Source organism: Leifsonia sp. 10N434, from assembly GCF_056394405.1.
Genome location: NZ_JBFTHV010000001.1, coordinates 1,012,146 through 1,119,409, shown reverse-complemented (window position 1 = coordinate 1,119,409; position 107,264 = coordinate 1,012,146). Strand labels below are relative to the sequence as shown.

At 69.9% G+C, this 107,264-nt stretch carries 125 protein-coding genes and 1 pseudogene (2 of these 126 cut by a window edge); 59 read left to right on the top strand and 67 right to left on the bottom strand.

Features of this window, described 5'->3' with window-relative positions; genetic code table 11:
* From AC1DB1_RS05545 to AC1DB1_RS05520, 6 genes are all read right to left on the bottom strand, one after another.
* Positions 1–235: the 5' end (the start) of a carbohydrate ABC transporter permease gene (locus AC1DB1_RS05545; RefSeq protein WP_271177480.1), read on the bottom strand. 590 nt of this gene lie to the left of the window's left edge; the window shows 235 of its 825 coding nt (coding positions 1–235); the start codon lies at positions 233–235; its stop codon lies off the left edge, out of view.
* A 9-nt stretch (positions 236–244) separates the two neighbouring features.
* Positions 245–1,120, bottom strand: a complete 876-nt coding sequence (locus AC1DB1_RS05540; protein ID WP_271177481.1) for a carbohydrate ABC transporter permease — start codon at positions 1,118–1,120, stop codon at positions 245–247.
* The gene (locus tag AC1DB1_RS05535; protein ID WP_477200049.1) at positions 1,120–2,379 is read right to left on the bottom strand and encodes an ABC transporter substrate-binding protein; all 1,260 of its coding nucleotides are present in this window, start codon (positions 2,377–2,379) and stop codon (positions 1,120–1,122) included. The genes AC1DB1_RS05540 and AC1DB1_RS05535 overlap by 1 nt, the downstream gene beginning before the upstream one ends.
* 162 nt (positions 2,380–2,541) lie before the next feature.
* Positions 2,542–4,317 carry a class I mannose-6-phosphate isomerase gene (locus AC1DB1_RS05530; protein WP_477200048.1) on the bottom strand — a complete coding sequence of 592 codons (1,776 nt, stop codon included), beginning with the start codon at positions 4,315–4,317 and terminating at the stop codon, positions 2,542–2,544.
* The gene (locus AC1DB1_RS05525; RefSeq protein ID WP_477200047.1) at positions 4,314–5,246 is read right to left on the bottom strand and encodes an ROK family protein; all 933 of its coding nucleotides are present in this window, start codon (positions 5,244–5,246) and stop codon (positions 4,314–4,316) included. Before AC1DB1_RS05525 ends, AC1DB1_RS05530 begins: the two co-directional genes overlap by 4 nt.
* 97 nt (positions 5,247–5,343) lie before the next feature.
* Positions 5,344–5,916 (bottom strand): TetR/AcrR family transcriptional regulator, encoded by a 573-nt coding sequence (locus AC1DB1_RS05520; protein WP_477200046.1) that lies wholly within the window; start codon positions 5,914–5,916, stop codon positions 5,344–5,346.
* A gap of 87 nt (positions 5,917–6,003) precedes the next feature.
* Between AC1DB1_RS05520 and AC1DB1_RS05515 the strand changes: the two genes are divergently transcribed.
* A complete protein-coding gene (locus AC1DB1_RS05515) occupies positions 6,004–6,456 on the top strand; it encodes an anthrone oxygenase family protein (RefSeq protein WP_477200045.1) in 453 nt (150 codons plus the stop codon).
* Positions 6,457–6,529: 73 nt separating this feature from the next.
* Here the strand turns inward: AC1DB1_RS05515 and AC1DB1_RS05510 are convergent, their stop codons facing one another.
* Positions 6,530–6,910, bottom strand: coding sequence for a DoxX family protein (locus tag AC1DB1_RS05510; RefSeq protein ID WP_271177487.1), 381 nt, complete (start codon positions 6,908–6,910; stop codon positions 6,530–6,532).
* A gap of 79 nt (positions 6,911–6,989) precedes the next feature.
* Here AC1DB1_RS05510 and AC1DB1_RS05505 point away from each other — a divergent pair, with 79 nt between their 5' ends.
* Positions 6,990–7,862: a sigma-70 family RNA polymerase sigma factor gene (locus AC1DB1_RS05505; protein ID WP_477200086.1), complete on the top strand. Its 873-nt coding sequence runs from the start codon at positions 6,990–6,992 to the stop codon at positions 7,860–7,862.
* A 39-nt stretch (positions 7,863–7,901) separates the two neighbouring features.
* Here AC1DB1_RS05505 and AC1DB1_RS05500 read toward each other — a convergent pair whose 3' ends face one another.
* A complete protein-coding gene (locus tag AC1DB1_RS05500) occupies positions 7,902–8,357 on the bottom strand; it encodes a VanZ family protein (protein ID WP_477200044.1) in 456 nt (151 codons plus the stop codon).
* An 843-nt stretch (positions 8,358–9,200) separates the two neighbouring features.
* Positions 9,201–10,232 carry a LacI family DNA-binding transcriptional regulator gene (locus tag AC1DB1_RS05495; protein ID WP_477200043.1) on the bottom strand — a complete coding sequence of 344 codons (1,032 nt, stop codon included), beginning with the start codon at positions 10,230–10,232 and terminating at the stop codon, positions 9,201–9,203.
* Between the two features lie 193 nt (positions 10,233–10,425).
* Between AC1DB1_RS05495 and AC1DB1_RS05490 the strand changes: the two genes are divergently transcribed.
* Positions 10,426–11,589: a DUF4185 domain-containing protein gene (locus AC1DB1_RS05490; RefSeq protein ID WP_477200042.1), complete on the top strand. Its 1,164-nt coding sequence runs from the start codon at positions 10,426–10,428 to the stop codon at positions 11,587–11,589.
* A gap of 106 nt (positions 11,590–11,695) precedes the next feature.
* Here AC1DB1_RS05490 and AC1DB1_RS05485 read toward each other — a convergent pair whose 3' ends face one another.
* The 11 genes from AC1DB1_RS05485 to AC1DB1_RS05435 form a co-directional block, all read right to left on the bottom strand.
* Positions 11,696–12,337, bottom strand: coding sequence for a hypothetical protein (locus tag AC1DB1_RS05485; protein WP_477200041.1), 642 nt, complete (start codon positions 12,335–12,337; stop codon positions 11,696–11,698).
* Positions 12,334–13,245 (bottom strand): alpha/beta fold hydrolase, encoded by a 912-nt coding sequence (locus tag AC1DB1_RS05480; RefSeq protein WP_477200040.1) that lies wholly within the window; start codon positions 13,243–13,245, stop codon positions 12,334–12,336. Before AC1DB1_RS05480 ends, AC1DB1_RS05485 begins: the two co-directional genes overlap by 4 nt.
* A gap of 76 nt (positions 13,246–13,321) precedes the next feature.
* Positions 13,322–14,053, bottom strand: a complete 732-nt coding sequence (locus tag AC1DB1_RS05475; protein ID WP_477200039.1) for an alpha/beta fold hydrolase — start codon at positions 14,051–14,053, stop codon at positions 13,322–13,324.
* Positions 14,054–14,139: 86 nt separating this feature from the next.
* Positions 14,140–16,032, bottom strand: a complete 1,893-nt coding sequence (locus AC1DB1_RS05470; protein WP_477200038.1) for an L-aspartate oxidase — start codon at positions 16,030–16,032, stop codon at positions 14,140–14,142.
* Positions 15,920–16,672 carry an SDR family oxidoreductase gene (locus AC1DB1_RS05465; RefSeq protein ID WP_477200037.1) on the bottom strand — a complete coding sequence of 251 codons (753 nt, stop codon included), beginning with the start codon at positions 16,670–16,672 and terminating at the stop codon, positions 15,920–15,922. The genes AC1DB1_RS05470 and AC1DB1_RS05465 overlap by 113 nt, the downstream gene beginning before the upstream one ends.
* Before the next feature lie 101 nt (positions 16,673–16,773).
* A complete protein-coding gene (locus AC1DB1_RS05460; protein ID WP_477200036.1) occupies positions 16,774–17,169 on the bottom strand; it encodes a sigma-70 family RNA polymerase sigma factor family protein in 396 nt (131 codons plus the stop codon).
* Positions 17,150–18,796 carry a cytochrome bc1 complex cytochrome b subunit gene (gene qcrB / locus AC1DB1_RS05455; RefSeq protein WP_477200035.1) on the bottom strand — a complete coding sequence of 549 codons (1,647 nt, stop codon included), beginning with the start codon at positions 18,794–18,796 and terminating at the stop codon, positions 17,150–17,152. The genes AC1DB1_RS05460 and qcrB overlap by 20 nt, the downstream gene beginning before the upstream one ends.
* A complete protein-coding gene (locus AC1DB1_RS05450; protein WP_477200034.1) occupies positions 18,786–20,162 on the bottom strand; it encodes an NAD(P)/FAD-dependent oxidoreductase in 1,377 nt (458 codons plus the stop codon). Before AC1DB1_RS05450 ends, qcrB begins: the two co-directional genes overlap by 11 nt.
* 53 nt (positions 20,163–20,215) lie before the next feature.
* Positions 20,216–21,115: an RNA polymerase sigma-70 factor gene (locus AC1DB1_RS05445; RefSeq protein WP_477200033.1), complete on the bottom strand. Its 900-nt coding sequence runs from the start codon at positions 21,113–21,115 to the stop codon at positions 20,216–20,218.
* 44 nt (positions 21,116–21,159) lie between these two features.
* Positions 21,160–21,930: an SDR family oxidoreductase gene (locus tag AC1DB1_RS05440; RefSeq protein ID WP_477200032.1), complete on the bottom strand. Its 771-nt coding sequence runs from the start codon at positions 21,928–21,930 to the stop codon at positions 21,160–21,162.
* Between the two features lie 104 nt (positions 21,931–22,034).
* Positions 22,035–22,973, bottom strand: a complete 939-nt coding sequence (locus AC1DB1_RS05435) for an NAD-dependent epimerase/dehydratase family protein (RefSeq protein WP_477200031.1) — start codon at positions 22,971–22,973, stop codon at positions 22,035–22,037.
* Between the two features lie 175 nt (positions 22,974–23,148).
* On the opposite strand from AC1DB1_RS05435, the gene AC1DB1_RS05430 reads away from it, so the two are divergent.
* Positions 23,149–23,328, top strand: a complete 180-nt coding sequence (locus AC1DB1_RS05430) for a hypothetical protein (protein WP_271177501.1) — start codon at positions 23,149–23,151, stop codon at positions 23,326–23,328.
* Between the two features lie 32 nt (positions 23,329–23,360).
* Entirely contained in the window at positions 23,361–24,884 is a 1,524-nt protein-coding gene (locus AC1DB1_RS05425; RefSeq protein ID WP_477200030.1) for an ATP-dependent DNA ligase, read from the top strand.
* Positions 24,885–24,976: 92 nt separating this feature from the next.
* Here AC1DB1_RS05425 and AC1DB1_RS05420 read toward each other — a convergent pair whose 3' ends face one another.
* On the bottom strand, positions 24,977–25,333 hold the full coding sequence (locus AC1DB1_RS05420; protein WP_477200029.1) for a MerR family transcriptional regulator: 357 nt from the start codon (positions 25,331–25,333) through the stop codon (positions 24,977–24,979).
* A 52-nt stretch (positions 25,334–25,385) separates the two neighbouring features.
* Between AC1DB1_RS05420 and AC1DB1_RS05415 the strand changes: the two genes are divergently transcribed.
* The 4 genes from AC1DB1_RS05415 to AC1DB1_RS05400 all read left to right on the top strand — a co-directional run bounded on the left by AC1DB1_RS05415 (position 25,386) and on the right by AC1DB1_RS05400 (position 28,776).
* Positions 25,386–26,333, top strand: a complete 948-nt coding sequence (locus AC1DB1_RS05415) for an aldo/keto reductase (RefSeq protein WP_477200028.1) — start codon at positions 25,386–25,388, stop codon at positions 26,331–26,333.
* A 142-nt stretch (positions 26,334–26,475) separates the two neighbouring features.
* Complete coding sequence (locus AC1DB1_RS05410) at positions 26,476–27,273, top strand: hydroxypyruvate isomerase family protein (RefSeq protein ID WP_477200027.1); 798 nt, start codon at positions 26,476–26,478, stop codon at positions 27,271–27,273.
* 109 nt (positions 27,274–27,382) lie between these two features.
* Positions 27,383–27,997 (top strand): hypothetical protein, encoded by a 615-nt coding sequence (locus tag AC1DB1_RS05405; protein WP_477200026.1) that lies wholly within the window; start codon positions 27,383–27,385, stop codon positions 27,995–27,997.
* Positions 27,994–28,776, top strand: coding sequence for a PspA/IM30 family protein (locus tag AC1DB1_RS05400; protein WP_477200025.1), 783 nt, complete (start codon positions 27,994–27,996; stop codon positions 28,774–28,776). The genes AC1DB1_RS05405 and AC1DB1_RS05400 overlap by 4 nt, the downstream gene beginning before the upstream one ends.
* A 50-nt stretch (positions 28,777–28,826) precedes the next feature.
* Here AC1DB1_RS05400 and AC1DB1_RS05395 read toward each other — a convergent pair whose 3' ends face one another.
* The 3 genes from AC1DB1_RS05395 to AC1DB1_RS05385 all read right to left on the bottom strand — a co-directional run bounded on the left by AC1DB1_RS05395 (position 28,827) and on the right by AC1DB1_RS05385 (position 30,852).
* Positions 28,827–29,783: an NAD-dependent epimerase/dehydratase family protein gene (locus tag AC1DB1_RS05395; RefSeq protein WP_477200024.1), complete on the bottom strand. Its 957-nt coding sequence runs from the start codon at positions 29,781–29,783 to the stop codon at positions 28,827–28,829.
* A 31-nt stretch (positions 29,784–29,814) separates the two neighbouring features.
* Positions 29,815–29,952: a hypothetical protein gene (locus AC1DB1_RS05390; RefSeq protein ID WP_271177511.1), complete on the bottom strand. Its 138-nt coding sequence runs from the start codon at positions 29,950–29,952 to the stop codon at positions 29,815–29,817.
* A 123-nt stretch (positions 29,953–30,075) separates the two neighbouring features.
* Entirely contained in the window at positions 30,076–30,852 is a 777-nt protein-coding gene (locus AC1DB1_RS05385; RefSeq protein WP_477200023.1) for an isocitrate lyase/PEP mutase family protein, read from the bottom strand.
* Between the two features lie 66 nt (positions 30,853–30,918).
* On the opposite strand from AC1DB1_RS05385, the gene AC1DB1_RS05380 reads away from it, so the two are divergent.
* Together AC1DB1_RS05380 and AC1DB1_RS05375 are read left to right on the top strand one after the other, a co-directional pair.
* On the top strand, positions 30,919–31,134 hold the full coding sequence (locus tag AC1DB1_RS05380) for a hypothetical protein (RefSeq protein WP_477200022.1): 216 nt from the start codon (positions 30,919–30,921) through the stop codon (positions 31,132–31,134).
* A gap of 238 nt (positions 31,135–31,372) precedes the next feature.
* Complete coding sequence (locus AC1DB1_RS05375; RefSeq protein WP_477200021.1) at positions 31,373–33,961, top strand: S8 family peptidase; 2,589 nt, start codon at positions 31,373–31,375, stop codon at positions 33,959–33,961.
* 25 nt (positions 33,962–33,986) lie between these two features.
* Here AC1DB1_RS05375 and AC1DB1_RS05370 read toward each other — a convergent pair whose 3' ends face one another.
* The 4 genes from AC1DB1_RS05370 to AC1DB1_RS05355 form a co-directional block, all read right to left on the bottom strand.
* Entirely contained in the window at positions 33,987–35,195 is a 1,209-nt protein-coding gene (locus AC1DB1_RS05370; RefSeq protein WP_477200085.1) for an RNA polymerase sigma factor, read from the bottom strand.
* A 35-nt stretch (positions 35,196–35,230) separates the two neighbouring features.
* Complete coding sequence (locus tag AC1DB1_RS05365) at positions 35,231–35,650, bottom strand: YciI family protein (RefSeq protein WP_477200020.1); 420 nt, start codon at positions 35,648–35,650, stop codon at positions 35,231–35,233.
* A gap of 101 nt (positions 35,651–35,751) precedes the next feature.
* Positions 35,752–36,081: a hypothetical protein gene (locus AC1DB1_RS05360; protein WP_477200019.1), complete on the bottom strand. Its 330-nt coding sequence runs from the start codon at positions 36,079–36,081 to the stop codon at positions 35,752–35,754.
* Between the two features lie 11 nt (positions 36,082–36,092).
* Complete coding sequence (locus AC1DB1_RS05355; RefSeq protein WP_477200018.1) at positions 36,093–37,220, bottom strand: carboxylate-amine ligase; 1,128 nt, start codon at positions 37,218–37,220, stop codon at positions 36,093–36,095.
* A gap of 97 nt (positions 37,221–37,317) precedes the next feature.
* Here AC1DB1_RS05355 and AC1DB1_RS05350 point away from each other — a divergent pair, with 97 nt between their 5' ends.
* Together AC1DB1_RS05350 and AC1DB1_RS05345 are read left to right on the top strand one after the other, a co-directional pair.
* Positions 37,318–38,355: an iron-containing redox enzyme family protein gene (locus tag AC1DB1_RS05350; RefSeq protein ID WP_477200017.1), complete on the top strand. Its 1,038-nt coding sequence runs from the start codon at positions 37,318–37,320 to the stop codon at positions 38,353–38,355.
* Complete coding sequence (locus AC1DB1_RS05345; RefSeq protein ID WP_477200016.1) at positions 38,352–38,588, top strand: CDGSH iron-sulfur domain-containing protein; 237 nt, start codon at positions 38,352–38,354, stop codon at positions 38,586–38,588. Before AC1DB1_RS05350 ends, AC1DB1_RS05345 begins: the two co-directional genes overlap by 4 nt.
* A 4-nt stretch (positions 38,589–38,592) precedes the next feature.
* Here AC1DB1_RS05345 and AC1DB1_RS05340 read toward each other — a convergent pair whose 3' ends face one another.
* Positions 38,593–39,501: an SDR family oxidoreductase gene (locus AC1DB1_RS05340; RefSeq protein WP_477200015.1), complete on the bottom strand. Its 909-nt coding sequence runs from the start codon at positions 39,499–39,501 to the stop codon at positions 38,593–38,595.
* Positions 39,502–39,606: 105 nt separating this feature from the next.
* On the opposite strand from AC1DB1_RS05340, the gene AC1DB1_RS05335 reads away from it, so the two are divergent.
* Together AC1DB1_RS05335 and AC1DB1_RS05330 are read left to right on the top strand one after the other, a co-directional pair.
* A complete protein-coding gene (locus tag AC1DB1_RS05335; protein WP_271177520.1) occupies positions 39,607–40,173 on the top strand; it encodes a TetR/AcrR family transcriptional regulator in 567 nt (188 codons plus the stop codon).
* A 115-nt stretch (positions 40,174–40,288) separates the two neighbouring features.
* Positions 40,289–40,498, top strand: coding sequence for a hypothetical protein (locus AC1DB1_RS05330; RefSeq protein ID WP_271177521.1), 210 nt, complete (start codon positions 40,289–40,291; stop codon positions 40,496–40,498).
* A gap of 4 nt (positions 40,499–40,502) precedes the next feature.
* Here AC1DB1_RS05330 and AC1DB1_RS05325 read toward each other — a convergent pair whose 3' ends face one another.
* Positions 40,503–41,462: a S1C family serine protease gene (locus AC1DB1_RS05325; protein ID WP_477200014.1), complete on the bottom strand. Its 960-nt coding sequence runs from the start codon at positions 41,460–41,462 to the stop codon at positions 40,503–40,505.
* 151 nt (positions 41,463–41,613) lie between these two features.
* Here AC1DB1_RS05325 and AC1DB1_RS05320 point away from each other — a divergent pair, with 151 nt between their 5' ends.
* From AC1DB1_RS05320 to AC1DB1_RS05310, 3 genes are all read left to right on the top strand, one after another.
* Positions 41,614–42,789, top strand: coding sequence for an alcohol dehydrogenase catalytic domain-containing protein (locus AC1DB1_RS05320; RefSeq protein ID WP_271177523.1), 1,176 nt, complete (start codon positions 41,614–41,616; stop codon positions 42,787–42,789).
* Positions 42,786–43,520, top strand: coding sequence for an alpha/beta fold hydrolase (locus AC1DB1_RS05315; protein WP_271177524.1), 735 nt, complete (start codon positions 42,786–42,788; stop codon positions 43,518–43,520). The genes AC1DB1_RS05320 and AC1DB1_RS05315 overlap by 4 nt, the downstream gene beginning before the upstream one ends.
* 125 nt (positions 43,521–43,645) lie before the next feature.
* Entirely contained in the window at positions 43,646–44,506 is an 861-nt protein-coding gene (locus AC1DB1_RS05310; RefSeq protein ID WP_271177525.1) for a phosphotransferase, read from the top strand.
* A 4-nt stretch (positions 44,507–44,510) separates the two neighbouring features.
* Here AC1DB1_RS05310 and AC1DB1_RS05305 read toward each other — a convergent pair whose 3' ends face one another.
* Together AC1DB1_RS05305 and AC1DB1_RS05300 are read right to left on the bottom strand one after the other, a co-directional pair.
* Complete coding sequence (locus AC1DB1_RS05305; RefSeq protein ID WP_271177526.1) at positions 44,511–45,203, bottom strand: GntR family transcriptional regulator; 693 nt, start codon at positions 45,201–45,203, stop codon at positions 44,511–44,513.
* Between the two features lie 145 nt (positions 45,204–45,348).
* Entirely contained in the window at positions 45,349–46,374 is a 1,026-nt protein-coding gene (locus tag AC1DB1_RS05300; protein WP_477200013.1) for an NAD(P)/FAD-dependent oxidoreductase, read from the bottom strand.
* 81 nt (positions 46,375–46,455) lie between these two features.
* Between AC1DB1_RS05300 and AC1DB1_RS05295 the strand changes: the two genes are divergently transcribed.
* The gene (locus tag AC1DB1_RS05295) at positions 46,456–47,055 is read left to right on the top strand and encodes a helix-turn-helix domain-containing protein (protein WP_271177528.1); all 600 of its coding nucleotides are present in this window, start codon (positions 46,456–46,458) and stop codon (positions 47,053–47,055) included.
* A 96-nt stretch (positions 47,056–47,151) separates the two neighbouring features.
* On the opposite strand, the gene AC1DB1_RS05290 is transcribed toward AC1DB1_RS05295, so the two are convergent.
* Positions 47,152–47,628 (bottom strand): aromatic ring-opening dioxygenase LigA, encoded by a 477-nt coding sequence (locus AC1DB1_RS05290; protein ID WP_477200012.1) that lies wholly within the window; start codon positions 47,626–47,628, stop codon positions 47,152–47,154.
* 274 nt (positions 47,629–47,902) lie between these two features.
* On the opposite strand from AC1DB1_RS05290, the gene AC1DB1_RS05285 reads away from it, so the two are divergent.
* Positions 47,903–48,112: a hypothetical protein gene (locus AC1DB1_RS05285; RefSeq protein ID WP_271177530.1), complete on the top strand. Its 210-nt coding sequence runs from the start codon at positions 47,903–47,905 to the stop codon at positions 48,110–48,112.
* On the opposite strand, the gene AC1DB1_RS05280 is transcribed toward AC1DB1_RS05285, so the two are convergent.
* Complete coding sequence (locus AC1DB1_RS05280) at positions 48,113–48,616, bottom strand: hypothetical protein (protein ID WP_477200011.1); 504 nt, start codon at positions 48,614–48,616, stop codon at positions 48,113–48,115.
* Between the two features lie 211 nt (positions 48,617–48,827).
* Between AC1DB1_RS05280 and AC1DB1_RS05275 the strand changes: the two genes are divergently transcribed.
* Positions 48,828–50,279, top strand: coding sequence for a basic amino acid/polyamine antiporter (locus AC1DB1_RS05275; RefSeq protein WP_477200010.1), 1,452 nt, complete (start codon positions 48,828–48,830; stop codon positions 50,277–50,279).
* A 149-nt stretch (positions 50,280–50,428) separates the two neighbouring features.
* Here the strand turns inward: AC1DB1_RS05275 and AC1DB1_RS05270 are convergent, their stop codons facing one another.
* From AC1DB1_RS05270 to AC1DB1_RS05260, 3 genes are all read right to left on the bottom strand, one after another.
* Positions 50,429–50,686, bottom strand: coding sequence for a DUF6458 family protein (locus tag AC1DB1_RS05270; protein WP_271177533.1), 258 nt, complete (start codon positions 50,684–50,686; stop codon positions 50,429–50,431).
* A 45-nt stretch (positions 50,687–50,731) separates the two neighbouring features.
* A complete protein-coding gene (locus AC1DB1_RS05265; protein WP_271177534.1) occupies positions 50,732–50,896 on the bottom strand; it encodes a hypothetical protein in 165 nt (54 codons plus the stop codon).
* A gap of 126 nt (positions 50,897–51,022) precedes the next feature.
* Positions 51,023–51,523, bottom strand: coding sequence for a MarR family winged helix-turn-helix transcriptional regulator (locus AC1DB1_RS05260; RefSeq protein ID WP_271177535.1), 501 nt, complete (start codon positions 51,521–51,523; stop codon positions 51,023–51,025).
* Between the two features lie 138 nt (positions 51,524–51,661).
* Here AC1DB1_RS05260 and AC1DB1_RS05255 point away from each other — a divergent pair, with 138 nt between their 5' ends.
* Complete coding sequence (locus tag AC1DB1_RS05255; protein WP_477200009.1) at positions 51,662–52,972, top strand: serine/threonine-protein kinase; 1,311 nt, start codon at positions 51,662–51,664, stop codon at positions 52,970–52,972.
* A gap of 38 nt (positions 52,973–53,010) precedes the next feature.
* On the opposite strand, the gene AC1DB1_RS05250 is transcribed toward AC1DB1_RS05255, so the two are convergent.
* Positions 53,011–53,334 (bottom strand): hypothetical protein, encoded by a 324-nt coding sequence (locus tag AC1DB1_RS05250; protein ID WP_271177537.1) that lies wholly within the window; start codon positions 53,332–53,334, stop codon positions 53,011–53,013.
* A 65-nt stretch (positions 53,335–53,399) separates the two neighbouring features.
* On the opposite strand from AC1DB1_RS05250, the gene AC1DB1_RS05245 reads away from it, so the two are divergent.
* A complete protein-coding gene (locus AC1DB1_RS05245; protein WP_477200008.1) occupies positions 53,400–54,428 on the top strand; it encodes a PHP domain-containing protein in 1,029 nt (342 codons plus the stop codon).
* A gap of 119 nt (positions 54,429–54,547) precedes the next feature.
* Here the strand turns inward: AC1DB1_RS05245 and AC1DB1_RS05240 are convergent, their stop codons facing one another.
* Positions 54,548–54,721, bottom strand: coding sequence for a CsbD family protein (locus tag AC1DB1_RS05240; RefSeq protein WP_271177539.1), 174 nt, complete (start codon positions 54,719–54,721; stop codon positions 54,548–54,550).
* Positions 54,722–54,958: 237 nt separating this feature from the next.
* Here AC1DB1_RS05240 and AC1DB1_RS05235 point away from each other — a divergent pair, with 237 nt between their 5' ends.
* The 3 genes from AC1DB1_RS05235 (at position 54,959) to AC1DB1_RS05225 (ending at position 57,173) form a co-directional block, all read left to right on the top strand.
* On the top strand, positions 54,959–55,831 hold the full coding sequence (locus tag AC1DB1_RS05235) for a serine/threonine-protein kinase (protein ID WP_477200007.1): 873 nt from the start codon (positions 54,959–54,961) through the stop codon (positions 55,829–55,831).
* A gap of 78 nt (positions 55,832–55,909) precedes the next feature.
* Positions 55,910–56,266 (top strand): hypothetical protein, encoded by a 357-nt coding sequence (locus tag AC1DB1_RS05230; protein WP_271177541.1) that lies wholly within the window; start codon positions 55,910–55,912, stop codon positions 56,264–56,266.
* Between the two features lie 124 nt (positions 56,267–56,390).
* Complete coding sequence (locus AC1DB1_RS05225; protein WP_477200006.1) at positions 56,391–57,173, top strand: esterase/lipase family protein; 783 nt, start codon at positions 56,391–56,393, stop codon at positions 57,171–57,173.
* Here the strand turns inward: AC1DB1_RS05225 and AC1DB1_RS05220 are convergent.
* Positions 57,170–58,018: an alpha/beta fold hydrolase gene (locus AC1DB1_RS05220; RefSeq protein WP_477200005.1), complete on the bottom strand. Its 849-nt coding sequence runs from the start codon at positions 58,016–58,018 to the stop codon at positions 57,170–57,172. The two genes, AC1DB1_RS05225 and AC1DB1_RS05220, sit on opposite strands and share 4 nt — an antisense overlap.
* Before the next feature lie 62 nt (positions 58,019–58,080).
* Between AC1DB1_RS05220 and AC1DB1_RS05215 the strand changes: the two genes are divergently transcribed.
* Both AC1DB1_RS05215 and AC1DB1_RS05210 read left to right on the top strand, forming a co-directional pair.
* Positions 58,081–59,676: an MFS transporter gene (locus AC1DB1_RS05215; protein ID WP_477200004.1), complete on the top strand. Its 1,596-nt coding sequence runs from the start codon at positions 58,081–58,083 to the stop codon at positions 59,674–59,676.
* Between the two features lie 227 nt (positions 59,677–59,903).
* The gene (locus AC1DB1_RS05210; RefSeq protein ID WP_477200003.1) at positions 59,904–61,295 is read left to right on the top strand and encodes a pyridoxal phosphate-dependent decarboxylase family protein; all 1,392 of its coding nucleotides are present in this window, start codon (positions 59,904–59,906) and stop codon (positions 61,293–61,295) included.
* Between the two features lie 16 nt (positions 61,296–61,311).
* Here the strand turns inward: AC1DB1_RS05210 and AC1DB1_RS05205 are convergent, their stop codons facing one another.
* Positions 61,312–62,070 carry a COG4705 family protein gene (locus AC1DB1_RS05205; RefSeq protein ID WP_477200002.1) on the bottom strand — a complete coding sequence of 253 codons (759 nt, stop codon included), beginning with the start codon at positions 62,068–62,070 and terminating at the stop codon, positions 61,312–61,314.
* Between the two features lie 64 nt (positions 62,071–62,134).
* Between AC1DB1_RS05205 and AC1DB1_RS05200 the strand changes: the two genes are divergently transcribed.
* From AC1DB1_RS05200 to AC1DB1_RS05185, 4 genes are all read left to right on the top strand, one after another.
* Complete coding sequence (locus tag AC1DB1_RS05200) at positions 62,135–62,800, top strand: response regulator transcription factor (RefSeq protein WP_477200001.1); 666 nt, start codon at positions 62,135–62,137, stop codon at positions 62,798–62,800.
* Positions 62,797–63,777, top strand: a complete 981-nt coding sequence (locus tag AC1DB1_RS05195) for a sensor histidine kinase (RefSeq protein WP_477200000.1) — start codon at positions 62,797–62,799, stop codon at positions 63,775–63,777. Before AC1DB1_RS05200 ends, AC1DB1_RS05195 begins: the two co-directional genes overlap by 4 nt.
* A 153-nt stretch (positions 63,778–63,930) precedes the next feature.
* The gene (locus AC1DB1_RS05190) at positions 63,931–65,484 is read left to right on the top strand and encodes a glycosyltransferase family 39 protein (RefSeq protein WP_477199999.1); all 1,554 of its coding nucleotides are present in this window, start codon (positions 63,931–63,933) and stop codon (positions 65,482–65,484) included.
* A gap of 62 nt (positions 65,485–65,546) precedes the next feature.
* A complete protein-coding gene (locus AC1DB1_RS05185) occupies positions 65,547–66,209 on the top strand; it encodes a DedA family protein (RefSeq protein ID WP_477199998.1) in 663 nt (220 codons plus the stop codon).
* A 29-nt stretch (positions 66,210–66,238) separates the two neighbouring features.
* On the opposite strand, the gene AC1DB1_RS05180 is transcribed toward AC1DB1_RS05185, so the two are convergent.
* Positions 66,239–67,168, bottom strand: coding sequence for an aldo/keto reductase (locus AC1DB1_RS05180; RefSeq protein ID WP_477199997.1), 930 nt, complete (start codon positions 67,166–67,168; stop codon positions 66,239–66,241).
* A 140-nt stretch (positions 67,169–67,308) separates the two neighbouring features.
* On the opposite strand from AC1DB1_RS05180, the gene AC1DB1_RS05175 reads away from it, so the two are divergent.
* The 3 genes from AC1DB1_RS05175 to AC1DB1_RS05165 are packed head-to-tail and all read left to right on the top strand — an operon-like array spanning position 67,309 to position 68,584.
* The gene (locus AC1DB1_RS05175) at positions 67,309–67,620 is read left to right on the top strand and encodes a hypothetical protein (RefSeq protein ID WP_477199996.1); all 312 of its coding nucleotides are present in this window, start codon (positions 67,309–67,311) and stop codon (positions 67,618–67,620) included.
* 50 nt (positions 67,621–67,670) lie between these two features.
* On the top strand, positions 67,671–68,033 hold the full coding sequence (locus tag AC1DB1_RS05170) for a hypothetical protein (RefSeq protein WP_271177554.1): 363 nt from the start codon (positions 67,671–67,673) through the stop codon (positions 68,031–68,033).
* Positions 68,030–68,584, top strand: a complete 555-nt coding sequence (locus AC1DB1_RS05165) for a hypothetical protein (protein ID WP_477199995.1) — start codon at positions 68,030–68,032, stop codon at positions 68,582–68,584. Before AC1DB1_RS05170 ends, AC1DB1_RS05165 begins: the two co-directional genes overlap by 4 nt.
* Before the next feature lie 13 nt (positions 68,585–68,597).
* Here the strand turns inward: AC1DB1_RS05165 and AC1DB1_RS05160 are convergent, their stop codons facing one another.
* Positions 68,598–68,873: a hypothetical protein gene (locus tag AC1DB1_RS05160; protein ID WP_271177556.1), complete on the bottom strand. Its 276-nt coding sequence runs from the start codon at positions 68,871–68,873 to the stop codon at positions 68,598–68,600.
* Between the two features lie 249 nt (positions 68,874–69,122).
* Here AC1DB1_RS05160 and AC1DB1_RS05155 point away from each other — a divergent pair, with 249 nt between their 5' ends.
* Complete coding sequence (locus AC1DB1_RS05155; RefSeq protein ID WP_477199994.1) at positions 69,123–69,713, top strand: 4'-phosphopantetheinyl transferase family protein; 591 nt, start codon at positions 69,123–69,125, stop codon at positions 69,711–69,713.
* On the opposite strand, the gene AC1DB1_RS05150 is transcribed toward AC1DB1_RS05155, so the two are convergent.
* Positions 69,691–71,058, bottom strand: a complete 1,368-nt coding sequence (locus AC1DB1_RS05150) for a M1 family metallopeptidase (RefSeq protein ID WP_477199993.1) — start codon at positions 71,056–71,058, stop codon at positions 69,691–69,693. The genes AC1DB1_RS05155 and AC1DB1_RS05150 overlap by 23 nt on opposite strands.
* On the bottom strand, positions 71,055–75,062 hold the full coding sequence (locus AC1DB1_RS05145) for a Pls/PosA family non-ribosomal peptide synthetase (RefSeq protein ID WP_477199992.1): 4,008 nt from the start codon (positions 75,060–75,062) through the stop codon (positions 71,055–71,057). The genes AC1DB1_RS05150 and AC1DB1_RS05145 overlap by 4 nt, the downstream gene beginning before the upstream one ends.
* 422 nt (positions 75,063–75,484) lie before the next feature.
* Here AC1DB1_RS05145 and AC1DB1_RS05140 point away from each other — a divergent pair, with 422 nt between their 5' ends.
* The 4 genes from AC1DB1_RS05140 to AC1DB1_RS05125 all read left to right on the top strand — a co-directional run bounded on the left by AC1DB1_RS05140 (position 75,485) and on the right by AC1DB1_RS05125 (position 79,658).
* Complete coding sequence (locus AC1DB1_RS05140; RefSeq protein ID WP_477199991.1) at positions 75,485–75,970, top strand: pentapeptide repeat-containing protein; 486 nt, start codon at positions 75,485–75,487, stop codon at positions 75,968–75,970.
* Positions 75,971–76,240: 270 nt separating this feature from the next.
* Positions 76,241–76,918 (top strand): TOPRIM nucleotidyl transferase/hydrolase domain-containing protein, encoded by a 678-nt coding sequence (locus tag AC1DB1_RS05135; RefSeq protein WP_477199990.1) that lies wholly within the window; start codon positions 76,241–76,243, stop codon positions 76,916–76,918.
* Positions 76,919–76,996: 78 nt separating this feature from the next.
* Entirely contained in the window at positions 76,997–79,288 is a 2,292-nt protein-coding gene (locus AC1DB1_RS05130) for an FUSC family protein (protein WP_477199989.1), read from the top strand.
* Positions 79,289–79,334: 46 nt separating this feature from the next.
* Complete coding sequence (locus tag AC1DB1_RS05125) at positions 79,335–79,658, top strand: GNAT family N-acetyltransferase (protein ID WP_477199988.1); 324 nt, start codon at positions 79,335–79,337, stop codon at positions 79,656–79,658.
* Between the two features lie 249 nt (positions 79,659–79,907).
* Here the strand turns inward: AC1DB1_RS05125 and AC1DB1_RS05120 are convergent.
* Positions 79,908–80,006 (bottom strand): annotated as a pseudogene (locus AC1DB1_RS05120) (ferritin family protein); the annotation flags it as partial.
* Positions 80,007–80,333: 327 nt separating this feature from the next.
* Between AC1DB1_RS05120 and AC1DB1_RS05115 the strand changes: the two are divergent.
* On the top strand, positions 80,334–80,552 hold the full coding sequence (locus AC1DB1_RS05115) for a hypothetical protein (protein WP_477199987.1): 219 nt from the start codon (positions 80,334–80,336) through the stop codon (positions 80,550–80,552).
* A 4-nt stretch (positions 80,553–80,556) separates the two neighbouring features.
* A complete protein-coding gene (locus AC1DB1_RS05110; RefSeq protein WP_477199986.1) occupies positions 80,557–81,096 on the top strand; it encodes a tetratricopeptide repeat protein in 540 nt (179 codons plus the stop codon).
* Between the two features lie 49 nt (positions 81,097–81,145).
* Here the strand turns inward: AC1DB1_RS05110 and AC1DB1_RS05105 are convergent, their stop codons facing one another.
* The gene (locus AC1DB1_RS05105) at positions 81,146–82,276 is read right to left on the bottom strand and encodes an FAD-dependent oxidoreductase (protein WP_477199985.1); all 1,131 of its coding nucleotides are present in this window, start codon (positions 82,274–82,276) and stop codon (positions 81,146–81,148) included.
* Positions 82,277–82,399: 123 nt separating this feature from the next.
* Between AC1DB1_RS05105 and AC1DB1_RS05100 the strand changes: the two genes are divergently transcribed.
* Complete coding sequence (locus AC1DB1_RS05100; protein WP_477199984.1) at positions 82,400–82,705, top strand: NIPSNAP family protein; 306 nt, start codon at positions 82,400–82,402, stop codon at positions 82,703–82,705.
* A gap of 104 nt (positions 82,706–82,809) precedes the next feature.
* Here AC1DB1_RS05100 and AC1DB1_RS05095 read toward each other — a convergent pair whose 3' ends face one another.
* The 4 genes from AC1DB1_RS05095 to AC1DB1_RS05080 form a co-directional block, all read right to left on the bottom strand.
* Positions 82,810–83,733: an AEC family transporter gene (locus AC1DB1_RS05095; RefSeq protein WP_477199983.1), complete on the bottom strand. Its 924-nt coding sequence runs from the start codon at positions 83,731–83,733 to the stop codon at positions 82,810–82,812.
* A gap of 95 nt (positions 83,734–83,828) precedes the next feature.
* Positions 83,829–84,209, bottom strand: a complete 381-nt coding sequence (locus tag AC1DB1_RS05090) for a hypothetical protein (RefSeq protein ID WP_477199982.1) — start codon at positions 84,207–84,209, stop codon at positions 83,829–83,831.
* 11 nt (positions 84,210–84,220) lie between these two features.
* The gene (locus AC1DB1_RS05085; protein WP_477199981.1) at positions 84,221–85,021 is read right to left on the bottom strand and encodes a putative protein N(5)-glutamine methyltransferase; all 801 of its coding nucleotides are present in this window, start codon (positions 85,019–85,021) and stop codon (positions 84,221–84,223) included.
* 50 nt (positions 85,022–85,071) lie between these two features.
* Positions 85,072–85,698: a flavodoxin family protein gene (locus tag AC1DB1_RS05080; RefSeq protein WP_271177572.1), complete on the bottom strand. Its 627-nt coding sequence runs from the start codon at positions 85,696–85,698 to the stop codon at positions 85,072–85,074.
* 119 nt (positions 85,699–85,817) lie between these two features.
* Between AC1DB1_RS05080 and AC1DB1_RS05075 the strand changes: the two genes are divergently transcribed.
* The 7 genes from AC1DB1_RS05075 to AC1DB1_RS05045 all read left to right on the top strand — a co-directional run bounded on the left by AC1DB1_RS05075 (position 85,818) and on the right by AC1DB1_RS05045 (position 90,669).
* Positions 85,818–86,156 carry a hypothetical protein gene (locus AC1DB1_RS05075; protein ID WP_477200084.1) on the top strand — a complete coding sequence of 113 codons (339 nt, stop codon included), beginning with the start codon at positions 85,818–85,820 and terminating at the stop codon, positions 86,154–86,156.
* A gap of 143 nt (positions 86,157–86,299) precedes the next feature.
* Entirely contained in the window at positions 86,300–86,575 is a 276-nt protein-coding gene (locus tag AC1DB1_RS05070; protein WP_271177573.1) for a hypothetical protein, read from the top strand.
* 4 nt (positions 86,576–86,579) lie between these two features.
* A complete protein-coding gene (locus AC1DB1_RS05065; protein WP_477199980.1) occupies positions 86,580–88,100 on the top strand; it encodes an FAD-dependent oxidoreductase in 1,521 nt (506 codons plus the stop codon).
* Positions 88,101–88,169: 69 nt separating this feature from the next.
* Positions 88,170–88,838: a hypothetical protein gene (locus AC1DB1_RS05060; protein WP_271177575.1), complete on the top strand. Its 669-nt coding sequence runs from the start codon at positions 88,170–88,172 to the stop codon at positions 88,836–88,838.
* 166 nt (positions 88,839–89,004) lie between these two features.
* A complete protein-coding gene (locus AC1DB1_RS05055) occupies positions 89,005–89,169 on the top strand; it encodes a cytochrome c-type biogenesis protein (RefSeq protein ID WP_271177576.1) in 165 nt (54 codons plus the stop codon).
* Positions 89,170–89,525: 356 nt separating this feature from the next.
* Positions 89,526–89,789 (top strand): DUF7218 family protein, encoded by a 264-nt coding sequence (locus tag AC1DB1_RS05050; protein WP_271177577.1) that lies wholly within the window; start codon positions 89,526–89,528, stop codon positions 89,787–89,789.
* 49 nt (positions 89,790–89,838) lie between these two features.
* A complete protein-coding gene (locus tag AC1DB1_RS05045; protein WP_477199979.1) occupies positions 89,839–90,669 on the top strand; it encodes a hypothetical protein in 831 nt (276 codons plus the stop codon).
* 41 nt (positions 90,670–90,710) lie between these two features.
* Here the strand turns inward: AC1DB1_RS05045 and AC1DB1_RS05040 are convergent, their stop codons facing one another.
* The 4 genes from AC1DB1_RS05040 to AC1DB1_RS05025 all read right to left on the bottom strand — a co-directional run bounded on the left by AC1DB1_RS05040 (position 90,711) and on the right by AC1DB1_RS05025 (position 93,519).
* Positions 90,711–91,034 (bottom strand): DUF7882 family protein, encoded by a 324-nt coding sequence (locus AC1DB1_RS05040; RefSeq protein WP_271177579.1) that lies wholly within the window; start codon positions 91,032–91,034, stop codon positions 90,711–90,713.
* A gap of 38 nt (positions 91,035–91,072) precedes the next feature.
* Positions 91,073–91,390 (bottom strand): DUF7882 family protein, encoded by a 318-nt coding sequence (locus tag AC1DB1_RS05035; RefSeq protein WP_271177580.1) that lies wholly within the window; start codon positions 91,388–91,390, stop codon positions 91,073–91,075.
* Between the two features lie 99 nt (positions 91,391–91,489).
* The gene (locus AC1DB1_RS05030) at positions 91,490–92,935 is read right to left on the bottom strand and encodes an MATE family efflux transporter (protein ID WP_477199978.1); all 1,446 of its coding nucleotides are present in this window, start codon (positions 92,933–92,935) and stop codon (positions 91,490–91,492) included.
* Positions 92,936–93,072: 137 nt separating this feature from the next.
* Positions 93,073–93,519: a MarR family winged helix-turn-helix transcriptional regulator gene (locus AC1DB1_RS05025; RefSeq protein WP_477199977.1), complete on the bottom strand. Its 447-nt coding sequence runs from the start codon at positions 93,517–93,519 to the stop codon at positions 93,073–93,075.
* Between the two features lie 176 nt (positions 93,520–93,695).
* Here AC1DB1_RS05025 and AC1DB1_RS05020 point away from each other — a divergent pair, with 176 nt between their 5' ends.
* The 3 genes from AC1DB1_RS05020 (at position 93,696) to AC1DB1_RS05010 (ending at position 96,238) form a co-directional block, all read left to right on the top strand.
* On the top strand, positions 93,696–94,700 hold the full coding sequence (locus AC1DB1_RS05020) for a Gfo/Idh/MocA family protein (RefSeq protein WP_477199976.1): 1,005 nt from the start codon (positions 93,696–93,698) through the stop codon (positions 94,698–94,700).
* Between the two features lie 104 nt (positions 94,701–94,804).
* Complete coding sequence (locus AC1DB1_RS05015) at positions 94,805–95,818, top strand: Gfo/Idh/MocA family protein (protein WP_477199975.1); 1,014 nt, start codon at positions 94,805–94,807, stop codon at positions 95,816–95,818.
* Between the two features lie 228 nt (positions 95,819–96,046).
* Positions 96,047–96,238 (top strand): hypothetical protein, encoded by a 192-nt coding sequence (locus AC1DB1_RS05010; RefSeq protein ID WP_271177584.1) that lies wholly within the window; start codon positions 96,047–96,049, stop codon positions 96,236–96,238.
* 135 nt (positions 96,239–96,373) lie between these two features.
* On the opposite strand, the gene AC1DB1_RS05005 is transcribed toward AC1DB1_RS05010, so the two are convergent.
* Positions 96,374–97,072 (bottom strand): hypothetical protein, encoded by a 699-nt coding sequence (locus AC1DB1_RS05005; RefSeq protein WP_271177585.1) that lies wholly within the window; start codon positions 97,070–97,072, stop codon positions 96,374–96,376.
* Between the two features lie 36 nt (positions 97,073–97,108).
* Positions 97,109–97,915 carry an SDR family oxidoreductase gene (locus AC1DB1_RS05000; protein ID WP_477199974.1) on the bottom strand — a complete coding sequence of 269 codons (807 nt, stop codon included), beginning with the start codon at positions 97,913–97,915 and terminating at the stop codon, positions 97,109–97,111.
* A gap of 75 nt (positions 97,916–97,990) precedes the next feature.
* Here AC1DB1_RS05000 and AC1DB1_RS04995 point away from each other — a divergent pair, with 75 nt between their 5' ends.
* Complete coding sequence (locus AC1DB1_RS04995; protein ID WP_271177587.1) at positions 97,991–98,641, top strand: HAD family hydrolase; 651 nt, start codon at positions 97,991–97,993, stop codon at positions 98,639–98,641.
* Positions 98,642–98,703: 62 nt separating this feature from the next.
* Positions 98,704–99,432: an SDR family NAD(P)-dependent oxidoreductase gene (locus AC1DB1_RS04990; protein ID WP_477199973.1), complete on the top strand. Its 729-nt coding sequence runs from the start codon at positions 98,704–98,706 to the stop codon at positions 99,430–99,432.
* Between the two features lie 88 nt (positions 99,433–99,520).
* Here AC1DB1_RS04990 and AC1DB1_RS04985 read toward each other — a convergent pair whose 3' ends face one another.
* Positions 99,521–99,823, bottom strand: a complete 303-nt coding sequence (locus AC1DB1_RS04985) for a PASTA domain-containing protein (protein WP_477199972.1) — start codon at positions 99,821–99,823, stop codon at positions 99,521–99,523.
* Between the two features lie 84 nt (positions 99,824–99,907).
* The gene (locus AC1DB1_RS04980) at positions 99,908–100,276 is read right to left on the bottom strand and encodes a cupin domain-containing protein (protein ID WP_477199971.1); all 369 of its coding nucleotides are present in this window, start codon (positions 100,274–100,276) and stop codon (positions 99,908–99,910) included.
* Between the two features lie 105 nt (positions 100,277–100,381).
* Between AC1DB1_RS04980 and AC1DB1_RS04975 the strand changes: the two genes are divergently transcribed.
* The 3 genes from AC1DB1_RS04975 to AC1DB1_RS04965 are packed head-to-tail and all read left to right on the top strand — an operon-like array spanning position 100,382 to position 101,257.
* Positions 100,382–100,681 (top strand): hypothetical protein, encoded by a 300-nt coding sequence (locus AC1DB1_RS04975; protein WP_271177591.1) that lies wholly within the window; start codon positions 100,382–100,384, stop codon positions 100,679–100,681.
* On the top strand, positions 100,678–101,028 hold the full coding sequence (locus AC1DB1_RS04970; protein WP_271177592.1) for a hypothetical protein: 351 nt from the start codon (positions 100,678–100,680) through the stop codon (positions 101,026–101,028). The genes AC1DB1_RS04975 and AC1DB1_RS04970 overlap by 4 nt, the downstream gene beginning before the upstream one ends.
* Before the next feature lie 28 nt (positions 101,029–101,056).
* Complete coding sequence (locus AC1DB1_RS04965; RefSeq protein WP_477199970.1) at positions 101,057–101,257, top strand: hypothetical protein; 201 nt, start codon at positions 101,057–101,059, stop codon at positions 101,255–101,257.
* 111 nt (positions 101,258–101,368) lie between these two features.
* On the opposite strand, the gene AC1DB1_RS04960 is transcribed toward AC1DB1_RS04965, so the two are convergent.
* From AC1DB1_RS04960 to AC1DB1_RS04950, 3 genes are all read right to left on the bottom strand, one after another.
* A complete protein-coding gene (locus tag AC1DB1_RS04960; RefSeq protein ID WP_477199969.1) occupies positions 101,369–101,698 on the bottom strand; it encodes a hypothetical protein in 330 nt (109 codons plus the stop codon).
* Between the two features lie 51 nt (positions 101,699–101,749).
* A complete protein-coding gene (locus AC1DB1_RS04955) occupies positions 101,750–101,971 on the bottom strand; it encodes a hypothetical protein (RefSeq protein ID WP_477199968.1) in 222 nt (73 codons plus the stop codon).
* Between the two features lie 93 nt (positions 101,972–102,064).
* Positions 102,065–104,341, bottom strand: a complete 2,277-nt coding sequence (locus tag AC1DB1_RS04950; protein ID WP_477199967.1) for a glycoside hydrolase family 3 C-terminal domain-containing protein — start codon at positions 104,339–104,341, stop codon at positions 102,065–102,067.
* 239 nt (positions 104,342–104,580) lie between these two features.
* Here AC1DB1_RS04950 and AC1DB1_RS04945 point away from each other — a divergent pair, with 239 nt between their 5' ends.
* Entirely contained in the window at positions 104,581–104,835 is a 255-nt protein-coding gene (locus tag AC1DB1_RS04945; RefSeq protein WP_271177597.1) for a hypothetical protein, read from the top strand.
* Here AC1DB1_RS04945 and AC1DB1_RS04940 read toward each other — a convergent pair.
* The 5 genes from AC1DB1_RS04940 to csrA all read right to left on the bottom strand — a co-directional run.
* Positions 104,805–105,443, bottom strand: a complete 639-nt coding sequence (locus tag AC1DB1_RS04940; RefSeq protein WP_477199966.1) for a GrpB family protein — start codon at positions 105,441–105,443, stop codon at positions 104,805–104,807. The two genes, AC1DB1_RS04945 and AC1DB1_RS04940, sit on opposite strands and share 31 nt — an antisense overlap.
* The gene (locus AC1DB1_RS04935; protein WP_271177599.1) at positions 105,440–105,649 is read right to left on the bottom strand and encodes a hypothetical protein; all 210 of its coding nucleotides are present in this window, start codon (positions 105,647–105,649) and stop codon (positions 105,440–105,442) included. Before AC1DB1_RS04935 ends, AC1DB1_RS04940 begins: the two co-directional genes overlap by 4 nt.
* Positions 105,650–105,686: 37 nt before the next feature.
* Positions 105,687–106,325 (bottom strand): TMEM175 family protein, encoded by a 639-nt coding sequence (locus AC1DB1_RS04930; protein WP_477199965.1) that lies wholly within the window; start codon positions 106,323–106,325, stop codon positions 105,687–105,689.
* Positions 106,326–106,557: 232 nt separating this feature from the next.
* Entirely contained in the window at positions 106,558–107,142 is a 585-nt protein-coding gene (locus tag AC1DB1_RS04925) for a cysteine hydrolase family protein (protein WP_477199964.1), read from the bottom strand.
* Positions 107,143–107,226: 84 nt separating this feature from the next.
* Positions 107,227–107,264 carry the 3' portion of a carbon storage regulator CsrA gene (gene csrA, locus AC1DB1_RS04920; protein WP_271177602.1) on the bottom strand. Its footprint extends 199 nt past the window's final position, so only the last 38 of its 237 coding nucleotides appear in the window; the start codon falls outside the window, past its right edge — the gene reads right to left on this strand; it ends in the stop codon at positions 107,227–107,229.

Below are 107,264 nucleotides of genomic sequence, written 5' to 3'. Positions count from 1 at the left end.
AGACGATCGAGTAGATGACGGTGCTGGCCAGGCTGCCGCCCAGGTTGCTGAGATTCCAGGCGTCGACCATGTTGCTGATGAGGTCGGTGCCGTTCGGGATCCAGGACTGACGGGAGTCGTAGGCCTGCGGCGACTTGCTCGCATTGATGACGAGCAGGTACACGGGCAGCAGCCAGATGAGGCCGAAGAAGATGAGAACGGCGGTGCGCCAGGCGCGGGATGCGGTCGATGACATCGGGTGCTCCTAGATCTCGTTCTTCTTCGACAGCTGCTGACGCAGGTACAGGATGCTCGCGAGCAGCGTCACGACGGTGAGGAACACCGCGATCGCCGACCCGAGCCCGTACTGGCTGTTCACGAAGGTGTCGTTGTACATGGTGAGCGCGAGCGTCTCGGAGACCCGCCCGGGTCCACCCTTGGTCATGCCGAGCACGATGTCGAAGGTCTTGAGGCTGGCGACGATCGAGAGACCGATCACGACGGTGGTCAACGGCCGCAGCATCGGCCAGAGCATGCTGCCGAACAGGCGGAAGCCGCGCGCCCCGTCGAGACGTGCCGCCTCCAGCGGCTCCTTCGGGATGGACTGCAGCCCGATGGTGAAGAGCAGCGCGTTGACGCCGACGCCCTGCCAGGCCGCGGCCACGATCATGACGATCGTGTTCAGGGGTGCATCCAGCAGCCAGCGAGGCGTGTCGGCGATCCCGAAGAAGTGCAGCGCCTGGTCGAGGGCTCCATTGCTCTGGAGCACGAACGACCAGATGAGGCCGACGCCGATGCCGGAGATGGCGTACGGGATGAGGAAGGGCAGCCGGAGCCAGACCCCGCCCCGGAGGTTCCAGGTGAGGAGCGCGAGCGCGAGGCCGAGTCCGACCGGGATGATCAGGGTGCCCGCGACCCACAACAGGGTGTTGAACAGCGAGTTGAGGAAGTCGGGGTCCTCGAACATCTCCTGGTAGTTCGAGAGCCCGGTCCAGGTGGGATCCCCGAGGCCGTTGTAATCGGTGAAGCTCAGGAACACCGTCCAGAGCAGCGGGAGGTAGAGGAGTACGGCCACCAGGATCACGCCCGGGGCGACGAAGCCCCGGGCGGCCCAGCGGTACTGCGGTTTCTTGGCGCTCACTATTTCTTGCTTGCCCAGTACTTGTCAGCAGCGGCCTGGATCTTCTGCAGGTGCGGCAGCGGGTTGCCCGGGTTGGCGGAGAACGCTCCGAACTCCTCCAGCGCGACGTTCAGGATCGGCGTCGGCGCCGCCTCGAAGTAGCGCGTCACGAGCTGGTACGGACCCTTGGCGACGTCTTCGCCGAGCGTCTTGAGGCCGGCGTCCTTGGTCTCGGCCTTCGGGTTGAAGGGCACGTCACCGCGGGCGTTGCCCCAGGCGCTCTGGGCGCTGGGAGTCATCCACCACTTGGAGTAGGCGAGTCCCAGGTCCTTCTGCTTCGAGCTCTCAGCCACGCACATCGGGCCGGTCTCGACCGGGACGGGCGTCTTGGACAGGCTCGGGTCGACCGCGGGGATGACGAAGTAGTCGTAGTCGCTGCCGGCCTTCATGCCCACGCCGTCGAGCGAGGCGCCGAAGAACGTGCCGAAGTTGATCATGGCCATGTCGCCCTGCTTCAGCATCTGAGCGGGGTCGGTCTTGCTGCCCGCGTCACTGAACCAGCCCTTCTTCTCCTGCGCCAGCCACTCGTTCATGATCGCGACGATCTTGGGGTCGGTGTACTTGACCGAGCCGTCGGCGAGCCCGTTGTAGAGGGCGGGGTCGGTACCGGCCACCAGCGTCTCGAACCAGGGGAAGGTGAAGAGCGTGCTGGTCTGATAGAACGGCGTCACACCGTTCTGCTTGAGCTTCGCGGCGTCGTCCATCAGCTCCTGCCACGTCGTCGGCTTCTCGATGCCGTACTTGTCGAAGATCTTCTTGTTGTAATACATGACCCAGTACGCGATGTTCATGGGCACGCAGTACTGCTTGCCGCCGATCGTGTAGTACTTCTCGAGATCCTGGCTCACGTTGCCGTCGGCGATCGCCTTCTTCCAGATGGAGGAGGTGTCGGCGACGAGCTTCTGGTCGACCAGCTGGTTGAGATTGTCACCGGTCGACCAGGTGAAGAGCCCGGGGCTCTGCTGGGTGCGGAACGACTGCTTGACGAACGCCTGGTATTGGTTCTCGTCGGAGTAGCCGGTGGTGTTGAGGCTGATCTTGACGTCTTTCTGCGACGTCGGGTTGAGCGACTGGAACTGCGGCTTCCACGCGGCTTTGTCCGTGTAGAACTTGAGCGTTCCGGTCGTGGCGTTGCTCGCGCCGCTGCCGGAGCAGCCTGCGAGGAGGAGGCCGGTCGCGAGCACGGAGGCGACCAGTCCGATGGTGCGTTTTCTGTTCATCCTGAACTCCCTTGTTCGTGCGCGACCGGTCGGTCGCGCTTACGCCCCGCCTTGTTTGGTATCGTTACCAATTCCGCAAGCAAAGCTAGCAGGATTCCGAGAGCCCTGCAAGGACGGGTGATTGTCTCGTATTGCTGTGGTGCTGTGGTGCTGTGGTGCTGTTCAGTTATCGGTGGTGCGCGTACCGCGTACCGAGGCGACCACCGTGGCGAAGGTCTCGCTGGTCGAGTCGGCGGTGCGGCGGATCAGGTAGGGCCCGACGGATGCGGGCACGATGAAGGTCTCGGCGTAATGCACGCGGTATGGCTCGAACGCGCCCGTCGGACTCGCGACCTCGACCACGTCGCCCTCCACGAGGTTCAGCACGTTGACCGTGCCATCGGTGTCGAGAGCGGCCTCGGTGTCGAACCAGTGGCGGCGCACCTCGATGAACTCGAGCCCGTGCAGGCCGGTGCGCTCTTCGCGCACGCCGTCTCCCTCGCGGATCACCTCGACCTGGTCGATGAGGTTCTCGGTGACCCACTCGGTGTCGCGGTCCCACTGGATGTTCTTGCGGCCGTGCTCCAGGTGGATCGGGCGAGGGATGCCGTCGATGCCGACGCGGCCCCAGTCCCAGAGCTTGAAGGTGAAGATGAACGGCGTCGCAGAGATCTCGAGCACCATGGCGTTCGCACCGGAGGCGTGGACCGTGCCGGCCGGAATCGAGAAGTGATCGTGTTTGCGGGCGGGGAAGGTGTTGACGAACTCCTCCGCGATGAACGGATGCTCGCCGTCGGTCGCCGCCTCGAGCGCCGCGACCATCGCATCCGGATCGGTGCCCGACTTGATCCCCAGATACACCTCGGCGCCGGGCGCCGCATCGAGCAGGTAGTAGCTCTCGTCCTGCGTGTAGTGCATGCCGAACGTGTCGAGCATGTAGTCGGTGAGCGGGTGCACCTGGAGCGAGAGGTTGCCACCCTCCATCGTGTCGAGGAAGTCGAACCGGATGGGGAACTCGGCGCCGAATCTCGCGAAGGTCTTCTCGCCGAGCAGGGCCCGAGGCTGCGTGAGCACCAGGTCCATGGCGGGGATCTCGACGACGCGTCCGTCTGCCTCGAGCAGCAGGGAGTTCTCCTCGGGAACGCAGTCGAAGCACCAGGCGTAGTTGTCGGCGGAGGGGTCGAGGTCGAGGCGCTCCTTCATCCACTGGCCGCCCCAGACGCCGGGGTCGAAGAACGGCACGACGCGCAGCGGCGCGGTGGCGGCGTGCTCGAGCGCGCCACGGAATGCGTCGCCCGTGATGAGCGCCGCCTCCCGCACGCTGGTGTTGGTGTCGAGCACGAAGTCGACCCGGTCGAACAGCGTGCGCTTGTGCCGGTCGGCGGTGCGCCACTCGACGAAGAAGCCACGCTTGTACTTGCGCAGATTGTCTTCGCCGGCGTTGTCGGTATGCCAGTTCGTCGCACCGCGGCGCTGACGCTGCTGGATCTCCCACCGCGCCAGGTCGGCGAGCACGAGCACGTCCGTCGCGACGGGGACGAGTGCGGCGCCCCAGCCGACGATGATCGTCGGCGTGCCGCTGTCCGCGACGGCGGTTGCGAGGGCGTCGAGCTCGGCCTCGACGTAGAACTCGTCGAGGGTGAAGTGGCTCATCACGCCGAACACCCGGTCGTCGGTGAGCGAGCGGCCGATGAGGGCGTCGATCTGCTCGATGGGCTTCGCCGCCCCCTCCATGTCGATCACGGCATACGCCGGGAGCGCCTCGCTGAGTTCTGCGACGACGGCGGCCACGTCGACGCCGGGGTAGCAGTCCACGGCCACGATGGGGGCGCGGGAGCCTGCGGCACGCCGCGCTGCGTCATCGAGCTGCTGCCACGCCTCGGCGCCCAGCCACACGCGACTGCCGGGCGGCAGCGGCACCGACGGCTGTTTGTCGTAGGTCGAGGGGGATGACGTCACGGAAGGTCCTTTCGAGAGACAGCGGCCGAGAGGCCGAGGAGCACCGAGTGCTCCGGTGCCGCCGGGGTCACCAGCGGCGGGCGATACGACGACGACCACAGGTGGCCGTGCACGAGTTCGATGAGACGGGGAAGGACGAGGCCTGCTGAACGCATGACGCCGCCCGAGACGATGACGACGCTGGGGTCGTAGGCGTGGCAGAGCCCGACGATGGCGGCGCTCCAGGCGCGGAGGTAGCGGTCGACCGTCGGCGCGACGCGCGGATCGTCGGCGTGCTCGAAGAGGTCCTTGAGGCCGGGGGCCACCGCGGCGGACGGCACGCCGTCGTCGGCCAGCGCCTCGGCGAGGTCTGCGTCGGCCGCGACATCCCGCCGAAGCGCCCACGTGCTCGCCACGGCTTCGGCGCAACCGACGTTGCCGCAGTTGCAGGGCGGCCCGTCGAGGTCGACCGTGATGTGGCCGCCGAGGATGCCCGCATGGTCGCGTGCCCCGCGCAGCAGAATGCCGTCCATCATCGCCGCCGTGCCGATACCGGTGCCGAGGGTCAGGAGCACGGCGTCCGTCGCCCCCACCGCGCATCCGTAGGTCGTCTCGCCGAGCAGCGCAGCCCGCGCGTCGTTCTCGACGACGGCGGGGGCGCCGAACGCGGCTCCCGCCCAGTCGCGGAGATCGCGGCCGGTGGCCCAGTCGTACTTGTCGTGCGCGGCGACGAGCGCCCCGCGAGAGCGGTCGACGACTCCGGGCAGCGCGATGCCGATTCCTTCGTACCCGGCCGCCTGCTCCGACAGCGTCGTGGCCGCGGCGACCACGGCTTCGAGGTCGCTCTCCCGCCCGGTGTTCGGCAGCTCGGTCGCGGCCAGGATGAGTCCCTGGTCGAGCGCACCCACCTTGATGCGGGTGCCGCCGAAGTCGATGCACAGCGCGGTCATCGTCTCTCCTTCGTTCGGCGACATCGTCGTTGTTGGTATCGTTACCATAGCGCACATCGGTGACCTGGCGTCAAGTCGACGCAGCCGAAGGGAGAGGTCAGCTGCTCACGTCCGCCGCGAAGCGGGCGCCGAGCTCGGCGATGCGGTCGGCGCGATGCTCCGGGCGCATGCGGCCGGCGCGCTCGAGCAGGCTGATCCCGTGCAGGGCACCCCAGAACACCTCGGTGGCCGCGCCGTCGCCGTCGTCGTCGATCGCATCCGCCAGCACGTCGAACGCCGCGCGGAGGCTCGGGTCGGTGTCTTCGCTGGCGAATCGCGTTTCGATCGGCTGCTGGAACATCGCCTCGTAGACCGCGGGATGCTCGCTGCCGAAATCGAGATAGGCCACCGCGACGGCCTCGATCGCGTGCCGCCCCCGCTCGCCGCCGAGCGCTGCGCGGCACTGCCGCGTGAGGTCGACGAAGCCCTCCATGGCGACCGCCAGCATGATCTCGGACTTGCCTCCGGGAAAGTGACCGTAGAGCACGGGCTGGGTGTAGCCGATGGCGTCGGCGAGATGGCGGGTCGTCACAGCCGCCCATCCGTCGGCGTCGGCGCGCTCCCGTGCGGCAGCGAGGATGCCGCGACGCCGCTCGTCATTGCGCTGCTGACGTGCCGTCTGATCTGCCATCGGTGCTCCTCTTGCGGTCCGGGTCGTCGCGCTCTATGGTAGCACTGCTAGCTTTTCTAGCGCCGCTAGATCCGAAAGGAAGATCCAATGGCCCCCGTTCTCGCCATCATCACCACGACCGTCGTCGGCCTCATGGTCGGCGTCGAGTTCTCGGTCGCGTTCGTGATCAACCCGATCATGACGCGGCTGCCGGTCGGCGCCTCCCTGTCAGCACGAGCGCACGGCGGTCGGATGCTCGGACGGGTGATGCCGTTCTGGTACTTCGGCTCCCTGATCCTCACAGCGGCCCTCGCCGCTGCGACCTGGGGCACGACGACCGCCGTCGTAGCTGTCGTCGCTGCAGCCCTGCTGGCCGTCAGCGTCATCCTGTCCGTCGCTCTGCTGGTGCCGATCAACAACCGCTCGAAGACGTGGACCGCCGACGACCACCCCGACGACTGGAGGGAGCAGCACCAGCGCTGGGACCGGCTGCACTACGTGCGCGTCGCGATCCTCGTAGCGGCCTTCGTGCTCGTCGCCGTCGCGGTCACGGCGCTCTGACTCGGGCGCAGGTCGCCCCGGCTCGTCGTGGCGCGTGATTCATCGGACGCACCGGACGCATCGGGACGCATCCCTACGCGAAGGATTCCGGCCCGAACCGTCCCCAGGCGACGAAGATGAGAAGCGCGAGATACGTCAGGTTCAGCAGGGCGTGCCTGGGCTCGTGCAGCCGGAACTCGACGACCGCCGCTCCGACCATGATCACCGCCAGGCCTGTGGCGGCAAGCGGCACGAGGATGGGCGCGATTCCGAGCACCGCTGGGAGGATCAGACCGACCGCGCCCAGGAGTTCGAGGACCCCCAGGGTCTTGATGAACCCGGCGCTGAAATGGTCGACCCACTTGGCTCCCGGCGCTTTCGCGAGTCTCTGTCTCGGGATGAAGACTTTGTTGAAGCCCGCGATCAGAAACACCGCCGCCATCAGTCCCGCGGTGATCCAGAGTGCGACATTCATGAATAGCTCCTCAACCGTCGCCCGGGCCATCCGGGGACGTCACAATGGATGACGGAGCGCGCGAGCGAAAGGTAACAGCCTGTCCGAGTCAACGACCGATCACGCCGGCACACGCGCGTTCGAGGCGGAGCGCGGCCGGCTCTTCGCCGTGGCATACCGGATGCTCGGATCGAAGACGGACGCCGAGGATGCCGTGCAGGAAGCATGGCTGCGACTCGCGCGACAGGACACCGCTGCGATCGAGAACCTCCCCGGCTGGTTGACCACCGTGATCGGGCGGATCTGCATCGACATGCTGCGCTCGCGCGAGGCCAGGCGGGAATCTCTCTACGATCACCTCGTACCCGAGTTCGAGGTGCGAGACGACCGTGACGGTGGGCCGGAGCACGAGGCAGTGCGCGCCGAATCGGTCGGGCTCGCGCTGCTGGTGATCCTCGACACGCTGCGACCTCGGGAGCGTCTCGCTTTCGTTCTCCACGACATGTTCGCGCTGTCGTTCGACGCGATCGCAGAGATCCTCGACACGTCCCCGGGCGCGACCAAGATGCTTGCCAGCCGCGCCCGGCGCAAGGTCCAGAACAGCCGGCGCCCGACACAAGGACGTCTACCACAGCGCGCGGCGGTCGACGCGTTCCTTGCGGCCGCGAGGGACGGTGATTTCGCGGGCCTGCTCAGGGTTCTCGACCCGGATGTCACCTGGCGCACCTACACCGCGCGCGGCGTGATCATTCGGCGCGGTGCGGATGCGGTCGCCGGCAAGGCGCTGCAGGGGTCGCACGTGCGGGGTACGACGAGCCCGGTCCTCGTCGGCGGCGAACCCGGCGTGGTCGCGCGAGACCTGAACGGAAAGACACTCGCCGTCATGGTGTGCATCGTGGTCGACGACCGCATCGTCGACATGGTGTCGGTGACCGATCCGGACCGCCTCGCCGCCTTCGACATCCCCGATTGAACGACGCTTCGCATCCGGCCCTCGAGAGAAGCGGTCGGTTCAACCTGAGCGCGATGCCGGCGAACGGCCGTCCCTTTCGGGCTGCAGCCCGCTCCTGCCGACCTGCCGCGCAGCACTCAGGAGTCGCACCAGCACGTAGCCGAGCACGGCTCCGACGGTGTTCGTCAGGATGTCGTTGACGTCGCTCACCCGGCCGATCCGGGCGACGTACTGGGTGGTCTCGATCGCCACCGAGCCGAGAAAGCCGACGATGAGTGACGACGGCCAGCCCGCGCCGGCGAGGGCCAACAGGATTCCGGCGGGAAGGAACATGATCACATTGGCGACATCATCCCGGGTGAGCCGATGGCCGAGCTGCAGGTTGACCGTGCTCCCGGTGCCATGCGAGAAGCCCACGGTGAGCACCATCACCACGAGCAGCCAGCCCGCACCGACCACGGCGAGGAGCCACCGGTTCCGGACGAGTGCTCGATGTGCCGTGGGAGGGATGCGCATTCATCCAGATCACCAGGGATGCGCCGCGCGCACATCCGCCACGAGACGGCCGCCGCTCCGTCGGAGGGATGACATCGCAGAAGGGGCCCGGTGGCGGGACGTACTGCGCAGCGAAAGGACCGCGAAGTGGGCCGGTGCGGGTGGTGGGTGCACCAGTATCGACCACATCATGCCCGAGCCATTTGATTAGCGCGAGTCGTCGGAATCTGCTGGCGTGAGCTGTAGTCGGGACCGGAGTCGACGCTCAATTGCCCGAACAGCCGTCAAGCTCAGGTCGGAAGTGAAATACCAGAGCGCGCGCATAGGGGTGAGGCGAAGTACTCGCGGTCGAGGATCGCCGCGAAATTCGATTTTCATGACGGAGATCCTCCCCGCACCCGATCGTTTCTGTAGGACAGACAACGAGGCAATGTCTCCCGATCCAATTCTCCTGACAATCGTCGGGGCCCATCGTGCCCGCCAGACCAAGAGTTCGCCGTCACCGATCTCCAAAACGCCCACCGTGGGCAGTATGGGCTGAACGGCAACCTCTGGACGTATTACCTCCCACGTCGAGCCGTCAGCTCGGAAGAATATGAGATCGCTGCCGGAGCGAAGACCTCGAACCTTTGTCCATTGGCGTCGCAAGTAGCTGCTCCAACCAATAAGGGCCATCCCGAGAAGCGCGACCGAGATAGCGATCGCGAGCAGCAAGGTGAAGAGCGACGTCGCCTCACTACGCATGGTTTCGTTCGTCCTTAAGTGAGTAGCCGGGGACGTGGCCCCAGTCGCCCGGCCGCCACCCTTGCACGTGATGTCGGGTTAGCGCATGTTCGGCGAGACCGATCCGCGGAGCAGGGCGAGTCAGGCGCGCGCGACCCGCAACTGCGTCGGCATCTCGATCTCGTGCGCGGGCGCATCCGGTGTCTCGAGCAGCCGCGTGAAGAGCAGGTGCGCGGCCTGCCGCCCGAGCTCGCGCGGATCGTGGTCGACGACCGTCACCGGCACCGGCATCAGTTCGGCGAGCTCGAAGTCGTCGAAGCTGACGATGGACGGCCGCATCGCATCCGGGTCCTGTCGCAGCCGCGCGGCGATCGCCTGCAGCGCGCCGATGGAGTTGCGGTTGTTGGCGCTGAACACCGCGGTCGGCGGTTCGGCGAGGTCGAGCAGCGCGCGCATCGCCGCGCTCGCGGTCTCCGCATCCTGCTGCCCGCGGCGCACCAGCTCGGGGTCGAGCGGGATGCCACGGTCGGCCAGCGCGCGCTGGTACCCCTCGAACCGGCGCTGTCCCGTGAAGACGCTCGTCACATTACCGAGGTACGCCACGCGGGTGTGGCCGGCGTCGAGCAGCGCGGACGTGCCCCGGTACGCGCCGCCGATGTCGTCGAGCACGACCGCATCGGCCGTCACCCCGGGCACCGTGCGCGACGCGAGCACCAAAGGCGTGTCACGCAGCGATTCACGCTGCAGATGCGCGTCGTCACCGCCGGAGGGCACGACGATCAGGCCCTCGACCTGGCGCCCGATGAAATCGGCGATGAGCTGTCGCTCGCGCACGACATCCTCGCCGGTGTTGCCGAGGACGATCCGGCGGCCGAACTGGAAGGCGATCTCTTCGACCCCCAGCGCGAAGTTGCCGTAGTACGGGTTGCCGAGATTCGTGATGGCGACGCCCACCAGTCCACTGGCTTGACCGGGCCGGATGCTCCGCGCGTTCTCGTTGCGGTGATAGCCGAGGGTGTGCACCGCCTCGAACACGCGATCCTGCACGTCGGGACGCACGTTCTTGCCGCCGGCGAGCGTGCGCGAGACGGTCATCGGGCTGACGCCGGCGAGAGCGGCGACCTCTTTGATCGTCGGTTGCCTGGCCGCGCCGCTCAGCGGAGTCGTGGTCATGCTCGCTCCTCGTCTTGACCGGCCGCACGGGTCGGGACTCAACCTACTACGGCGCGCATGTTCCGCTCGGATTGCTGTACAGCGCCGCCGCATCGGTGTAGCTTGACCGTCATTGGTAACGATATCAGTTTCGTTATCGCACTGGACAGCGCCGTCCGAGCATCCGGGCGGCCGATCTGACGATCGGAGAGACATGACCTTCCATCGCGCCCGGCTCCGCGCCGCGACCGCCCTCCTCCTCGGCGGGGCGCTCGCCGCCGCCGCACCCCTCGCGGCCACTGCGTCGCCCGCCCACCCGGCGCCGGCGCACACCACCACCGCGCAGCCGGATGGCCGCCACGGCGGCACCGAGACGATCACCACGAAGGCGACCGTCGACCAGCCGCTCACCCGAACGTTCGGGCACTACGGCGACACGGCCGGGCGCTGGACGGGCGCCGACTCCGCCTACAGCGTGCCGCTCCCCGGCGGCGCGACCGCCTGGCTCTACTCCGACACCTTCCTCGGCACGGTGAACGCCGATCACTCCCGGCCGACCGATTCGCCGTTCATCCACAACTCGATCGTCGTCGAGCGCCACGGAAAGCTGACCACGTACACGGGCGGCACGGCGACGGCACCCGAATCGCTGGTGCGCGTGCCCGGCGGAGACGAGAACCAGGACTGGTACTGGTTCGGCGACGGCACCGTCGAGGGGAACCACCTGCGCGTCTCGCTGCTCGAGTTCGCCAAGACCGGAACCGGACCGTTCGACTTCGCCTTCCAGCGCACGGCGGTCGCCTCGTTCTCGCTGCCGAGCATGCGGTTCGAAGGCATCACGCAGCGACCAGCCGGAACCGTGCAGTGGGGCTCGGCGATCTACGAAGACGGCGGGTATACGTACGTCTACGGCGTCGAAGACCTGCAGTCGACCAAGTACCTGCACGTCTCGCGGGTGCGCAGCGGTCACCTCACTACCGGCACCCGGCAGTACTGGACCGGCAGCGGATGGTCGACCGACGAGTCGTCGTCGGCCCGCGTGATGGACGGGGTCGCCAACGAGTTCAGCGTGACGAAGTTCCAGGGGAAGTACACGCTGGTGACCGGCGACTCGACCGAAGCACTGAGCGCCAAGATCGTGATGTACCGCGGCGACTCGCTCACGGGACCGTTCCTGAACAAGACCGTGCTCTACACGACGCCCGAGACGTCGGGCAACGTCTTCACCTACAACGCGAAAGCGCACCCGGAGCTGGGCGACCGCGACACCCTGCTCGTCACTTACAACGTGAACAGCTTCGACACGGCCGACGTGTACGCGAACGTCGACAACTACCGGCCGCGCTACATCGACGTGGATGTGCGCATCCGGCACTAGTCGAGTCGCCCAGAGGTGCCGAATGTCGCTCATTCGCTCGGAATGAGCGACATTCGGCACCTCTCGCGCCCAACGCTAGGCCGACGCTAGGCCGACGAGCGGCCCGCTAGGCCGGGCGCACCGGACGGAAGCGGCTCTCCTGGTACGCGATCGCCAGGCCGAGGAAGAGCAGCCCGCACAGCACGCCGATCACCACGGACAGCTCATCGGTGGCGATCGCGGTGCTCGCGACGATGAACGCGGTCGTCGCGCCGCCCAGCACGGCGTTGACGACGGCGATCATCGTCGCTGTCGTGAAGAGGAACGAGCGCGCGCGGTAGCGAACGCCCAGCGTTCCCGTCGTGGCGTCCTCCAGCGGAAAGTACTCAGCCGCGCTGCGGGTGAGGCCGGCGTAGTACCGCCGGATCTTCTCGATGCGGCGCTGCGCGACGATCGATTCGATCGCCGTGTCGATGAGTCTCACGAGTGTGAACCAGCCGAGCACGAACACCGTCGGAAAGAGCGTGCACGCCAGCACGAGCAGCGTCTTCGGCGAGCTCCCGGCGAACCCGATCGCCACCAGGCAGCTCGAGAGGGAGGCCAGGTAGATGGACGCGCGGCTTCCGCTCTCGCTGATCGTCGCACCGGCGGCCGATTGCAGCACGAAGTGCTCGGTCACGAGGGCGCTCATGAGCGCGCCGTCGACGGCCGGGCTCTTGCTGCGGTCGGTGGTCGCCTCCGTCGTGTCGGTGCTCGTCGTGTCGGTCATGCGAGCGTCCCCACATCGATGACCGCCTGCGCGAACGCGTCCGGCGCCTCCTGCGGCAGGTTGTGACCGGCGTGGGGCACCTGACGGTGCACGCGCGGCCCGGTGAAGTGCGCGGCACTCGCGGCGCCGTCGGTCGCGGGGAAGTTACCGTCCGCCATCCCGTCGAGCGTGATCGTCGGAACGGCGATCGGCGGGGAGGCGGCCAGCAGCCCCTCGAGCGCGTCGTATCCGGGAGCGCCGGGCGCCGCGCCGAGACGATGCCGGTACGAGTGGATCACGACATCGACGTAGTCGGGGTTGGCGAACGACGCACTCACCCGCTCGAGTTCGTCGTCGCTGAACGCCCACTCGGGTGAGTTGCGACGCCAGATGACCTCGGCGACCTCCCGGGGATGCGCCGCCAGACCGGCACGTCCGCGTTCGGTGAGGAAGTAGAAGAAGTACCAGAAGCCGGCCTCCAGCGCCGGCGCCAACGGCCGGCCGGATGCGGCGATGTCCTGGATCAGATAGCCGTTCACCGACACCAGCCCGCTCACGCGTTCCGGCCGCAGCGCGGCGGCGACGCACGCCGCCCGGCCACCCCAGTCGTACCCGGCCAGGGTCGCGCGCGGGATGTCCAGCGCATCCAGCAGCTCGATGACGTCGGCCCCGAGGGCGGCCTGCTGGCCCGACCGCGGCGCTGCGTCATCCAGGAACCGCGTCGGACCGTGACCGCGCAGATAGGGCACGATCACCCGATGGCCGCGGGCGGCGAGGGCGGGCGCGACCTCGCGGTAGCTGCCGACGTCGTAGGGGAAACCGTGGAGCAGGACCACCGGCGCGGCGCCCGGTTCCCCGAGTTCGTGATACCCGACATCCAGGGTCGTGGTCGTGAGGTGCCTCACCGGACCGAGCGGTTCGCTGTTCATGTCATCGTTCCGTTCTGTGCGATCGGCGGGGCCCCCGCCACGTGTGCGCCGAGGACCCCACCGGGCTTCTGTGATGTCAGGCGGACACCGGGGCGAGGGCCGAGACGGCCTCGAGGATGGACTCGGCCACGGCATCCGGCCGGGATACGCTGATCGCGTGCGACGCTCCGGCGACCTCACGGGTCCCCCGCGACGACGCGCGTTCTGCTCCGACGCGGTGCACGGCGACGGGGATGTTGAGGTCCTCGTCGCTGAAGACGAACCACGACGGCGCCGTGCGCCAGGCCGGCACCTCCGCGGGGAGCGGCTCGGTCAGGGCTGCCTGCGTGACCGGACGCTGCGTGGCGGCCATCAGGGCGGCCTGGGCGGCCGGCACGTCGGCGGCGAACTGGTGGTTGAACAGCTCGGGCCGGATCACGAACTCGTCGCCGCCGGTCGAGACCGGATAGGCGGTGAGCGCATCTCCGAGGGTGCTGCCCGGCAGGCTGGTCGAGAGATCGAAGGCGGTCTCTCCGTGATCGGGCACGAAGGCGTTGACGTACACAAGGCCCACCACGGCGTCGTTCGCCGCGCCCGCCTCGGTGATCACGAAGCCGCCGTACGAGTGCCCGACGAGCACGACCGGGCGTCCGATGCCGGCGATCACGTCGCGAAGGTAGGCGGCATCGGTCGCGACGCTCCGCAGCGGGTTGGCCGCGGCGACGACCTCGACGCCCTGCTGCTGGAGTCTCTCGATGACGCCGTTCCAGCTGGAGGCGTCGGCGAATGCCCCGTGCACGAGCACGACGGCGGGTTTCTGGTCATTCATGTTCTGCTCCTTTTCCGAGCTGCTCAGCTCTGCCAGCTATGACCGGATGGATGCCCCGGATGTGACGGTCGCGTCGCGACGGCGACCTATTCGACGAGCTTTCCGGCGGTCGACACGTCGCGGATGAGGGCGGCGATCTCCTCCGGAACGGGCGGGATCTGCTCGTGGGCGATGCGCCCGGGCCCCGACCAGACGAGGTTGACCCGGAGTGTGTCGTCGAGCGCCGGGAAGTCGGACCGGTTGTGCGCCCCGCGCGTCTCGCGGCGTTCGAGGGCGGCCTCGATCGTCGCCCTGGCCGCGAGCGCTGCCGACTTGAGGTCGAAGGCGTGGGCGAGGTCCTGGTAGCCCGCGATGTCCGGATGCACGCCGATGTCGCGCATCCGCGTCTCGATCTCCGCGAGTTCGGCGAGCCCGGCGCGCAGTCCGGCCTCGTCGCGCACGACTCCCGCGTGCTCCGTCATTGTGTCGCGGATGGCGCGCTGCAGCGCTCGCACGTTCTCGGCGCCGTCGCTGCCCAGCAACCCGTCGACCTCGGCGCGCGCCTGCTCGACAGCGGTCTGCGACCGCCTCTGCGCCGGGAGGTGCTCCGAGTAGGCGGCCGCCGCGGCGCCGACGATCCGGCCGTAGACGAGCAGCTCGATGAGAGAGTTGCCGCCGAGCCGGTTCGCGCCGTGCAGGCCGCTCGACGCCTCGCCGATCGCGTAGAGCCCCTCGACATCGGTGCGATGGTCGTCCGGCCGCACCCACACCCCGCCCATCGAGTAGTGGGCGGTCGGGGCGATCTCGATCGGGTCCGTGGTGATGTCGAGCATCTGCAGCTCGAGCAGGGTCTGGTAGACGCGCGGCAGCCGCTGCATGATCGTCTCGCGCGGCAGGTGCGAGACGTCGAGCCAGACGCCGCCGTTCGGCGTCCCGCGCCCCTCCTTGATCTCGGTGTACGCGGCCAGGGCCACCCGATCCCTGGTCGAGAGCTCCATGCGTTCCGGGTCGTACCTGGCCATGAAGCGTTCGCCGAGCGCGTTGCGCAGGATCCCGCCCTCACCGCGGGCGGCCTCGGAGACCAGCGTTCCTGCGGCGTTCTCCGGTTCGATGAGGCCGGACGGATGGAACTGCACCAGTTCCGGGTCCCGGATTCGCCCTCCCGCCTCGACCGCGAGCCGCCACGAATCACCCGTGTTCTCATCCCGGCGCGACGAGGTGCGGCGCCAGATGCGGTTGTGACCGCCCGCGGCCAGGATCACCGCGTCGGCGGTGAAGACGTGACGCGTGCCGGTCTCGACATCGAACCCGTAGGCGCCGAACACCGTGTTGTCCGTCACGAGCAAGCGAGTGATGTACACCGTGTCGAGGATCGGTATCTCGAGCTGCGCGGCGCGGTTCACCAGCGTGCGCTGGATCTCCAGCCCGGTGTAGTCGCCCGCGAACGCCGTGCGGCGGTAGGTGTGCGCGCCGAAGAAGCGCTGGGAGATCCGCCCGTCCTCCTCGCGTGCGAACGGCATCCCGTAGTTCACGAGATCGTCGATCCCGCGTTCGGCTCCCCTGGCCACGATCTCCACGGTGTGGGGATTCGCCAGGAAATAGCTCTCCTTGATCGTGTCGGCCGCGTGCTGCTGCCATGAATCGCCGGCATCCATCGTGCCGAGGGCAGCGTTGATGCCACCGGCGGCGAGCGACGTGTGGGCGTCGGACTTCGACCGCTTTCCGACCACCACCACATCACCGCCGCGTTCGGCGATCTCGATGGCGGCGCGGAGGCCGGAGCCTCCGGAACCGATCACCAGCACGGAGGTCGCGATCCGTTTCTCCGTCGGTGCCGCGTGCGTGTCGTTCACAGGTGTTCCGCCCCTCTCATCGTTCCGGCGCTGGTCAACGGACCGGCTCGAGCGCCAGCCACTCCTCGAACCGGGTGTCGTAGTGCGTCGCGAACTTTCCCGGGACGAGCTCGTTCTCGCTGAGCCGGGCTCCGAAGTAGGTCGCATCGGGGTCGGCGATCACGGTGCGCGCGTCGTTGCGGGCGCGCAGGCCCAGGCGGATGAGCTCGTCGAGTTGGAACTGCTCGGGCCCGGCCACCTCGACGATGCCGTTGAGCGGGCGGCCGACCGTGGCGCGGGCGACGGCGGTCGCCACGTCTTCGGCGGCCATGGGCTCGATCCTCACCGGGGCGAGACGGACCGTGTCGCCCACCGTGGCGGCATCGGCGATCGATTTCACGAACTCGAAGAACTGCGTCGCGTGCACGATCGAGTACGGGATGCCCGCGTCTTCGATGAGCTGCTCCTGGGCGATCTTCGCCCGGAAGTACCCGCTGTCGGTCAGCCGCGAGGTGCCGACGACGGACAGGGCGACGTGGTGGCCGACGCCCGCGTCCTTTTCCGCCGCGAGCAGGTTGCGCGTCGACGTGGTGAAGAAGTTCATCACGGCGTCCTCCTCAAACGACGGCGAGTTGGACACATCCAGAACGACGGCGGCTCCGGCGAGCGCCTCGGCGAGCCCGTCTCCCGTGAGCGTGTCGACGCCCGACGCGGGCGAAGCCGCCACGGCTTCATGCCCCTGGGCGGTGAGCTGTGCGACGACCTTGGACCCGATCAGCCCGGTTCCCCCGATGACGACGATCTTCATGATCTCCCTTTCGTTGTGATGCCGGGCCTGACGATGCTCCGGCTACCAGCTACGACCGGGCGTCGACGTCCGTTGTGACATCGACCGCTCGATCACATGCATCACCGATTCCAGTGTGCGAGCTTCCCGGGGTTCGTGACCACCCAGATTCCGCAGGCGCGTCCTCGCCGGACCTCCACGCTGATCACGGCGACGACGACGGCCGCCTCGTCGCGCACTGCCAGACCCGGATGCCCGTTGACCGGATGCTCGGCGATCACGCACTCCGGCTGCGCTGCGGCCATCCGGAGCAGGAGGGCGATCCCGTCTCCGATGCCGCAGACCGGACCGCCCGTCGGGCTGCCGGTCCCGCCACCGTCGATGACGACGGTGACGTCGGCGGTGAGGAGTCGCGCGAGCGCGCCGATGTCGCGCAGCTCCAGAGCACGCCCGAACGCACGCACGAGTGCGGCATGCGGGTGCTCCGGTGCTCCGCGCTCATCGGATGCTCGCCTCATACGCACTTTCGTCGACGTCGTCGTCGCTCAGCTGCCGGAGCTCTTGGGAGAGCTCGTCCGGCGGGATCGGGGTGAGACGGTCTTCGAAGAAGAACCGTGAGAGACCGGCACGGGCGCGGGCGCCCAGTCCGACGTGGCCCCGCTCATCCGGTCGCGCGAGCACGGGAGTTCCGTCGCCGGTGTTCGCCAGCCGCCAGCGTTCGTGCGCGTCGACCGGCTGGTGGATCTCGACGTATTCGCCGCCCGGCAGGCGGACGATGCGCCCGGTCTCGTAGCCGTGCAGCAGGATCTGCCTGTCCTTCTTCTGCAGCGCGAGGCAGACCCGGCGGGTGACGACGAACGCGAGGGCCGGGCCGAGCACCGCCGCGGCCTGGTAGAAGGCGACGACGGATTCGACGCCGACATGGAAGTGCGTCGCGACGAGGTCGGCGCTGCCCGCTCCCCAGAGGGCTCCGTAAAAGACGATGCCCGCGACGCCGATGCCCGTGCGGGTCGAGGTGTTGCGTGGGCGGTCGAGGATGTTGTGGTCTCGGTCGTCGCCGGTGATCCACTCTTCGACGAACGGGTACAGCAGCACCGCAGCGAGGTACACGCCCACGACGGCGAGCGGCACGAGGATCGCGAGCGTCCAGGTGCGCCCCAGCCACACGAACTCCCAGCCGGGCGGTACGAGGCGGAGCGCGCCGTCGAGGAAGCCCGTGTACCAGTCCGGCTGGCTGCCGGCCGAGGCGTTCCCGCCCGACGACGGACCGTAGAGCCAGATCGGGCTGATCGTCACGGTCGCCGACACCAGCAGGATCACCGCGGTCACGATCAGGAACAGCCCGCCCGCCCGCGCGGCCGCGTTCGGCAGCACGGGAACCCCGACGACGTTGTCCTCCGTGCGCCCGCGGCCGGCGAACTGCGCCGGCTTCTGCAGATAGCCCGCCCGGATGCGCAGCGCGAGCAGTCCGATCAGGAGGGCCGGGACGATCGCGACATGCACGGGATAGAGGTGCTCGATGATCTGGCCGGGGAACTCGCCGCCGAACAGCAGCGTCGACAGCCAGGTGCCGACCACCGGGATCCCGAGCACGATGCCCTCGACGATGCGCAGGCCGGTGCCCGACAGCATGTCGTCGGGGAGCGCGTAGCCGCTCCACCCGCCGACCAGCGCCGTGATGAGCAGCAGGAAGAGCAGCACCCAGCCGAGGCGGCGGGGTCGGCGGAAGGCCCCCGTGAAGAAGCTCGTCAGCAGTTGCATGATCAGCGCTGCCGGAAGCAGCAGGGCCGCCCAGTGATGCGCCTGCCGCATCAGCAGGCCGCCCTGCACCTCGAACGAGATCGCGAGGGTCGAGCGCATGGCCTTGGACATCGTGGCGCCGTCGAGCGGGACGTACCCGCCGCGGTAGACCACCGGCGTGCTGGAGGGGGCGTAGAAGAACATCAGGAAGAGCCCGCTGATGAAGATCACCGCGATGCACGCCAGCGAGACGACGCCGAACATGTTCGTCCAGTGAAGTGGTACCCGACGGTGCCCGAGCTCCTCGGCGAGCGCGGCGAGCCGCCGGCCGAGAGCCGTCCGGCTGACGAGTCCGTGGGCCCGGTCGGTGAACGACCTTCCTGCCGGGCGTCGGTCAACGGGCATCAGCGGTCTCCCGTTCGACGGGCGCTGGCCCCCGTGCCTCTCCGGGTGCCCGCCGCGGCACGCCGCCGCCGACGAAGGCGTCCCGCGGATGCTGCACCGACGCCAGCGACACGATGTCGCGCCCGAAGAGCACGGCCGTCAGCCACACCAGGAGCACACGGACCTTGCGCTCCCAGGTCGGCACCGCGAGCACGTGATAGCCGCGGTGCATCACCCACGCGATGAACCCGGTGATGACGATGCCGCGGTACTGGAAGATCCCACGGCCGATGCCGAGTGTCGCGACGACACCGAGACTGTGATGCACGTAGTCCCTGGTGCGCTCGCCGCGGATCGTCGCCGCGATGTTCTTCGCGAGGCGCTTGCCCTGCCGCACCGCGTGCTGCGCGTTGGGCACGGTACGCGCGCCGGCGACGGGAGCCGCGAGATCCGGGACCGCTGCGTCGTCACCGGCGGCCCACGCATCCGGCACGGGCGCGTCATCGGTTCCGACCTGCAGATCGGCGCGGACGATCACCGAGCCGCGCGCATCGACCGGCAGGTCGGTGTGCGTGGCGACGGTCGGGTTCGCCGCGTTTCCGGCGGTCCAGATGATCAGGTGCGAGTCGAACTCCTCACCCGACGACAGCACAACGTGGCCGCCCTCGGCGGACAGCAACTGGCTGTTGAGGTGGATCTGCCCACCGCGCTCCTCGAGGGAACGCACGACCCATGCTCCCGGCCGGTCGGTGACCTCGGGCAGGATGCGGCTGTTCGCCTCGACCAGATGGAAGGACAGCTCGGAGAACCGCAGCTCGGGGTACGACTTCAGCAGCGCCGTCGCGAGCGAGAGGAGTTCCGCGAACCCCTCGACACCGGAGAAGCCGCCTCCGACGACGGTCACCGTCAACAGCCGCGAGCGCTCCGGCCCCGGCGGCAGCGCCGACGCGCGATCGAAGCCCGTGAGCAGCCGGTCGCGGATCGCGACGGCCTCCTCGACGTGCTTCATTCCGATCGCCTGCTCGGTGAGACCGGGGATCGGGAACGTGCGTGTGACCGCGGCCGCGGTCACGACGATGATGTCGTAGCCGAGAGTGAAGTCCGCGCCCTCGTTCGGTGTGACGGTGACGGTCTTGGTCGCGTGCTCGATCGACGTCACGGTCGCGGCGAGCACCGTGGTGCGCCGCAGGTGGCTCCGCAGCGAGACCGCGGCATGCCGCGCCTCGATCGATCCCGCCGCCACCTCCGGAAGGAACGGCTGGTACGTCATGTACGGGCGCGGGTCGATGATCGTGATCTCGGCTTCATCGGGGCGGAGCCTCTTCTCGAGCTTCCACGCCGTGTAGAAGCCTGCATAACCGCCGCCCACCACAAGAATCCTTCGCACAATGTCCTCCTGTCTCACTCACTAAGACCGGATAGGACCCCGGATTGTGACAGTCAGGAGGACGGCGTCGCGATGCCCGTGAGTTTCTGCGGATTCATGACCCAGAGGATGCGACCGATGCCCTCGGAGTCCGCCGTGACGGTCACGACCGCCAGCACGGCGCCGTCGAGGATCAGCGAGACCGCCTGCTGCCCGTTCAGCTCGATCGGATGCACCGAGACACCCGTCCAGAACCGGCTGGCGAACGCGTGGTAGTACTTCGCGACGACCTCCCGGCCGCGTACCGGGATGCGCGATGCGCGCACGATCCCGCCGCCGTCCGAGAAGCTGACGACGTCCGCGGCGAACAGGCTCTCCAGCCTGCTCAGGTCGCCGGACTGCGCCGCGGCCACGAAGGCCTCGAGCAGCCGCCGTTGCTCGGCGGGGTCGGGAGCGTCGAGATGACGTTCCGACGCCAGGTGTTTGCGTGCGCGGCTCACCAGCTGGCGCGCGTTCGCCTCGCTCGACTGGATGATCTCGGCGATCTGCGGATAGGGGTAGTCGAACGCCTCGCGCAGCACGTACGCCGCACGCTCGGTCGGGGGGAGCTTCTCCATCAGCATCAGCACGGCGACGCTCAGGGCCTCGCCGCGTTCGGCGCCGAGGGTCGGATCGGCACTCGTATCGACCGGCTCTGGCAGCCAGGGACCCACGTACGTCTCCCGCCGGGCCCGCGCGGACTGAGCGACGTTGATGGCGAGCCGTGTCGTCGTGGTGGCGAGGAACGCGGCCGGTTCCTCCACCGTCGACCGGTCGTAGTTCTGCCAGCGCAGCCACGCCTCCTGCACGACGTCTTCGGCATCCGCCGCGCTGCCGAGCACGCGGTAGGCGATGCCGAACAACCGGGGGCGCGTGCGCAGGAACACCTCAGCGGCGTCATCGAGGTCTTCGCTCGGCGACGGCTGTTCAGGCATGACCTGATCGTACACAGGGCGCAGCACACGCCCCCGGTGGTTGTTCAGTTGGGTTCGACCGTCCCGCTCAGCCACTCCTCGAACCTCGTCGGTGCGATGCGCACCTCGGTGATCGCGGGATCGTTGCCCGGAGTGAGCGACGTGTCGGTGACCTGGCCGCCGAAGTATCCGGCGTCGAGGTCGGTCACGACGGTGCGCGGGTCGTTGCGGAACGCGAGCACCCGCCGCCCCAGGTCGTCGAGGCGGAGGGGTTCGGGGCCGGCCAGCTCGGAGACGCTGCCGGTCGGCTCACCGGTCGCGACGTCGGCGAGGGCCGCCGAGACGTCGGCTGCGGCGATCGGCTGCATGAGCGCCGGCGACAGGTGGATCGTGTCGCCCTTCGCACCGCCCTCGGCGAGCGCGGGGATGAACTCGAAGAACTGCGTCGCGCGCACGATGCTGAACGGTACGGCGCCGCTCGTCACGATGCCCTCCTGGGCGACCTTCGCGCGCATGTACCCGATGTCCGGCATCCGGTCGGCGCCTACGATCGAGAGCACCACGTGGTGCCCGACGCCGGCCTGCTCCGCGGCCGCGGCGAGGTTGCCGGTCGAACGCTGGAAGAACTCCATGACCGGGCCGTCTTCGAACGACGGGGAGTTCGGGATGTCGACCACGACGTCGGCACCCGCGAGCACGTCGGCGAGACCGGCACCGGTGACGGTGTCGACGCCGGTCGAGGGCGACGCGGGGACGGCCTCGTGTCCCGCCTGCGTCAGCAGTTCGACGAGCCGGCGCCCGATCAGTCCGGTGCCTCCGATGACCACGATCTTCATGTCAGTCCTTTCGCTGGGAGCCGCGGGGACCGGTCGCTCCCTGGGCGTTCTCCAGCTATGACCGGACAGCCGCGCCGGGTGTGACACGGCGGCGGCAGTAGGCGTCAGCGGCGGTAGGCGTCGAGGGTGTGGGCCAGCGCATCCTCGACCGGCGTGGCCCGCGCGCCGAGCCGCTCGGTGATCCTGCTGCTGTCGACGATGAAAGGCTCCTCGAACTCGTACTGCATCTCGACGAGTTCCCGCACCGTCGGATTGACGAGGCCGATCGTGCGCAGCAGCAACGGCGGCATCGCCCGCACGCGTGCGCGGGGCTGGCCGGCAGCGGTGTAGATCAGCTCGACCAGCTGACGCGTGCTCCTGGTGTTCGGGTCGTTCGGCAGATGCCAGACCGCGCCGGCGGCATCCGGATGCTCGCCCAGCACCGCGAGGCCCTCGCCGATGTCGGGGATGTAGCTGTAGGTGTGCGGCTGGTCGGGATCGCCGAGCACGCTGGCGGCCTTGCCGGCGAGCGCGGCCGGGAAGACGCGATCGCCGAGATTGGACTGCGCCCCGCCGCGCGGTCCGAAGTAGTCGGATGCCCGGCCGATCGCCACCTCGACCCGGCCGGCCTCGTGGGCTTCGAGCAGGTCGCGGGCCATCCGGCCGCGGAGCCGGCCCTTCTTCGTGTCGGCGTCGTACGCGCGATCCTCCGTGAAGGGACGCCCCGCCGGCCGCCCGTACATGTAGACGTTCTCCATGCTCACCAGCCGCGCGCCCGACGCCTGGGCGGCGGCGAGGACGCCGGCCTGCAGGGCGGGGAACTGCGCTGTCCATTCCGCGTACGGCGGGTTGAGCGTCTGGTAGATCACGCCCGCCCCCGCGCCGGCGGCGATCGTGAAGGCGGGATCGCGGGCGTCGCCGGCCACGACCTCCACGTCGTCCGGCACGTCGGCCCTGCCCGACCGGTTGACGATGCGAACGGTCTCGCCGCGGCGCCGCAGGGCGTCGAGTGTGGCCATGCCCACCGCTCCCGAGCCGAAGATGACGTGCCGCGGCGCGGTCACGGCAGGTCTCCGACCGCAGAGGTCTGCGCCGGGAAGCGATTCGCGGGTGCCATGGTCATTGCGGGGCTCCATCTCCGACAACGTGCTGCGCACGTCGGTGCCCAACGTACGCCGTCGACCGCTCGGTCGCCCCCCATGCAGCGCTGCCGGCCCGGCCGACCAGTACGATCGCGGGATGACCGAGTACAAGTACGTGAGCCTTCCGACCGCGCGCAAAGAGATCCAGAGCTCGAAGGTCGAGGAGCACGCCTCGGCCGAACTCAACGCGGTCTACGTCTCGGAGGGCTGGGACGTCGTCAACGCGACCCGCCCGATGGGCATCGGTCAGATCGGGTTCCTGCTGCGCCGCGACTGAGCGACGTCGGAGGGTGGTGCCAGACTGAGGTCGTGCTGCTCGATGCGCTCGTGAACACCACGGATGCCGTCGCGTCCACCCGGTCCCGGCTGGCGAAGGTGGAGGCGCTCGCTGGCCTGCTCGCGCAGCTCGAGCCCGACGAGATCGCGCCGGCCGTCGGGTTCCTCCTCGGCAAACCGCGCCAGGGCCGCGTCGGCGTCGGCTGGAGGGGTCTCTCCGCCGCGATGGGCGCACCGGCCGCCGAATCGAGCCTCACGATCGCCGACCTCGATGCGCTGCTCGACCGGCTGGCCGACGCATCCGGAACGGGGTCTGCGGGCGATCGCAGCCGCGAGCTGGGCGAGTTCACCGCGCTCGCGACCGAGCGGGAACAGGACTTCATCACGAGAGCCTTGCTCGGCGACATGCGCACCGGGGCGCTCGAGGGCGTGCTCACCGACGCGGTCGCCCGCGCGGCCGACCGGCCCGGCGACGTCGTGCGCCGCGCCGCGATGCTCTCCGGCGACCTCGGTGAGACCGCACGGCTGGCCCTGACCGGTACCGCCGAGGAGCTCGACGCAGTCGGCCTCGTGGTGGGCCGTCCGGTGCTGCCGATGCTCGCGGCGACCGCGGCGAGCGCCTCCGCTGCACTGGAGACCACCGGTGAGGCATCCGTCGAATACAAGCTCGACGGCGCGCGCATCCAGGTGCATCGCGCCGGCGACGAGATCCGGGTGTTCACCCGCAGCCTGGCGGATATCACGCACCGCGTGCCCGAGGTCGTCGAGGTGGTGCGCAATCTGCCGGTGCGCGATGTCATCCTCGATGGCGAGACGCTCTCGCTCGACGAAGACGGCGCGCCCCGTCCGTTCCAGGAGACGATGTCGCGCTTCGGCGCCGACGCGGCGCGCGAGACGGTGCTTCATCCGTGGTTCTTCGACATCCTGCACGTCGACGGGCGCGACCTGCTCGACGAACCCCTCTCGACCCGCCTGGCCGAGCTCGAGCGGGTCGCCGGCGCCCACCGCATCCCTGGCGAGGTCACTGCCGATCCCGAGGTCGCCGAGCGCGTCTCGCGCGACGCGATCGAAGCCGGGCAGGAGGGCGTCGTCGTCAAGGCGATCGGCTCGCCGTACGCGGCGGGCCGCCGTGGCTCCAGCTGGATCAAAGTGAAGCCGGTGCACACGTTCGACCTCGTGGTGCTCGCCAGCGAGTGGGGATACGGCCGCCGCAAGGGCTGGCTCTCGAACCTCCATCTCGGTGCGCTCGACCCGACCGGCGAGTTCGGCGAACCGGGCGGCTATGTGATGGTGGGCAAGACGTTCAAGGGACTCACCGACGAGTTGCTGCGCTGGCAGACCGAGTACTTTCCGCAGATCGAGGTGCGGAGTTCGGCCGGCACGGTGTGGGTGGCGCCGACCACGGTCGTGGAGATCGCGATCGACGGGGTGCAGCGCTCGAGCCGGTACCCGGGCGGCATCGCGCTGCGGTTCGCGCGCGTCAAGCGCTACCGCGACGACAAGCCGGCGAGCGAGGCCGACACGATCCAGACGCTGCGCGCCCTCCTCCGCGAGTAACCCCCTCCAGCCCGTTTCGTTGAGGGGTGGCAAATCCGCCTAAACACGCCGACAGAGGCTGCGTTTGCCACCCCTCAACGAAAGCGGGCCCCTCAGAGCTGCTGACGGTACCAGTCGATCTTCTCGCGCAGGTGATCCTGCTGACTCCGCAGCCGGTCGATGTCGGCCTGCACCTGAGCGTCGTGCGCTTCGAGCAGGGCCAACCGCTCGCGAAGCGTCGTGTCGTCCTCCGACAACCTGCTGTACTCCTTGAGGTCGGCGATCGGCATCCCGGTGTCGCGCAGACAGCGCACCAGCCCGAGCCAGTCGACGTCCGCCTGCCGGTATCGTCGGCGGCCGCCCGCCGTGCGCTCGATCGGCCCGAGCAGTCCCTCTTTCTCGTAGTAGCGCAGGGTGTCGAGGCTGAAGCCGGTGTTCTCGACCACCTCGGCCGGCGTGTAATCCGTCATGGTCACATCCTGCCCTTGATCTGGAGTGGACTCCAGGAGTCAGGCTTGCCCCATGACTGAATCGCCACTCGTCCTCGGCGCCATGATGTTCGGCGTCACCATCGATGAAGACACCTCGTTCGCCATCCTCGACCGCTTCGTCGAGGCCGGAGGCTCCTGGATCGACACGGCGGACTGCTACAGCTTCTGGGCCAGCGACAGCGGCTGCGGCGGCGAGAGCGAAGCGCTCCTCGGCCGTTGGCTGAAGGCACGGCCCGGGATGCGCGAACGGGTCAGGATCTCGACGAAGGTCGGCGCCGAGCCCACGGTCGCCGGGGACTGGCCCGCCTCCCGGGAGGGGTTGTCCGCGCGCGCGATCCGCGAGGCCACCGCGGGCAGCCTCGAGCGGCTCGGCACCGATCACGTCGAACTCCTGTGGGCGCACATGGAAGACCGCTCGGTGCCCATCGAGGAGACCGCCGAAGCACTCTCGGCCCTCGTCGACGAAGGCATCGCCGGCAGGATCGGCGCGTCCAATCATCCGGCCTGGCGTGTCGAACGGGCGCGGGCACATCTGGCCGGACTCGGGGGGCATCCGTTCTCGGCGCTGCAATTGAGCCGCACCTTCCTGTCGACGCGGCCGGGCGCCGTGCCCGCCGGCCAGGACCATCGCTTCGGGCTGATGAGCGACGAGCAGGTCGACTACGCGGTCGAGAACGGCCTCGAGCTCTGGGCATACACGCCACTTCTGAGCGGTGCATACGACAACCCGGCGAAGAAGATCCCCGAGGCGTACCTGCACCCGGGCTCGGACCGCAGGCTGGAAGCGCTCGATCGCGTCGCGTCGGAGCTCGGCGTCGCCCGCGGCCAGGTCGTGCTCGCGTGGCTCGCGGGTGGCAGCCCGGCGATCCGGCCGATCCTCGGCGGCAGCAAGCTCGATCAGCTCGAAAGCGCCCTCGCCGGGGTCGCGCTGCAGCTCTCGGCCGAGCACCGCGCCCTGCTCGACGACGCGGCTGCCTAGCGGCACCTTCGTTGAGGGGTGGCGAACGCGGGCACCATCGGCGTGTTTAAGCCGATTTGCCACCCCTCAACGAAAGGCATCCCGGGGATGCGGGCGCGTGCCGGGATAGCATCGGCGGGAACCCGAAACCCGAGGAGCGCCCATGTCGTCCATCGCCGCCAACCTGGAGTGGCTCTTCACCGAGGCGGGCGACGACACCGCCTCGCGCATCCGGGCCGCCGCCGCCCACGGGCTCGACGCGGTCGAGATCTGGGGATGGCGCGAGAAGGATCTCGACGCGATCGCGGCGGCGCTCGACGACACCGGCGTCACGCTGCAGTCGCTGATCGTCGACCCGAAAGCCGACCTCGCCGATCCCGCCACGCACGCCGGCTACCTGGATGACGTGCGCGACTCGCTCGCTGCAGCCCAGCGGCTCGGCTCGCCGTACCTGGTCGCGGTCTCGGGCGACGAGATCGCGGGTGTCGACCGCGCGACCCAGCACGCGGCCATCGTCGACGTGCTGTCGGCGGCCGCCGCCATCCTCGACGGCACGGGGGTGACGATCCTGCTCGAGCCGCTGAACACCCGGGTCGACCACGTCGGCACCTACCTGTCGTCGACCCGCGAGGGGCTGGAGATCGTGCGCGAGGTCGGATCGCCGAGCATCCGGCTGCTGCTGGACGCGTACCACGCACTGATGATGGACGAAGATCTCGCTGAGGCGGTCGGCGGCGACATCGCGCTCGTCGGCCACGTGCAGGTGGCGGATGCCCCGGGTCGCCACGAGCCGGGAACGGGCACGATCGACTGGGAGCGGCAGTTCCGCACGCTCCGCGACCTCGGCTACACCGGGCGGTTCGGGATGGAATACACGCCGACGACCGAGACTGTCGCGTCGCTCGCCGCCGTGGAGGAGATCGCCGAGCGCGTCGACGGACGGGTCCCCCGCTCTCACTGACCGCGAACCTGGACGATTGCCGCATGCAATTTGCGCCCAATGGGCGTACCTTTGCCGAAACGCGATACATCGCGTTTGTACCAGACTGCAGAGGAGCTCAGTGACGCCCATGATGGTGCTAGCCGGAGTGCTGATCGCACTCGCCCTCATCGCCCTCACGGGCATCCTCGTCGGTGTCCTCATCGTTCGGGCGATCTACAAGCGGATCCGCCGCAACCGCGCCCTGAACCATGCCGTGCTCCGCACGCGCACCGCCTTCACCTGGGGCTCGCAGCAGCAGGTGCTCAAGCTCCGGATGCGGCTCAACGACGCGCTCGACAGCGGACGGGCCGCCGTGGACATCGCCCTGCGCGGCTCCGGCCCGCGAGGCGAACTCGTGCGACTGTTCCGCCGGATCCAGGCCGAGGGCTCGACGCTCGACACGCAGCTGCGGCTGATGGAGAGCGAGACCGACACCGCCGTGCTCGCCGCGGAGGTCCCGACCGCACGCGACCGGGTCGAGCAGATGGAGGGGATCGTGCGCCGGTTGCGTACCGCCGTCTCGTCCGGCCTCGGGGAACTCAGCGACGATGCGCTCGTCGCGCTGCGAGCGGACGTCGACCGCGAGGTCGCCGCCCTGCACGCCGGAGTGCAGGAACTGCACACCCTCAACGCCTACGACGGCCTGCCCCAGCCTCGCCGCCAACCATCGACGAACCGACTCTACGGGGGGAACGAATCATGAGCAGCAACACGTCCAGGATGCGCGACATCTTCCGCATCAAGACCTCACGTGCACTCGACAGGATGGAGGACCCCCGCGAGGCCCTCGACGACAGCTACGACCAGCAGGTCCGGATGCTGCAGCAGGTGCGTCAAGGGCTGGCCGAAGTCGCGACGGCCCGCAAGCGCATCGAGCTGCAGGGCCAGGAGATGGGCGCACGCTATCAGCGCCTCGCGCAGCAGGCCCAGGAGGCGCTGACCCAGGGCCGCGAGGACCTCGCCAGAAAAGCACTCGAACGGCGCTCCCTCCTGGAGGGCCAGGTGGCCGCGCTGCGCGATCAGCACGCCATGCTCGAGCGGCAGCAGGCGCAGTTGCAGGAGAACGAGCGCCGTCTCACCGAGCGCCTCGAAGCCTTCCGGGTCGAGAAGGAGACGATGAAGGCCTCCTACACGGCATCGCAGGCGCAGGCCAGGGCGAACGAGGTGGCTGCGGGCATCAGCACCCAGATGAACGACGCCGGGGCGAGCCTCAACCGCGCGAAGGACAAGATCGCGCAGATGCAGGCGCGCGCCTCGGCAACTGAGGAACTGCTCGCCAGCGGCGCCCTCAACGACCTGACGGCGCCGGCCGACTCCGACCTCGAGCGGCAGCTCTCGGCAGGTGCCGCCAAAGCCGACGTCGAACGTCAGCTCCAGTCGATGAAGGATGCGGCCGCGGCCGGCCCCCGCGACGGCGCCGGATCGAACCCCAACGACCCCGACAGCTGGAAGAGCATCGGCCAGGGCTCCAGCGCCCCCTGACGTCGCACGCTCGGCCCGTGTTCGCCGACGACTACGCGTGCAATGAGCCCCTACTCGGCCGAGAGCTGCCCGTCGGCGCGCAGCCAGTCGACGGCCTCGCGCACCGCCTCGAGGCTCGTGTGAGCCGGTGCGTAGCCGAGCTCGTCGCGCGCCTTCCGGATGCTCATCGAGTGGCTGCGCGCGATGTGCTCGTAGGTCGTTCGCGCGTCGTCGTCCGCGATCCGGGAACGGAACTCGTCGAACGGGAGGTACTCGATCGACGCTTCGCGCCCGAACCAGCCGGCCGCAGCCTCCGCGAAGCCGCGGAGTGTCAGGGCGCGCTCGGACACGATGTTGTAGAACTCGGCGCGTTCGGGGCGCGGGGCATCGACGGCGAGCGCGAACGCCTGGGCGACGTCGTCTGCGTGCACATGGTGCACCGTCTCGAGCCCGAAGTTCGGGAGCAGCAGCGTGCCGCCGCTGGCGAGGGCCTCCCAGACACCGAGGTCGAGGTTGCCCTGCGGGTTGATGATCTTCCAGCCGGGACCACTGATGTGGCCGGGTCGCAGCACCTGACTCGGAAAGCCGTTCTCGCCCTCGTGCCGCAGCAACGCCTCGATGGCGGCCTTGCCGACTCCGTAGTCGCCCCACGGCGGGCTGCTCTCCGCCTCGGACTCGGTGGCCGGGACCGCCGCGAGCGTTCCGTAGACCCAGATCGTGCTGCACATCACGAGCCGCGAACGACCCCGGATGGCGTCGACGAGCTGCCGCGCGGAGTCGGCGGTGAAGCAGATCATGTCGACCACGACATCCGCGTCGAGCGCAGCAATGCGCGCGCCGAACGTTCCCTCGGCATCCTCGGCCGTGCGGTCGGCCGTGACGATCTCGACCTGGCTCCAGGCCGGGTCGTCCCGGTAGGGAGCGGATGTCCCCCGGCTCACAGCGACGACCTGGTGGCCGGCGCCGACGAGTCGGGGGATCAGGTATCCGCCAACGTGTCCTGTCGCACCGATGACGACGACCTTCATACTGCTCCTCGTGGACGGAAGCGCGCCTGCGCTACCTCTTCTTGACGTTGCTCACGACGTCGGCGGCGTGGTCCTGCGCGTCGCGCTTCGCGTGCTTGTCCGCGCGTTTCTCCTTGAGGGAGCGCGCTGCCGGCGTGGCGGTCGTCTTGCGTGATGATTTCTCGCCCATTGTGATTCCTCCATCGGGAGCCACGATGGCTCGGTAATCCGAAGGCTATGCCCTCGTGGACCGTGCACCTACGGTTCTGCGGGATTCGCGGCCAACGCGCACCTGCGGCGGCCGGGGCACGCGTCAGTTCAGCGGCCGGGTGCCCTCGGGGAGCGCACCGCCGGCGTAGAGCTCCCGCGCAGCATCCTGCAACGCGGTGAGGGCGACCCTCTGCGTCCACGGGCCGTACGAGACGCGAGCGACGCCGAGCTCCTGCAGCCGCGCGGGAGCAACGGAGCCGGGAACGCCGATCACGCTCAGCTTGCGCTCGCCCAGACCGCCGACCAGTGTCTCGATCGTCGCTTCATCGAGCAGCCCCGGAACGAACACGCACGTGGCCCCTTCGTCGAGGAACGCACGACCGCGCTCGATCGCTTCGCGCGCCTTTTCCTCCGCCGGCCGCGGATCCTCGCCCAGAAAGACGTCGGTCCGCGCGTTGAGAGCGAACCGAACACCCTCGGCGTCGGCCGCGGCCACCGCCGCACGAACAGCGGCCACCGCCTCGGCGAACGGGCGCTTGGCATCTTCCAGATTCGCGCCGACGGCACCGACACCGATCGCCCGCCGGATGGTCGTGCCCGGGTCGCCGTATCCGGCCTCCAGGTCCGCGCTCACCGGCAGGTCGGTCGCGTCGACGATGCGCGCGATCGCGTCGAGCATCAGGTCGAGGGGGATCTTCTCGCCGTCTTCGTAGCCGAAGGACGCAGCGATGGAGTGGCTGGCGGTGGCGATGGCGCGCGTTTCAGGGAGGCCGGCGATCACCGTGGTGCTCGCGGCATCCCAGACATTGACGACCTGAAGCAGTTCGGTGGCATCGTGCAAGCGGCGGAGTTCGGTCGCGCGTTCTCGTATGTCGGTCATCTCTGCACCATACGTCCGCGCCCGTGCCTCCGCGAGGCCCCGGCCCGTCCGGCTGACGACCGCGGGGTGACGACGGTCCGTAGGCTGGGGAGATGGACGACGACGAGCGCCGGCGGCGGGCCGCCGAGCAGGAGCAGCGCGCTCGAGTCGATCATGGAGGGCGGCGACCTCGGGCAGCAGACCCAGAGCCTCTCCAACGAGTTCACCGACCGCCAGACCGCGCGCCTCGGCGCCTGGTGGCGCCGACTGTTCCGGCGGAAGCCGCGCGATCCGCAAACCTGAACGAACTCTCATCTTTCCGTTGACCCCGCCTGCGGCCCCTCGGTACCATCGGGACCGTAGGCATGCACCGGGCGTTCTACCGGTGCGCACTCCATGACCCCGCATCCGCGCAGTCCGCATCGGCGCATTCCGCTCCGCGCATCCCGCAGCCGCGCACCGGAGATCGAGGCCCGGTCCGTCTGACCGACCGTGGATGCGACATCCGTCGCCCACTGGACGCGGCGAAAGGACAGTCATCATGGATATCGGCGTCGATGAGTCACCGACCGCGCTCGCGCGGTTCGCTCTCGCGCGATCGTGGAAGATCGGCAGGCGCGTCACCGCCTTCACGATCGACGACGCGAAACCGACCAGCTTCGTGGCCGACGAGGTGATCGTCGATGCGGAGGATCGCGACCTGATCGAGCAGCTCGTCGCCCGCGGCGGCCGCGTCGTGCGCGACGCCACCGATCCGGAGCTGCCCAAGCGGTTCCGCCGCGCGGGCCTCGGGCGCGAGGAGCCCGTCGACCCGACCGGCCTCCCCCGCAGCGTGAAGATCCGCTTCGAGCAGCTCCCCGACTCCACGGATGTCGACCTCGGGGCGGTCCTGGAACGGGCAGGCCTCTCGGCGGACCGCATCCGGTACTCGGATCCCGCGGGCCACGCCCTCACCGCACTGATCGCCCCGATGCGCGCGGAGGGCCGCGGCGTCTGGCTCAACGAGGTCGGCGTCGACCACCGCACCCTGCCGCTGCGGCGCCCGACAGAGGGTGCCGGGCTCGTGTTCGGCTCCGACCCGCTCACCTGGCCGTCGATGACCGGGCGCTCGCGGATCGCCGATGCCTGGCAGCTCATCGAGACCCTCAAGCTCACGCGCTTCGCCGGCGGTGGCCCCGTGCTCATCGCCGTCGTCGACAGCGGCTTCTGGTTCGACGCGCCCACCACACCCGGCTCGGGCGGAGCCCAGACGATCAGCGACCTCGGCACCGGCACCCTGCGCTGGAACACGGTCGACGACACCGCGGGGATCCCCACCGGTCCCGGCCGCTCGAGCTATCACGGAACCATGGTCGCCAGCGCGGCCGCCGCCGTCGTCGGAAACACCGCCGGCGCCGCGGGATCCGGCGGCAGTGTGGCGCGTGCCTGCTACTTCTACGACGACCGGACGGCCGATTCCGCGAAGACCGCGATGATCCGGTGCGCCCAGTGGGGCATCCCGCTCGTCGTGTACTCGGGCGGCTTCACCTCCACCGAGCTCTTCTTCGGCACCAGCGCCTGGAACGACACGTTCAACTGGGCGGCGGACAACGGCGTGCTCATGGTGGCGTCGGCGGGGAACGACAACATCGACCTCCCCGACTACTCCGTGCTGCGCCCCGCCACGCGCACCCCGCGGACGCTCACGGTCGGCGCGCTCAATGACGACGGCACGAAGGCGGGCTTCTCGAACTATGGCAGCTCGGTGCAGCTGTGGGCGCCGGGCGTCAACATCCCGGTCGTGCCGACCAACATGCCGACGAGCCTGGCGGGCTCCCTCGTTTCGGGCACGTCGTTCTCGGCGCCCCTCGTCGTCGGCGTGGCCGCGATGATGCGCGCAGCCAACCCCTCCCTCACGGTCGACCAGCTGCGCGACACCCTGGTGAACACCGGATGGGACGGCGCGGGCCCCGGCGGCAAGGGACTCGACGCCTACGCGGCGGTCTGGTCGGCCATGTCCGCCAAGATGGCCGAATCGTCGACCGAGAGCGCGCCGGAACGACTGTTCCCGCGCGCCGACGGCACCTTCGAGCCGATCTTCAACTGGGCGGTCAACCGCACCGGCGACCGCGACGAATTCCTGCTCGATGTCGCCTCGTTCTCCACGGTGACCGTCGACCTGCAGTGGTACGACCGCCTGTCCAAGGTCAGCCTGGCCCTCGAGAGCACCGACCCGAACGCCGTCGATCCGGATGCGGTGGTCACCTCACCCGCCGTTGGCGCCTCCCATCTGACGGCCGACCTGGGCTCCGGACGCTACCGGCTGGTCGTGCGCGGCAGTGGCCCCACGGCGTACGTGCTCTCCGGGCGCATCCGGCCGGGCACCTTGGCGCCCGACTCGTTCGAGGTGAACGACTCGTTCGACAAGGCGACGCGCCTGCGGGTCGCCAAGCCGGCGGGACTGATCTGGGAGGAGTACTTCCGCACCGATCACGGGCCCGGGGTCTTCCCGCTCACGCTGCACAGCCTCGGCGCCGGCCCGGCGACCGCCGATCAGGACTACTTCCACGTCGACGTCCCCGCCGCGATCGGCTCCCTGCAGATCCCACAGATCTCGATCGGCAGCGACGAGAAGGTCGACGTGACGCTGTACGACAGCGCAAGAACCCCGCTCGTCACCAAGCACGACCGTGCCGTGCAGCTCCTGCTCGAACGCGGCAAATCTTTCTATGTGCGGGTCTCCGGCCCGACGCACACGCGGTACTCGCTCTGGGTGGGGACCAAGCTCGACGGCGACGCCCTGCGCCGCAACTGGCAGGAGGAGCTGCGCATCCTGCCGGACTGGTGGGAGGACGTGCATCCGGACTGGGTCATCGATCCTGAAGAGTTGCGCGGGGTGCTGATCGGGGAGGATCTGCTCGGCGACGGCGAGCTGGTGCTCGGCGCGGGGGTGAGCGCGGAGCTGCCCTCATCGGTGCTGGTGGAGCTCCTCGACGACGCGGGAGAGACCGTGCGCCAGGGCACGGAGGTCGCCGGCCGGCGGTCGATCGCGCTCGAGGGCCTCGAGCCCGGCGCCTACGTTCTGAGGATCACCTCGGCCGAGGGCGCGCCGTTCGGATTCACGGCGCAACCTCCCCTGCAGCTCGAGTAGGGAGGCATCCGGTTCGGACGCGGGCCTACGGTTGCTGCAGCGCCGCCGCCTTGCCAGCCAGCACGGCGCGTTCGGCGGCGTTGTCGCACAGTTGCGCCGCCCGTTCGTATTCGACGCGCGCGTCGTCGCGTCGCCCCAGGCGCGCGAGCAGTTCGGCGCGCACCGCCGGCAGCAGGTGGCTGCGCCCGAGCTCGTCGCGTGACGCGAGGTCGTCGACGATCTCCAGACCGGATGCCGGGCCCGACGCCATCGCGACGGCCACCGCGCGGTTCAGCTCGACGACCGGCGACGGGGCGACCTGACCCAGGGCCTCGTAGAGCACCACGATCCGTCCCCAGTCCGTCTCGTCCACCGAGACGGCGACAGCGTGACACTCGGCGATCGACGCCTGCAGGCCGTACGGGCCGAGCCCGCGACCGGCTGCCGCCGAGCGGGCGAGCGCCGCGCGGCCTCGCCGGATGGCCGACCGATCCCACCGCCGCCGGTCCTGGTCGGCCAGCAGCACCGGATGCCCGTGCGCGTCGAGTCGCGCGGGAAATCGCGCCGCCGTCAGTTCCATCAGCGCGAGCAGTCCCCACACCTCCGGCTCCGGCACCAGGCGGGTCAGCACCCGCGCCAGCCGGAGCCCCTCCTCCGCGAGGTCGGTGCGGATCCAGGCGTCGCCGCCCGACGCCGACGACCCTTCGGTGAAGATCACGTAGACGACGCTCAGCACAGAGCCGAGCCGCTCTGCGCGTTGCTGTCGTTCGGGCAGCGCGAACGGGATCTGCGCGGCGGCGAGCGTCTTCTTGGCGCGCGTGATGCGCGCCTGCACCGTGGCCACCGGCACCAGGAACGCCTTAGCGATCTCGTCGGTCGTGAGGCCGCCCACCACCCGCAGGGTGAGGGCGATCCTGGCCTCGCGCGACAGCACCGGGTGGCAGGCCGTGAACATCAGGGCGAGCACGTCGTCGTCGATCGCATCCGGGTCGAACAGCGCGTCGGCACCGGGCGTCGTCTCGTCGAGACCGCGCGCCAGCAGCGCATACCGTTCGTCACCGGCAGCCCTGCGGCGGAAGGCGTCGATCGCCCGCCGGCGACCGACAGCCAGCAGCCAGGCGGTGGGATCGTTCGGGACTCCGCCCGTCTCCCAGCCGACCAGGGCCTCCCCGAGGGCCTCCTGCGCGACATCCTCGGCGAGCGCGAAGTCGCGGGTGTAGCGGGCGAGTGCGCCGACGATGCGGGCGGTCTCCATCCGCCACACCGCCTCGACGGCGCGCCTCGCCTCGCTCACAGCTGCCCGGTGGCCTCGCGCCAGGCGCGCTCCTTCTGGATGTACTCGTTGTCCTGCGGGAATTCGTCGATCGACGGCACCCGGCGGATCTCGGCCTTCGTTCCGGAGGAGTACGGCAGCCGCTTCGCCCACTCGACCGCCTCTTCCTGCGAAGCGACGTTGAGGATGTAGAAGCCGCCGAACAGCTCCTTCGTCTCGCCGTAGGGGCCGTCGGTCACGACGGGCGTCTCCCCGGTGAAGTCGACGACTACGCCGTTGGCCGCGTCGTCGAGTCCCTCGGCGGCCAGCAGCACGCCGGCCCGGATGAGTTCGTCGTTGAACTTCCCCATCGCATCGATCATCTCGGTGAAGTCGATGTTCTGGAACTTCGCGAGGCCTTCGTCGGTCGCGCGCATGATGAGCATGTACTTGGGCATGATGTGTGGTTCCTTCTCGGTCTGGAGGGTGCTCTTGTCGACCCTCTCATCCCAAGGTCGAACGCGCGAGAGCCGGATCGACACCAGGCCGGAATTCTTTTCTAGAAGTCGTCCCACTGCGACGTCGCCTGGTTCTCGGGGAGGAATCCCGGACGCATCGGCGCGAGCTTGGCGGAGGACTGCTCGAGACGCTGGGCGAACTCGTCGTCGACGATGTCGTCCCAGTCCTTGTCCGACGGTTCACTCACGAGCTGGCTCGCCGGGCCGAGCAGCACCTCCACGTCACCGAACTCCCCGGTCACCGTGCGCGCGGGGACGAACGCCGTCTCCGACATCCCCTGCCGCGCGAGCGCGCTCGCGTACTCGAGGATGGCGGCGGAGATCCTGTCTCCGGTGTAGAACGCGGTACCCGCGTAGATGACCTTGCGCATACCCGCGAGTCTTACCCCAACCCCGCAGCGACGCCACCCCTTGCGGCACCCGCCCGCGAATGCAGTGCCAGCCCGGAGACGCCGCCGGCCGCGTATGCGCCCCGCTGCCGCTCGGCGCCGTTGCCGTCCGCGAACACGGCGGTGACGAACGTCCTGACCGTCTCCTCGTCGCCGTGTGCGTCGAGCCCCGTGCTCGCGGCCCGCACGAGCGCGTCGATCACGACCGGCGCCGGCTGCATGGTTCCGGATGTCGGATCGAGGAGCTGACCGCGGATGCCGTCTCTCGCCGCGTGCCAGAGCGACGCATCCAGAAGCTCGGCCTCCACCACCGGCGGATCTTCCGGTGAGGCGACGAGACCACGGGTCAGGGCGGCGAGGGCGATGCTGCTCTCGACATCCGTCTGCGCGTCGAACACGCGCACCTCCACCGTCGGAAAGCGCTCGGACGGCCGCGCCACCCAGTTGAGCGTGCCCGCGTCCGTGGTGCCACCGACCCCGCGGAGTGCCGCCGTGCGCGCGTCGTAGTCGGCGGCATCCTGGAACCGCGGAGGGATCCCGTACGTCGTCCAGCGTCGGCTGTGGATGGCGCGCCAGCTGTCGAAGCCGGTGTCCCGCCCGCGCCAGAACGGCGAATTCGCGGAGAGAGCCAGGAGGGCGGGGAGCCACGGACGCAGCCGGTTCATGGCGACGACGGCCGCCTCCCTCGACGGGACGCCGACGTGCACGTGGAGTCCGTTGATCTGGTGGTCGGGGACGATCGCCCGGAACTGCTCGGCGATAGCCCGGTACCGGTGCTCGGGTGAGAGCGCCGCGTCGTCGCGCATAGAGAACGGAGCCCCCGTGCTCGCGGCCAGCAGTCCGAGGCCCCCGGCGGCGGCGGCGAGGTCGTCCCGGAACGCCCCGAGCGCGGCGCGCGCCTCCTCGAGGCGGGTGAACACCTGCGACGGATGCTCGATCTGCGACGCGAAGAACTCCCCGGTCGGGCTGCCATGAGACTCGCCAGTTGCACTGCTACCGGCGCCGCCTCGCGCACCGTCGGCGCCGAGTGCCGCCATCACCGCGCGCGCCGCATCGACGGGCACGAGGGTGACCGGATCGAGGAGCATGAATTCTTCCTCGATCCCGAACGTTGTCTGCACGTGCGCTCCTGTCCCGGTCGTGCTCCGCACGGTACGCATGACGCAGCGCCCCTGGCAACCCGTTGACGGTGTGAGAATGCGGCGGGAGTGTCGAGACATGACACTTCGCATCACCCCGCGCGGCCCGGTCAGCGCTCAGCTGGCCGAGGCGCTCCGCACCGCTCCCGACCGCGGCATTGCGGCGATGGAGCTCGCGGCCTCGCTCACGAACGACGCGCTCGCCGCCGAACCCGACCTCGTCGCCGACGACGACCTCCAGCTCGCCCTGCTCCTCAGCTACGGCCTCTCCTACGGCGATATCGGTGACGCGGATGAGGCGTGGGAGTGGCATCCCGCACATTTGGCCGTGCGCGGCCCGATCGAGCAGCTCTTCGAACGGCAACTGCGCGACCGGGTCGGCTCCGCTGACCTTCCGGAGGCGAACGCGGAAGCGGTCGCGTCGTACCTGTTCGCGCTGACCGCGGACGACAGCGGGCCGAGTCTCTCCCGCTACCTCGCGAAGAAGGCGACGGACGAGCAGGCCCGCGAGTTCGTGATCCAGCGCTCGATCTACACCCTGAAAGAGGCCGACCCGCACTCCTGGGCGATCCCCCGCCTCACCGGACGCCCCAAGGCCGCTCTCGTCGAGGTGCAGTCCGACGAGTACGGCGGTGGCCGCCCGGAGCGCGTGCACGCCACGATCTTCGCGGGCACGATGCTCGGCCTCGGACTGGACGACAGCTACGGCGCCTACATCGACCGCGTACCGGCGGTGACGCTCGCATCGTTCAACATGATGTCGATGTTCGGCATCAACCGGCGCCTGCGCGGCGCGATCGTCGGCCACCTCGCCGCGTTCGAGATGACCTCCTCGATCCCCAACCGGCTCTACGGGAACGGCTTCCGCCGCCTCGGTTACGGCGAGAACGTCACCTGGTACTTCGACGAGCACGTCGAGGCGGATGCGGTGCACGAGCAGATCGCGGGCCGCGACCTGGCCGGCGGGCTGGCGGAGCAGCATCCGGAACTGCTCGACGACATCGTCTTCGGCGCGAAGGCCTGCCTGTATGCGGACGGCCTGGTCGGCGCCCATCTGCTGGAGCGCTGGCAGGCGGGCGCGAGCTCGCTGCGAGAGGCGTCGGAGGTGGCGGCGTGACCAGCGTGACCGGCACGGCGGGGGCGGACGACGAGACACTGATCGTCGCCTGCACCGACGGGCCGCTGCTGGTGCGCGGCCCGGTGCGCCTGGAGGGCTCCGACGGCCGGCTCATCGAGCAGACACGCCGCACCGTCGCTCTCTGCCGGTGCGGCGTGTCCACCATCAAGCCCTTCTGCGACGGCACTCACAAGCTGGTGAACTTCCGCACGGACCCGCAGTTGGAGGAGTGACGCGCTAGGCTGCCGCCGCCGAGCGGAAGTAGTAGCCGGCCTCCAGGTCTTCGAGCAGCGTCGGATGCGTCGGCGTCCAGCCGAGGAGCTCCTGCGTGACCGCACTCGATGCCGGCACGTCGACCGAGAAGAAGCGGCCGATCCAGCCGAAGTGCTGTTCGGCGTCATCCGGCGCGATCGACACGGTGGGAACCCCTAGACCGCGGCCGATCGCCTCAGCGATGTCGCGCGTCGCGATGCCCTCCTCTCCGACAGCGTGCAGGATGCTTCCCGCCGGGGCCTTCTCGAGCGCGAGCGCGATCATCCGGGCCGCGTCGCGACGATGGACGGCCGGCCACCGGTTGGAGCCGTCTCCGACGTATCCGGATGCTCCGCGCTCGCGGGCGACGCCGACCAGCGTGGACACGAAACCGTGGTCTCCCTCGCCGTGCACCGTCGGCGCGAACCGCAGGCTCACGGAGCGCACCCCGTTGTCTGCGAAGCCGAGCGCGAGGTTCTCGCCGCCACCGCGGGGAGAGTCGGGACCGACCATGGGCGACACGTCCCGCTCGGTCGCCAGACGACCGGGGGCGAGCAGCGCGACGCCGGACGCGAACAGGAACGGACGATCGGATGCGGCCAGCACGTCGCCGAACGTCTCGACGGCGGCCCGCTCGGTGCGACCGGCGCCGAGGTAGTCGGAGAAGTCGTGGTTGAAGGCGAGGTGGATGACGCCGTCGGCGTTCTCTGCGCCCGCCCGCAGGCTGTCGAGGTCGCCGAGATCACCCCGCTGAACCTGTGCGCCGGCGGCGGTGAGGGCCGCGGCCGAGGCGTCGGACCGGGCGAGCCCGGTGACCTCGTGGCCGGCGGCGATGAGCTCCGGGACGACGGCTGAGCCGATCCAGCCGGATGCTCCAGTGACGAATACCCGCATGGGAGACCTCCTTCTCGTCCGGTCGTCGCGGCCGGGCGGTTGATGTCAGTTACTGTCATCACAGTACACCCTCATGTCAGTCCCTGTCATCACTAGACTGGGATCATGGGACGCTGGGAGCCGGACGCGCGTGGTCGCCTGCGTGCGGCCGCGATCGAGCTGTTCAGCGAACGCGGCTTCGACCAGACCACGGTCGCCGACATCGCGGAACGCGCGGGCGTCACGGAGCGCACCTTCTTCCGCCACTTCGCCGACAAACGCGAGGTGCTGTTCGAGGGTTCGCAGGTGCTGCAGGCGACCGTCATCGAGGCGATCGCGTCGGCGGAGCCGGGAACGCCCCCGATCGAGACGGTCGCCGCCGCGATGCAGGCCGGCGCCGGCCTCCTTCAGGGCAACCGCGACTATTCGCGGCTGCGCGCCACGGCCATCGCCGCGAATCCGAGCCTGCACGAGCGCGAGCTGCTCAAGCTGGGGCGTCTGGCCGCCGCGGCCGCGGAGGCGCTGCGCGACCGGGGTGTCGCGGAACCCGCGGCCAGCCTGGCGGCGCAGACGGGCGTGACGCTCTTCTCGGTCGGGTTCGAGAAGTGGCTCACCGACGGCGCCGTCGACGACTTCGCGCTGCACATCCGGGAGTCGCTCGCCGAACTCAAGGCACTCACCGGCGACGCGTGAGCACCCGGGCAGTTCCGCGACGATGGCGGGTTGCCCGAGCGCCGCACCCGGCCTACTGTTGGCGCGAACTTCGCCTCGACCAGGCGATGCCTCCGACCCGAAGGAGACCACGAGCATGACCCGTGCTCAGCGAGACCCGCAGGGGCTCCGGCGCTGGCGCCTGGCGAGCATCGTGGTGTGTTCGGTCGGCATCGTCGCGGGCGTCTCGGTGATCGCGCTCACCCCCTACAGCAACTGGGGTGCGCTCGTCACCGGCGTGTTCGGTGCGGCCTCGGTCGGGATGTGGTGGCTGGGCACGGCGCGACCGCCCGGCGACGACGGCTGAGTGCTCAGCCCTCGTCGAGTTCGCGCGGCACGGTGATCGCGTCGACGAGCGCGCCGTTGCGCCACACCGTGATCTCGATCGGCCGGTCGATCGCATCCTCGACCATCAGCTGCTGCACCGCCGTCGTGGTCACGACCTTCTGACCCGCGAGTTCGACGACGATGTCACCGCGACGGAGCCCCGCATCATCGGCGGGGCTCCCGGCGACGATGCCGGCGACCTGCAACCCGGTGGGCGAGCCGATGCGCGCCGTGAGCTCCGGCGAGAGCGGAACCTGCGCGCCCGCGATCCCGAGCCACGCCCGCCGCACCCTCCCCTTCGCCATCAGGGTCGCGATGATCTCGCGGGTCGTGCTGTTGATGGGAACGGCGAGGCCGACGCCGATTCCCGCGACGGCTGTGTTCACGCCGACCATCCGGCCCGCGCTGTCGGCGAGCACGCCGCCGCTGTTGCCGGGGTTGAGGGCGGCATCCGTCTGGATGACTTCGTCGATGACCCGTCCGGAGGGCGTGGGCAGCGAACGTCCGAGTGCGGAGACGATGCCGGCCGTGACGCTGCCGGCGAGCCCGAGCGGGTTACCGAGGGCGACCACGACCTGGCCGACGTGCAGGTGCGAGGCGTCACCGAACTCGACCGGCTCGGGAACGGACCCGCGCGCGTGCAGCACGGCGAGGTCGGAGAGCGTGTCGCGACCCACGACATCGACTTGCGTCGTGGTCCCGTCGCCGAAGGCGGCTTCGGCCGACCGCGACCCGGCCACGACGTGGGCGCTCGTGAGGAGGAAGCCGTCGGCCGTGATCACGCTCGCGCTGCCGGCACCGGAGCCCCGGCTGCTGCGCACCGTGACGCTCGCGACGCTCGGGAGCACACGCGCGGCCACCGCGACGACGGTGCGCGAGTACGCGTCGAGCAGCCCGTCGTCGTCCATCGCAGGAACGCCGTTCTCGTCGTTCGACTCGTTCATGAGGATCACGAGCGTACGCCGCGCCCGGATGCCCGAAGCCCGCGTTCGCTCCCAGCTAAGCGTGTGCTCAGCGCGCGTCGATGCCACTCCGCAACGGCGCCATTGCGCAAGCCCCTAACGTGCCGGCATTGCGCGGCGTACAACTCGGCAGATGAGAGCACTCACCTGGCAGGGCACCAAGCGCGTCGCAGTCGTGGACGCCCCCGACCCGCGCATCCAGCAGCCGACCGACATCGTGATCCGCATCACCTCGACGGCGATCTGCGGCTCCGACCTTCATCTGTACGACGTTCTCGGGCCGTTCCTGGCCTCGGGCGACATCCTGGGGCACGAGCCGATGGGCATCGTGGAGGAGGTCGGGTCCGACGTGCGCACGCTCAGCGTCGGCGACCGCGTCGTCATCCCGTTCGTGATCGCCTGTGGCGAATGCCACATGTGCCGCCTCGGCCTGACCACCCAGTGCGAGACCACGCAGAACCACGACCACGGCACCGGCGCGAGCCTCTACGGCTACACCGAGCTCTACGGCTCGGTCCCCGGAGGTCAGGCCGAGCGTCTGCGCGTTCCGCTCGCCGACTTCAACGCGCTCAAGGTGGGCACCGAGCTGCCGGATGACCGCTATCTGTTCCTCAGCGACATCCTGCCGACCGCGTGGCAGGGGGTCGAATATGCGAACGTGCCCGAGGGCGGCGTGCTCGGGGTCATCGGGCTCGGTCCGGTCGGCCAGTTCGCCAGCCGCATCGCCGTGCAACGCGGTCACCGTGTCGTCGCGGTCGACCCCGTACCGGAGCGGCGGGCCATGGCGGAACGGCACGGCGTCGACACGTTCGACCTGAGCGACGACGCCGCGGACTGGCTGCGCGAAGCGACGGACGGGCGCGGCCCGGATGCCGTGATCGACGCGGTCGGGATGGAGGCGCACGGCAACCCGGGCACGGCGGCGGTGCAGTCGGCGGTCGGATTCCTGCCCGACGCGGTCGCGAAGAAGCTGATGACCACCGTCGGCGTCGACCGGCTCTCGGCCATGATGCTCGCGATCGACGCAGTGCGCCGCGGCGGGACCGTCTCGCTGAGCGGGGTCTACTCCGGCGTCGCCGATCCGATGCCGTTCATGACCATGTTCGACAAGCAGCTCGCGCTGCGGATGGGCCAGTGCAACGTGCAGAGCTGGCGCGCCGACATCCTGCCGCTCGTCGAAGACCCGAGCGATCCGCTCGGCACCGAAGACCTGGTGACCCACCGCGTAAGCCTCGAAGAGGCGCCGCGCATGTACGACCTGTTCCGGGACAAGGAGGACGGTTGCATCAAGGTCGTCCTCACCCCGTGAGTCCGGCGAACCTCACGCGCAGTCCTGCCGTCGTCACAGCCGATACGGGTGGCGACGGCACGGTCTACCTCCTCATCCACGGCATCGGGGTGAGCTCCCGCTATTTCGAGCGCCTCGTGCCGCGGCTCGCGCCGAACGGACGGGTCGTCACGATCGACCTGCCCGGCTTCGGGCGCGCACCGAAGCCGGACCGCCCGTACACGGTCGAGGACTTCGCCGAGGTAGTGGCCGACGTGGTCGATCGGCTCCGGCTCGGCTCCTGCGTCGTCGTCGGCCATTCGATGGGCTCGCAGGTCGCGACCCGGCTGGCGCTCCGGCGACCGGATGCGGTGGCGGCGCTCGCCCTCATCGGGCCGGTCATCGACGCGCGCGAACGCAGCGCCGTCGTCTCCGGGCTGCGACTGGCGCAGGACACCATCGGGGAGCGTCCGCGCGCGAACTGGCTGGTGCTCAGCGACTACCTGCGCTGCGGGCTGCCCTGGTACCTCGCTGTACTCCCCTCGATGCTCGCCTACCGCATCGAGGACGACCTGCGCGAGGTCACGGCACCCGTCACGCTCATCCGCGGCGCCGGAGACCCGATCGCGCGCACCGATTGGCTCCGGATGCTCGCCGAACGCGGCCCCGCGGCGACCGCTGTCGAGGTGGCGGGCGCCCGCCACCTGGTGATCCACTCTCACCCGGCCGAGACGGCGCGGCAGCTCCGCCTCCTCGCGCAGCCGGCGCACTGACGCGCCCCTGTGAGGGCCCGCGGGAGCCGAGGTGCCCTGAATCGTCGCCATTCGCGTGCCGTAACGACGATTCGGTGCACCTCAGCCTCGCCCGATGGGCATGCTGCTGCTGGCAGGATGGGGAGATGACCTCTGAGACCAGGGCCGACGACGGCCTCCGCTACGTCGAGCCTGCGGGCGTGCATCCGGAATCGCCGCTGCTCGGAGGCGACGTGACCGAGGGCGTGGTGCGCGTCGCGGACACTGTGCGCCGACCGGTCAGCGAGTCGTCCGAGCGGGTGCGGCGGGTTCTGGAGCACCTCGACGCGGCAGGGTTCGACGGCGCCCCGCGTTTCCTCGGGGTCGACGCCTCCGACCGGGATGTGCTCACGTTCGTCGAGGGCGAGGTCGCCGGCCGGCCGTGGCCGCTGTGGGTCGGAGACGAGGAGCGCGCGGTCAGCGTGGCCCGGCTGGTGCGACGCTACGACGACGCGGTCTCGACACTGGGCACACCCGAGTGGTCGCGCACTGCCCGTCCGTCCGACCCCGCGGGATGCCCTCCGCCCGTCGCCGGAGCACCGACCCTCATCGCCCACATGGACATCACGCCCGAGAACGTCGTGTTCCGCGACGGCCGGGCTCACGCACTGATCGACTTCGACCTCATCCGCCCGGCGACCCGCGTGGAAGAGCTCGTGAACCTTCTGCTCTGGTGGGCCGCCTGGATGCCGCCCGAGGACCGCTACCCGCCGCAGCAGGGGATCGACGCGGCACGCCGCGGCGCGGTCCTCCTCGACGCCTACGGCCTCGAGTCCGACGATCGCGCGCGGGTCGTCGACGTCGCGCGCAACGCTGCCGAGCGCTCCTGGCATCTCATGAAGCGCAACGCCGCAGAGCGCGGCGGCGGCTGGCAGCGGATGTGGGACGAGGGGGTCGGCGACCGCATCCTCCGCCGCGGCCAGTGGCTGACCGCGAACGCGTCGGCGTTGCACGCCGCGATCACCTGAGTGCTCAGGCGCCGGTGGGCGGCCCGATGATCAGTGGATGCTCCAGCGCGTCTTCGTCGAGCCGGAAGACGAGCTTGGTCGCGCGCTCCACCGCGTCGGAACCACCCGTCTCCCAGGCCCGGGCGAGCTCGCGGTACCCCGCGGCGATCTCCTCCCACGGCATGTCCATGCTCTGCACCACCACCGTGAGGTTGTAGCCGAGGGCGACCGCCGACTGCGCCACCAGGCGCCGCAGCGTCAGGTTGGGGTTCAGCTGGTTGACGCTCGCGAAGTACCGCGCGACGGTGTGGACGAAGGCGCGTCCGTCGTGCTCCTCGAGGTGACCGACCGAGACGTGCACCGCCTCGATCAGCCCGGCCCGGTCATCCGGAGTCGCGACCCGGTAGGCGAGCGTCGTCGCCCCGACGACGAGCACACCGATCGCCTGCAGGTAGTCGACGGCCTGCTCCGGCCGGGGACGAACGACCCTGGTGTGCGCCTGGGGCGCCGTCTCGATCAGTCCCTCGAGCGTCAGCGCGTAGAGCGCCTGGCGGATCGGAGTGCGCGAGATCTTGAGCCATCGCTGCAGCTCGGCATCGTCGAGCACTTCGCCCGGCTTGAGGTCACCGTCGAGGATCGCCTTCTGGATGGCGTCGTACGCCTGATCGCGGATGAGCCGGCGCGGCTTGCGCTCCTCGGGCGCCGCAGGGATGGGCACGGCGGACCTCCTTCGTTCCGCCCAGCTTGCCAGATACGCCGCTCGGCGGGCGGGGTGCGGTTGGAGGTCTAGATTGTTGTTTCAATTTCAGCTAGATTGGGCGCTGCCGATGACCCCCCTCCTCGGCAGCGATGCGCATCGCACCTCAGTTCGACCTCGCCTCTTTCACAGAGAGCGAGCCGCCAGAGGACCCCGGGCTCCGACCGGCCTGGGGCTCTCTGGCCGGGTCGAGCGCCGCAGCCACGTCCTCGTCCACGAGCCCTGCGTTGATGGCGCCGGCGATCAACGCTCCAGCGCCGAGCGACACCGGGACGTTGGCCCGCGGGTCGACGACATTGCCAACGGCCCAGACTCCCGGGATGCTCGTCCGCCCGTCCGCATCGACGGCGACCCAGCGCATCCCGCGCGCCTCGGTGGTGGCGGCCCCGAGGGCCAGCAGGAGCTCGTCGCGCGGATGCATCGTGGGTCCGGTGAAGATCGCCCCCACCTCGACCACGGACCCGCCGGCCAGTTCGACGCCGGTGAGGCGATCGTCACGATCGACCCGGATGCGGGCGATCGCGCGCCGCTCGATGCGGATGCCGCGCGCGAGCAGCCGGCGCGTCGCCTCGTCATCCGGGTCGCCCACGCCGTTGACGAAGTAGACGATCCGCTCGGACCATTGGCGGAGCAGCTGCGCCTGCTCGACACTCTGCGGCGACGTGGCGACGATGCCGATCACGCCGTTGCGGCGCTCCCAGCCGTCGCAGTACGGGCAGACGACGACCCCGCGCCCCCACTGCTCGCGCAGCCCGTCGATGTCGGGCAGCTCGTCGCGCAGGCCGGTCGCCACGAGCAGGCGGCGTGCCCGCACGGCCCTACCCTCGACAGCCACCCGGATGCCGTCCCGTCCGACCGACGCCGTGGTCGCCTCGCCCGCGATGAACGCACCGCCGTAGCCCTCGACCTCGGCCCGCCCGAGGCGCAGCAGCTCGGTCGGCGGCAGGCCGTCGTGCCCGAGCACGCCGTGCATGTGCGGCGCGAAGCGGTTGCGCGGCTGACCTCCGTCGATCACGACGACCGAGCGGCGGGCGCGCACCAGCGCCAGAGCAGCGCTCAGCCCGGCCGGCCCTCCGCCCACGATCGCGATGTCGACGTCGGTCATGTGCGTCTCTGCAGTGTCGTTTCCCATGCTTCGACCCTGGCGCTAGGGCTGCAGTTCTGGCAAGCTTGGTTGCTGAAACAGCAACTTCCGAGAGACAGGGGCACCACGATGACCGATGACATCCGGGAGGTGCTCGCCACCGCGGGCGCACGCATCCGGGCCATTCGGGAGAGCCGCGCGCTGACCCTCTCCGCCGCAGCCGAGGCCAGCGGGATCTCGACGAGCACCCTCTCGAGACTCGAGTCCGGGAGCCGTCGCGCGACCCTCGAGCTCCTCCTGCCACTAGCCCGGCTCTACCGGGTGCCGCTCGACGATCTCGTCGGCGCGCCCGCGACGGGCGACCCGCGCGTGCATCCGCGCCCGGTGCTGCGCAACGGCGTGACGACCATCCCGCTCTCGCGCAGCGGCGGCGAATGGAGCGCGTTCAAGCAGATCCTTCCGCCGCGACCGGACGCCGAGTACACGCAGCGCGTTCACGAGGGGTGGGATTGGCTCTATGTGATCTCGGGCCGCCTGAAGCTGTGGCTCGGAGACGAGACCTTCGTGCTGGAGGAGGGCGAGGCAGCCGACTTCGACACCCGCACACCGCACGCGTTCGGCAACCCCGGCCCCGGCGTGCTCGAGGTGCTCTGCCTGTTCAACAGCCAGGGTCAGCGGATGCACGTGCGGGCGGCCGCCCCACCGCTCACGCAGGGCGCGCCGGCCTGAGCAGCCACCCGAGACCGTGCGACGACAACGGGAGAGGGCCCCGCGACGTCTCGCGGGGCCCTCGATCTCGGCCCGGTGACGGGCACTATCGGGCTGCTATACGGCACCCGGGCGCGCACGCTGGGTGAGCGCGACGAGCGAGCCGCCGAAGAGCCCGAACATGAGGCCGACTCCCATGGCGAAGAAGGAGACACCGAACGACACGACGGAGGTGAAGAGCGACGCCCGCAGGAAGGACGCGTTCATCACGGTCGCGCGGAGCGGGTCTTCCTTGTCGAGCTGGGCGTAGGTCTTGCCTTCAGAGGAGTGCAGCGCGTGCTCGTTGATGATGTTCGCCTCGGCGAGCGCGGTGAACGGGTCGGTGACGTTCGCTCCGGGGAACCACTCGGAGTCTGAGGCCACCGTGATGTGCTGGTCGGCGAGCTGACTGCTGACGACACCCCACACCACGCCGCCCGCGACGAGCATGACGACACCGGCGAGGATCGAGAGGAATCCGGTCCACCGGATGAACCGGTGGCGCGTGAGCCCTCGGGTGCCAGCAGAGGCGGTAGAAGTCGAAATGTCGGTCACAGGAAGACCCTTCGTCGGTAGTGGATTCTGTTCGCGTTCGTCGGCGAACGGAAGAAATTCTACGCTCTGTAGAAGTCGCGATCCGGGGTGTGGTGGCCGTGCAGCGACGGGTCTGCCGGACACGTGCGCATCTGCGGGCCGTCTACGTGCGAAGAGTGGCCCATCTACGTGCAACCGACGCGTCACTCCTCGGAAGCCCTGTGTTCAGGCACTTGTTGACCCCCGTTCGCGTGTCGTCTGCTCGACGCGCGTCACCCTCCCCTTGAATGGGATCGTGAGCGAGCGATGGGTAACACCAACGGGGAACGCCCCTCATGTCGGCGAGCGGGTGACCCTGGTGCGTTGGGTCCGCTCCCTCGACGGATGGGGGTCCGAAACGGTCAGAGGCCGGCATCAGCGCCTGGATGGCGACGAGTGGGTGATCGACGTCCTCGGCGAGGAGCGGCGACTGCCGCGCTCCGAGTGGTCGCACTGCCAGGAGTAGTCAGTTCGTGAGATCGTCCCGGAGCGTGTCGAGCAGGCGCAGGAACCGCGCCCGCTTCTCCGGGGTCCCGACGTCGCCGGCCGGCATCGTCAGCTCGATACCCGAACCGTAGACGACGTGGACGGTGACCCGTCCGGGCCACTCGACCTCGTCCTCATCGCTGATCGATCGACCGGTGGCGGTGATGTTGATGTACGCGAGTCCCCTGCGCGGATAGAGCCGCGCGCTGATCCGGGCCGCCTCACCGGGCGCAGGGATGTCGGCCGTTCCGAGCACGAGAGCACGCTCCGTGTACACGACGATCCGGAAGGCCAGCGTGCTGTCGTCGCGCTGGAGCCCCGCGTCGATGTAGGCGACGGGATCGTCGCCGACGGCGAGCGCGACGCCGGTCAGCAGCTTCTCATACCAGGCGGGCTCGGGGTCCCAGAGGCTGGCGAGACCGCTCTCGGCGCGCAGAGCACCGTCGATCAGATCACGCACAGCGCTCAGGTCGGGTTGCGTCATGGGCTCCTCCTTGCCGGTCTCAGTGTGCGTCAGCATCCGGCGATTCGGCAACACCGCCGGCCGGTTCGTAGCGTGAAGGATTGCCGGGACAGCCGGAGAGGACGGGCGAGGTCGCGCAGCGACGGCGGGGAGCCCTACTGTCGATGGTGGCGCATCCACGATCACGACACGTTCCACCGTCCGTGACGCCGCGCGAACGAAGAGAGGCCGCATGAGCACGGCGAGCACCACCGAGGTCGAACCGGCGCCGACCCGCGGCCTCCCGGTACCCGCCCTCGCCGGCATGGTGGTCGGCTCGATGGTCGGAGCCGGCGTCTTCTCGCTGCCGAGCACCTTCGCCGCGGCTACGGGCGTGGTCGGCGCGGCCATCGCCTGGACGATCGCGGGGCTCGGGATGCTCACCCTGGTGTTCGTGTTCCAGCGCCTCGCCGTGAGAAAACCCGAGCTCGACGCCGGCATCTACGCATACGCCAAGACCGGGTTCGGCGACTACGTCGGGTTCTTCTCCGCGTTCGGATACTGGGCGAGCGCGTGCGCCGGCAACGTCACGTACTGGGTGCTGATCGGCTCGACGCTCGGCGGGCTCTTCCCCGCGTTCGGCGCGGGCAACACGGTCGTCGCCGTCGCCGTCGCGACCGGTGGTCTCTGGCTGTTCCACTTCGTGATCACGCGCGGAGTGCGGCAGGCGGCGATCCTGAACTCCATCGTCACCGTGGCGAAGCTGCTGCCGCTGCTGCTCTTCGTGGTCGTCGTCGCGATCGCGGGGTTCAACTGGCAGACCTTCACTGCGAACCTCTGGGGCGGCGCCACTCCGGATGCCGGCGCACTGCTCGGACAGATCCAGTCGACGATGCTGGTGACCGTCTTCGTGTTCCTCGGCGTGGAGGGCGCGACCGTGTACTCGCGCTACGCCCGCCGCCGCCGCGACGTCGGGCGTGCGACCCTCCTGGGATTCCTGAGCGTTCTCGCGCTGTTCGTGCTGGTGAGCATCCTGTCGTTCGGGGTGCTGCCCCGTGGAGAGCTCGCGGGGCTGAGGCAGCCGTCGGTCGCCGGGGTGCTCGAGGCGATCGTGGGCCCGTGGGGCTACTGGTTCATCAGCATCGGCCTCATCGTCTCGGTGCTCGGCGCCTACCTCGCGTGGTCCCTGATGGCGGCCGAGGTGCTCTACACGGCCGCGAAGAGCGAGGATGCCCCGCGGTTCCTCACCCGCACGACGAGACGCGGGGTGCCGATAGCGGCGATGCTCCTCACGACGACACTCGTGCAGGCGCTGCTGATCGTCACGATCTTCTCGAACGACGCCTTCGACTTCATGCTCAAGCTGTGCAGCTCGCTGGCACTCATCCCGTATCTGCTCACGGCCGGCTACGCCCTGAAGCTCGAGACGCGGGCCGGCGACGACCCGGCCGGCCGCTCGCGGCGCGGCTTCGCGGTGGCGGCACTCGCGACGATCTACGCGCTGTTCCTCGTGATCGCCGGCGGGCCGACCTACCTGCTCGTGTCGTTCATCATCTATGCGCCCGGCACCGTGCTCTACGTCATCGCGCGACGCGAACGCGGGCTGCGCGTCTTCACGCGCTGGGAGCTGGTGATCTGCATCGCCGCGATCACCCTGGCGGTGGCGGCCGTGGTGGCACTGGCCACAGGGGCGATCGTCATCTGACCCGGCACCGATCGCCGGTGCGGACGCGCGACGCACGGCGAAAAGACGCCGCTTGAATGGTCGAGCGGGCGCGCCGAAGCACGCCCGCTCGCCGTTGAGGCCCCAGGGGTCGGTAAGGGCCTCGTTTCGGGGGTTGTGGACTCCCAGGTCTAGATGGTCGTGTCGTCGACGTCCGTCGAGCGGCGCGTGACACGCTCGCCCGAGACGGGGTCGACACCCTGGCGCGTCGTCGAAACTGCAGTGCGACGGCGCGTGATCAGGACGATACCCAGGATGATTCCGACGACGCCGGCGGCCATGAGGATGTAGCCGACGAGGTGGAGATCGATCCAGGACACCTGCACGTTGAGCGCGAAGGCGAGGATGGCGCCGACGACGAAGAGCACGATTCCGGTTCCGAGGCTCATGAGCTTCCCTTCCTTGTCGTTCTGTTGTCGTTCGTCAGGCCGTCCTCAGACTCGACGGCTTCCGGTGAGCATCCGCACCAGCCACACGACCACTGCAATGACGAGCAGCACGATGCCGACCCAGAGCAGGAAGTTGAGGGACGAGACGAAGCCTCCGGTGAGAAGCAGGATGATCGCGATGATCGCGATGACGATCAGGAGAATGTTCATTGTGGGGAACTCCTTCTTATGCGGATCGCGGTTGCGATCCGTCAGCGCACCCATGCAACAACTAGTTCACGAAACTAGCAAGTGGGGAGAGGGGCATAGAAATCTCATGGAAATCGGAGTAAGGGTCTAGGCCTTGCTGTCGTCGATCTCGTCGACCGCCGAACGCATCCGGTCGAGGAATCGCGTGACCACCTGCATTTCTTCCGGACTGAGCGACTCCGCCGCCAGGATGACCTGCGAGTGCGTGTCGCCGACAGCATCCCGGATGCCCGGATCGTCGGCCTTGAGAGGGATGATCTCCACCGAGCGGCGGTCGGTGCGGCTCGCCCGCCGCTGCACGTAGCCTCCGCGCACGAGGCGCCCGATGAGCGCCGACGTGGACGCGGTCGAGATGCCGAGGTAGTGCGCGATGTCCTTGGCGTTGGTGACCGTGCCGGTCTGGTCGTTCGCCAGGATGAATCGCAGCGCGAGGAAGTCGTTCTCGCTCATGTTCATCGTGACGCCCTTGCGCCTGCGCATCGCCGCTTCGGCGGCGCGGTAGGCGCGCAGTGCGTTCAGCACGGCGTGGGTTCCCGGCGAGTCGGGGAACCCTCCGGCGTCGCCTGGAGGAGGTGGAGCGTCTGTCACGCCATCCATTCAAGACCCGAAATCGCTAGTTAATCTAGGTATTCCCTGTGACTGTGCGATCGGCCCGGAGGCGTCTACAGTGGTCCGGACTCTAGGGCTCACGAAAGGAGCACCACGATCGACCACCCGACCGGACGCGTGTTCGGTGCACGGTTCCAACTCGTCCGCGTGATCGGACGCGGGGGTATGGCCACCGTCTACAGCGCGCAGGACCTGCAGCTCGATCGGGCCGTCGCCGTCAAGGTGTTCGCGGCAGGCGAGGCCAGCGACGATGCACGCCGCCGCGCCGAGACCCAGCTGCTCGCCCGGCTCAACCACCCGAACCTGGTGACCCTCTTCGATGCGCACCTCGCGGCGTCCGACGCCGACGAGGATCCCAGCTACCTGGTGATGGAACTGGTCGACGGACCGAGCCTGCGCGACGAGCTGAAGCGGGGTCCGCTGCCGGCTCCCGAGGTCGCCGCGCTGGCGGTCGAACTCGCTGAGGCACTCGTGGCCGTGCACGCGGCCGGGGTGGTGCACCGCGATCTGAAGCCGGCGAACATCCTGCTCGCGCTCACCGGCCTGCCGTCGGTGCCCTACCGAGGCAAGCTCGCCGACTTCGGCATCGCCCATCTCGTGGGATCGGAGAGGATCACGAGCAACGGCATCGTGATCGGCACGGCCGCCTACCTGAGCCCCGAGCAGGCCCACGGCGCCGAACCCGGCCCGGCGGCCGACATCTACTCCCTCGGCCTCGTGCTCATCGAAGCGCTGACCGGCAACCGCGCCTTCCCGGGGACCGCTGCCGAGTCGCTCGGCGCGCGAGTGGTGCGCGATCCGCTGGTGCCATCGAACCTCCCGCCCGCGTGGGCGGAGCTGCTCACCGCGATGACGGCGCGCGCGCCGGAGGCACGACCGGATGCGCTCGAGGTCGCCGTACGGGCGAGGGAGCACGCCGCCGAGCTGGACGGGTGGGCGCCCGGAGAGGATGAGACGGCGCCAGCGACGGTCGTGGCGGGGGGCGCGGGTGCGGGTGCTGCGGGTGCGGGTGTCGGTGCGGGTGCCACGCCGGATGACCCCACGCTCCTGCTCACACAGGCGTCGGCCCCGCCGCCGATTGCGGAGCCGCCCGCCAGGCGTCCGCGCCGCGGACTCATCGGCGCCATCGTCGCCGTCGCCGTGGTCGCCATCGCGGCGGTGATCGGCGTCGGCGCGTGGATCGGCGCCAACGCGCCCGCTGCCACCCCCTCGCATATACCGTCGCAGACTGTGGCACCCGTCGCCCCCGTGAGCAGCACACCCCCGAGCCCCCGGCCGACCCCGTCGGTCACGGCACCAGCAGCGCCCACTCCCGCGACGCCCACCACGACACCGAGCGACAAGGGAAACGAGAAGGGCAACGGGAAGCCCGGGAACGACGACGGCCCCGGCCCCGGGAAGGGCAAGGTCAAGAAGGACAAGGGCTGACGCCCCGACCGAGCTATCGCGGTGTTACGACTCCGGTGCTACGAGTCCTTGCCGACGGCGGGCTCACCGACGAATTGGTGGGCTTCGCTCGCCAGTTCGGGCCAGTCCTCGGTGTCGCCGACGCGTGCCCAGGCGCCCCGCGCTTCGACCACGCCGGCGGATCCCGGCTCGGCCACGCCGCGCTCGATGAGGTCGGCCGTGCGTTCGGCGGGCAGATCGACCACGAGCGCGTCTCCGTCGAGGCGCGCGAAGAGCCGACCATGCACGTACAGAGCGCCTTCCGTGGCCGCGACGTCGTCATCCGGGTCTTGCAGCAGTTCTTCCAGCAGGCCTTCGAAGGCGATTTCGGCGCGTTCGCTCACGTGATCCTCCTCTGTGGGTGAGTGCCACAGTAGCCCACACCGGCGCACACGGGGATGATGGGCAGATGAACCCTGTCGACGCGCTCAACGAGATCGCCTTCTGGCTGGAACGCGAGCTGGCACCCAGCTTCAAGGTGCAGGCGTTCCGGCGTGCGGCGGCGATCATCGCCCCCCTCGATCCGGATGAGCTGCAGCGTCGCGCAGACGACGGCCGCCTCAAGCGCACCAAGGGGATCGGCGACCGCACGTACCAGGTGATCACCCAGGCGCTTGAGGGCGGCGTCCCCGACTACCTGGCCGGCCTGCGCGAGTCGGGTGCGCATCCGCTGGCCGATGGCGGGGGCGACGTGCTCGCCGCGCTGCGAGGCGATCTGCACAGTCACAGCGAGTGGTCCGACGGCGGCACACCGATCGAGCTGATGGCGTCGGCGGCGCAGGCGCTCGGTCGCGAATACCAGGCGATCACGGACCACTCGCCGAACCTGAAGGTCGCCAACGGCCTCGATGCCGAACGACTGACCGAGCAGCTCGCGCTCGTCGAACGGCTCGACGCCGAAGCGGGCGACGGCTTCGCGCTGCTGACCGGCATCGAGGTGGACATCCTCGAATCGGGCGAACTCGACCAGACACCCGAGCTCCTCGGCCGCCTCGACGTCGTCGTCGCGAGCGTGCACTCCAAGCTGCGGTCGGACCGCGCGACCATGACGCGCCGGATGCTCGCAGGCATCCGGGATCCGAACACGAACGTGCTCGGGCACGTCACCGGACGCCTCGTGGAGGGCTCACGCGGAACGCGGCCGCCCTCGGAATTCGACGCGGCAGCGGTGTTCGCCGCCTGCGCCGAAAACGATGTCGCGGTCGAGATCAATTCGCGTCCGGAGCGTCAGGACCCGCCCGACGACCTCATCGCCCTTGCCCTCGACGCCGGCTGCGTGTTCAGCATCGACACGGATGCGCACGCCCCCGGCCAGCTCGACTTCTTGCAGTACGGGGCGGCACGCGCGGCATCCAACGGGGTGCCGCTCGACCGGATCGTGACGACGTGGCCGCTCGACCGCCTGCTCGACTGGCTCGGCTCACCGCGCAACCGCTGACCCGCCCGGACCGCGACGGCTGACCCCCAGACACAGAGGAAGGGTGAGACCCGTGGACGGAGTCTCACCCTTCTCTCGACGCGGCACGCGATCGGCAGGCGCCGCGCACGGCACGTGGATCAGTGCTTGAACGCGTCCTTGACGTTCTCGCCGGCCTGCTTGACGTCGGACTTGGCCTGGTCGGCCTTGCCCTCCGCGACCTTCTCGTCGTTGCCGGTGGCGTGGCCCACTGCTTCCTTGGCCTTGCCCTTGACGTCTTCAGCGGCGTTCTCGATCTTGTCCGATGCACCCATGTGATGTCCTTTCCCCGTTGCCCGGTTCGGCAACCGTGCTTTCGCGTTGCCCGGAGCGACAACACTGGGGAACGTACGCCGTGCATCCGGGTGTCTCTATGGGGTAGACGAACCTTTCGGCAAGTGCACGGGTTCGCCGGAGTTTCCGGCCGATTCGCATATCGGGAGCGCGCGTGTCAACCCCCTCGCTCCGATGCGCGGGCTCCCGGATCGTTCTCTACACTGGCGAGCGGAGGCATGATGGCAGCGTTATCGGAGCCGACCGTTCCTGCGTTGCTCGGCCGGTACCGACCGGAGAGCCTCGTCGGCCGGGGAGGCATGGCGACGATCTTCCGTGCCCGGGACGAGATCCTGGGGCGTGAGGTCGCACTGAAGGTCTTCCGCTCCGGCGGGCAGGCCGATATGGAGCAACACCACACGGAGCTGAGCGCTCTCGCGCGCCTCAGCCACCACGGCATCGTGTCGCTGATCGATGCGGGCGTCGACTACTCAGCACCGGATGACCCCCGTCCGTTCCTCGTCATGGAGCTCGTCTCCGGCGCCGACCTCGCGACCACGCTCGCCCAGCGCCGGCTGTCGGTGCGCGAGATCAGCGAGATCGCCTTCGACCTCGCCGAAGCGCTCGAGTACGTGCACGCCCAGGGCGTCATCCACCGCGACATCAAGCCGTCCAACGTCATGCTCGTCGAGTACGGCACGTCGGCCTTCCGCGCCCGTGCCCGGCTCACCGACTTCGGCATCGCGGTCGACACGTCGGAGCCGCATCCCGACGAGTCGGGCGTCACCACCGGCACCGCCGCCTACCTCAGCCCGGAGCAGGCCTCGCACCAGCAGGCGACGACGACGAGCGACATCTACTCGCTCGGTCTCGTGCTGCTCGAATGCTTCACCGGCTCGATCGCGTTCCCGGGCGGCATCGTCGACTCGGCACTGGCCCGGCTGCAGAACGACCCGCCGATCCCTGCCGACCTCCCGGACGACTGGAGCGTGCTTCTCACCCGGATGACCGCGCGCGAGCCGGCCGACCGGCCGGATGCCGCCGAGCTGGCCCTGGCGTTCCGCGAGGCGGTCATCACCGCTGTCGGCAGGCACCGTCAGCCGGAGGCGTAGCGCCGGGAGCGTAGCGCCGGGGCGCACTTCGCTGTCACACGGATGCGCGCGCCGGCCGCCGAGCGGTAGCGTCGTGCGGTGGACATCACCGACTGGATCGAACACCGCCGTCACGACGGAGAACTCGTGGGCTGGATGCGCCCGGAGGGCGAGTCGTTCGTGCCCGTCGACCTGCTCGGGCGCGACGTGAGCGCGGCGACGGACTGGCTGTCGGCGGAGGAGCAGCTCGAGGAGCGCGGCCTCGGCTTCCTCGCGGAGCCGTACCTGCTCGAGCTCGAGGACGGCGAGCGCAGGCGCGTGCGGATCACGGAGGTCAGCACAGAGGGCATCCGGCTGCTGAACGACGAGTTCGGCGCGGCCAGCGCCGTCGGGGCGCCGCGGATCGAGTACACACTGGCCTGGCCGGCCCCGGCGCACCTGCGCCCGCTGCGCTGACGCGCCGCCTCGCCCCGGGCATCCACCCGATGGTGAACAGTCATCGGTCCAGTACTGGCGAACGGCGCCGAAACAGAGTTCGCTGGGTGCGCGGGCACGGCGGTGCGGGAGGAAGGGAGTCCGGATGACGGACGGACCGGCACGACAGGCGGGGGCGGCGGTCGCCGTCGCGCAGGACTGGGGCCGTCGCGGCTTGGGACTGCTGCGGCGAGCGGGCGTCGTGGCGGCCGACTACGAGTACGCCATCCGGCACCAGGTGCGCGCCGAGTTCGACCGCGGCACCCCGGAGGCGCTCGTGGAGATCGACGGCGATCGCGCGCCGGTCGTGCTCCTGCCCGGCATCTTCGAGACATGGCGCTTCCTGCGGCCGCTCGCGCGGCACGTGCACGAGAGCGGGCATCCGGTCCACGTGATCACCGCGCTCGAGCGCAACCTCGGCTCGATCGCCGACGGCGCTCGCACGGTCGCGGAGTACCTGGAGCGGCACGATCTGCGCGACGTCACGATCGTGGCGCACAGCAAGGGCGGCCTCATCGCCAAGCAACTGCTCGGGATCCCCGAGGTGACCGGTCGCGTGCGGCTGCTCGTCGCGGTGTGCACGCCGTTCTCCGGATCGACCCTGGCGCGGTTCGTGCCGTTCCAGAGCGTGCGGTCGCTGCAGCCGTCGGACGAAGCCCTGCGGCAGCTGGCCCTCGCGTCGGATGCGAACGCCCGGATCGTCTCCGTCTCCGGGTGGTTCGACCCGCACATCCCGAACGGCAGCGCGCTCGACGGCGCGCGGAATGTGCAGCTGCCGGTCGGCGGTCACTTCCGCATCCTGGCCAGCGCGGAACTCTTCGCGCTCATCGACGACTGCCTCGGCGACCCGGAACGCCCCGACGAGCGGCGGGACGATTCCGCCGGCTAGGCCGGACGTTCCATGTCGACGATCCAGTCGAAGGCCACCGGCAGTGCACCGAGCACCGAGATGTGTCCCTCGCGCGGGCGCAGCCAGAGCTCGGCGCGCGGCAGGCGTCCGAGCATCCACTGGGCGTGCGCGGCCGGCACGACACGGTCGAGGCCGCCCTGCACGAGCAGCACGGGCGCCTCGATCTCGGCGAGTTCCACGCCCCAGTCGCTCACGTAGGCCACGTCGTCGTCGATCTCGCCGCCCGGTCCCGCGCCCCCCGCTCGTCCCGCGTCGGCGCCGAGCACGCCCCAGGCGCCCTCGAGTGCCGTCCAGTCGGCGCGGACGAAGCTGCTCTCGTCGAACTCGGCGGTCTCGGCGAACCGCGCGCGGGCGTCCCGGCTCTCGCGCGCAGACCGGAGGGCGCCGTCCGCCGCCATCCCGTCGAACCAGCCGATCTCGTCGGTGTACGGGGCGACCGCGGCGAGCGCCACGACGGCGAACACGCGGTCGGGAGCCAGGCCGGCGCAGGCGAGCGCATGCGACCCGCCACCGGACGCCCCGACGGTCGCGAACTTCCGGATGCCCAGCGCATCCGCGACCGCGAGCACGTCGCGCGCCGCAGCGGCGATCGAGCGACCCGGCAGCGGCGAACTCCCCTCGTACGACGGACGCGTGACCGAGACGATCCGGATGCCCCGCTCGGCGGCCGCCTCCACCACCGGCGCGAGGAGCCGGCCGGTCTGCGGCGTCCCGTGGTGCCAGAACGCGGTGAGACCACCGCCGCCGGCCGCCGCGCCGACCGGCCCGCTGTCGTAATACCGCACCGCGCGATCGCCGACCCTCAGTTCCGCCCCATCGTCCATCCGCCACCTCGTCGTCGTAGTATTCCCCCGACGTTATCGCTGAAGGCCGTCGGAGGGCACGGATGAACGACAGCAGCACGGAATCGCTCTCGGCGCTCGCGCCGCTGCGGGTCACGATCTTCCGCGCGCTGTGGATCGCCTCGGTCGTCAGCAGCATCGGCACGTGGATGCAGACCGTCGGCGCCCAGTGGCTGCTGGTGGAGCAGCCGAACGCGACCGCGCTCGTGCCACTCGTGCAGGCGGCGTCCGCGCTGCCGTTCCTCGTGCTCGGCCTGCCCTCGGGCGTGCTCGGCGAGTTCCTCAACCGGCGCAGCCTGCTGATCGCGGTTCAGGCGTTCCAGGTGGTCGTCGGCCTGTTGCTCACCGTGCTGACCTGGCTGGGGGCGATGCCGCCGAGCCTGCTGCTGATCCTGACGTTCCTGCTCGGGGCCGGCAGCGCCGTGCAGCTCCCGGCGTATCAGGCGCTCGTCCCCGAACTCGTCCCCCGCGCGCAGATCGCGAACGCCGCCGCGCTCAGTTCCATCGGCGTCAACGTCGCCCGGGCCATCGGGCCTGCCGTCGCCGGAGCGCTCATCGCCTTCATCGGGGTTCCCGCCGTGTTCCTGATCGACACGGCCACGTTCGTACTGTTCCTCGTGATCCTGCTGGGGTGGCGCGGCTACCATCCCCCGCCGCAGCGTGCCGAGCCGTTCGTCGACGCGACGCGCGCGGGCATCCGGTACGTCTGGAACGCGGGCGTGGTGCGGCGCATCATCATCTGCCTCGCGCTCTTCGTGATCCCGGCCAACGCGATGTGGGCGCTGCTTCCGCTGGTCGCCGAGGGGCGGTTGCACTTGGACGCCGGCGGCTACGGCCTGCTCCTCACCGCACTCGGCGTGGGCGCCATCGGCGGGTCTCTTCTGCTGCCGCGCATCCGGGCCCGCTGGGGTCTCAACACGCTCACGCTCGTCGCGTCCGCGATCTACGGGATCGGGATGCTCATCCTCGCGTTCGACGCGCCGCTGCTGCTGATCATCCCCGTGCTGGTCGTGATCGGCGTCGCCTGGATCGGGGTCGTCGCGTCGCTGAACGGCGCGGTGCAGGCGTTCCTGCCGGTCTGGGTGCGTACCCGCGGCGTCTCCGTGTACCAGCTGGTGTTCTTCGGGAGCACGGCGGCCGGCGCCATCCTGTCGGGCATCCTGGCGCAGGTGTTCGGGATCCCGGCGGTCATCGTCGGAGCGTCCGTCATCATCGTCGCGGCCGCCGCGTCGCAGCTGATCTGGCCGCTGATCCGCACGGAGGGCATGGACCGGTCGACCGCGCAGCTGCCGCTGAGCGAGCTGCCGGGCGTCCCCGTCGGCGACGAGTCCGACGAGGCGGCGACGCTGGTGCTGCTCACCTACGTCATCCCGCCGGAGAAGCAGGCGGACTTCCTCGACACGATGCGGATGCTCGAGCGCAGCCGCCGGCGCACGGGCGCGCGGCACTGGGTGCTGTACCGCAGCCGCGACGCGGAGAACACCTACCTCGAGGAGTTCAGCACCGGATCGTGGCGCGAGCACCTGGCTCAGCACGAAGACCGCCAGACCCGGTACGACCTCGATCTCGTGCGCGCAGCATCGGCGTTGTCGTCGGAGCCTGTCGTCGTCCGGCACTACACCGCCGCCGGGGGCACGTGAGGAGCCGAGGGCGCATGGCGAGCCGAGGGCGCATGGCGAGCCGAAAGCGGCGTAGCGCACGTTTTCTGCGTCGAAGCACTGAATTGCGCACGATTCGATCGCCGAACGGAGCCTTGCGCTCGCAAATGTGCATTCGCGCATCCGGATGTGGCAGCCTGTCGTAGCCGCACCCGCCGTCGCCGCAGCCACCAGCCGTCGCACGCGCCGCGCGGCCCAGAGAGGACACCATGGAACGCCACAACGAGACGCCCGCCACCCGGATGCACGCCGTCTCCCACGAGACCGAGGAGATCGTCGACCTCGTGCTCGACTACTCGCGCCGGCGCATCCTGAGCAGTGACACCCCGCTCGACAAGCCGATGGCCGAACCGGAGCTGCGTCGGCTGGCCGGCTCGTCGATCCTCGACAACGGCATCGGCGCCAAGCGCGCCCTCGCGCTCTTCGAGCACGTGCTGGCTCCCGCCTGCATCACCACGGACCACCCCCAGTACCTGTCGTTCATCCCGACCGCGCCCACCAAGGCCGCCACGGCGTTCGACCTGGTCGTCTCGGCCAGCGCGGTGTACGGCGGCTCGTGGCTCGAAGGCTCCGGAGCGGTCTACGCCGAGAACGAGGTGCTCTCGTGGCTCGCGAAGGAGTTCGGTCTTCCCGAGACCGCCGGCGGCGTCTTCGTGCAGGGCGGCACGCTCGGCAACCTGTCCGCGCTCGTCGCGGCCCGCGATCACGCCCGCGCAACCCTGACGGATGCCGGCGCCGAGCTGCCCGCACGCTGGAAGATCGTCTGCAGCGCCGAGGCCCACTCGTCGATCGCCTCGGCCGCCAGGGTGATGGACGTCGACGTGGTGCCGGTCGCCCCCGCCGAGGGCGGCATGCTGAGCGGCGCGAACGTGCGCCCGGCGCTCGAGGAGCACGGCACTGCCGTATTCGCCGTCGTTGCCACCGCCGGCTCCACCAACTTCGGGATCGTCGACGACATCGCCACGATCGCCGCCTTGCGCCCCGAGTTCACGTTCTGGCTGCACGTCGACGGCGCCTACGGCCTGGCCGGGATGCTCTCCCAGCTCGCCCGCGACCGGTTCGCCGGCGTCGAGCACGCCGACTCCGTCATCGTCGACCCACACAAGTGGCTCTTCGCCCCGTTCGACGCCTGCGCGCTCATCTACCGCGACCCCGAGGCGGGGCGCCGCGCCCACACGCAGCACGCCGAATACCTCGACACCCTCACCGAGACCGCCGAGTGGAGCCCGTCGGACTACGCCGCGCACCTCACCCGGCGTGCGCGCGGGCTTCCCCTCTGGTTCTCGCTCGCGACCTACGGCGAGAACGCCTATCGCGAGGCGGTCAGCGCGTCGCTGCGGCTGACCCAGCGCATCGCGGCCGAGATCGAGTCGCGCGAGGGCTTCCGCCTCGTGCGGCAGCCGCAGCTCTCCGTGGTGGTGTTCGAGCGCGACGGCTGGGACCGCGCCGACTACTCGGCCTGGTCCGCCCGGCTGCTGGACGAGCAGCGCGCGTTCGTCACGCCGAGCTCGCACGCGGGGCGCCCGAACACGCGGTTCGCCATCCTGAACCCGATGACGACGTTCGAGCAGCTCGTGGGGATCCTCGACACGATGGTCTGACGGCGCGGCCGGCCGGTCACGCGGCGACGGCGTCGGGCAGTTCGCCGGTCGGGGTGCGGCGGCGCACCGACATCACCACGACGCAGACCACGATGCCGGCGAACAGCACCAGGCTCACCGCGCCCGTGCCGAAGCCGAGGCCGTGGCGCGCGGGCGGCAGGGCCAGCCAGTCCGAGAGGGACGCGCCGAACGGACGCGTCAGCACGTACGACATCCAGAACGCGGCGGTTGCGCCGAGCCCCCACCAGCGGTAGGCGACGCCCGGCAGCGCGAACAGCGCGGCGAACAGGATGCCCGACGTCAGGTAGCCGAGGCTGAAGGTCACCGCGGTCAGGTCGCCGACGGCCGTGCCGAGCGCGAAGGTCGTCATCACTGCTGCCCAGTAGAAGAACTCGCGCGGTCGTGTATCGATGTGGTGCACAGAGAGGGTGCGCTGCGTGGCGTACCAGACGGCGAACACGGCGGCCAGGATCACCAGGAAGGCCGACGTCGAGACCAGATACGGCACGCCGAACTGCACGTGGATCACGTCGGCGACCATCGTTCCGAATACGGCGACCATCAACACCGCGAGCCAGTAGACCCAGGGGATGTAGCGGCGCACCGCGAACTGCAGGATGAGCGTCGCGGCGAGCACCACGGCGGCCCCGGCGACGGCGACCGGCGGATCGATCTGGTGCACCAGGAAGTCGGACGTCGTCTCGCCCATCGCGGTGGTGAGGACCTTGGCCACCCAGAACAGGGCGGTCACTTCGGGAACTTTGTTGCGCAGCACGGCAACACGGTGCCACCCCCGCACTAAGAAACCGCTGAGATGCGGACCAGTAGATTGAGCAGTCATGGAGCGTGAACGGCAACTGGTGCTGCTGGTCGAGGACGACCCGCGCCTCGGACCGTTGATCGAGCAGGTCCTGGCCGAGACCTACGACGTCACCCTGGTCGCCGACGGCGACGAAGGTCTGCGCGTCGGGCTGGCCGACCCGTTCGATGTCATCGTGGTCGATCGCCGGCTGCCGGGGACCGACGGGGTGACCATCGTCGAGACGCTCCGTGCGCGCCGGGTGGTCACGCCCATCCTGATGCTCACCGCGCTCGGCGCCGTCGCGGACCGGGTGAACGGGCTCGACGCCGGCGCGAACGACTATCTGGTCAAACCGTTCGAGTTCGATGAACTGCTCGCGCGGCTGCGAGCGCTCACCCGCACGTTCACCGGCGAGGGACCGGCGCTGCCCATCGGCGAGTGGCAGTTCTATCCGGAGAGCCGCTGCATCTACTCGCCGTACGACGGGCGCATCCAGCTCACCGTGCGGGAGAGCGCGCTCGTGCGGCTGCTGGCCGAGAACCCGCTCCGCACCTTCACGCGCCGCCAGATCCTCCGTGAGGTGTTCGAGAGCGACGACCAGCCCGGAACGGTCGACACCTACGTGCACTACGTGCGCCGCAAGACCGACAAGGACCTCATCGCTACAGTGCGCGGCGAGGGGTATCGATTGGGACAGCCGTGAGTCGCCGCTCCGAGACCGACATCGACGCCACGGCCGTCCGACGCGCCTCGCGGATCGTAGGCCTGCAGATCACCATCGCCTCCGGCGCCCTGGTGATCGCCGCGATCGGGGTGGCGTTCTTCTTCGTGCTGGACCAGTTGCGGCCGTCGGAGCTGGCGGAGAAGCCGCGCCCCGGTGAGCACAAGATCTACATCGACACCACCGAGGCGCTGGTGGCGTTCATCGTGGTCGGGGTGCTCGCGGTGGCGGTCGCCGGCGTGGCCAGCCTGATCATCACGCGCCGAGCGGTCGGCCCGCTCGGCCGGGCCCTCCACATGCAGAAGGCCTTCGTGCAGGATGCGAGCCACGAGCTCCGCACGCCCCTCGCCGTGCTCGACGCGCGGCTGCAGATCCTGCAGCGGAGGCTCCCGGCCGACGACCCCTCCTCGCCGATCGTCGAGGAGCTGCGCGCGGACACCCGAGCGCTGATCGACATCGTCAACGATCTGCTCCTCGCCGCCGACCCCCAGGATGCGTCCCCCGAGCCGATCCCGGTTGTCCCGGCCGTTGAGCGCGCCGTCGAGGCGATGCGGGTGCTGGCGCAGCCACGTGGCATCCGGGTGGTCTTCGACGCGGACGGGGAGCCGTCGGTGGCGGTGCCGATCGCGAGTCTGCAGCGCTGTGTGACCGCGCTCGTCGACAACGCGCTCACCTATGCGCCCGACGCCTCCACCATCACGGTGACGGTCAGAACCCAGGGGCGCAGGATGCTGCTGACCGTGGCCGACGCGGGCCCCGGCATCCAAGGCATCGACCCGCAGCGCATCTTCGACCGCTTCGCGCGGGCGCCGCGACCCGCAGGTGCCGACGCGCGACCGAGCTTCGGCATCGGTCTCGCACTGGTGCGGGAGATCGCGGCGCGCTACGGCGGCGGAGTCGACGTGGCGCAGACGGGCGAGGCGGGCACAGTGCTCGAGCTGAGCCTCCCCCTCGCCTGACGCGCGCGGCCGCCCGCGCTCCGTGCGCGGACCGTTCACAGAAGTTCCCGAGATGTACACCTCAGAAGGATCGCCCCTGCATTCTCTTGGAGGATTCTGAGACCGGACCGGCTGAACTGGGGAAGACCGTTCGCCATCAGAGGGGAGGTCTCGATGTCACTCGTCGCAACGAAGCCGACACCCCGCACGCGCGCCGCCCTCGGCGCGCTCACCGGTGCGCGCTGGTTCGTCGCCTCGCTCGCCGGCCTGCTGGCGACGTCGATCGCAGCAACCGGATCGTGGATCCCCTCCCTCTGGGGCGACGAGGCCGCGAGCCTCATGTCCGCCGAGCGCTCCCTCCCCTCGCTGGCCGGGATGCTCGGCCACGTCGACGCCGTGCACGGCACCTACTACCTCGGCCTGCACTGGTGGATCCGGGTCTTCGGGACCTCGCCGTTCGCTCTGCGCTTCCCGAGCGCCGTCGCCGTCGGGCTCGCGACCGCCGCAGTCGTCGTGATCGCCTGGCGGCTCGAAGGACGGCGGATGGCGATCATCGCGGGCGCCGTGTGCGTGATCCTCCCCCGCGTCACCTACATGGGCGAAGAAGCCCGGTCGTACGCCTTCAGCGCAGCGGCCGCCGCCTGGCTCACCGCGCTCCTCATCGAGATCCTGCACCGCCGCGAGGTGCGGATGCGCTGGTGGGTGGCGTACGGGGCCGTGCTGGCCGTCGGCACGTACTTCTTCCTGTACGTCGCACTCTTCGCGGCCGTGCATGCCGTGATCCTGGCATCGGTGCGCGCGCGACGCTCGACCCTGATCGGCTGGGGCGCCGCGGTCGCCGGGGCCGCCCTCGCGTCCGTTCCCCTCGGCCTGGTGGGACTGATCGAGCGGAACCAGATCTCCTACCTCGCGATGTCCGAGCAGGTGACCCTCCCGACGCTGTTCGGTTCGCTGTGGTTCGGTACGTGGTGGGTGGCCGCGGGCGCGTGGGCGCTCATCGTCGTCGCCGTCGTGGTCGCATGGCGCAGGCGTCGCGGCGAGATCCGGGCGACGGCGGATCCCGCCCCGTGGATCGCCAAGCGCGGCCTCCCGACGCTCGAGGGCGTCGCCATCGCCTGGCTCGTCGTGCCGACGGGCATCCTGATCACGGCCCACGCCGTGATCCCCGACTTCACCGCCCGCTACGTCTCGTTCTGCGCGCCCGCAGCGGCGATCCTGATCGCGTGCGGCATCCGGGCTCTGGCCGACAGGCGCCGGTGGGCGGGCATCGCCGCAGGCGCCCTGATCGTCGCCCTCATCGTTCCCGTGTACATCGGGCAGCGCACGCCGTACGCGAAGAACGACAGCGACTGGGCGCAGGTGAGCGCCGAGGTCGGGGCCAACGCGCATCCGGGCGACGGCGTGATCTTCGACGAGTCGGTGCGCCCCTCGTGGAGGCCGCGCCTGGCGCTGCACACCTATCCGGCAGGCTTCGCGGGCCTAACCGATGTCACCCTCGACGTGCAGTTCACCCAGAACGACACCTGGCACGACCGGGCCTACTCCGTCGCCCAGGCGGACGAGCGCAACCGGCTGGTCGGAATCGAGCGCGTATGGCTGGTCGAGTTCGCCGCCACGCCGTCGACCCCGGACAGCTGGGGCCTTGACACCCTCGAACGCGAGGGGTTCGTTCAGACGGGCACGCGCATCGCCACCCATCGCGAACTCATCATCGAGCTCGAGCGCTGACAGCCCGGCGGGGCCGCAGGTTCCGCCGCACACGCCGACCGAACACCACCCGAAAGGACCCTGTGTCACCCATCGCCATCCATGCCGGACTCCTCGACCCCCAGGCCCTCATCGACGGGGCGGGACCGTGGGCGCTGCTCGGCGTGTGCGCGATCGTGTTCGCCGAGTCCGGCCTGCTCATCGGGTTCTTCCTGCCCGGCGACACGCTGCTGTTCTTCACCGGAGTGCTCACGCTCTCCGGCCACATCCCGCAACCGCTCTGGCTGATCATCCTGTGCGTGTCGGTGGCCGCGATCCTCGGCGACCAGGTCGGGTTCCTGATCGGGAGGAAGAGCGGCCCGGCGATCTTCGAACGGCGGGAATCCGGGCTGTTCAGCCGCGCGAGCGTGGAACGCACCCAGCGCTTCTTCGACCGCTTCGGCCCGGCGGCGGTGACCGTGGCCCGGTTCGTCCCCGTCGTGCGCACCTTCGCGCCGGTGGCGGCGGGTGTCGGCAGGATGCGCCGCTCCACCTTCACGGCGTACAACATCGTGGGCGCCGTGGTGTGGTCGGCCGCGGTGATCCTCATCGGCTACGGGCTCGGGCACATCCCCGGTGTGGCCGACTTCGTGGCGACGTACCTCGACCTCATCCTGATCGGCGTCGTCGTGCTGTCGGTGGGACCGGTGATCGTCCGCGCCATCGTGCTCCGGATGCGCCGCAGCAGGGTCGACGCCGACAGCTGACCGCCCGTCGGGCGATGCGTGGCGAGCGGCTACGGCAGGATGTAGCCCGCTGCGGTGAACAGGCGGTACCACTCCTGCCGGGTCAGCGGGATGTCGGAGCCGGCGGCCGAATCGCGCACGCGTCCCGGGTTCGTCGTACCGAGCACCACCTGCATCTGCGCGGGGTGCCGCGTGATCCACGCGACGGCGATGGCTGCGGGCGGCACATCGTAGGCAGCGGCCAGCTCGTCGATGACGTCGTTGAGCTCGGGGTAGCTCTCGCGGTCGCCCAGGAAGACCCCGTCGAAGAACGCCTTCTGGAACGGCGACCACGCCTGCAGCGTGATGTCGTGCAGGCGGCTGTAGTCGAGGATCCCGTTGTCGCGGTCGATCGACTGGTCGAGACCGGCCATGTTGGCGGCGATCCCGGAGGCGATGAGCGGGGCGTGCGTGATGCTGAGCTGCACCTGATTGATCACGAGCGGCTGGCGCACGAACCGCTTGAGCAGCTCGACCTGCCCCGGCGTGTGGTTGGAGACGCCGAAGTTGCGCACCTTGCCGGCGGCGTGGAGCGTCTCGAACGCGGCGGCGACCTCTTCCGGCTCCACGAGGGTGTCGGGACGGTGCAGCAGCAGCACGTCGAGGTGGTCGGTGCGCAGGGCCTCCAGCGACTCGTCGACCGACGTCAGGATGTGATCCTTCGAGAAGTCGAAGGATCCCTCGCGGATTCCCACCTTGGACTGGATGATCCACGATTCGCGATCGCTCGGGCTGAGCCGCATGGCGTCACCGAACCGGCGCTCGCAGCCGTGCGGCTCGTCGCCGTAGACGTCGGCGTGATCGAGATAGTTGATCCCTGCGTCGCGCGCCGAACCCACGAGCTCGCGGACTTCTTCGTCACTGAGCTTCGAGATGCGCATCAGGCCCAGGATGATGTTCGAGGCCTCGAGAGTGGTGCCGGGCAGGGTGAATGTCTTCATGTCTCCATCCTCCCGCTCAATCCCGAGAACGCCACCCTTTGCCATCCTGTGCCGCGAGGCTGCTCCCCGCTACACTGCGGGAACCGGGCTGCCGGAACCGGGCGGTGGGACCCGGCACGTTGGACGAAGAGGGGTGGACGATGACGTCACGGCGAGTTCGACCGAAAGCGGTGATCGGCTGGGGGATCGGCATCGCCGTGGGCGGGGTGCTCTTCCAGATCCTGGTGCCGACGCTGCTGTATCCGATCAACGACATCGGCGCTGCGACGACCGACATCGACCAGTCGCTGATGTGGATCCTGCGGGTCGTGGTGCAGGTCGTCGGCAGCCTTCTGCCGTACCTGGGCGCCTCGGTGATCGGGGCGGGTCTCGTGATGCTCTACATCGACGCGAACGTCGTGCGCAAGAACGCGCACGCGTTCCAGCTCCGCGCTCCAGACAGCACCGACTAGGCAGGCCGCGAGGCGGTGCACGGCCGGGCCCCGAGTTCTATCGTGGGTGCATGACGTCACTCTGGTCGATCGGGTCGCGCAATTCCGTGCTCAGCATCGCGTCCGCCGAGTCGGTGCTCTCGATCGGCTCGGTGGGTTCGGCCCTGTCGATCGGATCGGTCGCCTCCTTCGCCTCGATCGGATCGTTCGCGTCGGCCATGTCGGCGGTTTCGTCCCACTCTTTCCAGGGTGCGGGCTCGCTGCTCTCGGGCCAGTCCAGCTTCTCGCGGCTTTCGTGGCGGGCGGACGGCGCCGACCGCAACGGCGGCTTCCACCTCGACGCGCCGACCGCGCTGACGCGTGCCGCTCTGATCGCGGGCGCCGTCGCGGCGCTGGGCTTCGCCTGGTGGGCGGCCGGCGCGCGACGCCGATGAGCGACGATCTCGCGGCGACGCCGGCGAACGCCGACGAACGCGCCGTCGACGGGATCAGGTCGCTCGTCGCCGACGCGGTCGCACGGCTCTCGGAGGCGGGTGCGCGGCAGGAGGAGCTGGCCACGTTCATCCCGCGACAGCGCCGGATGCTCATCACGCGCGAGCCCGTGCTGCAACCGGTCGGACGAGTGTGGCGCCTGGGCGTGCTGCTGCTCGACGCCGACGGCGTTCTGCGAGCGACCGGGGCCATCACGCGGGCGACGGAGCCGGGGCGGCCGGCATATCAATCGCAGTCCGCGGAGACGCGCCGCGCCTACCGGGCAGCGGCGCAGCGCGGGCATTTCGCGTCCGGTGCCACGGTGAACTACGACGCGGAGGTCATCGACCTCGACGCCGAGAGCCTGCGTTCGACCGCAGGACCGCTGTTTCTGCGCGACGGACGCGCCCTCGTGCGCTGGAGCCCGACGGCGACGGATGCCGACGCGGTCGACTTCGCGCGCTACCTCGCCGAGCGCGTGGAACTGCTGGTGTCACCGCCGCAGGGCGCGTAGCGCGCGGTCGGAATCAGCTCGTCGCCGTGCCCGACGACGGCTTGGCGGCCTTGCCCGTGATGTCGTCGAGCTTGTCGCTCGCCTTGTCGACGACGTCGCTCACGCGGTCGCCGAGCTCGCTCGCCGCCTTGCCCGCCAGGTCCTTCACATCGCCGGCGACCTGCTGAACGGGCGCCGACTGGGTGAAGCCGTTGACCTGGCGCTTGATGCGTTCGTACGCCTGCCGCCCGGACTTCGAGCCGAACACGTAGCCGACGCCGACGCCGGCCAGGAAGATGATGAATTTCATGGGTTCTCCTCGTGAGATGACGGGGGATGTTCCGGACCCGACGAACCGTACGCGCGATCCCCGCCGCGCGACAGGGCTTGCAATCGGGCCGTGTTCGTCGTTTGCCAGCCGTGTTCGTCGTTTGCCAGTAGTGGTGGGGCCAGGCCCCGGATAACCACCGCAAGTGGCAAACGACGGCGGGCGGGCCGGCGGGCGGCGGGCGGCGGGCCGACGGCCGCCGGCCGGGGGCGGCGGTGGGAGACTGGGCCGGTGATCGACGGGAACGGGATGGCGCTGGGCGTGGCGCATGGCACACCCAGCGGGCGCGCGCTGCTCCGCGCGCTGGTCGCGGAGCTCGCCGGAGCCACGCCGATCGACCCCGACGCCGTGATCATCGAGGCCCGGTGCCCCGACTGCGGCGGCGACCACGGTCGTCCCGTCGTGATGGCCCCGGATGCCGCGCGGCACATCCACGTCGGCCTCAGCCACGTCGGCGACACCGTCGTCGGGGTCGCGAGTGCCGATCGGAGCGTCGGGATCGACGCCGAGCCGGCGGGTGCGCTGGCCGACGGCGAGCGCGCCCAGCGCATCCGGGAGCTGATCGGACGCCACGACGGCGATCCACTGCGGCGCTGGACGGCCATCGAGGCCGTGCTCAAGGCCGACGGCCGCGGGCTGCGCGTCGACCCGGCCACCGTGTCGCTCGACCCACTCGAGCCGCTCGACCCGGCCGACCCGGCCGACCCGCGCGCTTCGCACACGAGCGCCTGGCGCGCATCCGTGCCCGGCGACACGCGCCGCTACATCGTGACCGAGGTCGCCGTCGAGGGCCTGGTCGTCAGCGTCGCGCGCGAGCTCTGACGCGGTCCGGCGCCGGCGGCAGGTCGGGCACCGGCAGGGCATCGAGCCACGCGTCGAACAGCGCGTCGAGCACGTCGGCGGACGCGCCGGTCACCTCGGCGGCGAGCGCGCGGAAGTCGTCCGTCACGGCCGTGCCGAATCGGCGGCGCTCGGTCCAGGCACGGAGCAGCCCGAAGAACGCCGCGTCGCCGACGGTCAGCCGCAGCGCGTGGAGCGTGAGCGCACCCCGCTTGTAGACACGGTCGTCGAACATCAGCGCTGGGCCGGGATCGGCGAGGAGCAGATCCGCCGGAAGCGTCCGCAGACCCGCGTGGTAGCGGCGCGCGAGCTGGTCGGCCGTGTCGCACCCCGCGCGCTCCGACCAGATCCACTCCGCATAGCAGGCGAAGCCCTCGTTGAGCCAGATGTGCTGCCAGGCGGCGAGGCCGACGCTGTTGCCGAACCACTGGTGGGCGAGCTCGTGCGCGATCAGCCGTTCAGAGCCGCCCTCGCCGTCCACGTGGTTCTCCCCGAAGATCGCCGAGCCCTGGGCCTCGAGCGGGATCTCCAGTTCGTCCTCCGTCACGATCACGGTGAAATCGGGGAACGGGTATGGTCCGAAGGCTTCGGAGAAGGTCTCGAGCATGGTGGCGAGCGGCGCGAAGTCGGCGTGCACGCGCGCCTCGAGCTCGGCCGGGAAGACGAACACCACCGGCGTCGGGGCCACCTCGACGTGCCGGCGCAGGTATCCGCCGATCTGAACGGTCGCGAGGTAGGTCGCGGTCGGTTCGTCGCACTCGTAGAGCCACGTGCCGCGACCCGACGCGAACCCGTGACTCACCAGCCGCCCGGTCGCCACCACCGTGTACGGCTCCTCCGCCGACATCCGGATGCGGTACCGCGCCTTGTCCGACGGGTGGTCGTTGCACGGGAACCAGGTGGGCGCACCGTTCGGCTGCGCCGCGACGATCACGCCGTCGGTGAGCTCCTCCCACCCGACGAGGCCCCAATGACTGCGCCGCGGCGCCGGCGACCCCGCGTACGCGAGCTCGACGGTGAACTCCTCGCCGGCCGCGATCGGCTGAGCGGGCGTCACGACCACCTTCGACGGCGTCTGGCGGAACCGGGTGCGCTTCTCACCGGTCAGGCGGACGCGGGAGACCCGCAGACGCACCAGGTCGAGACTGAACGATGTCAGCTCCTGCGTGCTGCGCGCCACGATCACCGCGGTGGCGTCGAGCCGGTTCGTCGCGACCCGGTAGCGCAGGTCGAGGTCGTACGAGTCGACCGCGTAACCCCCGTTGCCGGAGTGCGGCAGATAGGGGTCCCCCGCGTTGTGCGCACCCGCGCTCTTCGCCGTCGTCACGAGACCACGGCGTGGTAGTCGGCGATGGTGACCTCGCGCCACGGACCGATGGGGTTGCCGCTCCACCGGCTGCGGTCGGGAACCAGCTCGCCGCGCATCACGAGCGATGCCGGGCCCACCGTCGCGTGCCGTCCGATGAGCGCCGCCGGCAGCACCACGCTGTGCGGCCCGAGGGTTGCACCGGTCTCGAGGGTCACCGTGTCCATGCTCATGATTCGATCATGGAACAGGTGCGTTTGCACCACGCAGCCACGATTCACCGTGGAGGCGTCGCCCAGACGTACGAGGTCGGCCTCCGGCAGCCAGTAGCTGTCGCACCAGACTCCGCGGCCGATCGAGGCACCGAGGCTGCGCAGCCACCACACGAGCGCGGGGGTCCCCGCTGCCGCCTGCGCGAACCACGGGGCGGCCACCATCTCGGTGAACGTGTCGGAAACCTCGCTGCGCCACACGAACGACGACCAGAGCGGATGCTCGCCCGCCCGGATGCGGCCGATGAGCACCCACTTGGCCGCGGTGCTGACCAGAGCGGCGACCGCACCTGCGGCGAGCATGACCACGCCGCTCAGCAGAACGGTCGCGAGCACGCCCCACGCGTCGGCGAGCGCGGCCAGGGCGAACAGCACCGCCAGGCCGAGCCCGCAGGTGACGAAGACCGGCACGATCCGGCACAGTTCCCAGAGCGTCCTCGCCAGGCGGAGCCCCGTCGACGGGTTGTACGTGCGATTGGCGTCGCCCTCCGCCGCCGTGCGCCTGAGCCGCACCGGCGGCGAGCCCAGCCACGACGATCCGGGCTTCGACTTGCGGGGAGCGGCGGAGAGCACGGCGACGAGCCCGTCACGCGGAACCCGGTGCCCGGCCGCAGCCATGCCGGAGTTGCCGAGGAAGGCGCGGGCGCCGATCTCCGCCCGGGCGATCCGCACGCGCCCGCCGCCCAGTTCGTACGACGCGACGAGGGTGTCGTCGGCGAGGAAGGCGCCGTCTTTGACGACCGTCATCGCCGGGAGCAGCAGCACGGTCGAGGCCTCGACGTCACGGCCGACCTGCGCTCCGAGCATCCGGAGCCAGACGGGGGTGAAGAGGCTCGAGTAGAGGGGGAACAGCAGCGTGCGCGCGAGGTCGAGCAGCCGCTCCGTCGTCCAGACCTGCCAGCCGACCCGCCCACGCACGGGGAACGTGCCGACGGAGAGGCCGAGTCCGAGCAGGCGGACTCCCGCGACGACCGCAACGGCGAGCACGAGGCCTGCGACGAGGGTGGCGGGGATGATCGCTGCGATCGATCGCACCGCTGCCTCGGCGAGCGAGTCCGAGCCTGCGATGAAGATCGCCACGAGCACGCCCCCGGCCGCGAAGGCGATGACGGGCACGAGGGCGATCGCGATGGCCGAGGCAGCGTAGGCCGCGAGCCAGCGCGTGTGACGCGGCGGGCGCTCGGGCTCCCACCACGCCGTGGCCGGGCCGACGCGCTCGGCCGGGGATCCCGCCCAGCGTTCGCCGGCGCGCACCCGGCCGAACACCGCGGAGCCCGGCGCGATCGCGGCGTTCTTGCCGATCCGCGCCCCGGGCAGCAGGGTGCTCCTCGCGCCGATCGTGCTGTTCGCGCCGATCCGGATGGCCCCGATGCGCAGCAGGTCGCCGTCGATCCAGTAGCCGGCGAGGTCGACCTCGGGTTCGATCGCGGCACCGGCGCCGATCCGCAGCATCCCGGTCACCGGCGGGAGGGAGTGCAGGTCGACATCCGGACCGATGCGGGCCCCGAGGGCACGGGCGTAGTACGTGATCCAGGGTGCGCCCGCCAGGCTCACCGCACCGACCTGGTGGGCGACCTGCTCGGCCAGCCACAGGCGCAGATGGACGCCGCCTCCGCGCGGATAGTCACCCGCCGTCACCCCGGACAGCAGCAGGCGTGCGCAGACGACCGAGATCGCCATCCGGCCGAAGGGCGTCGCGAACAGCAGCAGTCCGATCAGCAGCACCCACAGCGGCGTCGACGGGAGGAAGCCGAAGCCGGGGAACGCGTGCAGGATGGCGCTCGCGGTCAGCAGCCAGACCACCCACCGGATGCCGCTGAAGACGAAGAGCGGGACGCCCAGCAGCGACTGGAGCCACTGCATCCGGGCCGGTGTCGGCGGAACGATGTGGGTCGACTCGGGCTCGGGCGGGTTGGACGATTCCCTCGAGGCGAGCTCGGCGGCCATCGCACCCAGTCTCGGATGCGCGTAGATGTCGGCGACGGTGAACTCCGGATCGCGCTGCCGGATGCGGCTCACGAGCTGCGCGGCCGCGAGGGACCCGCCTCCGAGGTCGAAGAAGTTGTCGGAGGGCGCGGTCGCCGGGAGCCCCAGAACTGCCTGCCAGTCGGCGGCCAGTTCACGGACGCCGGGGTCGAGATCGGCGGAGCCGTCGTCGTCTGGGAGCGGCCAGGGGAGAGCAGCGCGATCGACCTTGCCGGAGGTGCGTGTCGGCAGGTCGCCGACGACGGCGAGCACCGGGACCAGCGCGGCGGGCAGCTCCTCCCGCAGCCGGGCCAGGGCCGCGCCGCGGTCGAACGACGACGGATCGGCGACCGCGAGGTAGCCGACGAGCACCTGGTTGCCGGCCGCGGTCGTGCGCACGGCGGCGGCCGCGCCGGAGACCCCGGACAGGTTCTGCAGCGCCGCCTCGATCTCGCCGAGCTCGATGCGGCGACCGCCGACCTTCACCTGGTCGTCGGCGCGCCCCTGGAAGAGGAGGCCTGCGCGATGGAAGCGCACGAGGTCGCCGCTCCGGTAGGCGCGGTCCCAGCCGATCGAGGGCAGCGGTGCGTACTTCTCCGCGTCTTTGACGGGATCGAGGTAGCGCGCGAGCCCGACGCCGCCGATGATCAGCTCGCCCACCTCGCCATCGGCGACCGGATGCCCGTCCCCGTCGACGACCGCGAGCGCCCAGCCGTCGAGCGGAAGTCCGATGCGCACGGGGTCGCCCGGATGCAGCAGGGCCGCGCACGCGACAACGGTCGCTTCGGTCGGCCCATACGTGTTCCACACCTCGCGGCCGCTGACCGCCAGTCGCTCGACGAGTTCCGGAGGGCAGGCCTCGCCGCCGAAGATCAGCAACCGCACGTTCTCGAGCGACTCGGCCGGCCAGAGGGCGGCGAGGGTCGGAACGGTGGAGACGATCGAGATGCCCCGCGTGGTCAGCCACGGACCGAGATCCATGCCGCTGCGCACGAGGGAGCGCGGCGCGGGGACGAGGCAGGCGCCGTGCCGCCAGGCGAGCCACATCTCCTCGCAGGAGGCGTCGAAGGCGACGGAGAGCCCCGCGAGCACCCGGTCGCCCGGCCCGATGGGCTCGTCCTGCAGGAACAGTCGCGCTTCGGCGTCGACGAAGGCGGCCGCGGAGCGGTGCGAGACAGCGACGCCCTTGGGGGTGCCGGTGGACCCCGAGGTGAAGATGATCCAGGCGTCGTCGTCGGGCTGCGGGGCGGAGACGATCGGCGTCGCGGACGTGCTCGGATGCGCGGGTGCGCCGGAGAAGAGGGCGGCGGGTCGCGGCGCGGGGTCGGCTGCGGCCGAGGCGGCTGGGGCCGGGGCGGCCGCGGTCGAGTGGGCGGGGGCCGGGTGAGCGGGGGTCGACGGAACGAACTCGCCGTCGCCGCCGATCACACCGCGGACGGCCGCCTCGCCGAACACCAGCTCCGCACGCTCATCCGGATCGTCGGCGTCGACCGGCACATACGCGGCACCTGCCGCCATCACCGCGAGGATGGCGATGTACAGCTCGCGCCGCCCCGACGCCATCCGCACGCCCACGCGATCGCCCCGACGCACGCCTGCCAGGGTGAGGCGGGCGGCGACGACCACCACGCGCGCCATGAGCTCGCGATAGCTGAGAGCGCCGTCCGCGTCTTCGAGAGCGGACGCATCCGGATGCGCGGCCGCCGTCGCCCGCAGGATGTCCAGGAGGGTGCGCGGCGCGGGCGCGTCGGCGAGTCGATCGAGGATCCCCGCTCGGGTTTCGGTCACGTCTCAACTCCGGTCGCCGCGGTGCCCGCTCGAACAGGCACGTCGCGGGAACGGTACCCAGCGGCGGTAGCCGGGAGGTGAACGGACTCGATCGTGAGCCGGCTCAGTCCCGTGCGGAAACTGTCATGGCCGGCAGGTCTCAGGCGTCGGCTGCGGCAGTGTGAGCCGAGAGCGCATCGACCAGTGCGGCCTTGCTCAGCGTCGAATAGCCCCGGATGCCCGCCGCCCTCGCTCGTCCGCGCAGCATCGCCACGGTGAGATTCGGGTCGGTGTGCGGCGCGTCGGCGTGCGGCGCGGTCGCGACCGGCGCAGTTCGTGCCGGGGCGGGTGCAGTTCGTGCTGGAGCCGGTGCAGTTCGTGCGGGCGCAGGCGTGCGAGGCGCGGATGCGACGGCCGGCACCTCCCTGACAGGAGCAGCACGCTTGGCAGCGGGCTTAGCGGAAGCTCTGGCGGCGGGCGACACGGTCGAGGCCGGCTTCGGCGCCGACCCGGACTTCGCCTTCACTGTGGTCGACGTCGAGGATGACGGCTTCGACGCCTTGGACGCCGACGGCTTCGACGACTTCAGCGCTGGGGACTTGGCCGACTTCGAGGAGGACGACTTGGAGGGTGCCGACTTCGCGGAGGACGACTTGGAGGGTGCCGACTTCGCGGGCGCCGACTTCGCGGGCGCCGACTTCGCCGACTTCTTCGCCTTGGTGGCCTTCTCCAGCGCGGCTTTCGCGGCAGCTGCATCCTTCTCCGCCCGGCGGCGCAGCTTCTTCGCTTCGGCCGCCAGGTCGTCCGCCTTCTGGCGCGCCTTCTTGTCGACCTTCTTCGCGGTTCTCTTCGCTTCCGCGATCGCTGCCTCGGCCGCTGCGAGAGCGCTCTCGGCCGCCTTCTCGAGCGTGGACTTCTTCGCCATGTGATTCCCTTCGACCGCATGTCGGGCGGGTGCTCGGCGTGCCCAGTCTGGCACCGCCGCCGCGCGCACGCACCTGTCCGCGCCATCAACCGTCATCCGCGCCGCCCACCGGCCTGCCTTCGCCGTCGTTTGCCAGTTGTGGTGGTTATAGGGGCGTGGGGGCCACCACTACTGGCAAATGACGGTCGGCGGAGCCGGAGGCGGAGCTGGAGGCGGAGCCGGACGCGGGGCCGGACGCGGCGCCGGACGCGGCGCAGGGTGCCAGAATGGCTGCGTGACGGAGGCGGCGAGCATCCGGGGCACTGGCGACGGCGCCCGCGGTGACACGCGCGCCGACGCGGTCCGCCGGTTCGAGCAGGCGGCTCAGCGCTGGGTCAGCAGCCGGTCCGCCGGCGCCACGCCCGACGCGACCACGCACGACGCGACCACGCACGCCGCCGCCACCACCGCCGTGCTCGTCGAGGGCACGAGCGACCGCGCTGCCCTGCTCGCGCTGGCCGAGCTTCACCAGCGGGATCTCGCCGCGGAGGGCGTCGCCGTGCTTCCGATGGGCGGAGCGATGAGCATCCGGCGCTTCGTGGGGTTGCTGGGCCCGTCGGGCCTCGGGATGCGCCTCCGCGGCATGTGCGACGCCCACGAGGTCGGCTTCTTCGAGCGTGCCGGGATGCCCGCGGACGGTTACCAGGTGTGCGAGCCCGACCTCGAGGGCGAGTTCATCCGGGCGCTCGGACTCCCACGGATCGAGGCGGTGCTCGCCGCGCAGGGCGACCTCCGACTCTTCCGCACCTTTCAGCAGCAGCCGGCGCAGCGCCCGCGATCCACCGAGAAGCAGTTGCATCGCTTCTTCGGCACGACGTCAGGACGCAAGGAGCACTACGCGCGGGAGCTCGTGCTCGCCGCCGGGGTCGAGCGGGTCCCTGCACCCCTGAACCGCCTGCTCGACTCGCTCTGAGCCGCACGGCGATGCCACCCGCCGATCGCGAACGCTCGCCCCGTTCCCCTGCGCGGAGTGTTCCCCTAGCATCGGACCGTGGCCAGGACGCCGTCCGCTCAGTCCGTCCGCCGAGCCGTCGTCCCCCGGCCGGTCCTCTTCCGAGCCCTGCGCGCCGCCATCGTCATCCCCGGTGTGTTCGCGATCGGCACGCAGCTCCTCGGCAGCGCGACGATCGGGCTGTTCGCCTCGATCGGGTCGGTGTCGATGCTGCTGTTCGTCGACTTCGGCGGGAGCATCCGGCAGCGAGCGCAGTCGCAGGCCGGCCTCGTCATCGCCGGCCTGTTCTTCGTCGCGCTCGGCACCCTCTGCTCCCGCAACATCTGGCTGGCGACGTCGGTGACACTCATCGTCGCCTTCGCGGTGCTCTTCTCCGGCGTGGTGAGCTCGGTGCTGGCCGGCGCCCAACCCGCCGTGCTGATCAGCTTCCTGCTGCCCGTCACGTTTCCGGCGCCCGTCGACCTCATCCCCGACCGGATGCTCGGCTGGCTGCTCGCCGGCATCGTCTCGGGGGTCGCGATCCTGCTGATCCCTCCGCACCGCAAGCCCGAGCCGCTGCGCTCCCTCGCCGCGGAGGCCTGCGCGCGACTCGGCGAGGAGCTCTCCGCGCGAGGAACGGGTTCCGCCACGGGTGCGGCCGAAGCCCGCGACGATCAGGCCGCGTCGGATGCCGCCGTCGCGGCCCTGCGGAACACCTTCTTCGCCGCTCCCTACCGGCCATCCGGGCTCAGTCGCTCGGCGCGCGCGGTTGTGCAGATCGCCGAGCAGGTCATCGCCCTGCACGCGGGGCTCGATCGCCGCTCGGAACACGACAGAGAGGGCGAACGCGCGACGTTCGAGGCCATCGGGGTCGCGTTGCAGCGTTCCGGCGGGGTCCTGGCGTCGGACCGGTCCGACCTCGAAGCCCTGCGCCCGTGCCGCACCGAACTCCGGCGCGCCCGCGAGAACGCGGAGCGCGCGGTCGTCGACGCGATCCCGGATGCGCTGGCCGGCGCATCCGGACAGCCGCGCTCGGCAGCCATGATCGCCATGCTCGACGAGCTCGAGCCCGCCTTCGCCACACAGGATGCCGCGCAGATCGCCGACGCGATCGTGGAACAGGTGCAGAGCTGCGCCGAGGCGCGGCAGCGCTCGTGGTGGCACCAGCTGATGGACCGGTCGGCCGCATCATCGGCCAGGGACAGGATCGGCGCCCACGTCGACCGTCGCTCCGTGTGGCTGCGGAACAGCATCCGCGGTGCTCTCGGGTTCGCGGCGACCGTCTTCGTCGCCGACCTGCTCGGCGTCGAGCATGCCTTCTGGGTGGTCTTCGGGACGCTGGCGGTACTGCGCTCGAACGCCGCCAACACGGGGCAGTCGGCCATCCGGGCGATCGCGGGCACGCTCCTCGGACTCGTGATCGGCATCCCTCTGGTGCTGGCGATCGGCGGGCAGGTCTCGGTGAACTGGATGCTGCTGCCGATCGCCGTCGCGTTCACCGCCATTGCGTCCTCGCTGTCGTTCACCGTCGGGCAGGCCTCGTTCACCGTCACGCTGTTGCTGCTGTTCGGAGTCGTCGAACCGGTGGGGCTGCAGATCGGCATCGTGCGCATCGAGGACGTGGCGCTGGGATGCGCGGTGAGCGTGCTCGTGACGCTGCTGCTGTGGCCCCGGGGTGCGGCGGCCCGCCTCAACCAGGCGCTCTCGAACGGCTTCGACACGGCGGCGCAGTTCTTGAGCGGGGCGACGCAGTTCGCTCTGCTCCGCGGGTACAGCGAGGCAGAGCTGACGCCGCCGCCCGACGACGACCGCGCGTTCGCCGCCGACTCCGCCCGCCGCCTCGACGACGCGTTCCGCCAGTTCCTCTCCGAGCGCGGCGCGAAGAGCATCGACTTGTCGGAGCTCACGTCCCTGGTCGTTGCGATCGCGTCGGTGCGCAGGCTCGCCACGGCGATCTGCGACCTCTGGGAGCGCGACGACGAGGGCGCCGGAGATCCGCAGACGGCGGCGAGGAGCGAGATCCTCCTGTCGCAGGCCGTCGTGGTCGGCTGGTACCGCCACGCGGCGGCGGCCCTGGCGCAGAACGCACCGGCCCCGGATCCGCCCGCCGGGTCGGGAGTGACCGCCAGCCGGCTGCTCGACGCGTTCCGGCGCGACCTCGGCGTACCGGATGCCGACCAGGCGCTCACCGCGTTCAAGCTGGCTTGGACCAACCATCACATCCGCGTCGCCGCCGTCATCGCGCGGGACATCGCGCCGGCGGTGTCGGCCGCCGTCGAGATGGGGGTGGCGCGGAACGCGTGGCTCTTCCCGGTGCGGCGCCGCAGTCGCCTGCGGGCGGCCGTCGCCTGACCGCTATCGGGCTGCTCCCGGCGGCCGCATTCATAAGGAGCACGACATGACGGATGACTCGCAGATCGAGATCCGCAACGACCAGGCCGACGGCAAGTTCGAGGCGTGGCTCGGCGACCAGCTCGTCGGCGTCGTCGTGTACGAGAGGAACGGGCAGCGCTACCTGCTCACGCACGCGGCCGTCCTCCCCGAATACCAGCATCACGGGATCGGCAATCGACTGATCGGCGGCGTGCTCCAGACGATCCGCGACGAGGGGGCGACGGCCACCATCATCTGCCCGTCGGTGCGGACCTTCGTCGACCACCATCCGGACTACGCCGACGTCGTCGACGCAGCGTACCCCGGGGTCCCCTCCAAGGCGGTCTGACAGTCCTGTGTCGCCGAGAGGTGCGAGATGTCGGCCATTCGACCGGAATGAGCGACATTGCGCACCTCTCGCGTCAGGAGGTCGCCTCGGAAAGATCGCGTCAGGAGGCAGCCTCCTCGGCGGCCTCGCCGTGCTCGACGATGTCTCCGCTCGTGAACAGGATGCCCTGCGCGGTCTCGCGCCACTTCGCTTGGCCCGCAGCAAGAACTCGAGCTCCATGCTGAAGTGCTTGTACTCCTCGCCGAGCGAGTCGAGCATGATCGCCTTTGCGACCTCGTCCTTCTCGACGGCGATGCGCTGCTCGTACCAGCCGATCGCCTCCGCCTCCTCGGACAGGCTCGCGCACATGCGCGCAAACGTCCTGGTCTCCTCGCTGAGCTCGGCCGGCGGCTCGTGATACTGGTCGGTGGACATGGGATGCTCCTCTCGCTCTTCTGCTGCTTCTTCTGCTCGCTGCTTCGCAGTCGCCCGCGACTGTACGCCTGACGTATCGTGGGGCATCCCGAGCGATCCAACCCCGACGATCCCGCCCGAGGAGGACCGGATGGCACGAACCTTCGAGACCGTCGACGAGTACATCGCCGCGGCCGACCCCGCCGCCCGAGAGGCGTTGACGCGGCTGCGCGAGACCATCCACGCCGCGGTGCCGGATGCTCCAGAGAAGATCCGTACGACATGCCGGCGATCGCGGTGGCCGAGAAGCACTGGCTGCATTTCGCCGCGTGGAAGCGTCACGTCGGCATGTATCCGGTGTCGCGCCTGGAGCCCGAGCTCGAGGAGCGGATCCGGCCGTTCCGCACGACGACCTCGACCGTGAAGTTCCCGCTGGCCGCGCCCATCCCGTTCGAGCTGGTCGGCGAGGTGGCGAGGGCCCTGGCCGCTACGGCAAGCTGACAGGATGACCGACAGCGCCCCCATCACGCCCGAACTCGAGCAGCGGCTCCGCACGATCTTCGAGGGACGCGACCGCACTCACATGCAGCCGACGATCGACGCCTTCCTCGACGTGCTCGCCGAGCATCCGGACAACGCGTATGTGCTCTACGACGTGGGCGGTTCGTACGACACCGCCGGCGAGGAGGAGACCGCTCTCGGCTACTACGAGCGGGCGATGGCGGCCGGCCTCTCGGGCGACACCCTACGGCGCTGCCTGCTTCAGCACGGCAGCACGCTGCGCAACCTCGCGCGCTACGACGACTCGCTCGCGGCGCTCGACCGGGCTCTGGAGCTCTACCCGCAGTCTGAGTCGGTGCGGATGTGGCACGCGCTCTCCCTGCACGCGGCCGGACGCAGCGACGCGGCCGTGGCTGCGCTCATGGAGCTGGCGGTGGACGAGATCCGCACGGAAGATCTGCTGCGGTACGAGGCGGCTGTTCGCGGAAATGCGGAGTACCTGTGGGGGCTCGACGCGTCACGGACCTCATCCGCCCAGAGCTGAGCGCGCGAACCCACCGCGTGGCGCGGCCTCGCCGGCGCGTTCCCGTTCCTCAGGCGTTCCGTGGCAGCCGGAACCGCGCGGCCGCCGGCGTTCCGTGCAGTGCCAGCCCGGACAGGATGTCCCCGAGGGCCGGCCCGAACTTGAAGCCGTGGCCCGAGAAGCCGGTGGCGACGGTGACCGGACCGACGCGGTCCAGCACGAAGTCTTCGGTGTCGGTGTTGTCGTAGAGGCAGCTGATCGGCGCGGGCGTCGTGGCGTCGACGCCGGGCAGCCACTCGGCGACGTACGCCGTGAGATCGGCGAGCCGGTTCGGGTCGATGGTGCGGTCGCGTCGTGCCGGATCCACGGTCGGTCCCGTTCCGTGCAGCCCGACCTTGACGCCCTCCCCTGGCGTGAGCAGTCCGTAGACGCCGGGAGGACGCACGCCGTTCGCATCGGGAAGGCGGTGATGCACGAAGCTCGGCCACGCGCTGTCATCCGCGGTGTCGGGCTGCAGCGACGGGAAGTGCGCCGGCTGCTCCTCGGTCACGCGCACCGGCGGCAGCGGCGATCCCTGCGCGGCGAGCCAGTCGCCGATCAGCCCCGGTGTCCACGACCCGGCCGCGATCACCACCCCCGCTGCCTCGAGACGCTGCCCGGCGACGCTGACGACCACGCCTCCGTCGGTGACCTCGATGCCGTCGACCGGCGATTCGAAGCGCAGCTCGGCGCCGGCCCGCTCGGCCTCCGTCAGCAGCGCCTCGATCGCGACAGCCGCCAGCAGTCGACCGCCGGAGGGCGCGAACAGCACATCGGTCTCGAAGTGCAGCCCCGGCCAGCGCGCCGCCGCCTCGGCAGCCGTGAGATGTTCGGTCGGAATGCCGGCCCGGCCGAGCGCGGCCTCGACGGCGCCGACCGACTCGGGGTCGCCGTGATCGATCGCCCCGTTCAGCTGCAGGATGCTGCCGCCTGTCGCGGTCTCGAGCGCGCGCCATCCGTCACGGGCTCGCAGGGAGAGCTCGATGTAGTCCTGCTCCGCATACCCGTGCCGGAATATACGGGAGCCGCCGTGGGACGATCCCCGGTCGTTCCCTCGTTCGAAGGCCTCCAGCAGCAGCACGGATGCTCCTGCCTCGGCGAGTGCGTGCGCGGTCGCGGCGCCGACGACTCCGGCGCCGATGACGATCTGGTCGTACGGCATGCGTCGAGGTTAGGCGATGGGCGTCGCGCCGGCACGCACCCGTGACGCCTCGTGACGGCGCGCTGTCGCCACCGCCTGCCAGGATGAGATCACACCGACCGGACGACGAAAGAGAGATCGATCGTGATCACCGTGCACCTCCGCTACGAGATCGACGCCGACAAGCTGGCTGAGTTCACCGACTACGGCAAGCGCTGGATCCGGCTCGTCGAGAAGCTCGGCGGGACCCACCACGGCTACTTCATGCCGAGCGAGGGCGACAGCGACGAGGCGTTCGCGTTGTTCACCTTCCCGTCGCTCGCCGAGTACGAGCGCTACCGCACGGCGGCCACCACGGATCCGGAGTGCCAGGCGGCGTTGCAGTTGGCTCGCGACACCGGCTGCATCCGTCGCTACGAGCGGCGCTTCGTCACCCCCGTCTTCGAGTAGCCCGCGAACCTCGCGAATGAGGGGTCCCAAACGTCGCCGATCGGGCACGAAAGCGACGATTCGGACCCCTCATTTGCGACGGAACGCAGGTGCGGGCAGCCCGGTCACGGGGCGAGGAGCGCCGCGATCAGCAGCAGCGCCGGGATCGCCAGCACCGTCGTGAGCAGCACCGTGTCGCGGGCGATCGCCACGCCCCGCTCGTAGCGGGCCGCGAAGTTGTAGACGTTCTGCGCCGTCGGCAGCGCCGCGAGCGCGACCGCGGCGAACAGGCTCTGTCCATGCAGCCCGAAGACGAGCGAGGCGACCAGGAACGCGACCAGCGGCATCACCGCCGATTTGAGCACGGACGCTGTGATGATCTCGACCCGCCCCTGGTCGGCCCGAAGCGGACGCGAGCCGTAGAGCGACATCCCGAACGCCATCAGCACGAGCGGAACGGCGGCGCCGCCCAGCAGCACGAACGGCTGGAAGACGGCATCCGGGATCGTCAGGCCGCTCAGATCGACCAGGATGCCGGCCACCGACGCGATGATCATCGGGTTGCGGATGGGCTGCGTCAGGATCGAGCGCAGGGACACGCTTCCGCGGGACGACACGTCGAGCACCGTGAGGGCGATCGGGGCGAAGACGATCAGCTGGAGGAGCAGCACAGGCGCGACGTACGAGGCGTTGCCGAGCACGTAGACCGCGACCGGGAGACCGATGTTGTTCGCATTCACGTAGCCGGCACCCAGCGCGCCGATCGTCGTCTCGGCGGCGCCGCGACGGAAGAACAGCCGCGACAGCAGCACGAACGCTCCGACGGCGACGAGGGCCGCGACCGCGGCGACGACCACCTGCGTGGAGAACACCACGTGCAGGTCGGCCTTGGCCAGGGTGACGAAGAGCAGCGCCGGGTTGGTGATGAAGAAGGCGATGCGGTTGAGCACGAACGCCGCCTGCGGGCCGCCGATGCCGAATCGCCCCGCGAAGTAACCGACGACGATGACGAACGCGATGATCGCGAATCCGACCACCACACCGCCCATCCGCCCAGCCTAGGGCGAATCGAACGGCGCCGAGACGTTGCCGCGGCCGTTGCCACGACGGGCGGAAGACTCCGCCCGTCAGGAAGGCTGCCGCGCTAGGAGACCTGGCGGGACGACGCCAGGATGCCGGCGGCAGCGAGCGCGGCGCCGATGGCATTGGCGGTCTCCTTGAACACCGCGTCGGTCTTCGTGGCCCCGAGCGCTCCGCCGGTCGCGACGGCGCCGGCCGCGACCCGTCCGAGCCGCGTGACGATCTGACCGTCGAGGTGCATGATCTGCACGGTGAACGACATGGCGAGCTGGCGGCCGGAGAGGCCTCCGAAGAGCACCGTCATCAGCACGCTGCCGCGCTTCGCGACGAACCCGCCCGCTGGCGTCGACTCGACCGTGAACCCGCGTTCGGTGAGGGCCTGCGCCACCACCGAACGCACCTGCTCGGGAGAGGCATTACTGAAGAACTCGTGACCGGACGCCATGGAGACTGAGCCTAGCCGCGCCGCGCGGTGTCGCCGAGCCGGCGCCTGGTGGCGACGACCACCGTCGCATCGAAATCGTCCGAGTGCTCGATCCGGCTCTCCAGCCCCGCAGCCGCGAAGAGCGCGGCCGACCTCTCGGCCTGCGGCACGCTCGTCTCGATGAGCAGAGAGCCGCCCGGCGCCAGCCAGGTCGGCGCACCCGCGGCCACGCGGCGCTGCACGTCCAGGCCGTCGGCGCCGCCGTCGAGCGCGATCGCCGGCTCGTAGTCGCGCGCCTCCGGGGGCATCATCCGGATCGAGTCGGTCGGCACGTAAGGTGCGTTGACGGCGAGCAGGTCCACATGCCCCTGCAACTCCGGCGGCAGCGCATCGTAGAGATCCCCCTCGAACACGCGCCCGGCCGGCTCGATGTTCGCCCGCGCGCACCGCACGGCGGCGGGCTCGATGTCGGCGGCGACCAGCTCGACTCCCGAACCCAGCCGGGATGCGATGGCCGCGCCGATCGCGCCCGCTCCGCAGCACAGATCGAGTACCACCGACTCCGGCGTGCCCAGACCGACGGCGAGATCGACGAGGAACTCGGTGCGCTGGCGCGGGACGAACACGCCCGGTTCGACGACGATCCGGAGTCCGCAGAACTCGGCCCACCCGAGCAACGTCTCGAGGGGATGCCCGGCGACGCGCAGCGAGACCAATTCCTCGAGCCGTTCGGGCGAGTCGGCCGCTTCCGTGAGCAGCAGCGCCTCGTCTTCAGCGAAGACGCATCCGGCTGCGCGCAGCCGCGCCACGAGCGCGGGATCGGGATCGGTCACGAGGCCTCATGCTATCCCCGCGACCGGGTCGGGACCTCAGCGCCGTCACCTCAGTGCTGGTAGGGCTGTGCGCGCAGCACCCGCGCCAGGTGCGCCGCGTTCTTCGCCATCGAGGCCGTCGTGCTCGCGACGGACTCGGGGGTCTCGTCGAGGTCTTTGTAGTCCACGCTCCCCATCGCCTCGCCGTTCCAATAGGTGGATGCCTGCGACGGAATACTGAACCCGACATCGTTGAGCCCCTGGAACAGGTCCGCGGCGATCGCGTGCGCTCCGTCCTCATTGCCCACGACACCGACGACCGCCACCTTGCCCTCGACCAGTGGCCTGCCCTTGTCGTCGGTCTCGGACAGTTCGGCATCCAGTCGTTCGAGCGCCCGCTGGGCGATGCTCGACAGGTGACCCATCCACGTCGGTGTGACGATGACCAGGATGTCGGAGGCGATGATCTGCTCCCGGATGCGCGGCCATGCGTCACCGTCGCCCTCGTCGAGTTCTACACCGGCCTTCACGTCGTAGTCGGCGAGGCGCACCGCGGTGCCGGTGACCTCGTTCGCCGCCAACTCGTCGAGGATCTGCGTCGCGAGCAATTGGCTGCTGGATTCCGCCGGAGAGGGCTTGAGCGTGCAGACGAGGGCGATGGCGCTGAGCGGAGCGGTGCTCGTTGTCGAATCGGTCATGGGGGCAGTGAACGCCCGGCCTCCGGAGCGCGCAAGGGGCTTGCGTGAGAGCTTGCAGTTCCGCAAACACGCAGCCGTGCGCCCTTGACCACGGGCCGACACCCTCGTATGACTGGGTGATGAAACGCATCCACTACGCCAGCGGCTCGCTGTTGACCGGCGACGCTATCGCCGAGGTCCTGCTCCGCTACGCAGCCGTACTCGCGACGAACGAGTCCGCGGCGGAGGTGCGCGCACCGGCTCTCGCGGACGACGGACTCGTGAAGCCTGTCCTCCTCCTGCTGGGGCCGGCGAGTCAGATGCTCGCCGAAGAAGAGGAGTCCGAGCATCCGGAGATCGTCGATGCCGATTTCGTCGCCGCGTGCGAGAAGGAGATCCGGGCGCTGGGCCCGCGGCGGGCCGAGTACGTCGCCGACGGAACCGACGAGACAGCGGGGCTCGACCTCGATTACCTCTGAGCGGAAAGCGCTGAGAAGACGCCGAGAACGCGCCTCAGAAGCCCTGGGATCGCTGAGCGGAACCGATCACTTCGGCCCGACCCCCTGGTGCGATCGCGTGGCGCGCGTACTATCCCGCACCAGATAGCAAACGGGGAGAGGGCATGCAGGTGTACCACGTCTACATCGACGACCTGCGGTTCACTTTCGTCGATCGAGCTCCTGTCGAGCAGTTGAAGGAGCGCGTCGTCGAAGCGAGCCGGGCCGCCGGTGCGTTCGTGCCCATCACGCAGTCGAGCCGTCCGCCCAGCGAGGTTTTCGTGACCAGCGCCACGAAGATTCGCATCGAGACGGCGAGCATCCCTCGCGAGTCCGCCGGGACCGGCGAAGGGGACGAGGACGACGACGCGTTCTGGTTCGACTTCGATTCCCTGTCGTAACGAAATGACCTCCCTCTGGCTGGACGCCACCGCCCCGATCCCGACCGATCCGTTCGAGGACGACGGGCAGTACGACGTCGTCATCGTCGGCGCCGGGATCACCGGACTCGCGACCGCGCTGATGACCGCCCGTCGCGGGGCGCGCGTCGCCGTGCTCGAGGCACGCACGGTGGGCGCGGTGACGACCGGGAACACGACCGGAAAGCTCAGCCTGCTGCAGGGCACCGTGCTGTCGCAGATCAAGCGCCACGCCTCAGACCGCGTACTCAGCGCCTATGTCGACGGCAACACCGACGGCCAGGGCTGGCTGCTCGACTACCTGCAGGACCGCGGCGTGCCTTACGACGTGCGGGATGCGTTCACCTACGCGACCACCGACGACGGCGCCAGAGCGATCCGGGCCGAGGCCGAGGCGGCCCTCATCGCCGGCCTTCCCGTCGACGATGAGCCCGGAGACCTGCCCTTCACCGTGACGGCCTCCGTGCGTCTCGCGGATCAGGCGCAGTTCGACCCGGTGGCGGTTCTGCGCGCGATGGCTGAGGACGTGCGGGCGCTCGGCGGCGTGATCGTGGAGGGCGAGCGGGTGACGGATGTCTCCGCCTCCGATCCCGCCGTTGTCACCAGCACGTCCGGACGCACGCGCGCGGGCAGGGTGCTGCTCGCGACGGGCACGCCGATCCTGGACCGCGGCCTGTACTTCGCCAAGCTCGAACCGCTGCGTTCGTACCTCACGGCGTTCACGGTGCCCGGGGACATCCCCGCCGGGATGTACCTGTCGGCGGATGCGCCGACGCGTTCGCTCCGTACCGCCACGGCGCCGGCTGCGGTGACGGCCCTGGATGGCCGCGAACTGCTCCTCGTCGGCGGCAACGGGCATCCGGCCGGGCGCGCCGACTCGCCCGCCGAACTGCTCGCCGACCTGACCCTGTGGGCGCAGGAGCACTTTCCCGGTGCGGAGCGCACGCACTGGTGGGCGGCGCAGGACTACCGCTCCGCGAACCAGGTGCCGTTCGTGGGCTGGCTGCCCCGCGGCCGCGGCCGGCTCTACCTCGCGACGGGCTACAACAAGTGGGGACTGACGAACGCGATCGCGGCCGCCATCAGCCTCAGCGCGAACCTCACGGATGACGAAGAGCCGGAGTGGGCGCGCGTCCTCCACCACCGGGTGACGCATCCGGTCGATCTTGCGACCGGGGCCGGCTTCAACGCGGCGGTCGGCAAGGAGGCGGCGACGCACTGGGCCGCGGCGGAGACCGGCCCGTCACTCGGCGCGCACACCACGCCCCCGCCCGAGCGCACCGGGGTCGTCGGACATCGCGGGGCCGCTCCGGTCGCCGTCTCCACGGTCGACGGGCGCACGTGCGCGCTGTCGGCGGTGTGCACGCACCTCGGCGGTGTCGTGCGCTGGAACGACGCCGAACTCTCGTGGGACTGCCCGCTGCACGGATCCCGGTTCGCTGCGGACGGCACCAACCTCGAAGGACCGGCCACGAAGCCGTTGGCACCCATCGACGAAGACGACTGAAATACCGGTGTGCGTCATCCAGCGCGTGGGGGGTGGTCAGCAAGGTCTGTCCCGCAGTAGGGTCGCGGCATGACTATTCCCAACGACGACAGCAAGCCGGACCAGCCCGCCTCGGACGGCTCCGTGCCGGCGCCCGACGCCGCCGGGTCCGTTCCTCCCGCCGCCCCGGTCCCGCCGGCCCCGCCGGCGCCCGACGCCGCGTATCCGCCCGCGCCGCCCGCTTCCGCTCCTGGCGCCTTCCCCTCCTACGCGGCCACACCCGCCGCTCCCGCCGCCGCGCCGACGACCCTGCCGAGCCAGGTCAACATCGCGTTCTGGCTCTACATCGGTGCGGCCGTGCTCAGCGTGATCAGCGGCATCATCACCGTCGTGATCCTCGGCTCGAGCCGTCAGTCGACCATCGACTCGCTGCAGAACAGCAACGTGAAGACGAACGGCATGACCATCGACCAGCTCGCCGACGCGTCGATCGCGGTCGGCACGACCCTCGCGATCATCACGCTGATCTTCTGGGCCATCGTCTTCGTGCTCTTCGCCTGGTTCATGCGCCGCGGCGCCAACTGGTCGCGGATCATCCTCACGATCCTGACGGTGCTCTCGCTGATCAACGTGCCCTGGGGCTTCGGCGCCGGCGCGCTGCAGGTGGTGCTCGCGATCGTGGCGACCATCCTGATCTGGCTGAAGCCGGCCTCGGCCTACTTCGCCGCGGTCAAGGCCTCCAAGGCGCCGCGCGTCTGATCGACGGACGACCTGCTCGTGCTGGGTCCGCGCGCTACGTGCGCGGACCCCAACCACGAGCGGGATGCCGGGTCAAGGCCTCGACCCGATTCGACGATGCGCCTAGTGTCGCTTCCGGTCCTCCGATCCCCAGGTGGGCCCGCTACGTAGAAAGCAGGTATCGGCAATGAACATTCTGCTCATCATCATCGCGATCGTCGCGATCGTGCTCCTGTTCACCGGTGGGTTCGTTCAGGCCCTCAACTGGCTGCTCTGGGTGGGAATCATCCTCCTGGTGTTCGCCGTCATCGTGTGGCTGGTACGCATGATCAGCGGCCGTCGCTCGGTCTGACCGCCGACAGCAACGTCGAACCCCCGGATGCTCGTGCATCCGGGGGTTTCGCCGTTAAGGGGGGCAGCCGCGGCCTCTTCCGTTCGGGATCAGCCGTTCGGGGTCAGCCGTTCGGAGTCACCGCCCGCAACTCCGGAACTCTGCGCGCTACCCGGCCTGACGTTCCGGAATTACGCCCGGACACGCCGTCCTCGCCGCCGACCTTCCGGAGTTACGCAGCCGCCTTCTCGGCAGCCGCGCCGAGCCGCGGGGTAGAACCACCGCGCAGGCGCGAGTACCGTCCGCGCCGGATCGCCGGACACCCGTCCACCCGTGCATCCGGACCCAGCGATCCCGAGTGACGGAAGGAGCCGGCGATGCCGCAGAGCGAACCCCAGCTGAAGGACCAGAAACTGTACGAGGACCTCCGCAAAGAGGGCAACTCGAAAGAGAAGTCGGCACGCATCTCGAACGCCGCTGCCGCACGCGGGCGGTCGTCGGTCGGACGCAAGGGAGGCGAATCCGGATCGTACGACGACTGGACCGTCGCCGACCTCAAGAAGCGCGCCAAAGAGATCGGGCTCACCGGCTACTCGAAGAAGAACAAGTCGCAGCTGATCACGGCGCTGCGCAACCACTGACGGCCGGCCCCGCACCATCGCACACGCGCGACCGTCGTACACTCGCGACATGGGACTGCGCGAGGTCGCGGACGAGCTGTACGGCAAACCGGCGGGGGACTTCACCGCGTCGAGGAACGCCGCCGCGTCCGGCGCGGACAAATCCCTCGCGAAGGAGATCAAGGCGCTGCGCAAACCGTCCGCCGCCGCTGCCGCCATCAACGCGCTGGTGCGCGAGCATCCGGAGGTGATCGACGCGATCCTCGAGGTCGGCGACCGGATGCGGGAAGCGTTCGCCGCGCGCGACCGTGACGAGATCCGGGCGGCGACCGCCGAACGGCAGCGCCTGCTGCAGTCCGCCTCACGTCACGTCGAGGGCGCGAGTGCGTCCGTCGTGCGCGAGATCGAGGAGACGCTGCAGGCGGCCGCGATCGATCCTGCGGCAGCCGCGGCGGTGCACAGCGGGATGCTCGTGCGCGGGCTCGAGTCCACCGGCGTCGATCAGGTGGACGTGACCGACGCGGTCGCGCTCCCGATCGACCCGGATGCGCTCCAGCGTTCCGCACCCGCGCGCGGCGATCGAGCGGCGGCCGTCACGAAGCAGAAGGAGTCGGCCGAGTCGGCGAGCGACCGTAGAGAGCGTGAGCGACGCATCCGATCGGCCGAGAAGGCGCTCGAGCACGCCAGGGCGGCGGCGGACACCCTCGACGACGAACTCGACGAGGAGGTCGACCGCAGAAGCGATCTGGAGGCCGAACGCGACGACCTCGCACGCCGGCTCGAGCGCACGCAGGACGAGCTGACCGAATCGCGAGCGGCCGAGCGCGAGCTACGCCGGCGCATCACGCAGGCACACGCGGCGGTGCGCGACGCAGAGAAGGCACTGCGCGCGACGCAATGACCCCGCGGTGGCTCGCCGGGTGCCCCGGGCCGCCCCGCCGGTCACTCCCCGCGCTGCAGGTACTCCGCGACCTCGTCCTCGGCCATCACGATGAGGCCACGGGAGCTGGTGGCCGACAGCATCATCGCTTCCAGCCACTCACGGTTGAGCGTCGGCGGCTTGGTCGCTTCGAACACGTACTGCACCGGGATCGCCGGTGAGAGCCACAGGCTGACCCGACCGGAGCCGCGCTCCGGCGGCTGAGCCCAGCTGACCAGGAAGCCCTCGTGCATCCGGAGCTTGGTGGTGACGGCGATCTTCAGGTGCGAGAGCACCCGATCGTCGAACTCGTAGCGGGCACCTGCCCCGTAGATCAGAGTCCCCATGCTTCATCCTCGCACCGTATCGCCACTGGAGGCGAGCACTATTCCGGAAGGTGCCTCTCGGCCTCTTCTTCACTCATCACGACCATGCCGCCCGTGCGCTGCGATGTGTGCATGAGCGCCTCCAGCCAGACGGTGTTGATCGCGGGCGGCCTGCTCCCGCTGAACTGGAACACGAGCGGGACCTCGCGACTGATCCACAGCGAGACGCGGCCGGAACCCTGCTCGACCGGCACATCCCAGTTGAGCAGGAAGCTCTCGTGACGACGGAGCTTGGCAACGATCGCGAGCTTGACGTGAGTCAGCACCCGGTCGTCGAGGTCATACTCCTGACCTGCTCCGTACACGAGTTTTCCCATGCTCAGAAGTTTGCCCTAATTATCCGACGGATCGCGCCTCACGCCGGGGGGATTGACACGGATCCCGATTTCCGATTAGAGGCCGCAGCGACGCGCGGGTCAGGCCGCTGCCTGCTCGAGCACCTCGTCGGCGCGTTCGGGGCTGCCCTCGGCGAGGCCGCGATCGATCCCGCGCCGCGACGCGAGCCACATCGCGACACCGACCAGGAACACGAGGCCCTCGGTGACCGTCAGCGCCCAGATGATGCCGGGCAGCCCGAACCAGAGGTTGCCGAGGATCACGATCGGGATGAACAGGATGCCCTGCGTCATCGACATGGTCGTCGCCGCGAGGGCGCGTCCGGTGGCCTGGAACAGCGACGTGATGAGCCCCGCGAATCCGTTCGCGATCATCGCCACGAGCTGTGCCGTCAGGATGGTGACCCCGATGGCGAGCACGGAGGGGTCGGGCACGAAGAGGGAGAACACCTGGTCGCGGAAGAGGAACACCACCGCCGAGAAGACCAGTCCGACGCCGCCCACCGTGATCGCGGAGGCTCGCAGCGCCGACGTGAGACGGCTCTTGTCGCCCTTTCCGTACGCATAGGCCAGGAGCGGCAGCACCCCGAGCGTCACGCCCATCAGCAGGAACTCCGGCACTTGCGCGATTCGGACCGCGACGCCCATGGCGGCGAGCGGACCGTCGCCGTAGGCGGCTGCGAGGTTGTTGAGCACGAGGGACGTGACGATCAGGAACGAGGCCTGGAGCAGCTCGCCGACACCGACACCGAAGACGGGCTTGAGCACGGCGGGCGAGAGGGTGAACCAGCGCGGCGCGAGGCTGACGTGCTCGCTGTTCCGCTGCAGCCAGATCACGAAGTAGGCGACGACGCCGAGGTTCGAGAGCCCCATGGCCAGGGCTGCACCCGCGACGCCCCAGTGCAGCACCAGGATGAAGAGCACGTCGAAGACGAGATTCGCGATCGTCGAGGCGATGAGGCCGATCATCACCTGGCGCGACGCCCCTTCCGCCCGCACCAGCTGCTCCAGACAGAATGCGGCGGCCAGCACCGGTACGAAGGCGAGCATGACGGCGACGTAGGCGCTGGTCGCCGGAACGGCTGCAGCATCCGCGCCGAGCAGCGAGACGAGCGGCTCCAGCAGGAGCAGTCCGGCGCCGCCGAGCACGACGCCCGCGATCACGGAACCCCAGAGGGCGAACGACGAGACATGCTTGATCCCGCCGGCCTTCGCCGGATCGTGTTCCGCTGCGCCGAGCAGTCGGGAGATGAGCGCACCGCCACCGACGCCGAACACGCCGCCGACGGCCATCACCAGACCGAGGATCGGCGTACCGAACGTGATGGCGGCGAGCAGAGCGCTGTCGTGCAGCGAGCCGATGAAGCCGGCGTTGATGACGTTGTAGACCGCGCCGACGATCATCGCGGCGGCCATCGGCACGCAGAGGTGCACGAGGGCTCGGATGATCGGGGCCGTCGAGAGGTACCAGCGGTTGGAGCCGACGGCGTCGGCCTTCACCGGTGTTTCGAGGTTCGTGGTGCTCATGAGCTGCTCCTTTCCGGGCAGGGCGGAGCGCGCGCCGACGGACGCCGGCACGGCGAGGAAGATGGTGCGGGTGTTGCGGGAGGTTCCGAGCGCGGTTACGACCGCGTGGCTATGGCCGCCGGGTTACGACCGTGTGGTTACGACCGTGTGGGTTGCGGCAGTTCCGCGGTGATCTTTCTGAGGAGGGTCTGGAGGGTCGCCCGCTCGGTCTCGTCGAGCGGCGCGAGGATCTTGTCGTCGGCGGCCGCCATCGCTTCTTCGAAGCCGGCGACGAGCTCGGCGCCGACCGGTGTGGCGTAGACGCGCTTGCTGCGTTCGTTGCCGGGTTCGGTGCGGCGCTCGACGAGGCCGCGGCGTTCGAGCCCCTGCAGAAGGCTCGAGACACTTGCCGCGCTCGTTCGGCTGATCTGCGCGATGTCGCGCTGGATCGCGCCGGGATTCTGCTCGAGATAACCCAGGGTGAAGGCCTGCTCAGGTGTGAGCTCGCGCTCCTTCATCCACTCTTCGCCGGCCTTGCGCTGGGCCCAGCCGATCCACCGGAGCAGCTCGAGGCCGCTGCTGGGCGCGTTCTCCCGTTCGTTCATAATAAGGAGTCTAACTGTTTGATCTCTAACTGTCAACGTTCGAACTGATTGCATTGCCGAACGTGATGCGAGTTATTGGAAAGCGGCGCCGAGATCGATTCCCTCCCGTCGGCCCCCTGGATAGGCTTGATGGGTTCGCGCGCTCAGCACACGACATGGCAAGGAGGCCTCACGGCATGCCAACCCCTCTCACCGTCGCCGCAATCGGCTTTTGGCACGTTCACGCCGGCGACTACGCGAGATCAGCACGCGAACATCCGGACACCGAATTGGTGGCCGTCTGGGACGACGACGAGCAGCGCGGCCGTGCGGCCGCCGAGGAGTTCGGCGTCGAGTTCGTCGCCGACCTCGACGAACTGCTCGCGCGGCCAGAGCTCGACGGCGTTACGATCACGACCAGCACCGACCAGCACCACGAGGTGATGCTCAAGGCCGCCGCCGCCGGAAAGCACATCTTCACCGAGAAGGTGCTCGCTCCCACGGTCGCGGAGGCGGAGGACATCGTCGCCGCGGCATCCGATGCCGGTGTCGCGCTGGGCGTCTCCCTGCCCCGGCTGTACGACGACTACACGCAGGCGATCCAGCAGATCATCGACGACGGCTCGCTCGGCGACCTCACCTACTCGCGCGTGCGGCTCGCCCACGACGGGTGGGTCGCCGGCTGGCTGCCCGACCGGTTCGGTTATCCGTCCGAGGCCATCGGCGGCGCGCTCACCGACCTCGGCTGCCATCCCGCGTACCTCACCCGGCTCTTCCATCAGGCGGACCCGATCGGGATCACGGCCACCTACGGCAGCGTCACCGGCCGCGAGGTCGACGACAACGCGACCGTCACGGCGGAATTCCCCGGCGGCCATCTCGGCGTGTTCGAGGCGAGCGTCGTGACGTCGCCCGGCGCGTTCACCATCGAGCTGCACGGCACGGAAGCCTCCGTGATCTTCGGCTTCGGAGGCGAGCGCCTGCTCGCGAAGGGCGGTGCGTTCGGCGACGACTGGCAGGAACTTCCCCTGCCGCCGGCGCAACCGGACGCCTTCGCCCAGTGGGTGCGCCACATCCACGACGGCACCACCGCTGACGAGAACATCCGCACCGCGATCGAGCTCACCCGCATGGTCGTCGCGGCCAACGAGTCCGCCGCATCCGGCACTCGGGTCGCGCTCGAGGCCGCACCCGTCCGCTGACCGGCCGGGCGCAGCACGCGCATCCGGATGCGGTCCCGTCCGTTCCCTCCACCGAGCACGCTCGGCCCTTCAACGACCCCACGAATCTTCAGGAGAATCCACTCATGACCACCCCCGTCCGCATCGGACTCATCGGCGCCGGCGGCATCGCCGGAGCCCACGTCGCCGGCTATCTCCGCAACCCGGAGACAGTCACCTTCGCCGCCGTGGCCGACCCCGTGCGCGAGAGCGCCGAGGCGCGCGCCGGCGACACCGGCGCCGCGATCTACGCCGACTACCACCGGATGCTCGCCGACGCCGACATCGACGCCGTCGACATCTGCCTCCCGCACCACCTGCACAAAGAAGCCATCGTCGCGGCCGCACGCGCAGGCAAGCACATCCTCTGCGAGAAGCCGCTGTGCCTCAGCTTCGAGGAGGCGCGCGAGGTCAGCGCCGCTGTGGAGGATGCCGGCGTCACCCTGATGTGCGCGCACAACCAGCTGTTCCTCCCCGCAGTCGCCAAAGCCAAGGCGCTGATCGACGCCGGGACCATCGGGCAGGTGTACGAAGTGCGCACCACCGACAGCTTCTACAACGACTTCGACCCCGAGAACATGGGATGGCGTGCGCACGCGAAGACCAGCGGCGGCGGCGAACTGATCGACACCGGCTACCACCCGACCTACCTGCTGCTGCACCTGGCCGGCGGATCCCCGGTGGAAGTGACCGCGATGCTGGCAACCCACCGGCTGACGTTCATGGAAGGCGAGGACTCCGCGACGGTGATCGTCCGGTTCGACAACGGTGTGATCGGCACGATCGTCACCAGCTGGGCATACGAGGCCGCGGACAGCACCGAACGGTTCAGCGCCGTCGGCTCCCTCGGCTCACTGACCAGCGACGGGACCACGCTGAGCTACCACGTACGCGGCGAAGACCCGGTGGTGCTCGAGCTGGAGCCCGTGCACGAATTCGGCGCCGAAGTGGCACACTTCGCGCGGAGCATCCTCAACGACACACGCCCGCTGCACACGCAGAAGGAAGGAATCGAGGTACTCGGCATCATCCTGGGCGCCTACGAGTCCGTGCGCACCCGAGCCGTCGCCGAGGTTCGCGCGCTCGAACCGGTGCGTTAGGCCTGCCGCGGGCGGGTGGTGCGCCACCCGCCCGCGCATGCGCTCTCGACCGCTCCCTCACTCGCCTCCGCCCTCGGCTCATAACTCCGGAATCGCGGCTCGACGCGCCGCCGCGTTCCGCCTTACTCCGGATGACTGAGCCGTCGGCGGTTCAGAGTTCCGGAATTGTGCGGCGGTTCGCTGGGCGGGCACGCGATCACGAACCGGACGATCGGTATGCTCGCGATCATGGAATCATCGCCGCTGATCGGCTTCCCCTGGCTCGGGATCATCCTTTACGTCGTGTTCCTGGCGGTGATCGCCGGCGCGCTGTACCTGATCATCCGGCTCGCGGTGTTCCACGCGCTGCGCTCGCATTCCCGCTGGCTCGCGCGGTCGTCCGGGAACCCGCCCGGGCCTGGCGCTCCGCCGTCCTCATAACTCCGGAACTCCGGGTCGACACGCCGCCGCGTTGCGCATAACTCCGGATGCTCGAGCCGTGCGAGGCAAGGACTTCCGGAGTTGTGCGGCAGCGAGCGGGCGGGCGGGCGGGCGGCAGCGAGCAGGCAGGCCGCCTCAGCCGATCAGCGACACCGCGCGCGCGATCACCAGCGCGAGCAGCACGAACCCGCCGAACGACTCGAGCGACATCAGCAGTTTCGCGCGGTGGGTCAGGGGCATCGTGTCGGTCGGGCTGAACGCCATCGAGTTCGAGAGCGAGAAATAGAAGTAGTCGACGTAGTTGGGCACCCAGTCCATCTTCTGGCTGGAGCCGCGCGCCACCTCGTCGATCGCGTCGTGGTCCTCGTCCTGCGGAAAGCGGAAGTCGGCCAGCGGAAGCTCGTGCCGCGCCACGGACACACGAGAGACGGGACCGCCCCGATCGAGCACCCAGTACATGAGCGCGAAGGCGATCACGTTCGTGACCCAGACCTGCAGCGACGCGAACAGCAGCTCGTACCCGTTGCCGTGCTTGGCGAGCAGCCGGATGATCGTCTCCACGAACGCGACCTGGTTCGCGACGAGGATCAGGATCGCGAGGGCGATCTCGAGGCGTCGCGACCAGCGCGATTCCTTCGTGAGGTGGTGCGGGTTGTAGGCGATGAGGACGATCAGCAGCACCAGGCAGATGCCGACGACGACGTAGCGCTCGATCAACGGAACGACGCTGGGCAGGATCGCGTAGGCGGCGAGCGCCACGAGGGTGGCGAACACGGCCGGCCAGCGATGCTCCGGCGCGACGTTCCTCGCGCGTTTGTCGTCTTTGTCACTCACAGTCGGACCATATCGCGCCCGCGACCTCGGGTCCGTCTACGCCCGCCGCCAGTCGTCGCTGGTCAGGTGCGATCCCGCCTGCGGGCCCATCTGCAGCATCCCGCCGTCGACCGTCCAGGACGCGCCGGTGACGTACGCCGAGGCCGGTGACGCCAGGAACGCGATGACCGCCGCCACCTCACGGGCGTCCCCCGGGCGGCCGAGCGGGATGCCGGGGCGGTGCACGGCGCGCGGGTCCTCGTCGTCCGCGTCGTTCATCGGCGTCGAGATCTCCCCCGGCGCCACCGAGTTGCAGGTGATGCCGTACTCACCGAGCTCGAGGGCCAGCGTCTTGATCATGCCGCCGAGCCCGTGCTTGGCGGCGTCGTAGGCTGCGGAGCCGACGCGAGGCTGGTGCTCGTGCACACTCGTGACGGCGATTATGCGACCGCCGCGGTCGGCGTCGACGAGCCGGCGGGCGATGCGCTGGATGCAGACGAACGGTCCGTCCAGGTCGGCGGCGACCGTCGTGCGCCACGTCTCCCAGTCGGTGTCGAAGAACGCAGGCCCGCCGTTCACGCCCGCGTTGTTCACGAAGACGTCGCAGCCACCGAGTTCGTCGGCGAGCGCGTCGATCACATCGCCGCACGCCGGGGCGTCGGTGGTGTCGAGCTGTGTGACGACGGCACGACGGCCTGCCTCCCGCACGAGCCGCGCCGTCTCGTTCGCGCCGTCCTCGTCGGAATGCCATGTGACGCCGACGTCCATTCCCGCCTCGGCGAGGGCGACGGCGGTGGCCCTCCCGATGCCGGAATCGGATCCCGTGACGATAGCGGTGGTCGGTGTGAAGTCTTCTGCGCTCATGCGCGGGAGTGTGCGCCGCAAACGACCGATGCGACAGGGGCTTGCGTCCGCGTCCCGCGCGGGTACAGATGAAGGATGAGTCTTTCCGCAGTTCTCTTCGACGTCGACGGCACACTGGTCGACTCCAACTTCTTGCACGTGGACGCCTGGCAGCGCGCGTTCGCCGAGCTCGGGCAGCCCGTGGATGCGTGGCGCATCCACCGCGCGATCGGCCAGGACTCGAGCCGGCTGCTCCGCTCCGTCGCGGGTGAGCACGACGACGACTGGAACTCGCGCGCGAAAGACCTGCACTCCCAGTACTACCGCGAGCTCGCTCCCCGGCTGCGTTCGTTCAGCAGGGCCGCCGAACTGCTCCGCGAACTCAGCGGCCGCGGCATCACCGTTGTGCTCGCGACGAGTGCCCCGGATGACGAACTGGAGCTGCTGCGCGCGGCGATCGGTGCCGACGATGCGATTCGTGCTGCAACATCGGCCGACGACGTGGAAGAGGCGAAGCCGGATCCGGGCATCCTGGAGGTGGCGCTCGATCGAGCGGGCGCGAGCCCGTCGGAGGCGCTCATGGTGGGCGACTCGGTCTGGGACCTGAAGGCGGCGGCGCGGGCGCACATCCGGTCGATCGGGATGCTCTGCGGCGGCGTCGGCCCGTCGGAGCTCCTGGATGCCGGAGCGTGGGACCTCTTCGACGACCCGGCCGACCTGCTCTCGCGCCTCGACGAGCTCCTCTGACGCGCCCGCGGGCGATGCGCGGGCGTCGTTAAGAAGGCGCGCGGGCGTCGTAGGGTGATGGCATGCCCCTGACGATCGTGACCGGCGGGAGCCGGGGAATCGGCGCCGCGATCTGCCGGCGTCTCGCCGCCGACGGACACGACATCGTCGTCGGCTATCGCACCGATGCAGACGCCGCCGACGAGGTGGCCGCCGAGGTGCGCAGCGCGGGCAGACGCGCGCTGACCGTCGAGCTCGACACGACCGACGAGTCCCAGGTCGAAGCACTGTTCGCCGCAGTGGCCTCAGCCGGCTTCGGCCCCGTGACCGGGCTGGTCAACAACGCCGGATCCGCGAGCGCATTCGGCCCGCTCGCCGACGCGGACATCGCCGCCGTGCGACGGGACATCGACGTCGACCTCGTCGGAGTGCTGATCTGCGCCAAGCACGCGATCCGCGCGATGAGCACGACCGGCGGCGGGTCGATCGTCAACATCTCGTCGGCGTCCGCATACCTCGGCAGCCCCGACCGCTACGTGCACTACGCGGCGGCGAAGGCAGGGGTGGATGCCGTGACCGTCGGACTCTCGAAGGAGGTCGCCCGGCTGGGCATCCGGGTGAACGGCGTCGCTCCCGGCACGATCTACACCGGGTTCCACCCCGAACCCGACAGGCCGGAGGTCGTGGCCCCGACGGTCCCGCTGGGTCGCGGCGGACAGCCCGACGAGATCGCGGGCGCCGTCGCGTGGCTGCTCTCGGACGACGCGTCGTACGCGACCGGCACCACCATCCGGGTCACCGGCGGCCTCTGACCCCGCCCGCCTCGAGTTGTGCCGAATGTCGCGTCGAACGTCGGGCCGAACAGGACATTCGACGCACGTCGGAGTGCTCAGCGGAGCCTCAGTCGCCGACGGTGATGATGACGGTGCGGCCGGGGTTCAGCTTCGTGCCGCCCACCGGGTTCTGCGCGGTGACGAGGCGTTTCGGGGAAAGCGCGACCGCGTCCCCTTCCGCGTTGTGCACCACTACCCGGTAGTCGGCCCCGCGCAGCAGCTTCGCCGCCAGGTCGGAGGGCTTCCCGACCACGTCGATCAGCGCGGCGGCCGTCGTGTCGCTCGTGGGCGGCGCGACCGTCTCGCAGGCGGTGAGGCCGGCCACCGCGAGGGCGGCGACGAGAGCGAAGCGCACCGTTCGCATCAGCATGGGGCCATGCAACCCCGGGCCCTGCATCCGGTCAATCCCCGTTCGGCCGAGCCCAGCCCGACCCGAGCCCGGCCCGACCTCGCCCTACCCGAGCTCGCGCAGCGGCGACGTGCGTTCGCCGGGCGCGTCCCCCGTGTTCACGGTGCCCTGCGGCTCGATCAGCATCGCAGTGACCTCGCCATCCGTCTTCGGACAGTGCTCGACCCCGCGCGGCACGACGAACACGTCGTTCGGGCCGAGCTCGACGTCGCGGTCGCGCAACTGGATCGTGAGCCGGCCGGAGAGCACCAGGAACAGCTCATCCGTCTCCGGATGACTGTGCCAGACGAACTCGCCGAGCAGCCGCACCACCTTCACGTCGTAGTCGTTGATGCTCGCGAGCCGGTGCGGCTGCCACGGCTCCGCGATCCGTGCGAGGGCGTCGTCGATGTTGCGTACCTCAGGGGTGACCATGTGAGCACGTTAGCGCGCGGGCCGACCCGCGCGCATTTGACCCTTGCGCCGCGGGCCCAGGGGGCGTTGGATGCTGCCTGAGGCATCCGACGAGAGGGGTCAGCAATGTCCGCCAGTGAACTCGAAATGTCCAGCGTCCGCTATCCGTATCGGGGGCGCATCTTCCACGTCGAGAAACAGGCCCCCGGCCGGTGGGTCGTGCTCGACGAGTCGCATGCCGAGCTCGGAACGCTCATCCGCGTCTCCGTCGAGGGCGAGGAGCACGAGCCGGTCTTCGGAGCCGTGCCGACCGGCTTCACGGAGACGCTTCACGAGGGCTCCGATTGGAAGATGCTCGTGGCCTCCCTCATCAACGAGGCGCTCGAACCCGAGACCGCGTCCACGGGAAATCAGGGTGAGGCATGACGGTCTCCCTCAATCGCACGGCTCTGACGCACGCGCGGCGCCTGGTGGAGCAAGGGAAGGTCGTGCGCGACGAACGCGACGCCTGGAGCGAGGATGCGCCCAGCACGGATGACGAGAACGCGTACATCGAGAAGCACGGCTACGGCGAATACGGCGAGTGGTTCCTCGGCACCGACACGGAGAAGAACGCCGAGACGAAGGGCCGCTACAGCTTTCCGTTCGGCGACTTCAGCAAGGTCCATCGCTGCGCGGTGATCTCGCTGGAGAGCCGTGCCGCGCAGAACGACCACGACGACATCGCGAAGGCCGCGAAGAATCTGCTCGAGCTGATCGATAAGGATCGATAAGCGCCGCCCGGCGGTTACGATACGGAACGTGAGACCGACGCTGAGGACGGCTTTGGGGTGGATTGCCGCCGTGCTCATCAACGTGGGCGCTCTCACCTTCGTCGCCGGACTCATCCTGCCGCGCGCCGGCAGCGGGCCGGCAGTGCTGCTGACGGGCGTGTCCCTCTGCTTGCTCGGCGTCGCGGTCGGAGCGGCGTGGATGCTCGGCGCGCGCGCGCCGCATCCGTGAGCCCGCACCCGTGGGCCCGTACCCGTGAGCCCGCGGCTGCCTACCGGACTCCCGAACACGAAGAAGACCCCACCCCGGGGATGACGGGATGGGGTCGCACCGGAGAGGGGATCAGTCCGGTGGTTCTGTGTTCTTGACCAGGTCGGGATTCGACGGCTGCTGAGCCGGGTCGAAGTCCGCAGGCGGTGGCTCCGCCGCTTCGCCGCCCGTGGTCGAGGCGTCCGTGACGTCTTCCGCGCCCTCCGGCGCTGTGCCGGTCGCGGGTGCGTCGCCGGTCGAGGATGCGTCCCCGCTCGAGGGCGTGCCCGCGCCGTCATCGCCCGACTGGCCCGGCTCGGTCTCCGCCGGCTCAGCCGCCTGGGCGTTCTCGAAGCGTTCGGGCTGGTCTTCGGCGGGGATCCCCTCGCCGTCGGCGTTCGGCAGTCCACTGGTATCTGACATCGACATGCTCCTTCCGGATCGGAATACGTGCGACAGTACGGGCAGTCGTGCTTACGGCTGGCCCTCTTCGCTGTACGAGGTCTCGCCGTCGTCGTGCTCGTTCGGCGCCGCGTCGGGGTCGAGGTCGCGGATGGCGTCGCCGATCACGTTCTGATCGGCCGTGGGCTCGATGGCGCCGCCGTCGTCGCCCTCGAGGCCGTCGACGAGGCCGTTCGTCTGGTCGGTGCCGGTGATCGGCTCGACCGGGTCCTCCGAATTCCTGTGATCGCTCATACCCCCAACGAACGCGAACCCCCTCGCTTCTGCAAGGGGGTTCACGTGTGCCGTCAGACGGCGTACGCCGCCAGGCTCTGGCCGCGCGACCGCTCAGGCAGGGACGGCTGCACCGTTCGCCGCAGCCACCAGCTGGTCGAGCTGCTCGCTCGTCACCGGGCTCCCGGGGAACGCGGCGACGCGGTTGAGCGGCATCGACTCGACCATGCGCATGAGCGACGGATCGGCGAGCATCCCGGCCATCGCACTGTCGCCCATCTGTGCGAGAGCGCCCGACAGGATCGCACCGCCGACGGGGTGCTTGAGCCACTCGCCCAGGGTCGACTCCGCGGTCAGGGTCGCCAGCCCGGCATCGCCGTTGAGGGTCGCGCTCGCGCTCGCGCGCAGGTCGCGGGAGGAGGAGCCGACGCTCACGACGTACTCGCCGCCTTCGACGACCCAGCGCGCACGCTCGATGTCGTAGTACGCGAGGTCTTCGTTCGGGATGGCGATCGTCACGTGCTCCGATGCTCCTGCCGCCACCGCCACGTTGGCGAACCCCTTGAGCTCGCGCGCGGGGCGCGACACCGACGACCCGGGAACGGCCACGTAGACCTGGACGACCTCGCGCCCATCCCGATCGCCGGTGTTGGAGACGGTGAGCGTGACGTCGATGCCCGCGTCGCTGCCCGTGACGCCGAGACCGGAGAACTCGAAGGTCGTGTAGGAGAGCCCGTGACCGAACGGGAAGCTCACCGCGGCATCGCGCGCGTCGTAGTCGCGGTAGCCGACGAAGAGGCCCTCGCCGTAGCGCACGTGACCCGCCTCGCCGGGGAAGTTGAGGAACGCCGGGGTGTCTTCGAGTCGCAGCGGGATGCTCTCCGCCAGCCGGCCGGACGGGTTGACGGCACCGAACAGCACGTCGGCGACGGCGCCGCCGCCGGCCTGTCCGAGCAGCCAGCCCTCCACGATGGCCGCCGCGCGGTCCGCCCAGCCAGAGAGGCGCACGACGCCGCCGTTGGACAGCACGACCACTACGCGGTCGCTCGCGCCGAGCACGGCCTCCAGCAGCGCGGTCTGCGCGGCAGGGAGCTCGATGTGCTCACGGTCGAAGCCCTCCGACTCGTCTTCGGCGGGCAGCCCGAGGAAGACGAGCACGTCGTCCGCCGTCTGAGCCAGCGCCACCGCCTCGGCGGTGAGCGACTCGGCGGAAGGTGCGGCACCGTCCGCGCCCGCGTCGTCGAGCACATACCCCGGCGCGAAGCTCACGGTCGCCTCACCGGCGAGCGCGCTGATCTCGTCGAGCGCGTTGTCCAAACGGGTCGGGACGATCTGCGAGCTTCCGGCACCCTGGTAGCGGGGCGTGCGGGCGAACTCGCCGATCACGGCGATGGTGCGTGCGGCATCCGGCTGCAGCGGGAGCACGCCCTCGTTCTTGAGGAGCACGATGCTGCGAGCGGCGACCTCGCGGGCGAGCGCGTGGTGCGCATCCTGGTCGTAGGAAGCATCGGCATCCTGGTGGTCGACGACCTTCTGCACGAGGTCGATCATGCGGTCGGCCGCAGTGTCGAGCACCGACTCGTCGAGCGAGCCGTCCGCCACGGCGGCCACCAGCTCGGCATCCGTGACCCCGTTGGTCGACGGCATCTCGAGGTCCAGGCCGGCCACGAGCGCCGCGACCCGGTCGTTGACCGCGCCCCAGTCGGAGACGACGAGACCGTCGAAACCCCACTCGTCACGCAGCACGCTGGTCAGCAGCCACGGGTTCTCGCTGGCGTAGACCCCGTTGATGCGGTTGTAGGAGCACATCACCGTCCACGGCTGCGCGTGCTCGACGACGTGCTGGAATCCGCGGAGGTAGATCTCGCGCAGCGGGCGCTCGTCGATGTCGGCACTGACGCGCAGGCGGTCCGTCTCCTGGTTGTTCGCCGCGAAGTGCTTGAGCGAGGCGCCGACACCCTGCGACTGCAGGCCGTTCACGAGCGCCGCACCGAGCCGGCCGCTGAGGATCGGGTCTTCGGAGAGGTACTCGAAGTTGCGCCCGCACAGCGGCGAGCGCTTGATGTTGATGCCCGGTCCGAGCAGAACCCCGACCCTCTCGGTCTGCGCCTCGGCACCCAGCGCACGGCCGACGCTCTCGAGGAGCTCGGGATCCCACGACGAACCGAGGGCGACGGCCGGAGGGAAGCACGTGGCCGGAACGCTGTCGCCGATGCCGAGGTGGTCACCGCCCTCGCGCTGCTTGCGCACGCCGTGCGGTCCGTCGGTGAGGTAGATCGACGGGATGCCCGCCCGTTCGATGCCCTTCGACTCCCAGAAACTCAGCCCGCTCGTGAGCGCGGCCTTCTCTTCGGTGTTCAGTTCGGATGCGCGCGGCAGTCGGTCGACCATGATTCTCCTTCGATACGGTCCCGGGATACGGAATACCTTACATCACTCGGTTTTAAGATCACAGCCCCTGAACCAGGCCCGCGTGCGACGGGACGCGGGTACGCAGGATGCCGGATGGATCTGCACGAACGTGCGCCCGGCCGTCTAGCCGTGCTACGCCCGCAAGCGTAGAGTCGGCGTCACGACAGCGTGCCGACGATGAGCGCCGTCAAGCGGTCATGTCGGCGGAAGGAGCCACGATGAGCGCATTCGACGAGCAGGCCGGCGACGAGCGGGAGAACCTCGAGGGCACGTACACCGAAACCGACGGTGAAGGTCCTGTGGAGCGCACGGTGCACGGCCAGTACACCGAGACCGAGGAGTTCGCCGGTCCGGAGACCGAGACCGAGGGCAGTTACGTCGACTCGGACGGCGTCGAGGAGACGCTCGCCTCTGACGAGCAGGGCGAGTACACGGAGACCGACTACTCCAAGTCGGACGACGACCCGGCCTGATCCGGCAGTCCCTGTCGCACGAGCTCGTCGTGCGCGCGGCGGTAGATCGCGCGGATCACGGGCGACTTCGCGTTGTTGTACTCGTGCATGTACGTCCAGTGGCGAGAGGCCGCGTCGCGCTTGGCGGCCTCGTAGAGCGTCCGGTCGTCATCGTTGCTGCGCAGCCAGTCGCGCAGGATGATGTGGCGGCGCGGTTCGTCGGCGCCCACGGACCAGACGTGCAGGTTGACAGGGTTGGCGGGCCCGGTGAACAGCCGGTGCTGCTCCCAGTGCGGCTCGCGCACCGTCAAGACGTAGCCGGCGGCCTCGAGTGCCGGCGCGTACGCGGGCTCGTCCGACGAGTCGGCGACCGTGAGGTCGATGTCGATGATCGGCTTCGCTGCGAGCCCCGGAACGGAGGTCGATCCGACGTGCTCGACGGCCAGCGCCCGATCCCCGAGCGCCTGCCGGATCCGGGCAGCCTCGCGTTCGAACAGCACAGACCACTCCGGGTCACTGGCGACGACGGCGATCGGCACCGCCAGCTGCACGAGATCGCCGACCACGGCATCCCGCATCTCGTCGTCGGTGACCGGCGGGTCGGCGGGGAGCGGCGGCAGCCAGGTCACCGAAGCTGCTTGGCCTTCTTCTTGACCGCCTTGCGGGCCTTGTCGGCATCCTTCTTCGCCTCGGCGCGTGCCTTCTTGACCGTCGGATCGTTCCAGAACGACGTGACCGCCTTCTCGATCTGGTCGTACCGTTCGCGACCCGCGCGTGCTCCCAGCACGTAGGCGAGCGCCGCGATCACGAGGATGACGAGGAATTTGGGACGCATCGGATCTCCTGCCTGTCTGAGTTACGGACGGTAGCCCTCACGGGCGCGCCTGTGAACCCCGTCCGCGGAACACCCGCTCCAACAGCAGGTCGACCGGCTTGGTGAGCAGGTGCAGGAGCAGCCAGTACATCCCGATCCCCGGGGCGACCACGACCAGCACGAAGCAGACCAGCATGATGAGCACGGGCGTCGAGCCCCGCACGATGTTGACCTGGTCGCGGGCGTCCTCGCGCACGAGGTCGGGGTCGCGATAGAGGATCACCTCCATCCAGAACATCGCCGCGGAGGTGACGACCAGCGTTCCGACATAGAGCGCGTAGACGTCGGCGCGGCCGTTCTTCGCCTCGGCGAGCACATTGGTCGTGAACGGGATGAAGACGATGCCCGCCAGCCAGATCAGGCTCGCGGTGATCAACGGACGCGAGTAGCTCTCCACCCACTCGAAGACGCGGTGGTGGATGGTCCAGAACCGGCCGATCACGATGAACGAGATGCCGAAACCGAGGAACGCGCCCCAGTTGTCGCTGACGAGCTCGCCGAGGCTCATGTTGTTGTTCTGGATTTCGCCTGCGATGTCGACCAGCGGCAGCACCAGCAGGGTGATCGCGATGGCGACGGTGGCGTCGGAGAAGTTCACCAGCCGGTCGAGGCCGCGCTCCGTCTTGATCGCCCGCATAGGGTCATTCTGCCGCGACGCCGGCGCATCGCGGGGAGGTCGGCGCGTGAGTGGCCGACGACCAGCCGGCTCACCGGCAGAGCTCAAACGCATGGGTGGTCACCAATTGTCGCTGCGGGGCCCGGATCGGGGCCGCACGCGACAGTTAGTGACCACTCACGCGCGCCAGAGGTTCAGTGGCTGTGGATGGGGAGGGGCTCCGAGGCCAGCGGGGCGGCGCAGGGCGGCGCGGTCAGCCGAGGGCGGCGACGAAGTCGCCGGCCGTGACCACCTCGGCCTGACGCGGGAACACCTTCTCGGTGAGCACCCGGTGCACCTCGGGGTCGCGGTCGAAGACGCCGTCGCTGAGCACGATCACACGGAAGTCGCGGTCGGCCGCGTCGCGGACCGTGGAGAGCACGACACCGCTGGTCGAGATGCCGGTGAGCACGACGGTGTCGATGCCGCGCGACTCGAGCTGCTCCCGCAGGTCGGTCGTGCTGAAGGCGCCGACGCGCGACTTGCGCACCACGATCTCGCCGTCGGCGGGCTGGATGCGCGGGTCCACCTGCACGGCGACGTCGGCGGCGAGCATCCGGCCCGAGGTGGCCGCGGCCGAGAACATGATGTTGTTCGGCGACACCAGGGACGCCTCCTCCGCGGTCAGTGCGACGTGCACGTACCCGACGGTCAGGCCGGCCGAGCGGGCCGCGTCGCGCACGGCGAGGAGCTGCGCAAGGAAGTCGTCGGCGTCGGGATGCTGGCCGAGGATGGAGGGCTGCAGGTCCATCAGGAGCAGCGCGGTGCGGGCGGGGTCGAGGGCGCGGAGATCGTTCACATACGTAAACTACTTGCCCGACGCTGAATGCGGGCCGAACGGGCACGACCGACGGGTCGCGACCGACAGATCAGGGCCGACGGATCAGAGACCGAGCGTCTTCTTGATGATCGCTTCGGCGT

What these genes read in the sequence shown, in the direction of transcription:
- AC1DB1_RS05400 (WP_477200025.1), top strand. Translation starts at nt 27,994, where the DNA reads ATGAGCAGCAACACGTCCAGGATGCGCGACATCTTCCGCATCAAGACC.
- AC1DB1_RS05275 (WP_477200010.1), top strand. Translation starts at nt 48,828, where the DNA reads ATGAGCACGGCGAGCACCACCGAGGTCGAACCGGCGCCGACCCGCGGC.
- AC1DB1_RS05535 (WP_477200049.1), bottom strand. Translation starts at nt 2,379, where the DNA reads ATGAACAGAAAACGCACCATCGGACTGGTCGCCTCCGTGCTCGCGACC.
- AC1DB1_RS04985 (WP_477199972.1), bottom strand. Translation starts at nt 99,823, where the DNA reads ATGCTGATGCGAACGGTGCGCTTCGCTCTCGTCGCCGCCCTCGCGGTG.
- AC1DB1_RS05460 (WP_477200036.1), bottom strand. Translation starts at nt 17,169, where the DNA reads ATGAGGCGAGCATCCGATGAGCGCGGAGCACCGGAGCACCCGCATGCC.
- AC1DB1_RS05410 (WP_477200027.1), top strand. Translation starts at nt 26,476, where the DNA reads ATGTCGTCCATCGCCGCCAACCTGGAGTGGCTCTTCACCGAGGCGGGC.
- AC1DB1_RS05125 (WP_477199988.1), top strand. Translation starts at nt 79,335, where the DNA reads ATGACGGATGACTCGCAGATCGAGATCCGCAACGACCAGGCCGACGGC.
- AC1DB1_RS05300 (WP_477200013.1), bottom strand. Translation starts at nt 46,374, where the DNA reads ATGGGAAACGACACTGCAGAGACGCACATGACCGACGTCGACATCGCG.
- AC1DB1_RS05110 (WP_477199986.1), top strand. Translation starts at nt 80,557, where the DNA reads ATGACCGACAGCGCCCCCATCACGCCCGAACTCGAGCAGCGGCTCCGC.
- AC1DB1_RS04950 (WP_477199967.1), bottom strand. Translation starts at nt 104,341, where the DNA reads ATGGTCGACCGACTGCCGCGCGCATCCGAACTGAACACCGAAGAGAAG.
- AC1DB1_RS05095 (WP_477199983.1), bottom strand. Translation starts at nt 83,733, where the DNA reads ATGGGCGGTGTGGTGGTCGGATTCGCGATCATCGCGTTCGTCATCGTC.
- AC1DB1_RS05060 (WP_271177575.1), top strand. Translation starts at nt 88,170, where the DNA reads ATGACTATTCCCAACGACGACAGCAAGCCGGACCAGCCCGCCTCGGAC.
- AC1DB1_RS05340 (WP_477200015.1), bottom strand. Translation starts at nt 39,501, where the DNA reads ATGCGGGTATTCGTCACTGGAGCATCCGGCTGGATCGGCTCAGCCGTC.
- AC1DB1_RS05350 (WP_477200017.1), top strand. Translation starts at nt 37,318, where the DNA reads ATGACACTTCGCATCACCCCGCGCGGCCCGGTCAGCGCTCAGCTGGCC.
- AC1DB1_RS05515 (WP_477200045.1), top strand. Translation starts at nt 6,004, where the DNA reads ATGGCCCCCGTTCTCGCCATCATCACCACGACCGTCGTCGGCCTCATG.
- AC1DB1_RS05495 (WP_477200043.1), bottom strand. Translation starts at nt 10,232, where the DNA reads ATGACCACGACTCCGCTGAGCGGCGCGGCCAGGCAACCGACGATCAAA.
- AC1DB1_RS04995 (WP_271177587.1), top strand. Translation starts at nt 97,991, where the DNA reads ATGAGTCTTTCCGCAGTTCTCTTCGACGTCGACGGCACACTGGTCGAC.
- AC1DB1_RS04960 (WP_477199969.1), bottom strand. Translation starts at nt 101,698, where the DNA reads ATGTCAGATACCAGTGGACTGCCGAACGCCGACGGCGAGGGGATCCCC.
- AC1DB1_RS05490 (WP_477200042.1), top strand. Translation starts at nt 10,426, where the DNA reads ATGACCTTCCATCGCGCCCGGCTCCGCGCCGCGACCGCCCTCCTCCTC.
- AC1DB1_RS05080 (WP_271177572.1), bottom strand. Translation starts at nt 85,698, where the DNA reads ATGACCGATTCGACAACGAGCACCGCTCCGCTCAGCGCCATCGCCCTC.
- AC1DB1_RS05225 (WP_477200006.1), top strand. Translation starts at nt 56,391, where the DNA reads ATGACGGACGGACCGGCACGACAGGCGGGGGCGGCGGTCGCCGTCGCG.
- AC1DB1_RS04930 (WP_477199965.1), bottom strand. Translation starts at nt 106,325, where the DNA reads ATGCGGGCGATCAAGACGGAGCGCGGCCTCGACCGGCTGGTGAACTTC.
- AC1DB1_RS05365 (WP_477200020.1), bottom strand. Translation starts at nt 35,650, where the DNA reads ATGCCCAAGTACATGCTCATCATGCGCGCGACCGACGAAGGCCTCGCG.
- AC1DB1_RS05175 (WP_477199996.1), top strand. Translation starts at nt 67,309, where the DNA reads ATGACGTCACGGCGAGTTCGACCGAAAGCGGTGATCGGCTGGGGGATC.
- AC1DB1_RS05500 (WP_477200044.1), bottom strand. Translation starts at nt 8,357, where the DNA reads ATGCGCATCCCTCCCACGGCACATCGAGCACTCGTCCGGAACCGGTGG.
- AC1DB1_RS05050 (WP_271177577.1), top strand. Translation starts at nt 89,526, where the DNA reads ATGCCGCAGAGCGAACCCCAGCTGAAGGACCAGAAACTGTACGAGGAC.
- AC1DB1_RS05180 (WP_477199997.1), bottom strand. Translation starts at nt 67,168, where the DNA reads ATGAAGACATTCACCCTGCCCGGCACCACTCTCGAGGCCTCGAACATC.
- qcrB (WP_477200035.1), bottom strand. Translation starts at nt 18,796, where the DNA reads ATGCCCGTTGACCGACGCCCGGCAGGAAGGTCGTTCACCGACCGGGCC.
- AC1DB1_RS05020 (WP_477199976.1), top strand. Translation starts at nt 93,696, where the DNA reads ATGCCAACCCCTCTCACCGTCGCCGCAATCGGCTTTTGGCACGTTCAC.
- AC1DB1_RS05325 (WP_477200014.1), bottom strand. Translation starts at nt 41,462, where the DNA reads ATGAACGAGTCGAACGACGAGAACGGCGTTCCTGCGATGGACGACGAC.
- AC1DB1_RS05480 (WP_477200040.1), bottom strand. Translation starts at nt 13,245, where the DNA reads ATGAACAGCGAACCGCTCGGTCCGGTGAGGCACCTCACGACCACGACC.
- AC1DB1_RS05430 (WP_271177501.1), top strand. Translation starts at nt 23,149, where the DNA reads ATGACCGAGTACAAGTACGTGAGCCTTCCGACCGCGCGCAAAGAGATC.
- AC1DB1_RS05415 (WP_477200028.1), top strand. Translation starts at nt 25,386, where the DNA reads ATGACTGAATCGCCACTCGTCCTCGGCGCCATGATGTTCGGCGTCACC.
- AC1DB1_RS05525 (WP_477200047.1), bottom strand. Translation starts at nt 5,246, where the DNA reads ATGACCGCGCTGTGCATCGACTTCGGCGGCACCCGCATCAAGGTGGGT.
- AC1DB1_RS05040 (WP_271177579.1), bottom strand. Translation starts at nt 91,034, where the DNA reads ATGGGGACTCTGATCTACGGGGCAGGTGCCCGCTACGAGTTCGACGAT.
- AC1DB1_RS05335 (WP_271177520.1), top strand. Translation starts at nt 39,607, where the DNA reads ATGGGACGCTGGGAGCCGGACGCGCGTGGTCGCCTGCGTGCGGCCGCG.
- AC1DB1_RS05170 (WP_271177554.1), top strand. Translation starts at nt 67,671, where the DNA reads ATGACGTCACTCTGGTCGATCGGGTCGCGCAATTCCGTGCTCAGCATC.
- AC1DB1_RS05160 (WP_271177556.1), bottom strand. Translation starts at nt 68,873, where the DNA reads ATGAAATTCATCATCTTCCTGGCCGGCGTCGGCGTCGGCTACGTGTTC.
- AC1DB1_RS04945 (WP_271177597.1), top strand. Translation starts at nt 104,581, where the DNA reads ATGAGCGCATTCGACGAGCAGGCCGGCGACGAGCGGGAGAACCTCGAG.
- AC1DB1_RS05470 (WP_477200038.1), bottom strand. Translation starts at nt 16,032, where the DNA reads ATGCGACCTACTTCGGAGCCCGGCTCAGCGAGAACGAGCTCGTCCCGG.
- AC1DB1_RS05105 (WP_477199985.1), bottom strand. Translation starts at nt 82,276, where the DNA reads ATGCCGTACGACCAGATCGTCATCGGCGCCGGAGTCGTCGGCGCCGCG.
- AC1DB1_RS04955 (WP_477199968.1), bottom strand. Translation starts at nt 101,971, where the DNA reads ATGAGCGATCACAGGAATTCGGAGGACCCGGTCGAGCCGATCACCGGC.
- AC1DB1_RS05115 (WP_477199987.1), top strand. Translation starts at nt 80,334, where the DNA reads ATGCCGGCGATCGCGGTGGCCGAGAAGCACTGGCTGCATTTCGCCGCG.
- AC1DB1_RS05465 (WP_477200037.1), bottom strand. Translation starts at nt 16,672, where the DNA reads ATGAAGATCGTCGTCATCGGGGGAACCGGGCTGATCGGGTCCAAGGTC.
- AC1DB1_RS05240 (WP_271177539.1), bottom strand. Translation starts at nt 54,721, where the DNA reads ATGGGTGCATCGGACAAGATCGAGAACGCCGCTGAAGACGTCAAGGGC.
- AC1DB1_RS05310 (WP_271177525.1), top strand. Translation starts at nt 43,646, where the DNA reads ATGACCTCTGAGACCAGGGCCGACGACGGCCTCCGCTACGTCGAGCCT.
- AC1DB1_RS05265 (WP_271177534.1), bottom strand. Translation starts at nt 50,896, where the DNA reads ATGAACATTCTCCTGATCGTCATCGCGATCATCGCGATCATCCTGCTT.
- AC1DB1_RS05000 (WP_477199974.1), bottom strand. Translation starts at nt 97,915, where the DNA reads ATGAGCGCAGAAGACTTCACACCGACCACCGCTATCGTCACGGGATCC.
- AC1DB1_RS05295 (WP_271177528.1), top strand. Translation starts at nt 46,456, where the DNA reads ATGACCGATGACATCCGGGAGGTGCTCGCCACCGCGGGCGCACGCATC.
- AC1DB1_RS05025 (WP_477199977.1), bottom strand. Translation starts at nt 93,519, where the DNA reads ATGAACGAACGGGAGAACGCGCCCAGCAGCGGCCTCGAGCTGCTCCGG.
- AC1DB1_RS05485 (WP_477200041.1), bottom strand. Translation starts at nt 12,337, where the DNA reads ATGACCGACACGACGAGCACCGACACGACGGAGGCGACCACCGACCGC.
- AC1DB1_RS04975 (WP_271177591.1), top strand. Translation starts at nt 100,382, where the DNA reads ATGTCCGCCAGTGAACTCGAAATGTCCAGCGTCCGCTATCCGTATCGG.
- AC1DB1_RS05035 (WP_271177580.1), bottom strand. Translation starts at nt 91,390, where the DNA reads ATGGGAAAACTCGTGTACGGAGCAGGTCAGGAGTATGACCTCGACGAC.
- AC1DB1_RS04970 (WP_271177592.1), top strand. Translation starts at nt 100,678, where the DNA reads ATGACGGTCTCCCTCAATCGCACGGCTCTGACGCACGCGCGGCGCCTG.
- AC1DB1_RS05360 (WP_477200019.1), bottom strand. Translation starts at nt 36,081, where the DNA reads ATGCGCAAGGTCATCTACGCGGGTACCGCGTTCTACACCGGAGACAGG.
- AC1DB1_RS05390 (WP_271177511.1), bottom strand. Translation starts at nt 29,952, where the DNA reads ATGGGCGAGAAATCATCACGCAAGACGACCGCCACGCCGGCAGCGCGC.
- AC1DB1_RS05015 (WP_477199975.1), top strand. Translation starts at nt 94,805, where the DNA reads ATGACCACCCCCGTCCGCATCGGACTCATCGGCGCCGGCGGCATCGCC.
- AC1DB1_RS04990 (WP_477199973.1), top strand. Translation starts at nt 98,704, where the DNA reads ATGCCCCTGACGATCGTGACCGGCGGGAGCCGGGGAATCGGCGCCGCG.
- AC1DB1_RS05165 (WP_477199995.1), top strand. Translation starts at nt 68,030, where the DNA reads ATGAGCGACGATCTCGCGGCGACGCCGGCGAACGCCGACGAACGCGCC.
- AC1DB1_RS05270 (WP_271177533.1), bottom strand. Translation starts at nt 50,686, where the DNA reads ATGAGCCTCGGAACCGGAATCGTGCTCTTCGTCGTCGGCGCCATCCTC.
- AC1DB1_RS05070 (WP_271177573.1), top strand. Translation starts at nt 86,300, where the DNA reads ATGCAGGTGTACCACGTCTACATCGACGACCTGCGGTTCACTTTCGTC.
- AC1DB1_RS05330 (WP_271177521.1), top strand. Translation starts at nt 40,289, where the DNA reads ATGACCCGTGCTCAGCGAGACCCGCAGGGGCTCCGGCGCTGGCGCCTG.
- AC1DB1_RS05090 (WP_477199982.1), bottom strand. Translation starts at nt 84,209, where the DNA reads ATGGCGTCCGGTCACGAGTTCTTCAGTAATGCCTCTCCCGAGCAGGTG.
- AC1DB1_RS05370 (WP_477200085.1), bottom strand. Translation starts at nt 35,195, where the DNA reads ATGGAGACCGCCCGCATCGTCGGCGCACTCGCCCGCTACACCCGCGAC.
- AC1DB1_RS05235 (WP_477200007.1), top strand. Translation starts at nt 54,959, where the DNA reads ATGATGGCAGCGTTATCGGAGCCGACCGTTCCTGCGTTGCTCGGCCGG.
- AC1DB1_RS05375 (WP_477200021.1), top strand. Translation starts at nt 31,373, where the DNA reads ATGGATATCGGCGTCGATGAGTCACCGACCGCGCTCGCGCGGTTCGCT.
- AC1DB1_RS05445 (WP_477200033.1), bottom strand. Translation starts at nt 21,115, where the DNA reads ATGCCTGAACAGCCGTCGCCGAGCGAAGACCTCGATGACGCCGCTGAG.
- AC1DB1_RS05420 (WP_477200029.1), bottom strand. Translation starts at nt 25,333, where the DNA reads ATGACGGATTACACGCCGGCCGAGGTGGTCGAGAACACCGGCTTCAGC.
- AC1DB1_RS05320 (WP_271177523.1), top strand. Translation starts at nt 41,614, where the DNA reads ATGAGAGCACTCACCTGGCAGGGCACCAAGCGCGTCGCAGTCGTGGAC.
- AC1DB1_RS05405 (WP_477200026.1), top strand. Translation starts at nt 27,383, where the DNA reads ATGATGGTGCTAGCCGGAGTGCTGATCGCACTCGCCCTCATCGCCCTC.
- AC1DB1_RS05220 (WP_477200005.1), bottom strand. Translation starts at nt 58,018, where the DNA reads ATGGACGATGGGGCGGAACTGAGGGTCGGCGATCGCGCGGTGCGGTAT.
- AC1DB1_RS05075 (WP_477200084.1), top strand. Translation starts at nt 85,818, where the DNA reads ATGAAACGCATCCACTACGCCAGCGGCTCGCTGTTGACCGGCGACGCT.
- AC1DB1_RS05210 (WP_477200003.1), top strand. Translation starts at nt 59,904, where the DNA reads ATGGAACGCCACAACGAGACGCCCGCCACCCGGATGCACGCCGTCTCC.
- AC1DB1_RS05215 (WP_477200004.1), top strand. Translation starts at nt 58,081, where the DNA reads ATGAACGACAGCAGCACGGAATCGCTCTCGGCGCTCGCGCCGCTGCGG.
- AC1DB1_RS05200 (WP_477200001.1), top strand. Translation starts at nt 62,135, where the DNA reads ATGGAGCGTGAACGGCAACTGGTGCTGCTGGTCGAGGACGACCCGCGC.
- AC1DB1_RS05045 (WP_477199979.1), top strand. Translation starts at nt 89,839, where the DNA reads ATGGGACTGCGCGAGGTCGCGGACGAGCTGTACGGCAAACCGGCGGGG.
- AC1DB1_RS04980 (WP_477199971.1), bottom strand. Translation starts at nt 100,276, where the DNA reads ATGGTCACCCCTGAGGTACGCAACATCGACGACGCCCTCGCACGGATC.
- AC1DB1_RS05065 (WP_477199980.1), top strand. Translation starts at nt 86,580, where the DNA reads ATGACCTCCCTCTGGCTGGACGCCACCGCCCCGATCCCGACCGATCCG.
- AC1DB1_RS05510 (WP_271177487.1), bottom strand. Translation starts at nt 6,910, where the DNA reads ATGAATGTCGCACTCTGGATCACCGCGGGACTGATGGCGGCGGTGTTT.
- AC1DB1_RS05520 (WP_477200046.1), bottom strand. Translation starts at nt 5,916, where the DNA reads ATGGCAGATCAGACGGCACGTCAGCAGCGCAATGACGAGCGGCGTCGC.
- AC1DB1_RS05475 (WP_477200039.1), bottom strand. Translation starts at nt 14,053, where the DNA reads ATGAATGACCAGAAACCCGCCGTCGTGCTCGTGCACGGGGCATTCGCC.
- AC1DB1_RS05385 (WP_477200023.1), bottom strand. Translation starts at nt 30,852, where the DNA reads ATGACCGACATACGAGAACGCGCGACCGAACTCCGCCGCTTGCACGAT.
- AC1DB1_RS05010 (WP_271177584.1), top strand. Translation starts at nt 96,047, where the DNA reads ATGGAATCATCGCCGCTGATCGGCTTCCCCTGGCTCGGGATCATCCTT.
- AC1DB1_RS05030 (WP_477199978.1), bottom strand. Translation starts at nt 92,935, where the DNA reads ATGAGCACCACGAACCTCGAAACACCGGTGAAGGCCGACGCCGTCGGC.
- AC1DB1_RS05190 (WP_477199999.1), top strand. Translation starts at nt 63,931, where the DNA reads ATGTCACTCGTCGCAACGAAGCCGACACCCCGCACGCGCGCCGCCCTC.
- AC1DB1_RS04935 (WP_271177599.1), bottom strand. Translation starts at nt 105,649, where the DNA reads ATGCGTCCCAAATTCCTCGTCATCCTCGTGATCGCGGCGCTCGCCTAC.
- AC1DB1_RS05280 (WP_477200011.1), bottom strand. Translation starts at nt 48,616, where the DNA reads ATGACGCAACCCGACCTGAGCGCTGTGCGTGATCTGATCGACGGTGCT.
- AC1DB1_RS05245 (WP_477200008.1), top strand. Translation starts at nt 53,400, where the DNA reads ATGAACCCTGTCGACGCGCTCAACGAGATCGCCTTCTGGCTGGAACGC.
- AC1DB1_RS05440 (WP_477200032.1), bottom strand. Translation starts at nt 21,930, where the DNA reads ATGAAGATCGTGGTCATCGGAGGCACCGGACTGATCGGGCGCCGGCTC.
- AC1DB1_RS05395 (WP_477200024.1), bottom strand. Translation starts at nt 29,783, where the DNA reads ATGAAGGTCGTCGTCATCGGTGCGACAGGACACGTTGGCGGATACCTG.
- AC1DB1_RS05055 (WP_271177576.1), top strand. Translation starts at nt 89,005, where the DNA reads ATGAACATTCTGCTCATCATCATCGCGATCGTCGCGATCGTGCTCCTG.